The 115,343-nt window shown below is 38.9% G+C and carries 105 protein-coding genes, 6 pseudogenes and 1 other annotated feature (2 of these 112 running past the window's edge); of the genes and pseudogenes, 90 read left to right on the top strand and 21 right to left on the bottom strand.

Going from position 1 to position 115,343, the window contains the following annotated elements:
* Positions 1–1,440, top strand: a pseudogene (locus SK629_RS06390) (glucosaminidase domain-containing protein); it begins 273 nt to the left of the window's first position.
* A 207-nt stretch (positions 1,441–1,647) separates the two neighbouring features.
* On the opposite strand, the gene pavA reads toward SK629_RS06390, so the two are convergent.
* Positions 1,648–3,303 (bottom strand): Rqc2 family fibronectin-binding protein PavA, encoded by a 1,656-nt coding sequence (gene pavA, locus SK629_RS06385; RefSeq protein WP_042901094.1) that lies wholly within the window; start codon positions 3,301–3,303, stop codon positions 1,648–1,650.
* Between the two features lie 104 nt (positions 3,304–3,407).
* Between pavA and ybeY the strand changes: the two genes are divergently transcribed.
* The 12 genes from ybeY to SK629_RS06325 all read left to right on the top strand — a co-directional run bounded on the left by ybeY (position 3,408) and on the right by SK629_RS06325 (position 16,887).
* Complete coding sequence (gene ybeY, locus SK629_RS06380; protein WP_042901093.1) at positions 3,408–3,905, top strand: rRNA maturation RNase YbeY; 498 nt, start codon at positions 3,408–3,410, stop codon at positions 3,903–3,905.
* Positions 3,886–4,281, top strand: a complete 396-nt coding sequence (locus tag SK629_RS06375; RefSeq protein WP_042901091.1) for a diacylglycerol kinase family protein — start codon at positions 3,886–3,888, stop codon at positions 4,279–4,281. Before ybeY ends, SK629_RS06375 begins: the two co-directional genes overlap by 20 nt.
* Before the next feature lie 16 nt (positions 4,282–4,297).
* Positions 4,298–5,197, top strand: a complete 900-nt coding sequence (gene era / locus SK629_RS06370; protein WP_000143264.1) for a GTPase Era — start codon at positions 4,298–4,300, stop codon at positions 5,195–5,197.
* A gap of 48 nt (positions 5,198–5,245) precedes the next feature.
* Positions 5,246–6,070, top strand: a complete 825-nt coding sequence (mutM, locus tag SK629_RS06365; protein ID WP_042901090.1) for a DNA-formamidopyrimidine glycosylase — start codon at positions 5,246–5,248, stop codon at positions 6,068–6,070.
* Entirely contained in the window at positions 6,070–6,675 is a 606-nt protein-coding gene (gene coaE / locus SK629_RS06360) for a dephospho-CoA kinase (RefSeq protein ID WP_042901089.1), read from the top strand. Before mutM ends, coaE begins: the two co-directional genes overlap by 1 nt.
* Complete coding sequence (locus SK629_RS06355) at positions 6,662–7,861, top strand: multidrug efflux MFS transporter (RefSeq protein WP_042901088.1); 1,200 nt, start codon at positions 6,662–6,664, stop codon at positions 7,859–7,861. The genes coaE and SK629_RS06355 overlap by 14 nt, the downstream gene beginning before the upstream one ends.
* Positions 7,861–8,010, top strand: coding sequence for a 50S ribosomal protein L33 (rpmG, locus tag SK629_RS06350; RefSeq protein ID WP_001809104.1), 150 nt, complete (start codon positions 7,861–7,863; stop codon positions 8,008–8,010). The genes SK629_RS06355 and rpmG overlap by 1 nt, the downstream gene beginning before the upstream one ends.
* Before the next feature lie 39 nt (positions 8,011–8,049).
* Positions 8,050–8,283 (top strand): preprotein translocase subunit SecG, encoded by a 234-nt coding sequence (gene secG / locus SK629_RS06345; RefSeq protein WP_000282517.1) that lies wholly within the window; start codon positions 8,050–8,052, stop codon positions 8,281–8,283.
* A gap of 261 nt (positions 8,284–8,544) precedes the next feature.
* Positions 8,545–10,899 (top strand): ribonuclease R, encoded by a 2,355-nt coding sequence (gene rnr / locus SK629_RS06340; RefSeq protein WP_042901086.1) that lies wholly within the window; start codon positions 8,545–8,547, stop codon positions 10,897–10,899.
* On the top strand, positions 10,862–11,329 hold the full coding sequence (gene smpB, locus SK629_RS06335) for an SsrA-binding protein SmpB (protein ID WP_042901085.1): 468 nt from the start codon (positions 10,862–10,864) through the stop codon (positions 11,327–11,329). Before rnr ends, smpB begins: the two co-directional genes overlap by 38 nt.
* Positions 11,330–11,344: 15 nt before the next feature.
* The gene (tehB, locus tag SK629_RS06330; protein WP_042901083.1) at positions 11,345–12,205 is read left to right on the top strand and encodes an SAM-dependent methyltransferase TehB; all 861 of its coding nucleotides are present in this window, start codon (positions 11,345–11,347) and stop codon (positions 12,203–12,205) included.
* Between the two features lie 398 nt (positions 12,206–12,603).
* Complete coding sequence (locus SK629_RS06325; protein ID WP_042901082.1) at positions 12,604–16,887, top strand: YSIRK signal domain/LPXTG anchor domain surface protein; 4,284 nt, start codon at positions 12,604–12,606, stop codon at positions 16,885–16,887.
* 218 nt (positions 16,888–17,105) lie between these two features.
* On the opposite strand, the gene tnpC is transcribed toward SK629_RS06325, so the two are convergent.
* The 4 genes from tnpC to SK629_RS06305 are packed head-to-tail and all read right to left on the bottom strand — an operon-like array spanning position 17,106 to position 19,185.
* Positions 17,106–18,428, bottom strand: a complete 1,323-nt coding sequence (gene tnpC / locus SK629_RS06320) for an IS66 family transposase (RefSeq protein ID WP_042901081.1) — start codon at positions 18,426–18,428, stop codon at positions 17,106–17,108.
* Positions 18,409–18,615, bottom strand: a complete 207-nt coding sequence (locus tag SK629_RS06315; protein ID WP_042901079.1) for a transposase — start codon at positions 18,613–18,615, stop codon at positions 18,409–18,411. Before SK629_RS06315 ends, tnpC begins: the two co-directional genes overlap by 20 nt.
* A 53-nt stretch (positions 18,616–18,668) precedes the next feature.
* Positions 18,669–19,019, bottom strand: coding sequence for an IS66 family insertion sequence element accessory protein TnpB (gene tnpB, locus SK629_RS06310; protein ID WP_042901078.1), 351 nt, complete (start codon positions 19,017–19,019; stop codon positions 18,669–18,671).
* A complete protein-coding gene (locus SK629_RS06305; protein WP_042901570.1) occupies positions 19,000–19,185 on the bottom strand; it encodes a hypothetical protein in 186 nt (61 codons plus the stop codon). The genes tnpB and SK629_RS06305 overlap by 20 nt, the downstream gene beginning before the upstream one ends.
* Positions 19,186–19,597: 412 nt before the next feature.
* On the opposite strand from SK629_RS06305, the gene SK629_RS06300 reads away from it, so the two are divergent.
* The 18 genes from SK629_RS06300 to SK629_RS06210 all read left to right on the top strand — a co-directional run bounded on the left by SK629_RS06300 (position 19,598) and on the right by SK629_RS06210 (position 39,424).
* Positions 19,598–20,551 carry a competence protein CoiA gene (locus SK629_RS06300; RefSeq protein ID WP_042901077.1) on the top strand — a complete coding sequence of 318 codons (954 nt, stop codon included), beginning with the start codon at positions 19,598–19,600 and terminating at the stop codon, positions 20,549–20,551.
* A gap of 18 nt (positions 20,552–20,569) precedes the next feature.
* Positions 20,570–22,372 (top strand): oligoendopeptidase F, encoded by a 1,803-nt coding sequence (pepF, locus tag SK629_RS06295; RefSeq protein WP_042901075.1) that lies wholly within the window; start codon positions 20,570–20,572, stop codon positions 22,370–22,372.
* A 1-nt stretch (position 22,373) separates the two neighbouring features.
* A complete protein-coding gene (locus SK629_RS06290) occupies positions 22,374–23,087 on the top strand; it encodes an O-methyltransferase (protein WP_004259562.1) in 714 nt (237 codons plus the stop codon).
* Positions 23,088–23,153: 66 nt separating this feature from the next.
* Positions 23,154–24,092, top strand: coding sequence for a peptidylprolyl isomerase PrsA (gene prsA / locus SK629_RS06285; protein ID WP_042901074.1), 939 nt, complete (start codon positions 23,154–23,156; stop codon positions 24,090–24,092).
* Between the two features lie 159 nt (positions 24,093–24,251).
* Positions 24,252–25,475, top strand: coding sequence for a cell division peptidoglycan polymerase FtsW (gene ftsW / locus SK629_RS06280; RefSeq protein WP_042901073.1), 1,224 nt, complete (start codon positions 24,252–24,254; stop codon positions 25,473–25,475).
* A 24-nt stretch (positions 25,476–25,499) separates the two neighbouring features.
* A complete protein-coding gene (gene ppc / locus SK629_RS06275) occupies positions 25,500–28,196 on the top strand; it encodes a phosphoenolpyruvate carboxylase (RefSeq protein ID WP_042901072.1) in 2,697 nt (898 codons plus the stop codon).
* Positions 28,197–28,291: 95 nt separating this feature from the next.
* Positions 28,292–28,509 (top strand) — a binding site (T-box leader).
* Positions 28,510–28,773: 264 nt separating this feature from the next.
* Positions 28,774–29,769, top strand: coding sequence for a tryptophan ABC transporter substrate-binding protein (gene trpX, locus SK629_RS06265; RefSeq protein WP_042901071.1), 996 nt, complete (start codon positions 28,774–28,776; stop codon positions 29,767–29,769).
* Between the two features lie 75 nt (positions 29,770–29,844).
* Positions 29,845–30,711 (top strand): ABC transporter permease, encoded by an 867-nt coding sequence (locus SK629_RS06260; RefSeq protein ID WP_042901568.1) that lies wholly within the window; start codon positions 29,845–29,847, stop codon positions 30,709–30,711.
* Positions 30,708–31,466 (top strand): ABC transporter ATP-binding protein, encoded by a 759-nt coding sequence (locus SK629_RS06255; RefSeq protein ID WP_042901069.1) that lies wholly within the window; start codon positions 30,708–30,710, stop codon positions 31,464–31,466. Before SK629_RS06260 ends, SK629_RS06255 begins: the two co-directional genes overlap by 4 nt.
* A 194-nt stretch (positions 31,467–31,660) precedes the next feature.
* Complete coding sequence (dnaG, locus tag SK629_RS06250) at positions 31,661–33,421, top strand: DNA primase (protein ID WP_042901068.1); 1,761 nt, start codon at positions 31,661–31,663, stop codon at positions 33,419–33,421.
* Positions 33,422–33,423: 2 nt separating this feature from the next.
* The gene (gene rpoD / locus SK629_RS06245; protein ID WP_004259586.1) at positions 33,424–34,533 is read left to right on the top strand and encodes an RNA polymerase sigma factor RpoD; all 1,110 of its coding nucleotides are present in this window, start codon (positions 33,424–33,426) and stop codon (positions 34,531–34,533) included.
* Between the two features lie 14 nt (positions 34,534–34,547).
* Complete coding sequence (locus SK629_RS06240; protein WP_033683522.1) at positions 34,548–34,877, top strand: metal-sulfur cluster assembly factor; 330 nt, start codon at positions 34,548–34,550, stop codon at positions 34,875–34,877.
* A gap of 221 nt (positions 34,878–35,098) precedes the next feature.
* A complete protein-coding gene (gene cpoA, locus SK629_RS06235; protein WP_042901067.1) occupies positions 35,099–36,142 on the top strand; it encodes an alpha-galactosylglucosyldiacylglycerol synthase in 1,044 nt (347 codons plus the stop codon).
* 15 nt (positions 36,143–36,157) lie between these two features.
* Positions 36,158–37,483: a glycosyltransferase family 4 protein gene (locus tag SK629_RS06230; RefSeq protein ID WP_042901066.1), complete on the top strand. Its 1,326-nt coding sequence runs from the start codon at positions 36,158–36,160 to the stop codon at positions 37,481–37,483.
* 29 nt (positions 37,484–37,512) lie between these two features.
* Entirely contained in the window at positions 37,513–37,689 is a 177-nt protein-coding gene (locus tag SK629_RS06225) for a PspC domain-containing protein (RefSeq protein ID WP_042901567.1), read from the top strand.
* A gap of 58 nt (positions 37,690–37,747) precedes the next feature.
* Positions 37,748–37,882 (top strand): DUF4044 domain-containing protein, encoded by a 135-nt coding sequence (locus SK629_RS06220; RefSeq protein WP_033683525.1) that lies wholly within the window; start codon positions 37,748–37,750, stop codon positions 37,880–37,882.
* A gap of 63 nt (positions 37,883–37,945) precedes the next feature.
* Positions 37,946–39,256: a GTPase ObgE gene (gene obgE / locus SK629_RS06215; protein ID WP_042901064.1), complete on the top strand. Its 1,311-nt coding sequence runs from the start codon at positions 37,946–37,948 to the stop codon at positions 39,254–39,256.
* Positions 39,257–39,265: 9 nt separating this feature from the next.
* Positions 39,266–39,424: a hypothetical protein gene (locus SK629_RS06210; protein ID WP_033683527.1), complete on the top strand. Its 159-nt coding sequence runs from the start codon at positions 39,266–39,268 to the stop codon at positions 39,422–39,424.
* Positions 39,425–39,466: 42 nt separating this feature from the next.
* Here SK629_RS06210 and SK629_RS06205 read toward each other — a convergent pair whose 3' ends face one another.
* Together SK629_RS06205 and SK629_RS06200 are read right to left on the bottom strand one after the other, a co-directional pair.
* Positions 39,467–39,937, bottom strand: a complete 471-nt coding sequence (locus SK629_RS06205) for an arginine repressor (RefSeq protein WP_042901063.1) — start codon at positions 39,935–39,937, stop codon at positions 39,467–39,469.
* A 521-nt stretch (positions 39,938–40,458) separates the two neighbouring features.
* Positions 40,459–42,741 (bottom strand): Xaa-Pro dipeptidyl-peptidase, encoded by a 2,283-nt coding sequence (locus SK629_RS06200; RefSeq protein WP_042901062.1) that lies wholly within the window; start codon positions 42,739–42,741, stop codon positions 40,459–40,461.
* A gap of 385 nt (positions 42,742–43,126) precedes the next feature.
* Here SK629_RS06200 and SK629_RS06195 point away from each other — a divergent pair, with 385 nt between their 5' ends.
* From SK629_RS06195 to pyk, 3 genes are all read left to right on the top strand, one after another.
* Positions 43,127–46,228, top strand: a complete 3,102-nt coding sequence (locus tag SK629_RS06195) for a DNA polymerase III subunit alpha (RefSeq protein WP_042901061.1) — start codon at positions 43,127–43,129, stop codon at positions 46,226–46,228.
* A gap of 81 nt (positions 46,229–46,309) precedes the next feature.
* On the top strand, positions 46,310–47,317 hold the full coding sequence (gene pfkA, locus SK629_RS06190) for a 6-phosphofructokinase (protein ID WP_042901060.1): 1,008 nt from the start codon (positions 46,310–46,312) through the stop codon (positions 47,315–47,317).
* Positions 47,318–47,375: 58 nt separating this feature from the next.
* Entirely contained in the window at positions 47,376–48,881 is a 1,506-nt protein-coding gene (gene pyk / locus SK629_RS06185; protein WP_042901059.1) for a pyruvate kinase, read from the top strand.
* Positions 48,882–49,167: 286 nt separating this feature from the next.
* On the opposite strand, the gene SK629_RS06180 is transcribed toward pyk, so the two are convergent.
* A complete protein-coding gene (locus SK629_RS06180; RefSeq protein ID WP_000127489.1) occupies positions 49,168–50,154 on the bottom strand; it encodes an L-lactate dehydrogenase in 987 nt (328 codons plus the stop codon).
* Positions 50,155–50,344: 190 nt separating this feature from the next.
* Here SK629_RS06180 and gyrA point away from each other — a divergent pair, with 190 nt between their 5' ends.
* The 30 genes and pseudogenes from gyrA (at position 50,345) to lacD (ending at position 82,439) form a co-directional block, all read left to right on the top strand.
* Positions 50,345–52,813 carry a DNA gyrase subunit A gene (gene gyrA / locus SK629_RS06175; RefSeq protein WP_042901058.1) on the top strand — a complete coding sequence of 823 codons (2,469 nt, stop codon included), beginning with the start codon at positions 50,345–50,347 and terminating at the stop codon, positions 52,811–52,813.
* Positions 52,813–53,556: a class A sortase gene (locus SK629_RS06170; RefSeq protein WP_042901057.1), complete on the top strand. Its 744-nt coding sequence runs from the start codon at positions 52,813–52,815 to the stop codon at positions 53,554–53,556. The genes gyrA and SK629_RS06170 overlap by 1 nt, the downstream gene beginning before the upstream one ends.
* Before the next feature lie 269 nt (positions 53,557–53,825).
* Positions 53,826–54,623, top strand: a complete 798-nt coding sequence (locus tag SK629_RS06165) for a formate/nitrite transporter family protein (RefSeq protein WP_042901056.1) — start codon at positions 53,826–53,828, stop codon at positions 54,621–54,623.
* 246 nt (positions 54,624–54,869) lie between these two features.
* A complete protein-coding gene (locus SK629_RS06160) occupies positions 54,870–55,667 on the top strand; it encodes a formate/nitrite transporter family protein (protein ID WP_000254776.1) in 798 nt (265 codons plus the stop codon).
* A 147-nt stretch (positions 55,668–55,814) separates the two neighbouring features.
* A pseudogene (locus SK629_RS06155) lies at positions 55,815–57,096 on the top strand (O-acetylhomoserine aminocarboxypropyltransferase/cysteine synthase family protein).
* Positions 57,097–57,190: 94 nt separating this feature from the next.
* Entirely contained in the window at positions 57,191–58,465 is a 1,275-nt protein-coding gene (locus SK629_RS06150; RefSeq protein WP_042901054.1) for a DUF2130 domain-containing protein, read from the top strand.
* Positions 58,466–58,472: 7 nt separating this feature from the next.
* Positions 58,473–60,140, top strand: a complete 1,668-nt coding sequence (locus tag SK629_RS06145; protein ID WP_042901053.1) for a hypothetical protein — start codon at positions 58,473–58,475, stop codon at positions 60,138–60,140.
* A gap of 9 nt (positions 60,141–60,149) precedes the next feature.
* Positions 60,150–60,949, top strand: a pseudogene (locus tag SK629_RS06140) (hypothetical protein).
* Positions 60,950–62,033 (top strand): annotated as a pseudogene (locus SK629_RS06135) (AAA family ATPase).
* A gap of 19 nt (positions 62,034–62,052) precedes the next feature.
* The gene (gene truB, locus SK629_RS06130) at positions 62,053–62,931 is read left to right on the top strand and encodes a tRNA pseudouridine(55) synthase TruB (protein ID WP_042901052.1); all 879 of its coding nucleotides are present in this window, start codon (positions 62,053–62,055) and stop codon (positions 62,929–62,931) included.
* Between the two features lie 166 nt (positions 62,932–63,097).
* Positions 63,098–65,284, top strand: coding sequence for an AAA family ATPase (locus SK629_RS06125; RefSeq protein ID WP_042901051.1), 2,187 nt, complete (start codon positions 63,098–63,100; stop codon positions 65,282–65,284).
* 38 nt (positions 65,285–65,322) lie between these two features.
* Complete coding sequence (locus SK629_RS06120) at positions 65,323–66,459, top strand: HNH endonuclease signature motif containing protein (RefSeq protein ID WP_235219614.1); 1,137 nt, start codon at positions 65,323–65,325, stop codon at positions 66,457–66,459.
* Positions 66,460–66,805: 346 nt separating this feature from the next.
* A complete protein-coding gene (gene udk, locus SK629_RS06115; protein WP_042901050.1) occupies positions 66,806–67,444 on the top strand; it encodes a uridine kinase in 639 nt (212 codons plus the stop codon).
* A 127-nt stretch (positions 67,445–67,571) separates the two neighbouring features.
* Complete coding sequence (xseA, locus tag SK629_RS06110) at positions 67,572–68,912, top strand: exodeoxyribonuclease VII large subunit (protein WP_042901049.1); 1,341 nt, start codon at positions 67,572–67,574, stop codon at positions 68,910–68,912.
* On the top strand, positions 68,890–69,102 hold the full coding sequence (locus SK629_RS06105) for an exodeoxyribonuclease VII small subunit (RefSeq protein WP_042901048.1): 213 nt from the start codon (positions 68,890–68,892) through the stop codon (positions 69,100–69,102). Before xseA ends, SK629_RS06105 begins: the two co-directional genes overlap by 23 nt.
* Positions 69,099–69,974 carry a polyprenyl synthetase family protein gene (locus tag SK629_RS06100; protein ID WP_042901047.1) on the top strand — a complete coding sequence of 292 codons (876 nt, stop codon included), beginning with the start codon at positions 69,099–69,101 and terminating at the stop codon, positions 69,972–69,974. Before SK629_RS06105 ends, SK629_RS06100 begins: the two co-directional genes overlap by 4 nt.
* Complete coding sequence (locus SK629_RS06095; protein ID WP_042901046.1) at positions 69,967–70,773, top strand: TlyA family RNA methyltransferase; 807 nt, start codon at positions 69,967–69,969, stop codon at positions 70,771–70,773. The genes SK629_RS06100 and SK629_RS06095 overlap by 8 nt, the downstream gene beginning before the upstream one ends.
* 1 nt (position 70,774) lies before the next feature.
* Positions 70,775–71,206 carry an arginine repressor gene (locus tag SK629_RS06090; RefSeq protein WP_042901045.1) on the top strand — a complete coding sequence of 144 codons (432 nt, stop codon included), beginning with the start codon at positions 70,775–70,777 and terminating at the stop codon, positions 71,204–71,206.
* 6 nt (positions 71,207–71,212) lie between these two features.
* Positions 71,213–72,880 (top strand): DNA repair protein RecN, encoded by a 1,668-nt coding sequence (gene recN / locus SK629_RS06085; RefSeq protein WP_042901044.1) that lies wholly within the window; start codon positions 71,213–71,215, stop codon positions 72,878–72,880.
* Between the two features lies 1 nt (position 72,881).
* Entirely contained in the window at positions 72,882–73,610 is a 729-nt protein-coding gene (locus SK629_RS06080) for a metallophosphoesterase family protein (RefSeq protein ID WP_042901043.1), read from the top strand.
* 78 nt (positions 73,611–73,688) lie between these two features.
* On the top strand, positions 73,689–75,512 hold the full coding sequence (lepA, locus tag SK629_RS06075; protein WP_042901042.1) for a translation elongation factor 4: 1,824 nt from the start codon (positions 73,689–73,691) through the stop codon (positions 75,510–75,512).
* Between the two features lie 258 nt (positions 75,513–75,770).
* On the top strand, positions 75,771–76,247 hold the full coding sequence (locus SK629_RS06070) for a PTS sugar transporter subunit IIA (protein ID WP_042901041.1): 477 nt from the start codon (positions 75,771–75,773) through the stop codon (positions 76,245–76,247).
* 38 nt (positions 76,248–76,285) lie between these two features.
* On the top strand, positions 76,286–76,591 hold the full coding sequence (locus SK629_RS06065; RefSeq protein ID WP_000590547.1) for a PTS sugar transporter subunit IIB: 306 nt from the start codon (positions 76,286–76,288) through the stop codon (positions 76,589–76,591).
* Between the two features lie 46 nt (positions 76,592–76,637).
* The gene (locus SK629_RS06060; protein ID WP_000338737.1) at positions 76,638–78,113 is read left to right on the top strand and encodes a PTS galactitol transporter subunit IIC; all 1,476 of its coding nucleotides are present in this window, start codon (positions 76,638–76,640) and stop codon (positions 78,111–78,113) included.
* A gap of 25 nt (positions 78,114–78,138) precedes the next feature.
* Complete coding sequence (locus SK629_RS12625) at positions 78,139–78,285, top strand: hypothetical protein (RefSeq protein ID WP_080710230.1); 147 nt, start codon at positions 78,139–78,141, stop codon at positions 78,283–78,285.
* A gap of 79 nt (positions 78,286–78,364) precedes the next feature.
* A complete protein-coding gene (locus tag SK629_RS11565; RefSeq protein WP_080710229.1) occupies positions 78,365–79,261 on the top strand; it encodes an aldose 1-epimerase family protein in 897 nt (298 codons plus the stop codon).
* A gap of 284 nt (positions 79,262–79,545) precedes the next feature.
* Positions 79,546–79,971 carry a galactose-6-phosphate isomerase subunit LacA gene (gene lacA, locus SK629_RS06050; RefSeq protein WP_000029277.1) on the top strand — a complete coding sequence of 142 codons (426 nt, stop codon included), beginning with the start codon at positions 79,546–79,548 and terminating at the stop codon, positions 79,969–79,971.
* A gap of 30 nt (positions 79,972–80,001) precedes the next feature.
* Positions 80,002–80,517 (top strand): galactose-6-phosphate isomerase subunit LacB, encoded by a 516-nt coding sequence (gene lacB, locus SK629_RS06045; protein ID WP_001216918.1) that lies wholly within the window; start codon positions 80,002–80,004, stop codon positions 80,515–80,517.
* Between the two features lie 10 nt (positions 80,518–80,527).
* Positions 80,528–81,457: a tagatose-6-phosphate kinase gene (locus SK629_RS06040; protein ID WP_042901040.1), complete on the top strand. Its 930-nt coding sequence runs from the start codon at positions 80,528–80,530 to the stop codon at positions 81,455–81,457.
* Position 81,458: 1 nt separating this feature from the next.
* A complete protein-coding gene (lacD, locus tag SK629_RS06035; protein ID WP_001229115.1) occupies positions 81,459–82,439 on the top strand; it encodes a tagatose-bisphosphate aldolase in 981 nt (326 codons plus the stop codon).
* 279 nt (positions 82,440–82,718) lie between these two features.
* Here lacD and lacB (SK629_RS06030) read toward each other — a convergent pair whose 3' ends face one another.
* The 3 genes from lacB (SK629_RS06030) to SK629_RS06020 form a co-directional block, all read right to left on the bottom strand.
* On the bottom strand, positions 82,719–83,237 hold the full coding sequence (gene lacB / locus SK629_RS06030; protein WP_042901039.1) for a galactose-6-phosphate isomerase subunit LacB: 519 nt from the start codon (positions 83,235–83,237) through the stop codon (positions 82,719–82,721).
* Positions 83,238–83,248: 11 nt separating this feature from the next.
* Positions 83,249–83,677, bottom strand: coding sequence for a galactose-6-phosphate isomerase subunit LacA (gene lacA, locus SK629_RS06025; RefSeq protein ID WP_042901038.1), 429 nt, complete (start codon positions 83,675–83,677; stop codon positions 83,249–83,251).
* 152 nt (positions 83,678–83,829) lie between these two features.
* On the bottom strand, positions 83,830–84,306 hold the full coding sequence (locus SK629_RS06020; RefSeq protein ID WP_042901037.1) for an RrF2 family transcriptional regulator: 477 nt from the start codon (positions 84,304–84,306) through the stop codon (positions 83,830–83,832).
* Between the two features lie 195 nt (positions 84,307–84,501).
* Between SK629_RS06020 and SK629_RS06015 the strand changes: the two genes are divergently transcribed.
* The 8 genes from SK629_RS06015 to SK629_RS05975 all read left to right on the top strand — a co-directional run bounded on the left by SK629_RS06015 (position 84,502) and on the right by SK629_RS05975 (position 92,418).
* Positions 84,502–85,416 (top strand): DMT family transporter, encoded by a 915-nt coding sequence (locus SK629_RS06015; protein ID WP_042901036.1) that lies wholly within the window; start codon positions 84,502–84,504, stop codon positions 85,414–85,416.
* Positions 85,417–85,419: 3 nt separating this feature from the next.
* Positions 85,420–86,124, top strand: coding sequence for a methyltransferase domain-containing protein (locus tag SK629_RS11555; RefSeq protein WP_042901035.1), 705 nt, complete (start codon positions 85,420–85,422; stop codon positions 86,122–86,124).
* Complete coding sequence (locus tag SK629_RS06005) at positions 86,102–86,824, top strand: class I SAM-dependent methyltransferase (protein WP_000379364.1); 723 nt, start codon at positions 86,102–86,104, stop codon at positions 86,822–86,824. Before SK629_RS11555 ends, SK629_RS06005 begins: the two co-directional genes overlap by 23 nt.
* A 304-nt stretch (positions 86,825–87,128) precedes the next feature.
* Positions 87,129–87,965, top strand: a complete 837-nt coding sequence (locus SK629_RS06000; RefSeq protein ID WP_042901034.1) for a PRD domain-containing protein — start codon at positions 87,129–87,131, stop codon at positions 87,963–87,965.
* 34 nt (positions 87,966–87,999) lie between these two features.
* On the top strand, positions 88,000–88,317 hold the full coding sequence (locus SK629_RS05995; RefSeq protein ID WP_001078323.1) for a PTS lactose/cellobiose transporter subunit IIA: 318 nt from the start codon (positions 88,000–88,002) through the stop codon (positions 88,315–88,317).
* A complete protein-coding gene (locus SK629_RS05990; protein WP_042901033.1) occupies positions 88,317–90,008 on the top strand; it encodes a lactose-specific PTS transporter subunit EIIC in 1,692 nt (563 codons plus the stop codon). Before SK629_RS05995 ends, SK629_RS05990 begins: the two co-directional genes overlap by 1 nt.
* Before the next feature lie 703 nt (positions 90,009–90,711).
* Entirely contained in the window at positions 90,712–92,118 is a 1,407-nt protein-coding gene (gene lacG, locus SK629_RS05985; protein ID WP_042901032.1) for a 6-phospho-beta-galactosidase, read from the top strand.
* 42 nt (positions 92,119–92,160) lie between these two features.
* Positions 92,161–92,418, top strand: a complete 258-nt coding sequence (locus tag SK629_RS05975) for a DUF3884 family protein (RefSeq protein WP_080710227.1) — start codon at positions 92,161–92,163, stop codon at positions 92,416–92,418.
* Between the two features lie 104 nt (positions 92,419–92,522).
* Here the strand turns inward: SK629_RS05975 and SK629_RS05970 are convergent, their stop codons facing one another.
* The 4 genes from SK629_RS05970 to nrdH form a co-directional block, all read right to left on the bottom strand.
* The gene (locus tag SK629_RS05970; RefSeq protein WP_042901030.1) at positions 92,523–93,290 is read right to left on the bottom strand and encodes a DeoR/GlpR family DNA-binding transcription regulator; all 768 of its coding nucleotides are present in this window, start codon (positions 93,288–93,290) and stop codon (positions 92,523–92,525) included.
* A 141-nt stretch (positions 93,291–93,431) separates the two neighbouring features.
* Complete coding sequence (gene nrdF / locus SK629_RS05965; protein ID WP_000451386.1) at positions 93,432–94,394, bottom strand: class 1b ribonucleoside-diphosphate reductase subunit beta; 963 nt, start codon at positions 94,392–94,394, stop codon at positions 93,432–93,434.
* 194 nt (positions 94,395–94,588) lie between these two features.
* Complete coding sequence (gene nrdE / locus SK629_RS05960) at positions 94,589–96,748, bottom strand: class 1b ribonucleoside-diphosphate reductase subunit alpha (protein WP_042901029.1); 2,160 nt, start codon at positions 96,746–96,748, stop codon at positions 94,589–94,591.
* Between the two features lie 80 nt (positions 96,749–96,828).
* A complete protein-coding gene (nrdH, locus tag SK629_RS05955; RefSeq protein ID WP_000259240.1) occupies positions 96,829–97,047 on the bottom strand; it encodes a glutaredoxin-like protein NrdH in 219 nt (72 codons plus the stop codon).
* A gap of 349 nt (positions 97,048–97,396) precedes the next feature.
* Between nrdH and SK629_RS05950 the strand changes: the two genes are divergently transcribed.
* The 4 genes and pseudogenes from SK629_RS05950 to SK629_RS05935 form a co-directional block, all read left to right on the top strand.
* Positions 97,397–97,660, top strand: coding sequence for a phosphocarrier protein HPr (locus tag SK629_RS05950; protein ID WP_000146947.1), 264 nt, complete (start codon positions 97,397–97,399; stop codon positions 97,658–97,660).
* Positions 97,661–97,665: 5 nt separating this feature from the next.
* Positions 97,666–99,399 carry a phosphoenolpyruvate--protein phosphotransferase gene (ptsP, locus tag SK629_RS05945; RefSeq protein ID WP_042901027.1) on the top strand — a complete coding sequence of 578 codons (1,734 nt, stop codon included), beginning with the start codon at positions 97,666–97,668 and terminating at the stop codon, positions 99,397–99,399.
* Between the two features lie 238 nt (positions 99,400–99,637).
* Positions 99,638–100,132, top strand: coding sequence for a YkgJ family cysteine cluster protein (locus tag SK629_RS05940; RefSeq protein WP_042901026.1), 495 nt, complete (start codon positions 99,638–99,640; stop codon positions 100,130–100,132).
* 57 nt (positions 100,133–100,189) lie between these two features.
* A pseudogene (locus SK629_RS05935) lies at positions 100,190–100,729 on the top strand (ClbS/DfsB family four-helix bundle protein); the annotation flags it as partial.
* A gap of 97 nt (positions 100,730–100,826) precedes the next feature.
* Here SK629_RS05935 and dhaQ read toward each other — a convergent pair.
* A complete protein-coding gene (gene dhaQ / locus SK629_RS05930) occupies positions 100,827–101,816 on the bottom strand; it encodes a DhaKLM operon coactivator DhaQ (protein ID WP_042901023.1) in 990 nt (329 codons plus the stop codon).
* Complete coding sequence (gene dhaS / locus SK629_RS05925; RefSeq protein WP_042901021.1) at positions 101,813–102,343, bottom strand: dihydroxyacetone kinase transcriptional activator DhaS; 531 nt, start codon at positions 102,341–102,343, stop codon at positions 101,813–101,815. The genes dhaQ and dhaS overlap by 4 nt, the downstream gene beginning before the upstream one ends.
* A 153-nt stretch (positions 102,344–102,496) precedes the next feature.
* Here dhaS and dhaK point away from each other — a divergent pair, with 153 nt between their 5' ends.
* The 12 genes from dhaK to pdrM all read left to right on the top strand — a co-directional run bounded on the left by dhaK (position 102,497) and on the right by pdrM (position 111,486).
* On the top strand, positions 102,497–103,486 hold the full coding sequence (dhaK, locus tag SK629_RS05920) for a dihydroxyacetone kinase subunit DhaK (protein WP_042901020.1): 990 nt from the start codon (positions 102,497–102,499) through the stop codon (positions 103,484–103,486).
* 21 nt (positions 103,487–103,507) lie between these two features.
* Positions 103,508–104,083, top strand: a complete 576-nt coding sequence (dhaL, locus tag SK629_RS05915; RefSeq protein ID WP_042901018.1) for a dihydroxyacetone kinase subunit DhaL — start codon at positions 103,508–103,510, stop codon at positions 104,081–104,083.
* Positions 104,083–104,457, top strand: a complete 375-nt coding sequence (dhaM, locus tag SK629_RS05910) for a dihydroxyacetone kinase phosphoryl donor subunit DhaM (RefSeq protein WP_042901017.1) — start codon at positions 104,083–104,085, stop codon at positions 104,455–104,457. Before dhaL ends, dhaM begins: the two co-directional genes overlap by 1 nt.
* A gap of 561 nt (positions 104,458–105,018) precedes the next feature.
* Positions 105,019–105,750: a hypothetical protein gene (locus tag SK629_RS05905; RefSeq protein ID WP_042901015.1), complete on the top strand. Its 732-nt coding sequence runs from the start codon at positions 105,019–105,021 to the stop codon at positions 105,748–105,750.
* 288 nt (positions 105,751–106,038) lie between these two features.
* The gene (locus SK629_RS12945; protein ID WP_042901563.1) at positions 106,039–106,218 is read left to right on the top strand and encodes a hypothetical protein; all 180 of its coding nucleotides are present in this window, start codon (positions 106,039–106,041) and stop codon (positions 106,216–106,218) included.
* Between the two features lie 111 nt (positions 106,219–106,329).
* Positions 106,330–106,542 (top strand): hypothetical protein, encoded by a 213-nt coding sequence (locus tag SK629_RS12620; RefSeq protein WP_042901014.1) that lies wholly within the window; start codon positions 106,330–106,332, stop codon positions 106,540–106,542.
* A gap of 48 nt (positions 106,543–106,590) precedes the next feature.
* Positions 106,591–106,803 carry a hypothetical protein gene (locus tag SK629_RS12615; RefSeq protein ID WP_042901562.1) on the top strand — a complete coding sequence of 71 codons (213 nt, stop codon included), beginning with the start codon at positions 106,591–106,593 and terminating at the stop codon, positions 106,801–106,803.
* A 120-nt stretch (positions 106,804–106,923) separates the two neighbouring features.
* Positions 106,924–107,616 carry a YjjG family noncanonical pyrimidine nucleotidase gene (locus SK629_RS05885; RefSeq protein WP_042901013.1) on the top strand — a complete coding sequence of 231 codons (693 nt, stop codon included), beginning with the start codon at positions 106,924–106,926 and terminating at the stop codon, positions 107,614–107,616.
* Between the two features lie 61 nt (positions 107,617–107,677).
* Positions 107,678–108,331, top strand: a complete 654-nt coding sequence (locus SK629_RS05880) for a uracil-DNA glycosylase (protein ID WP_042901012.1) — start codon at positions 107,678–107,680, stop codon at positions 108,329–108,331.
* A gap of 9 nt (positions 108,332–108,340) precedes the next feature.
* Positions 108,341–108,805 carry an NUDIX hydrolase gene (locus SK629_RS05875; RefSeq protein ID WP_001135772.1) on the top strand — a complete coding sequence of 155 codons (465 nt, stop codon included), beginning with the start codon at positions 108,341–108,343 and terminating at the stop codon, positions 108,803–108,805.
* 12 nt (positions 108,806–108,817) lie between these two features.
* Positions 108,818–110,086 (top strand): dihydroorotase, encoded by a 1,269-nt coding sequence (locus SK629_RS05870; protein WP_042901011.1) that lies wholly within the window; start codon positions 108,818–108,820, stop codon positions 110,084–110,086.
* Positions 110,087–110,127: 41 nt separating this feature from the next.
* A complete protein-coding gene (pdrM, locus tag SK629_RS05865) occupies positions 110,128–111,486 on the top strand; it encodes a sodium-coupled multidrug efflux MATE transporter PdrM (protein WP_042901010.1) in 1,359 nt (452 codons plus the stop codon).
* Positions 111,487–111,491: 5 nt separating this feature from the next.
* Here pdrM and SK629_RS11550 read toward each other — a convergent pair.
* Positions 111,492–112,339 (bottom strand): IS630 family transposase gene (locus SK629_RS11550; protein ID WP_235219613.1). Its coding sequence is split into 2 segments (ribosomal slippage): positions 111,492–112,021 and positions 112,021–112,339, totalling 849 coding nucleotides; the frame shifts between segments, so codons are not numbered across the junction.
* 24 nt (positions 112,340–112,363) lie between these two features.
* A pseudogene (locus SK629_RS12135) lies at positions 112,364–112,720 on the bottom strand (IS5/IS1182 family transposase); the annotation flags it as partial.
* A 62-nt stretch (positions 112,721–112,782) separates the two neighbouring features.
* On the opposite strand from SK629_RS12135, the gene SK629_RS05850 reads away from it, so the two are divergent.
* Together SK629_RS05850 and SK629_RS05845 are read left to right on the top strand one after the other, a co-directional pair.
* Positions 112,783–113,484 carry a response regulator transcription factor gene (locus tag SK629_RS05850; protein ID WP_042901008.1) on the top strand — a complete coding sequence of 234 codons (702 nt, stop codon included), beginning with the start codon at positions 112,783–112,785 and terminating at the stop codon, positions 113,482–113,484.
* Positions 113,481–114,359, top strand: coding sequence for a sensor histidine kinase (locus SK629_RS05845; RefSeq protein WP_042901007.1), 879 nt, complete (start codon positions 113,481–113,483; stop codon positions 114,357–114,359). The genes SK629_RS05850 and SK629_RS05845 overlap by 4 nt, the downstream gene beginning before the upstream one ends.
* Before the next feature lie 40 nt (positions 114,360–114,399).
* Here the strand turns inward: SK629_RS05845 and SK629_RS05840 are convergent, their stop codons facing one another.
* The gene (locus SK629_RS05840; protein ID WP_042901006.1) at positions 114,400–115,152 is read right to left on the bottom strand and encodes an ABC transporter permease; all 753 of its coding nucleotides are present in this window, start codon (positions 115,150–115,152) and stop codon (positions 114,400–114,402) included.
* A 10-nt stretch (positions 115,153–115,162) separates the two neighbouring features.
* Positions 115,163–115,343, bottom strand: the final stretch of a protein-coding gene (locus SK629_RS05835; protein ID WP_042901005.1) for an ATP-binding cassette domain-containing protein. It continues 728 nt past the right edge of the window; only the last 181 of its 909 coding nucleotides appear in the window; its start codon lies off the right edge, out of view — the gene reads right to left on this strand; its stop codon occupies positions 115,163–115,165.

Below are 115,343 nucleotides of genomic sequence, written 5' to 3'. Positions count from 1 at the left end.
GACAAGGGAGCCTTTTATTATCTTGACCAAAATGGAAAGATGAAAAGAAATGCTTGGGTAGGTGCTTCCTATGTTGGTGCAACAGGTGCCAAGGTAATAGAAGACTGGGTCTATGATTCTCAATACGATGCTTGGTTTTATATCAAAGCAGATGGACAGCACGCAGAGAAAGAATGGCTCCAAATCAAGGGGAAGGACTATTATTTTAAATCTGGTGGTTATTTACTAACAAGTCAGTGGATTGAGCAGACTTATGTGAATGCTAGTGGTGCCAAAGTACAGCAAGGTTGGCTATATGACAAACAATACCAATCTTGGTTTTATATCAAAAAAAATGGAAATCATGCTGATAAAGAATGGATTTTCGAAAATGGTCACTATTATTATCTAAAATCTGGTGGCTATATGGCAGCAAATGAATGGATTTGGGATAAAGAGTCATGGTTTTACTTCAAGTCTGATGGTAAAATAGCTGAGAAAGAATGGTTATACGATTCTAAAAGTCAAGCCTGGTACTACTTCAAATCTGGTGGCTACATGGCGAAAAATGAGACAGTAGATGGTTATCAGCTTGGAAGTGATGGTAAATGGCTTGGAGAAAAAACTACAAATGAAAATGCAGATTACTATCAAGTAGTGCCTGTCACAGCCAATGTTTATAATGCAGATGGTGAAAAGCTTTCCTATATATCGCAAGCTAGTGTCGTCTGGCTAGACAAGGATAGAAAAAGTGATGATAAGCGCCTGGCTATTACTGTTTCTGGTTTGTCAGGCTATATGAAAACAGAAGATTTACAAGCACTAGATGCTAGCAAGGATTTTATCCCTTATTATGAAAGTGATGGCCACCGTTTTTATCACTATGTGGCTCAGAATGCTAGTATCCCAGTAGCTTCCCATCTTTCTGATATGGAAGTAGGCAAGAAATATTATTCGGCAGATGGCCTGCATTTTGATCGTTTTAAGCTTGAAAATCCCTTCCTTTTCAAAGATTTGACAGAGGCTACAAACTATAGTGCTGAAGACTTGGATAAGGTATTTAGTCTGTTAAATATTAACAATAGTCTCTTGGAGAATAAGGGCGCTACCTTTAAGGAAGCTGAAGAACATTACCATATCAATGCCCTCTATCTCCTTGCTCATAGTGCCTTAGAAAGTGACTGGGGACGTAGCAATATTGCCAAAGATAAGAATAATTTCTTTGGAATTACAGCCTATGATACGACCCCGTACCTTTCTGCCAAGACATTTGATGATGTGGATAAGGGAATTTTAGGTGCAACCAAGTGGATTAAGGAAAATTACATCGATAGGGGCAGAACTTTCCTTGGCAATAAGGCTTCTGGTATGAATGTAGAATATGCCTCAGATCCTTATTGGGGCGAAAAAATTGCTAGTGTAATGATGAAAATTAATGAAAAACTAGGTGGCAAAGATTAGTCCTAATACTTGGATATGATTTGAGTATAATACTCAATGAAAATCAAAGAGCAAACTAGGAAACTAGCCGCAGGTTGCTCAAAACACTGTTTTGAGGTTGTAGATAAGACTGACGAAGTCAGTCACATATATACGGCAAGGTGACGTTGACACGGTTTGAAGAGATTTTCGAAGAGTATAAGCTAAAAATCCTGATTTCAAGTCGAATCAGGATTTTTTCATGGATGCGATTTTTTCTGGGTCTGGTGTGACGCGGAGGGTCTTTTGTCCTGTGTAAGTGACAAAGCCGGGTTTGCCACCAGTTGGTTTGTTGAGTTTCTTGACTTCAATCATATCTACCTGCACCAGATTCGACAGGCGCCCTTGAGAGAAGTAGGCGGCCAGTTCTGCTGCGTCTGTCTTGACTTCATCAGATGGGTCAAGATTTCCTGAGATGACAACATGGCTTCCAGGAATGTCCTTGGCATGGAACCAAAGTTCCTCCTTGCGGGCCATTTTAAAGGTCAATTCCTCATTTTGCAGGTTATTGCGTCCGACATAGATGATGGTCTTGCCATCGCTTGCTAGATATTGTTCTGGTTTTTTGCGCTTCTGGATTTTCTCCCGTTGTCTTCTGCGGATAAAACCTGTTTGAATCAATTCTTCACGGATTTCAGCGATTTCTTCCAGTCCAGCTTGGTTGAGGACGGTTTCCACACTTTCTAGATAGAGAATGGTTGCCTTGGTTTCCTCAATCAGATCAGTCAAGTATTTGACAGCTTCTTTGAGTTTCTGATACCGTTTAAAATAGCGTTGGGCATTCTGGTTGGGAGTCAAGGCCTTATCAAGCGCAATTGTGATAGGTTGGTTAGTATAGTAGTTGTCTAGGATAACCTGGTCTTGGTCATTAGGCACTTGGTGGAGGAAGGTTGTCAGCAATTCTCCTTTTTGACGAAATTCTTCAGCGTTGTCTGTCGCCAGTAACTCTTTTTCTTGCTTTTTAAGCTTATGACGATTTTTTTGAAGTTCATTTTCCACACGGCGAATGAGTTCACTGGCTTGCTGTTTGACACGGTCGCGTTCAGCCTTGTCCTTATAGTAGGTGTCCAGCAAATCAGAAAGACTGGTAAAAGGCTCTCCCACTTGATTTTCAAAAGGAACTGGACTGAAGGAAGTCTCTGTCAAACATGGCTTGGTTTCTTGACTGAAAAAGTTACGGAAAGTAGACAGTTTATCACTAACCAGAATGTTTTCCAATTCATTTGCTGTATCGCGTCCCAGACCTTGAAAGAGGCTTTGAAGATGTTTAGCTGTCGTTTCCTGTGTTTGCAGGATTTCAAAGAGTTTCTCGTCCTTGACTGTGAAAGGATTGAGAGATTCCGTGCTTGGCGGAGCGATATAGGTTGATCCAGGAAGCAAGGTGCGGTAGCTATTTTGTGAAAAGCCGACGTGTTTAATAACTTCGAGGATTTTATGACTGCTTTTATCGACTAGTAGAATATTACTGTGTTTACCCATGATTTCGATAATCAAGGTAGCCTGGATATGGTCTCCAATCTCGTTTTTATTGGAAACGGTGATTTCCACAATGCGGTCATTTTCCACTTGCTCAATCGACTCAATCAGGGCACCCTGCAAATATTTTCTCAGCACCATGATAAAGGTGGAAGGTTGAGCTGGGTTTTCAAAAGTTGTTTGGGTCAGCTGAATGCGTCCAAAAACTGGATGGGCAGAAAGGAGCAGGCGATGGCTTTGGCGATTGCTGCGGATTTGCAAGACCAACTCTTGTTCAAAAGGTTGATTGATTTTCTGGATGCGACCGTTCACTAACTCTCTTCGCAATTCCTCAACCATGTGGTGTAAAAAAAATCCGTCAAATGACATCGTTCTCTCCTTGTGATTGTATTCCATAGTATTATATCAAAAAGGTAGAATAAAATCATGGAAATGTGGTATAATAAAGCCAAGTAAAGAGAAACGAGAAGCACATGTATATTGAAATGGTAGATGAAACTGGTCAAGTTTCACAAGAAATCTTGCAACAAACCCAAGAAATTTTGGAATTTGCAGCCCAAAAATTAGGCAAAGAAGACAAGGAGATGGCAGTCACTTTTGTGACCAATGAACGTAGTCATGAACTTAATCTGGAGTACCGTGACACAGACCGTCCGACAGATGTTATCAGCCTTGAATATAAGCCAGAGTTGGAAATTGCCTTTGACGAAGAGGATTTACTTGAAAATCCAGAATTGACAGAGATGATGTCTGAGTTTGATGCCTATATTGGGGAATTGTTCATCTCTATCGATAAGGCTCATGAGCAGGCCGAGGAATACGGTCACAGCTTTGAGCGTGAGATGGGTTTCTTGGCAGTACACGGCTTTTTACATATCAACGGCTATGATCACTACACTCCAGAAGAAGAAGCGGAGATGTTCGGTTTACAAGAAGAAATTTTGACAGCCTATGGACTCACAAGACAATAAACGAAAATGGAAAAATCGTGACCTGATATCCAGTTTAGAATTTGCCATCACAGGTATTTTTACTGCTATCAAGGAAGAACGCAATATGCGAAAACATGCAGTGACGGCTCTCGTGGTCATCCTTGCAGGTTTTATTTTTCAGGTGTCACGAATCGAATGGCTCTTTCTCCTATTGAGCATTTTCTTGGTAGTAGCATTTGAGATTATCAACTCTGCTATCGAAAATGTGGTGGATTTAGCCAGTCACTATCACTTTTCCATGCTGGCTAAAAATGCCAAAGATATGGCGGCTGGCGCGGTATTAGTGGTCTCTCTTTTCGCAGCCTTAACAGGCGCATTGATTTTTCTCCCACGAATCTGGGATTTATTATTTTAAACAGTAAGAGGAAATTATGACTTTTAAATCAGGCTTTGTAGCCATTTTAGGACGACCTAATGTTGGGAAGTCAACTTTTTTAAATCACGTTATGGGGCAAAAGATTGCCATCATGAGTGACAAGGCGCAGACGACGCGCAACAAAATCATGGGGATTTACACGACCGATAAGGAGCAAATTGTCTTTATCGACACGCCAGGGATTCACAAGCCTAAAACAGCTCTTGGAGATTTCATGGTTGAGTCTGCCTACAGCACCCTTCGTGAAGTGGACACCGTTCTTTTTATGGTGCCTGCTGATGAAGCGCGTGGTAAGGGGGATGACATGATTATCGAGCGTCTCAAGGCTGCCAAGGTTCCTGTGATTTTGGTGGTGAATAAAATCGATAAGGTCCATCCAGACCAGCTCTTGTCTCAGATTGATGATTTCCGTAATCAGATGGACTTCAAGGAAATTGTTCCTATCTCAGCCCTTCAGGGCAATAACGTGTCTCGTCTAGTGGATATTTTGAGTGAAAATCTGGATGAAGGATTCCAGTATTTCCCGTCTGATCAAATCACAGACCATCCAGAACGTTTCTTGGTTTCAGAAATGGTTCGCGAGAAAGTCTTGCACCTAACTCGTGAAGAGATTCCTCACTCAGTTGCTGTAGTGGTTGACTCTATGAAACGAGATGAAGAGACAGATAAGGTCCACATCCGTGCAACCATCATGGTCGAGCGAGATAGTCAGAAAGGAATTATCATCGGTAAAGGTGGTGCTATGCTTAAGAAAATTGGTAGTATGGCCCGTCGTGATATTGAACTCATGCTAGGAGACAAGGTCTTCCTAGAAACCTGGGTCAAGGTCAAGAAAAACTGGCGTGATAAAAAGCTAGATTTAGCTGACTTTGGCTATAATGAAAAAGAATACTAAGTAGAGGTGGGCACATGCCTGCTTCTTGTTTTTACAGAAGGAGGACTTATGCCTGAATTACCTGAGGTTGAAACCGTTCGACGTGGCTTGGAAAAATTGATTTTGGGAAAGAAGATTTCGAGTGTAGAAATTCGCTATCCCAAGATGATTAAGACAGATTTGGAAGAGTTTCAAAGGGAATTGCCTAGTCAGATTATCGAGTCAATGGGACGTCGTGGTAAATATTTGCTTTTTTATCTGACAGACAAGGTCTTGATTTCGCATCTGCGGATGGAGGGCAAGTATTTTTACTATCCAGACCAAGTACCTGAACGCAAGCATGCCCATGTTTTCTTTCAGTTTGAGGACGGTGGAACGCTTGTTTATGAGGATGTACGCAAGTTTGGAACCATGGAACTCTTGTCTCCTGACCTTTTGGACACCTATTTTATTTCTAAAAAAATAGGTCCTGAACCAAGCGAGCAAGACTTTGATGTGCAGGTCTTTCAAGCTGCCCTAGCTAAGTCCAAAAAGCCTATCAAATCCCATCTCCTAGACCAGACCTTGGTAGCTGGACTAGGCAATATCTATGTGGATGAGGTTCTCTGGCGAGCTCAGGTTCATCCAGCTAGACCATCCCAGACTTTGACAGCAGAAGAAGCGACTGCCATTCATGACCAGACCATTGCTGTTTTGGGACAGGCTGTTGAAAAAGGCGGTTCCACCATTCGGACTTATACCAATGCCTTTGGGGAAGATGGAACCATGCAGGATTTTCATCAAGTCTATGACAAGGCTGGTCAAGAATGTGTACGCTGTGGCACCATCATTGAGAAAATCCAATTAGGCGGACGAGGCACCCATTTTTGTTCTCAGTGCCAAAGGAGGAATTGATGGGAAAAATCATTGGAATCACTGGGGGAATTGCCTCTGGTAAGTCAACTGTGACAAATTTTCTAAGAAAACAAGGCTTTCAAGTGGTGGATGCTGACGCAGTCGTCCACCAACTACAGAAACCTAATGGTCATCTATTTGAGGCTCTAGTCCAGCATTTTGCTCAAAAAATCATCCTTGAAAACGGAGAACTTAATCGCCCTCTCCTAGCTAGGCTCATCTTTTCAAATCCTGAAGAACGAGAATGGTCTAAGCGAATCCAAGGAGAGATTATCCGTGAGGAACTAGCTACATTAAGAGACCAATTGGCTCAGACAGAAACTATCTTCTTCATGGATATTCCTTTGCTTTTTGAGCAGGACTACAGCGCTTGGTTTGATGAGACTTGGTTGGTCTATGTGGACCGAGATGTCCAAGTAGAACGCTTAATAAAAAGGGATCAGCTATCCCAGAATGAAGCTGAGTCTCGTCTGGCAGCCCAGTGGCCTTTAGAAAAAAAGAAAGATTTGGCCAGCCATGTTTTAAACAACAATGGAAATCAGGACCAGCTTCTTACTCAGGTGTTCTCCCTGCTTGAGGGAGGTAAGCAAGATGACAGAGATTAACTGGAAGGATAATCTGCGCATTGCCTGGTTTGGTAATTTTCTGACAGGAGCCAGTATTTCTTTGGTAGTTCCCTTTATGCCCATCTTTGTGGAAAATCTAGGTGTAGGGAGTGAGCAAGTCGCTTTTTATGCAGGTTTAGCTATTTCTGTCTCTGCCATTTCTGCAGCACTTTTCTCTCCTATCTGGGGCATTCTTGCTGATAAATACGGCCGAAAACCCATGATGATTCGTGCTGGTATGGCCATGACTATTACTATGGGAGGCTTGGCTTTTGTCCCAAATATTTATTGGTTAATCTTTCTTCGTTTATTAAACGGGGTATTTGCAGGATTTGTTCCTAATGCAACGGCCTTGATAGCCAGTCAGGTTCCTAAGGAGAAATCAGGCTCTGCCTTAGGCACTTTGTCTACAGGCGTAGTTGCAGGTACTCTAACTGGTCCTTTTATTGGTGGCTTTATCGCAGAATTATTTGGCATTCGTATGGTTTTCTTACTGGTTGGTAGTTTTCTGTTTTTAGCTGCTGTTTTGACTATTTGCTTTATTAAGGAGGATTTTCAACCAGTAGCCAAGGAAAAGTCCATTCCAACAAAGGAATTGTTTACCTCGGTTAAATATCCCTATCTCTTGATCAACCTGTTTCTGACCAGTTTTGTCATCCAATTTTCAGCCCAATCGATTGGCCCTATCTTAGCTCTTTATGTGCGTGATTTAGGGCAGACAGAGAATCTTCTTTTTGTCTCTGGTTTGATTGTGTCCAGTATGGGCTTTTCCAGCATGATGAGTGCAGGAGTCATGGGCAAGCTAGGTGACAAGGTGGGCAATCATCGTCTCTTGGTTGTAGCCCAGTTTTATTCAGTTATCATCTATCTTCTCTGTGCCAATGCTTCAAGCCCCCTCCAACTAGGACTTTATCGTTTCCTCTTTGGATTGGGGACAGGTGCCTTGATTCCTGGAGTTAATGCTCTTCTCAGTAAGATGACTCCAAAATCAGGTATTTCAAGAGTATTTGCCTTCAATCAGGTATTCTTTTATCTGGGGGGTGTCGTTGGGCCTATGGCAGGTTCTGCAGTAGCAGGACAATTTGGCTACCATGCTGTCTTTTATGCGACAAGCCTTTGTGTTGCCTTTAGTTGTCTCTTTAACCTGCTTCAATTTCGAACATTATTAAAAGTAAAGGAAATCTAGTGCGAGTAAAAATTAATCTCAAATGCTCCTCTTGTGGCAGTATCAATTACCTAACCAGTAAAAATTCAAAAACCCATCCAGACAAGATTGAGGTTTTAAAGTATTGTCCCAAGGAAAGAAAAGTAACCCTACATCTTGAATCTAAGTAGATTTTATGGTAAAATAATAGGGATTTTAAGGAGTTTGATATGTATAACCTATTATTAACCATTTTATTAGTATTATCTGTTGTGATTGTGATTGCGATTTTCATGCAACCAACCAAAAACCAATCCAGCAATGTATTTGATGCCAGCTCAGGTGATTTGTTTGAACGCAGTAAAGCACGCGGTTTTGAAGCTGTAATGCAGCGTTTGACAGGGATTTTAGTCTTTTTCTGGCTAGCCATTGCCTTAGCATTGACGGTATTATCAAGTAGATAAGAAAATAATGGGCAGGACTAGGTCTTTGCCTCTTTTTATTTTTATACTCTTCAAAAATCTCTTCAAACCACGTCAGCTTCCATCTGCAACCTCAAAATAGTATTTTGAGCTGACTTCGTCAGTTCTATCCACAACCTCAAAATGGTGTTTTGAGCAACCTGTGGCTAGCTTTCTAGTTTGCTCTTTGATTTTTATTGAGTATTAAAGGATGTTTGAGAAGATTTTACAGTAAAAGAAAATTAAAAAATCTAGAAAGAAAATATGAAAGATAGAATAAAAGAATATTTGCAAGATAAGGGAAAGGTGACGGTCAATGACTTGGCTCAGGCTTTGGGAAAAGACGGGTCCAAGGATTTTCGTGAGTTGATTAAAACCTTATCCCTAATGGAAAGAAAGCACCAGATTCGCTTTGAGGAAGGTGGTAGTCTGACCTTGGAAGTCAAGAAAAAACATGAGATTACTCTCAAGGGGATTTTTCATGCCCATAAAAATGGCTTTGGTTTTGTTAGCCTAGAAGGCGAGGAGGACGACCTTTTTGTAGGAAAAAACGATGTCAACTATGCTATTGATGGCGATACCGTTGAGGTGGTCATCAAAAAAGTTGCTGATCGTAACAAGGGAACAGCAGCCGAAGCTAAAATTATTGATATCCTAGAACACAGTTTGACAACTGTTGTCGGTCAAATCGTTCTAGATCAGGAAAAGCCCAAGTATGCTGGATACATCCGTTCGAAAAACCAGAAAATCAGCCAACCAATTTATGTTAAGAAACCAGCTCTTAAACTAGAAGGAACAGAAGTTCTCAAGGTCTTTATCGACAAATACCCAAGCAAGAAACATGATTTCTTTGTTGCTAGTGTCCTTGATGTGGTGGGACACTCGACGGATGTTGGGATTGATGTCCTTGAGGTTTTGGAGTCTATGGACATTGTATCCGAGTTTCCAGAAGCTGTTGTCAAGGAAGCAGAAAGTGTGCCTGATTTTCCATCTCAAAAGGATATGGAAGGTCGTCTGGATTTGAGAGATGAAATTACCTTTACCATTGACGGTGCGGATGCCAAGGACTTGGACGATGCAGTGCATATCAAGGCTCTGAAAAATGGCAATCTGGAGCTTGGGGTTCACATCGCAGATGTTTCCTATTATGTGACCGAGGGTTCTGCCCTTGACAAGGAAGCCCTTAACCGTGCGACTTCTGTTTACGTGACAGACCGTGTGGTTCCAATGCTTCCAGAACGACTGTCTAATGGAATTTGCTCCCTCAATCCTCAAGTTGACCGCCTGACCCAGTCTGCCATTATGGAGATTGATAAAGATGGTCGTGTGGTCAACTATACCATTACACAAACAGTTATCAAGACCAGTTTTCGTATGACCTATAGCGATGTCAATGATATCCTAGCTGGCGACGAGGAAAAGAGACAAGAATATCAGAAAATTGTTCCAAGTATTGAACTTATGGCTAAGCTCCATGAAACTCTGGAAAACATGCGTGTGAAACGTGGAGCCCTCAATTTCGATACCAACGAAGCGAAGATTTTAGTGGATAAGCAAGGTAAGCCTGTTGATATCGTTCTTCGCCAGCGTGGTGTTGCCGAGCGTATGATTGAGTCCTTCATGTTGATGGCCAATGAAACAGTTGCTGAGCATTTTAGCAAGCTGGATTTGCCTTTTATTTATCGTATCCATGAGGAGCCTAAGGCTGAAAAGGTTCAGAAGTTTATTGATTATGCTTCAAGCTTTGGCTTGCGCATTTATGGGACTGCCAGTGAGATTAGCCAAGAGGCACTTCAAGACATCATGCGTACTGTTGAGGGAGAACCTTATGCGGATGTATTGTCCATGATGCTTCTCCGTTCCATGCAACAGGCCCGCTATTCGGAGCACAATCACGGCCATTATGGATTAGCGGCTGACTATTATACTCACTTTACTAGTCCGATTCGTCGTTATCCAGACCTTCTTGTTCACCGTATGATTCGTGATTACGGCTCCTCTAAGGAAATAGCAGAGCATTTTGAGCAAGTGATTCCAGAGATTGCGACCCAGTCTTCCAACCGTGAGCGTCGTGCCATTGAGGCTGAGCGTGAAGTCGAAGCCATGAAAAAGGCTGAGTATATGGAAGAATACGTGGGTGAAGAGTACGATGCAGTTGTATCAAGTATTGTCAAATTTGGTCTCTTTGTTGAATTGCCAAACACAGTTGAGGGCTTGATTCATATCACCAATTTACCCGAATTTTATCATTTCAATGAGCGTGATTTGACCCTTCGTGGGGAGAAATCGGGTACAACCTTCCGTGTAGGACAGCAGATTCTCATTCGGGTTGAAAGAGCTGATAAGATGACGGGTGAAATTGACTTCTCTTATATTCCAAGTGAATTTGATGTGATTGAAAAAGGCTTGAAACAGTCTAATCGCAGTGACAGAGGGCGTGGTTCCAGTCGTCGTTCAGATAAGAAGGAAGACAAGAGAAAATCAGGACGCTCAAATGATAAGCGCAAGCATTCTCAGAAAGATAAGAAGAAAAAAGGAAAGAAACCTTTTTATAAGGAAGTAGCTAAGAAAGGAGCCAAGCATGGCAAAGGGCGAGGGAAAGGTCGTCGCACAAAATAAAAAGGCGCGCCACGACTATACAATCGTAGATACGCTAGAGGTAGGAATGGTCCTGACTGGAACTGAAATCAAGAGCGTACGAGCTGCTCGAATCAATCTCAAGGACGGCTTTGCCCAAGTAAAAAATGGGGAGGTCTGGTTGAGCAACGTTCATATTGCACCTTACGAAGAGGGCAATATCTGGAATCAGGAACCAGAACGCCGTCGTAAACTCTTGCTCCATAAGAAACAAATCCAAAAGTTGGAACAAGAGACCAAAGGGACAGGAATGACACTGGTTCCTCTAAAAGTCTATATCAAAGATGGCTATGCCAAGCTTCTTTTAGGACTTGCCAAAGGGAAGCATGACTACGACAAACGGGAGTCTATCAAACGTCGTGAGCAAAATCGCGACATTGCGCGCGTGATGAAAGCTGTTAATCAGCGATAAAAAGAGGAAATGGAAATGGAAAAATTAGTTGCCTATAAACGTATGCCCTTGTGGACTAAAGAAACCATGCCAGAGGCTGTTCAGCAGAAACACAATACCAAGGTTGGGACTTGGGGCAAGATTACTGTTTTAAAAGGAACTCTCAAGTTTATTGAATTGACAGAGGATGGTGAGGTTCTAGCTGAACATCTCTTTGAAGCAGGAGCAGACAATCCCATGGCGCAACCTCAAGCTTGGCACCGAGTAGAGGCTGCCACAGATGATGTGGAATGGTACTTGGAATTTTATTGTAGACCTGAGGACTATTTCCCTAAGAAATACAATACCAATCCTGTTCATTCAGAGGTCCTAGAGGCTATGCAGACAGTAAAACCAGGGAAAGCCTTAGATTTGGGCTGTGGGCAGGGTCGTAATGCACTCTTTCTAGCCCAGCAAGGTTTTGATGTGACAGCTGTGGATCAAAATGAACTGGCCCTTGAAATCTTGCAAAGCATTGTGGAGCAGGAAGATTTGGAAATGCCTCTTGGTCTTTACGATATCAATTCAGCCAGCATTGGGCAAGAGTATGATTTTATGGTTTCAACAGTTGTTCTCATGTTTCTGCAAGCAGACCGCATTCCTGAAATTATCCAAAATATGCAGGAGCACACCACGGTCGGTGGTTATAATCTTATCGTCTGTGCCATGGACACGGAGGATTATCCTTGCTCAGTGAACTTCCCATTCACCTTTAAAGAAGGGGAATTGGCTGAATACTACAAGGATTGGGAATTGGTTAAGTACAATGAAAATCCGGGTCATCTTCACCGTCGCGATGAGAATGGCAATCGTATTCAATTACGCTTTGCGACCATGCTAGCTAAGAAAATCAAGTAAATATGTTATGAAGAGTCTGGGACAAAAAGATCTTGATTTTAGGAATTATTTATTATAAATTTTTAAAATCGATAGATTAGATAAAAAGCGAATAAGACCGAATACTGAATGTCAGATAACTCCTTTTGTTCGCTTTTTATATTTAAGGTTATACTTTTGTCCCAGACTCTTTTAAAAATGCCAAATGTTATAAAAACGTAATATTTCTGACTATATAATTTTTATTTCAAGAATCGCTATAATTATAGAATAAAAGCAGTCTTATGCGTATATATATATATATATATATACGCATAAAAATTATAATAGATTAGAAAATATAAAAAGGTGGCTATTGAATTATTAGAGTAAAAGTGTATTATAAGATGTGATACAAATATTTATTTTGGAGGAATTAGATGTTTCATAAAGGTAAACACGATCGTGAAAAGCAATTACGTTTTTCTATTCGTAAGGTCAGCTTTGGTGCAGCTAGTGTCGCAGTAGCTGCATTGTTCATGTTTTTAGGAAATGGGGCAGTATCTGCTGCAGAGCAAAGTGTGCCTTCAGCTAATGGGGAGACTCAAGCACCGCAACCTAAAGATCAGAATGTCCAGAATGGGACCTACGAAGGGAACACAGTAGCCACTAGTCCTGCTGCAACAGTAGAGACAAATACTCAATCTTCAACAGTTGAAAATAGTCCTTCTCCAGAATCAGCACCTCAGAAGGTGGAGACTCTAGATAAGAAAGAATTAACAGATTTAATCAAAGAAATTGATGGCAAGTTTGCTAAAGGAACCTATGCTACTAAGACAGAAGAAAGCGTTAATAATCTTAGAACTGTCTTAGAAGAAGCAAGAACTGATCTAAGCACTGCAACAACTAAAACTGAATTAACTGCAGCATATAGAAAGTTAATTACAGCAACATCAAAATTGCAAACAAAATCTGAAAAGAAAAAAGAACAAGCGGTAGATAATACAAGTGACAAAGGAAGCAAAAGCCCAAAAAATGCCAGCGCTGAAAAGCCTTTGGAGTCTAATTCTATTGCAAACTCAGGTTCTAGAGATGAACGTAATGGAAAAGCGTTGGATACAAATAATCCATTCCGTACAGGTACAGATGCAGCTCCTAGCACGGCAGATGATACATCAGCAACTCAAGTATTTGATAATCCAGTAGAAGGTGCCGATGTAAAAACCCTTTCAAATAAGTTGGAATCATTGCCTGAGACGATTCAGAACAATGAAAAAATTCAGAATATGGATGAACTTGGAAATGCTAAAAATGTAGATAAAGGAAAAGTTGTTGAAATTGATGAATTTGGGGGATGGAATGCTGTTGCTGCAGATGGACAACCAGGAAAATTTGCTATAGCAAGAAAAACTGATAAGGGAGTATTTCCAATTGAGACCGTTAATACAGTATGGAGTGATAGAAGCAAAAGATATACTACTTGGGTACTAGAACAATCTTTTGATAGAACTAGCGACTATATGTTATTTTTATCAAAAGTTAGAACACAGGAAAATCAGCAAGAAGAAACATTTGATGGTTCTAATTATAAATCTTCAGGTGAAGGTCCAAAAATTGCCAAAGGTGTTAAAGGTTTTAATGGAATCCAAAAAACATTTAAAGCTTATTCAAATGAGCATGGTTCAAAGTTAACCGTGTCATTTAAGACTGGGTATACTGGAGATATTGATGGCACTAAAGCACAGTATAGGGTCGAAGTAATCATTAATCGTAATGGACAAGAAGAAAAATTATACAATCAAACATTTACACCAGAAGTTTCAAAAACAAATACTGAGATGACGGTAGTGAAGGCAAGTGATGGAACAAATTCTCCTCAAAGTTTCAGTCTAAGTGGGACACCAACACCTACGAAAGAACAATTTGAAGAAAAAATTGCAACTAATAGGCCAACTGGAACAGGAGGAACATTCAAGAGTAGGGAGATTGAAATACCTAAAGGTGTAACTGAATATACAGTTCGAATTAGTTCAGCAGATAATCAACGTTTGGGAATGGGATATCAATCATTGTATAGGCACTATGCACTCCCACTGACAGGTTCAAATTTTTCAATTGAACAAGATACAAAAAATGTTGCGAAGGATTTACTACAGAGAATTTATAATAGATTAATAGAACAAAAATCAGAAGATACTAAGTGGTCTACTCCTGAAACTAAGGGTGCTTATGAAACAAAATTGACCGAGATTAATACTTTACTTAATTCAGGAATAAATACTACAAGTAATTATAAAGAATCTGCTAAGTCACTTATTGAAAAATATAACTCTTTGAACAATAGAGATACAATTGTTGCAGCAGCGAAAGCCGCTTTAGCTCAAGCAGTAGAGGCAGAGAAGAATGAAATCAATGCCGATAACAGTTTGACAAGTACAGAAAAAGCGGATAAAGTCAAGGCTGTAGAAGCTAAGAAAACAGAAGAAGAAGGTAAGATTGCGGCAGCAGAAAACGCTGATAAAGTAGCCGAAGCTAAAACAGCAGGTGAAGCAGCAGTTAAAGCAGTTCATGACAATGGTGACTTAGAAGCAGTTAAGACAGCAGCGAAAGCCGCTTTAGCTCAAGCAGTAGAGGCAGAGAAGAATGAAATCAATGCCGATAACAGTTTGACAAGTACAGAAAAAGCGGATAAAGTCAAGGCTGTAGAAGCTAAGAAAACAGAAGAAGAAGGTAAGATTGCGGCAGCAGAAAACGCTGATAAAGTAGCTGAAGCTAAAACAGCAGGTGAAGCAGCAGTTAAAGCAGTTCATGACAATGGTGACTTAGAAGCAGTTAAGACAGCAGCGAAAGCCGCTTTAGCTCAAGCAGTAGAGGCAGAGAAGAATGAAATCAATGCCGATAACAGTTTGACAAGTACAGAAAAAGCGGATAAAGTCAAGGCTGTAGAAGCTAAGAAAACAGAAGAAGAAGGTAAGATTGCGGCAGCAGAAAACGCTGATAAAGTAGCTGAAGCTAAAACAGCAGGTGAAACAGCAGTTGCAGGTGTCCACACACCAGGAAACTTAGAGGCAAATAAAGAGAAAGCACTAGAGGCAATCCAAACAGCGTCAGAAACTAAGATTGCCTCAATTGATAAGAACGCTAAATTGTCAGACGCTGAAAAAGCCGCAGCGAAAGCCGAAGTAGCGCAAACCGCCATCGCAGCCGTAAATGCTATCAATGAAGCGAAAGATCAAGATGGTGTAGATGCCGCTCAAACTACAGGAACAACAGCAGTAGAAGCAGTAAATCCAGTAGGTAAAGAGAAAGCCCTAGAAGCAATCCAAACAGCGTCAGAAACTAAGATTGCCTCAATTGATAAGAACGCCAAATTGTCAGACGCTGAAAAAGCCGCAGCGAAAGCAGAAGTAGCGCAAGCCGCCATCGCAGCCGTAAATGCTATCAATGAAGCGAAGGATCAAGCAGGAGTGGACGGCGCTCAAACTACAGGAGTTAAAGCAATTGAAGCAGTAAATCCAGTAGGTAAAGAGAAAGCCCTAGAAGCAATCCAAACAGCGTCAGAAACTAAGATTGCCTCAATTGATAAGAACGCCAAATTGTCAGACGCTGAAAAAGCCGCAGCGAAAGCAGAAGTAGCGCAAGCCGCCATCGCAGCTGTAAATGCTATCAATGAAGCGAAAAATCAAGATGGTGTAGATGCCGCTCAAACTACAGGAGTTAAAGCAATTGAAGCAGTAAATCCAGTAGGTAAAGAGAAAGCCCTAGAAGCAATCCAAACAGCGTCAGAAACTAAGATTGCCTCAATTGATAAGAACGCCAAATTGTCAGACGCTGAAAAAGCCGCAGCGAAAGCAGAAGTAGCGCAAGCCGCCATCGCAGCTGTAAATGCTATCAATGAAGCGAAGGATCAAGCAGGAGTGGACGGCGCTCAAACTACAGGAACAACAGCAGTAGAAGCAGTAAATCCAGTAGGTAAAGAGAAAGCCCTAGAAGCAATCCAAACAGCGTCAGAAACTAAGATTGCCTCAATTGATAAGAATGCTAAATTGTCAGACGATGAAAAAGCAGCAGCGAAAGCCGAAGTAGCGCAAGCCGCCATCGCAGCTGTAAATGCTATCAATGAAGCGAAGGATCAAGATGGAGTAGACGGTGCTCAAACTACAGGAGTTACAGCAATTGAAGCAGTAAATCCAGTAGGTACAAGCAGTACGAATAGCGCAGGCAACGGTATTACACCACCAACTGTAGAAGTTCCAGCTTATACAGAACCAGTAGGCACAAGTAGTACAGATGGTGAAGGAAATGTTATTATTCCACCAACTGTAGAAGTTCCAGCTTATACAGAACCAGTAGGCACAAGTAGTACAGATGGTGAAGGAAATGTTATTATTCCACCAACTGTAGAAGTCCCAGCTTATACAGAACCAGTAGGCACAAGCAGTACAGCTGGTGACGGCAACGTAGTTACGCCACCAACAGCAGAAGTCCCAGCCTATACAGGTAGTGTGAATGGTATTTCAGAAGAAATGCCAGCTCAGCCACATAAGGACGGCAGTGCTAATGAAATGTCAGATGGAACTCCAGTATCTGAAACTACAATAAATAAAGATCGACAACTTCCAAATACTGGTACAGCAGACTCTACAGTAGCTATGCTAGCAGCTGCAGCAAGTGCAGTACTTGGACTTGGTCTTGCAGGCCGTCGTCGTAAAGAAGACGAATAAGCATAATTTATATATGAGTTAATCTAATCTTTTAGTAAAATTTGTATTTGATTTTATAGCTTATATAGAATTTCTTAAAAAATCTCCTAGTAGTCCATTGATTGCTAGGAGATTTTGGTTCTTTGTCAATTATATAGTAAGTAACCGCCCAATAACTAAGTATATTGAAAAATCTCCAGACTAGAGAACTCAGCGATAGTTCCTAATCTGGAGATTTCTTATTTGCATTTTTCTTGTACAACTTTATTCCATGGTAAATAAGCCTCTAAAACCTCTTTGTTAACGAGAGTCTCCTCGTTTGGAAGATATTCTAGAAGATAGGATAGATATTTCTCGCTATTTAATTGATGACGTTTAGCTGTTTCCAACAAACTCATAATAATAGCTGTTGCTTTAGCTCCTTCAAAACTTTGAGAAAACAACCAATTTTTTCGTCCCATAACCAATGATTTAATGGCGCGTTCAGCTAGATTATTGGAAAGGACGAGATGCCCGTCTTTCAAAATTGTCTTAAAGGTTTCTTCATACTTGAGACTGTACTCAATTGCCCTCCCTAGTTTTGAACCAGGTAAAACTGACTGACGTCGGCACCAAGCAAAGAAGTCTTCCATTAAGGGATGGAGCTTTTCTTGACGTTTCTGTAGTCGTTCATCAGCTGACAAGGATTCCCAGCCTCCTTCCAAAGAAAATAATTGATCACAATAAGCTAAACCTTTAGCACCTAACGATGAGTTATCTGCTTGCTTGGGAGTCGCCTCAAAAAACTTCCTTCTTACATGCGCCCAACAACCAACAAGTTCAGCTTCTTCCAGTTGACGATAAGCAGACCACATGTCACAATGCACATACCCAGAATAGTCTCCTAGGAATTCTTGCACTACTAAACCACTCCGACGCTGATCATGGTGGTAAAGCGTGATCCCTTGCTTCTCAGCTTTCCCAGACAAAAAAGTCCAATAGTAAGTCAGCTGACTATCACTTTCTAAGACCCGATAAGAGGTTTCATCCGCATGAAGAAGAGATTGTTCTAACAACTTTTCTCGTAAAAGGTTATAAAGGGGCTCCAAATAGTATTGACTCGCCTTGATATGCCAATTAGAGATTTCCTTACGTGTGATTGGTAAACCCATCTTAGCCCAATCTTCTTCTTGGCGATAATTGGGTACCTTCAGATTAAACTTCTGATGGATGGTGTGAGCGATAATAGAAGCTGAGCCAAGGCTATGCGCCAAAGGGGCTTTAGGAATAGGAGCTTTCACGATTTTATCACTCGGATTTTTCTCACTGCATGTTTGGCACTTATAAGCGTGTTGGATATGATCTATTCGTTTTAATTGCGCAGGAATAAAGACTAATTCTTGTCGTTGAAGGGTCGCTCCAATCTCTTTTAGCTCTCCCTGACAATCAGGGCAAATGCTCTCTTCTAGTTGATGATGATGAACTTCTTCTGAATCAAATTGGGCAAGAAGAGCTTGGCGTTTCCCTTTAGATTTCTTACGTTTGTAGGTAATTTCCTCTGTTTCAACTGGGAATATCTCCATCTTCCTCAGATGGAGACTCTTCCTCAAAAAGGTTGAGTTGTCCAGAGAGGCAAACACTTTTCTCAGAGGATTTTCCATAGAGCTTTTGAGTCAGATAAGCCACTTGTTCACGAAGAAGGGCAAGTTCATTGGTGAGACTATCAATTGTAGCACTCTGTTGTTGAATGATTTTTAATAATTCTTCCATGGGCTTCCCTCCTTGTTTTCTAACTTCATTATACTAAAAAGAAAGTCCTCATTTCAATAGAAATCACGACTTTCTGATGAATTTATTTTAGGAGTGATAGAAAAGCCCTTCATAAGCCAATCTACTTGTTCAGGTGTGAGAGCTTTGACATCCTTTTCTGTACTGGGCCAAGTCAGTTTACCATTCTCAAAGCGTTTATAAAGTAGCCAAAATCCTTGACCATCCCAGTAAAGGGCTTTAAAGCGGTCTTTACGTCCACCACAAAAGAGAAAGACTTGACCTGAGAAAGGATCCAATTCAAAGTGGGTTTTAACGACATAAGCCAGTGAATCAATTCCCTGCCTCATATCCGTTTTCCCACATACGAGATAGACCTGCCCTAGGCTAGATAGATGAATTGTCATAGAGCAACACCTTATCCAAAAGCTGTTCTATCATTTCGAGATTGAGAGATTGAAAAAAACTTAGTTCAAGCTTGCCAATACGAATTTTAAGAAGAATATCATTTCTCTTTTTAGAATCAAAACGACGAGATTGTGGAATCTCTACAGGAACAATAGGCTGTGGCATTAAAATATCCTCCAATAGTTTTACTTTACTAATAGTATACAGGAGGAGCTCCATTAATGATAGATACCTTGTTATGACGCGCTTACATTATATAAGGTATTGAAACTGGAATAGTAGGACATGACTTCTGAAGCATTGTTAGAAATTAATACTCTTCGAAAATCTCTTCAAACCACATCAGCGTCGCCTTACCGTACTCAAGTACAGCTTACGGCTAGCTTCCTAGTTTGCTTTTTGATTTTCATTGAGTATAATTTGACTTTCCTAATCTCTTAGTTCACATCTTATTTCAATATACTATAATTACCCAATCAATTTGCTTATATTTTATTTCAATTTACTATACTTTTCTTCTATAATTAAAAATACGATTATTAATTTTTTCGAATAATATAGAAAAGGGGGGAAAATCATGTTTGTTGCGAGAGATGCTAGGGGAGAATTGGTAAATGTGTTAGAGGATAAGCTTGAGAAGGAAGAATACACCTGCCCAGCTTGTGGAGGTCAGCTCCGTTTGCGTCAAGGAGCAAGTGTCCGAACCCATTTTGCCCACAAATCCCTAAAAGACTGTGATTACTCCTTTGAAAATGAAAGCCCAGAACACTTGGCAAATAAGGAATCCCTCTATCACTGGTTGAAAAAAGAGGCAGAGGTACAATTAGAATACCCGCTTCCAGATCTTAAACAGATTGCAGATGTATTTGTAAATGGCAATCTAGCTCTAGAAGTTCAGTGTAGTCCCTTGCCTCAAAAAGTTCTTAAAGAGCGCAGTGAGGGCTATCGTAGTCAGGGTTACCAAGTACTGTGGTTACTGGGGGAAAAACTTTGGCTCAAGGAGCGGTTGACTCGTCTGCAACAAGGTTTTCTTTATTTCAGTCAAAATATGGGCTTTTATGTTTGGGAAGTAGACAAGGAAAAACAGCTTTTAAGGCTTAAATATCTCATACATCAAGACCTCCGCGGGAAACTCCATTATCAGATTAAAGAATTTCCCTATGGTCAAGATAGTTTACTGGAGATATTACGTCTTCCCTATAAGAAACAAAAAATTTCGCATTTTACAGTTTCTCAAGATAGGGACATCTGTCGTTATGTCCGGCAACAACTCTATTATCAAAATCCCTTTTGGATGAAAGAACAAGCAGAAGCCTATCAAAAGGGAGAAAATCTCCTGACTTATGGGCTCAAAGAATGGTATCCACAAATTCGACCAATAGTGGGCAAATTTTTCCAGATTGACCAAGACTTGAATAGCTATTATCAGCACTTTTACACCTATTATCAAGAAAATCCTCAAAATGATTGGCAAATGCTTTATCCACCAGCCTTTTATCAGCAATATTTCTTGAAAAATATGGTAAAATAGAAAGGATGGAGGAATCTAATGGTATTACAAAGACATGAAATAAATGAAAAAGATACATGGGATCTATCAACGATCTACCCCACTGATCAGGCTTGGGAAGAAGCCTTAAAAGATTTAACAGAACAATTGGAGACAGTAGCCCAGTATGAAGGCCATCTCCTAGATAGTGCGGATAGCCTTCTAGAAATCACTGAATTTTCTCTTGAAATGGAACGCCATATGGAGAAGCTTTACGTTTATGCTCATATGAAAAATGACCAGGATACACGTGAAGCCAAGTACCAAGAGTACTATGCCAAGGCAATGACTCTCTACAGCCAGCTAGACCAAGCCTTTTCATTCTATGAACCTGAATTTATGGAAATTAGCGAAAAGCAGTATGCTGACTTTTTAGAAGCTCAACCAAAATTGCAGGTTTATCAACACTATTTTGACAAGCTTTTGCAAGGCAAGGATCACGTTCTTTCACAACGCGAAGAAGAATTATTAGCTGGAGCTAGTGAAATCTTTGGTTCGGCAAGTGAAACCTTCGCTATTTTAGATAATGCAGATATCGTCTTTCCATTTGTTAAAGATGAAGATGGTAACGAGGTACAATTATCACATGGCGTTTATATGCGTTTGATGGAGTCTAAAAATCGTGAGGTTCGCCGAGGTGCTTATCAAGCCCTTTATGCGACTTATGAACAATTCCAACATACCTATGCCAAAACCTTACAAACCAATGTTAAGGTGCAAAACTACCGTGCCAAGATTCGCAACTACAAGAGTGCTCGTCATGCAGCCCTAGCGGTCAATTTTGTTCCAGAGAGCGTTTATGACAATTTGGTAGCAGCAGTTCGCAAGCATTTGCCACTCTTGCATCGCTATCTTGAGCTTCGTTCAAAGATTTTGGGGATTTCAGACCTCAAGATGTACGATGTCTATACACCGCTTTCATCTGTTGAATATAGTTTTACCTACCAAGAAGCCTTGAAAAAAGCAGAAGAAGCCTTGGCAGTCTTGGGTGAAGATTATTTGAGCCGTGTTAAACGTGCCTTCAGCGAGCGTTGGATTGATGTTTATGAAAACCAAGGTAAGCGTTCAGGTGCCTACTCTGGTGGCTCTTACGATACCAATGCCTTCATGCTTCTTAACTGGCAGGACAATCTAGACAATCTCTTTACTCTTGTTCATGAAACAGGTCATAGTATGCATTCCAGCTATACTCGTGAAACGCAGCCTTATGTTTACGGAGATTACTCTATCTTCTTGGCTGAGATTGCTTCAACAACCAATGAGAATATCTTAACGGAGAAATTGTTGGAAGAAGTGGAAGACGACGCAACTCGCTTTGCTATTCTCAATAACTTCTTAGACGGTTTCCGTGGAACAGTTTTCCGTCAAACTCAATTTGCTGAGTTTGAACACGCTATCCACAAAGCAGACCAAAACGGTGAAGTCTTGACCAGCGATTTCCTAAATAAACTCTATGCAGACTTGAACCAAGAGTACTATGGTTTGAGTAAGGAAGACAATCCTGAAATCCAATACGAGTGGGCACGCATTCCACACTTCTACTATAACTACTATGTATACCAATATTCAACAGGCTTTGCAGCAGCCTCAGCCTTGGCTGAAAAGATTGTTCATGGTAGTCAAGAAGACCGTGATCGCTATATCGACTACCTCAAGGCAGGTAAATCTGACTATCCACTTAATGTCATGAGAAAAGCTGGTGTTGATATGGAGAAGGAAGACTACCTCAACGATGCCTTTGCAGTCTTTGAACGCCGTTTGAATGAGTTTGAAGCCCTTGTTGAAAAATTGGGATTGGCATAAGATGGTTGAATCGTATAGTAAGAATGCCAACCATAACATGCGTCGTCCTGTTGTCAAAGAAGAAATTGTGGACTTGATGCGCCAGCGCCAAAAGCAAGTCACAGGTTCCCTGAAAGAATTGGAAGACTTTGCTCGTAAGGAAAATATTCCCATCATCCCCCATGAAACGGTTGCTTATTTCCGTTTTCTCATGGAAACCATGCAGCCTAAAAATATTCTGGAAATTGGTACGGCTATCGGTTTTTCAGCTCTCTTGATGGCGGAACATGCGCCAAATGCCAAGATTACAACCATTGATCGCAATCCAGAGATGATTGGTTTTGCCAAGGAAAATTTTGCCCAGTTTGACAGTCGCAAGCAAATCACTCTCCTAGAGGGAGATGCGGTAGATGTCTTATCAACCCTGACAGAGTCCTATGATTTCGTCTTTATGGACTCTGCTAAGTCTAAATATATCGTCTTTTTGCCAGAAATCCTCAAACACTTGGAAGTTGGAGGTGTGGTTGTCTTGGATGATATTTTTCAAGGTGGTGATGTTGCCAAGGATATTATGGAAGTCCGTCGTGGCCAGCGAACCATTTATCGAGGCCTTCAAAGACTATTTGATGCAACCTTAGACAATCCAGGGCTTACAGCAACACTAGTACCTCTGGGAGACGGCATTCTCATGCTTCGTAAAAATGTAGCAGATGTTCAATTGCCTGACAGCGAATGATTTTCAGAAAAATTTAAGAAAATATAGTAAAATAGATAGAGTAACACTTATCTCAAAGGAGTAGACATGAAGAAAAAACTATTGGCAGGTGCCATTACACTATTATCAGTAGCAACTTTAGCAGCTTGTTCCAAAGGTTCAGAAGGAGCAGACCTTATCAGCATGAAAGGGGATGTTATCACAGAACATCAGTTTTATGAGCAAGTGAAGAGCAATCCTTCAGCCCAACAAGTGTTGTTGAATTTGACCATTCAAAAAGTATTTGAGAAACAATACGGTTCAGAAGTAGATGACAAAGAAGTCAACGATACTATTGCCGAAGAAGAAAAACAATACGGTGAGAACTACCAACGTGTCTTGTCACAAGCAGGCATGACGCTTGAAACACGTAAAGCTCAAATTCGTACAAGTAAATTAGTTGAGTTGGCAGTTAAGAAGGCAGCAGAAGCTGAATTGACAGATGATGCTTATAAGAAGGCCTTTGATGAATATACTCCAGATGTAACGGCTCAAATCATTCGTCTTGATAATGAGGATAAAGCGAAAGAAGTCCTCGAAAAAGCTAAGGCAAGTGGTGCAGACTTTGCTCAATTAGCCAAAGATAACTCAACTGATGAGAAAACCAAAGCGAATGGTGGAGAAATCACCTTTGATTCAGCTTCAACAGAAGTACCAGAACAAGTTAAAAAAGCTGCTTTTGCTTTAGATGTAAATGGTGTTTCTGATGTGATTAAAGCCACTGGCACACAAGCCTATAGTAGCCAATATTACATTGTAAAACTCACTAAGAAAACAGAAAAATCATCTAATATCGATGATTACAAAGAAAAATTAAAAACGGTTATCTTAACTCAAAAACAAAACGATGCAACATTTGTTCAAAGCATTATCGGAAAAGAACTGCAAGCAGCCAATATCAAGGTTAAAGACCAAGCCTTCCAAAATATCTTTACCCAATATATCGGTGGTGGAGATTCAAGCTCAAGTAGTTCATCAAAAGAATAAAACAGAAAAGAGCCAAGTGCTCTTTTTCTTATGAGAAAATCTTCTATCTTAAGGATAAGAGTTTTTTTCTTTCGGAAAAAATGGTATAATAGCAATCAAAACTAGAAAATAAACGGAATTTGGGAATAATTTTTTTGTTCTCATTAGATTGGTGATACTATGAAGATTAGTAAGAGGCACCTATTAAACTATTCTATCCTAGTTCCTTATTTGCTTTTATCTATTTTGGGCTTGATTGTAGTCTATTCTACAACCAGTGCCATTCTTATCGAAGAAGGTAAAAGTGCCCTGCAATTAGTTCGAAGTCAGGGAATGTTTTGGGGCTTTAGTTTAATATTGATTGCCTTGATATATAAGCTGAAACTGAATTTTTTAAGAAAAGAACGACTTTTATTTATTGTTATGTTTGTTGAGCTAATTCTATTAGCTCTGGCTCGTATAATTGGTACGCCAGTCAATGGAGCCTATGGTTGGATTTCAGTAGGACCTTTGACCATTCAGCCTGCTGAGTATTTGAAGATTATTATCGTCTGGTACTTGGCTCAACGCTTTTCAAAACAACAGGATGAAATTGCTGTTTATGATTTCCAAGTTTTAACTCAAAATCAATGGATTCCTCGTGCTTTTAATGATTGGCGCTTTGTCCTCTTGGTAATGATAGGAAGTCTGGCTATTTTCCCAGATTTGGGGAATGCTACTATCCTAGCTTTGGTTGCCTTGATTATGTACACAGTTAGTGGGATTGCTCATCGATGGTTTGTAGCCTTTATCGGTCTTTTATTTGGAGTTTCGGCTCTTTCCTTAACAGCTATTGATATGATAGGGGTTGATAAGTTTTCAAAAGTTCCAGTATTTGGATATGTGGCTAAGCGTTTCAGTGCCTACTTTAATCCCTTTGCTGATTTGGCAGGAGCAGGCCACCAACTTGCAAATTCTTACTTTGCCATGGTCAATGGTGGCTGGTTTGGTCTAGGTTTAGGAAACTCAATCGAAAAACGTGGCTATTTACCAGAAGCCCATACAGACTTTGTATTTTCAATTGTCATTGAAGAATTTGGATTTGTAGGAGCCAGCTTGATTTTGGCACTTGTCTTTTTCCTTATTTTACGAATTATTCTGGTGGGAATTCGTGCTAAGAATCCCTTTAATTCCATGATGGCGATTGGGGTTGGAGGTATGATGTTGGTACAGGTCTTCGTTAATATCGGTGGAATTTCTGGTATTATTCCTTCAACTGGAGTAACCTTCCCTTTCCTATCGCAAGGAGGGAACAGTCTCCTGGTCTTGTCTGTAGCCATCGCCTTTGTCTTGAATATTGATGCAAGTGAAAAACGTGCCCAATTATATGAGGAGTTAGAAGCTCACTCATCACACTATATGTAGAGCTGAGAGTGGAAAGGATTACCTATGTCTCTTCAAAAATTAGAAAACTATAGTAATAAAGCTGTCGTGCAAGAAGAAGTATTGATTTTAACAGAATTGTTAGAAGATATCACTAAAAATATGCTTGCTCCAGAGACTTTTGAAAAAATCATGCAGTTGACAGAATTGTCAACTCAAGAAGATTATCAAGGCTTGAACCAATTGGTTACTAGCCTGACAAATGATGAAATGGCTTATATTTCACGCTATTTCTCTATCTTGCCTCTTTTGATTAATATTTCAGAAGACGTTGATTTGGCCTATGAAATCAACCACCAAAATAATATCGATCAAGATTATCTTGGTAAATTATCAGCAACGATTAAAATGGTTGCAGAAAAAGAAAATGCGGTTGAAATTCTAGAACACTTGAATGTTGTTCCTGTTTTGACAGCCCATCCAACACAAGTGCAACGTAAGAGTATGCTGGATTTGACTAACCATATCCATACCCTCTTGCGTAAGTATCGTGATGTGAAATTAGGCTTGATTAATAAGGAAAAATGGCATAATGATCTCCGCCGTTACATTGAGATTATTATGCAGACAGATATGATTCGTGAAAAGAAATTAAAAGTGACCAATGAAATCACGAATGTTATGGAATACTACAATAGTTCATTCCTGAAGGCAGTTCCTCATTTGACTGCTGAGTACAAGCGTTTGGCTAGAAAACATGGACTGGAGTTAAAACATCCTAAACCAATTACTATGGGAATGTGGATTGGTGGAGACCGTGATGGTAATCCCTTTGTTACAGCAGATACCTTAAAGAAATCTGCCATGACCCAGTGTGAAGTCATCATGAATTACTATGATGAAAAGATTTACCAACTTTATCGTGAGTTCTCCCTCTCAACCAGTATTGTCAATGTCAGCAAGCAAGTCAGAGAAATGGCTCGTCAATCTAAGGATAACTCTATCTACCGTGAAAAAGAGCTGTATCGTCGCGCTTTGTTTGATATTCAATCAAAAATCCAAGCAACAAAAGCTTATCTGATTGAGGATAAGGAAGTTGGGGATCGCTATGAAACAGCTAATGATTTTTATAAAGATTTAATTACTATCCGTGATTCCCTCTTGGAAAACAAGGGTGAAGCACTGATTTCTGGTGATTTTGTTGAATTGATTCAAGCAGTTGAAATTTTTGGATTCTATTTGGCATCCATTGACATGCGTCAAGATTCTAGTGTTCATGAGGCCTGCGTAGCTGAACTCTTGAAATCAGCAGGAATTCATTCGCGTTATAGCGAACTAAGTGAAGAAGAAAAATGCCAGCTTCTCTTGAAAGAATTAGAAGAAGATCCACGCATTCTTTCGGCTACTCACGTTGAAAAATCGGAGTTACTTGAAAAAGAATTGGCCATTTTCAAGGCTGCTCGTAATTTGAAAGATAAGTTGGGTGACGATGTTATTCGTCAGACCATTATTTCACATGCAACCAGCGTATCAGACATGCTGGAATTGGCTATCTTACTAAAAGAAGTAGGACTAGTTGATAAAGAAAGAGCCCGTGTCCAAATCGTTCCTCTCTTTGAAACAATCGAGGACTTGGACCACTCGGAAGAAACCATGAGAGAATACCTTTCTCTTGGTCTTGCCAAAAAATGGATTGCTTCACGCAATAACTACCAAGAAATCATGCTTGGCTATTCTGATAGTAATAAAGATGGTGGTTACTTATCATCATGTTGGACCCTCTACAAGGCTCAACAACAATTGACTGCTATTGGAGATGAATTTGGCGTTAAGGTTACCTTCTTCCATGGTCGTGGTGGTACTGTCGGTCGTGGTGGTGGACCAACTTATGAAGCCATCACCTCTCAACCGCTCAAGTCTATCAAGGATCGTATCCGTTTGACGGAGCAGGGTGAAGTAATTGGCAATAAATACGGTAACAAAGATGCTGCCTATTATAACCTTGAAATGTTGGTTTCAGCAGCCATTAACCGCATGATTACTCAGTGGAAGAGTGATACTAATACCTCAAATCGATATGAGGCTATTATGGACCAAGTAGTGGACCGTAGTTATGATATTTACCGAGACCTAGTTTTTGGGAATGAACATTTTTATGATTATTTCTTTGAGTCAAGTCCTATTAAGGCCATTTCCAGCTTTAATATCGGTTCTCGTCCAGCTGCCCGTAAGACCATTACAGAAATTGGTGGTTTGCGTGCCATTCCGTGGGTCTTCTCATGGTCACAAAGTCGTGTCATGTTCCCTGGCTGGTATGGGGTAGGATCAAGCTTCAAGGAATTTATCGATAAAAATCCAGAAAATATCGCTATCTTACGAGATATGTACCAAAATTGGCCTTTCTTCCAATCTCTCCTTTCAAATGTAGACATGGTCTTATCAAAATCTAATATGAATATTGCTTTTGAATATGCTAAGTTATGTGAAGATGATCAAGTGAAAGCTATTTATGATACTATTTTAGACGAATGGCAATTAACTAAAAACGTTATCCTAGAGATTGAAGGATATGACGAATTATTAGCTGAAAATCCATATCTGAAAGCAAGTTTGGATTACCGTATGCCATACTTTAATATCCTCAACTATATCCAGTTGGAATTGATTAAACGTCAACGTCGAGGAGAATTGTCAAGCGATCAAGAAAAATTAATCCATACAACCATCAACGGAATTGCGACAGGATTGCGTAATTCAGGCTGATACCGATCAAACTTCCTCTTTTCTATAGGGGAAGTTTTTGATATTTCAAAAAAATGCTAAAAGAGTCTTGACAACTAGTTGAAAAATGATATAATTTAACCATTCAGAAAAGTAGTCATACAAACTTTTTAGAGAGTCTGTGGTAGCTGAAAACAGATAAGTGGCGATGATGAAAATTGGGCTGAATGTTATTTAGAATTTGAAATCATAAAAATTCGGTGAGCACACCTTACAGTGCATCTCGTTATTGCGAGACAGAGTGATAGGGAAATTCCCTATAATTGAGGTGGTACCGCGCATCGACGTCCTCACACAAGTTTTTTGTGTGAGGACTTTTTTGATGGAGGTTAGTATGGAAAGAAAACGATGGCGTCGCTTGTTTATACTCAATGAAAATCAAAGTACAAACTAGGAAGCTAGCCGCAGGTTGCTCAAAGCACTGCTTTGAGGTTGTGGATAGAACTGACGAAGTCAGTAACCATAGCTACGGCAAGGTGAAGCTGACGTGGTTTGAAGAGATTTTCGAAGAGTATTAGATAAGTAAAGTATTTTAAAGGAATAAAAAAGGAGAAATAGAATGAAAAATAAACGTTTAATTGGAATTATCGCTGCATTAGCAGTCTTAGTAGCAGGAAGCTTGATTTACTCTTCAATGAATAAACCAGAAGCTAAGAATGAAAAGAAAGTTGCCAAAGTTGGTGTCCTTCAGTTTGTGAGCCATCCATCTCTTGACTTGATTTATAAAGGGATTCAAGATGGACTTGCAGAAGAAGGATATAAAGATGACCAAGTTAAAATTGATTTTATGAACTCAGAAGGTGACCAAAGTAAGGTTGCGACAATGAGTAAACAGTTGGTTGCAAATAGCAATGATCTTGTAGTTGGTATTGCTACACCAGCTGCTCAAGGTTTGGCAAGCGCCACAAAAGACCTACCTGTTATCATGGCCGCTATTACAGACCCAATCGGAGCTAACTTGGTCAAAGATTTGAAAAAACCAGGCGGCAACATTACAGGGGTGTCTGACCACAATCCAGCTCAACAACAAGTTGAACTCATCAAGGCTCTAACACCAAATGTGAAAACAATCGGAGCCCTTTACTCAAGTAGCGAAGACAATTCAAAAACACAGGTCGAAGAATTTAAGGCTTATGCTGAAAAAGCAGGTTTGACAGTAGAAACATTTGCAGTTCCTTCAACAAATGAAATTGCTTCAACAGTCAATGTTATGACTAGCAAGGTCGATGCTATCTGGGTTCCAATCGACAACACAATCGCATCTGCATTTTCAACAGTTGTATCAAGCAACCAATCAGCTAAAAAACCAATCTACCCAAGCGCAACTGCCATGGTAGAAGCTGGTGGTTTGGCATCGGTTGTAGTTGACCAACATGATCTTGGAGTGGCAACAGGTAAAATGATTGCGCAAGTCTTGAAAGGTGCAAAACCAGCTGATACTCCAGTCAATGTCTTTTCAACTGGTAAGTCAGTAATCAACAAAAAATTGGCACAAGAGCTAGGTATTACGATTCCTGAATCTGTTCTAAAAGAAGCAGGACAAGTGATTGAATAATCTGTATTGGAGGAGTTGGGGACATCTCCTCCAATTTTTTACAATAGAAATCGTATAGAAAAGGTTAAGAAACAGATGATATTATCTATTATTTCTCAAGGATTTGTCTGGGCTATTTTAGGTCTGGGAATCTTTATGACATTTAGGATTTTAAACTTTCCAGATATGACGACAGAAGGTTCCTTCCCTCTTGGGGGAGCTGTTGCTGTCACTTTGATAACCAAAGGCGTGAACCCATTTTTAGCGACTCTTGTTGCTGTAGGAGCAGGTTGTTTGGCTGGAATGGCAGCAGGACTTCTTTATACAAAAGGAAAAATCCCAACCTTGCTCTCAGGGATTTTGGTGATGACTTCCTGTCACTCTATCATGCTCTTGATTATGGGACGTGCAAACTTAGGACTGCTTGGAACCAAGCAAATTCAGGATGTTTTGCCTTTTGCTTCAGACATGAATCAACTCTTGACAGGTCTCATCTTTGTCAGTATTGTCATTGCTCTCATGCTCTTTTTCTTGGACACCAAACTTGGACAGGCTTATATTGCTACAGGTGACAATCCTGATATGGCTAGAAGTTTCGGGATTCATACTGGACGCATGGAGCTCATGGGATTGGTCTTATCAAATGGTGTGATTTCCCTTGCAGGAGCTCTCATTGCCCAGCAAGAAGGCTATGCTGATGTGTCTCGAGGAATCGGGGTTATCGTTGTGGGGCTTGCAAGTTTGATAATTGGAGAAGTTATTTTCAAGAGTTTGAGCTTGGCAGAGCGTCTGGTTGCCATCGTTGTGGGTTCTATCGCCTATCAATTCTTAGTGTGGGCAGTTATCGCTCTTGGCTTTAATACAAGTTACCTTCGTTTATACAGTGCCTTGATTTTGGCAGTCTGCCTCATGATTCCAACATTTAAGCAAACAATCTTGAAAGGAGCCAAGTTAAGCAAATGACAGCAATTGTAGAATTAAACAATGCAACCAAAGTCGTTAAAAATGGCTTTGATGAAGAAAAGATTATTTTAAATGATGTTTCCTTAGAAATTTTTGAACAGGATTTCATCACGATTTTAGGTGGAAATGGTGCTGGTAAATCGACCCTCTTTAACACTATTGCAGGAACCTTATCCTTAACCAGTGGAACCATCCGTATTTTAGGTGAAGATGTTACCAAATTTTCACCAGAGAAGCGAGCTAAGTATCTGTCTCGAGTCTTCCAAGATCCCAAGATGGGGACAGCTCCCCGTATGACGGTGGCTGAAAATCTTTTGATTGCCAAGTTTCGTGGTGAAAAGCGTGGATTGTTACCACGACGCTTGACTAGCTATAAGGATGAATTTCAGGCAACCATTGAAAAAGTAGGAAATGGTCTTGAGAGACATTTGAATACACCGATCGAGTTCTTATCAGGTGGGCAAAGACAGGCTTTGAGTCTCTTGATGGCAACCTTGAAGCGACCTGAGTTGCTCTTGTTAGATGAGCATACTGCTGCCCTTGATCCAAAGACCAGTGTGGCCTTGATGGAATTGACAGATGAATTTGTCAAGAAAGATCAGCTGACAGCCCTTATGATTACTCATCATATGGAAGATGCTCTCAAATATGGCAATCGCTTAATTGTCATGAAAGAAGGACAGATTATCCAAGATTTGAACCAAGAAGATAAAGCTAAGATGAAAATCTCAGACTACTATCAATTATTTGAATAGATGAACTTTATTTTCATCAAAAATTGTGAATCAAAACTTAGAGGCATTAAAGTGTTTCTGAGTTTTTTAACTTTCTTTTCTATCTAGAAAAATAAGGCAAAGAGAATTACGGAAAGTGTATGAAATGGTTTACTTTTTTTCTGAAATAAAGTATACTATATAAAGTAAACTATGATAACATGGAGGTATTGTGTATGGTTGACAAACAAGTCATTGAAGAAATCAAAAACAATGCCAACATTGTGGAAGTCATAGGAGATGTGATTTCTTTACAAAAGGCAGGACGGAACTATCTAGGGCTCTGTCCTTTTCATGGTGAAAAAACACCTTCTTTCAACGTTGTAGAGGACAAGCAGTTTTACCACTGTTTTGGTTGTGGTCGTTCAGGTGACGTCTTTAAGTTCATCGAGGAGTACCAAGGGGTTCCCTTTATGGAGGCTGTCCAAATCTTAGGTCAGCGTGTTGGGATAGAGGTAGAAAAACCGCTTTATAATGAACAGAAGCCAGCCTCTCCACATCAAGCTCTTTATGATATGCACGAAGATGCAGCCAAATTTTATCATGCTATTCTCATGACAACAACCATTGGTGAAGAGGCGAGAAATTACCTTTATCAGCGTGGTTTGACAGATGAAGTGCTCAAGCATTTTCGGATTGGTTTAGCACCTCCAGAACGAAACTATCTGTATCAACGTTTGTCTGGTCAGTATCGTGAAGAGGATTTCCTAGATTCAGGGCTATTTTACCTTTCGGATGCCAATCAATTTGTAGACACCTTTCACAATCGCATTATGTTTCCCCTTACAAATGATCAGGGAAAGGTCATTGCCTTCTCAGGTCGTATCTGGCAGAAAACGGATTCACAAACTTCTAAGTATAAAAATAGCCGATCGACTGCAATTTTTAACAAAAGTTACGAATTATATCATATGGATAGGGCAAAAAAATCTTCTGGTAAAGCCAGTGAGATTTACCTCATGGAAGGGTTCATGGATGTCATTGCAGCCTATCGGGCTGGAATCGAAAATGCTGTGGCGTCCATGGGAACGGCCTTGAGTCGGGAGCATGTTGAGCATCTGAAAAGGTTAACTAAGAAGTTGGTTCTGGTATACGATGGCGATAAGGCTGGACAAGCTGCGACATTGAAAGCCTTGGATGAAATTGGTGATATGCCTGTGCAAATCGTCAGCATGCCTGATAACTTGGATCCAGATGAGTATCTACAAAAAAATGGTCCAGAAGACTTGGCCTATCTATTAACGAAAACTCGTATTAGTCCGATTGAGTTTTACATTCACCAGTACAAACCTGAAAACAGTGAAAATCTGCAAGCTCAGATTGAGTTTATTGAAAAAATAGCTCCCTTGATTGTTCGAGAAAAGTCCATCACTGCTCAAAACAGCTATATTCATATTTTAGCTGACAGTCTGGCATCCTTTGATTATGCCCAGATTGAGCAGATTGTTAATGAGAGTCGTCAGGCGCAAAGGCAGAATCGCATGGAAGGAATTTCCAGACCGACGCAAATCACTATGCCTGTCACCAAGCAGTTATCAGCTATTATGAGAGCAGAAGCCCATCTACTCTATCGGATGATGGAATCCCCTCTTGTTTTGAACGACTACCGTTTGCGAGAAGACTTTGCATTTGACACTCCTGAATTTCAGGTCTTATATGACTTGCTTGGTCAGTATGGGAATCTTCCTCCAGAAGTTTTAGCAGAACAGACAGAGGAAGTTGAAAGAGCCTGGTATCAGGTTTTAGCTCAGGATTTGCCTGCTGAGATGTCACCGCAGGAACTTAGTGAAGTAGAAATGACTCGAAACAAGGCTCTCTTGAATCAGGACAATATGAGAATCAAAAAGAAGGTGCAGGAAGCTAGCCATGTAGGAGATACAGACACAGCCCTAGAAGAATTGGAACGTTTAATTTCCCAAAAGAGAAGAATGGAGTAATAATGGCAACAAAACAAAAAGAAGTAACAACATTTGACGTACAAGTAGCAGAATTTATCCGTAATCATAAGCAAAAAGGGACAGCAACAGACGATGAAATTAATGCTAGTCTAGTCATTCCTTTTACCTTGGACGCTGATGGGATTGAAGATCTCTTGCAACGGATTCAGGATGCAGGGATTTCTATCACAGATAACGAAGGAAATCCAAGTGCACGTGTTCTTAGCGCTGAAGAAGAGCCAGAACTCAGCGATGAGGACTTGATTGGTTCAACTTCGGCTAAGGTCAACGACCCTGTCCGTATGTACTTGAAAGAGATTGGAGTCGTTCCTCTCTTGACCAATGAAGAGGAAAAAGAGTTGGCACTGGCTGTTGAAGCTGGCGATATCGAAGCCAAACAACGCCTTGCGGAAGCCAACCTTCGTTTGGTTGTTTCTATTGCCAAACGCTATGTCGGTCGTGGTATGCAGTTCCTTGATTTGATTCAAGAAGGAAACATGGGCTTGATGAAGGCAGTTGACAAGTTTGACTATTCTAAAGGATTCAAGTTCTCAACTTACGCAACTTGGTGGATTCGTCAGGCCATCACTCGTGCTATTGCGGATCAAGCTCGTACCATCCGTATCCCAGTCCACATGGTTGAAACTATTAATAAATTAGTTCGTGAACAGCGTAATCTCCTTCAAGAATTGGGACAAGATCCAACGCCAGAACAAATTGCTGAACGTATGGATATGACCCCTGACAAGGTTCGTGAAATCTTGAAGATTGCCCAAGAACCAGTATCTCTGGAAACACCAATCGGTGAGGAGGATGATAGCCATCTTGGAGACTTTATCGAAGACGAAGTGATTGAAAATCCAGTGGACTATACAACTCGTATCGTTTTGCGTGAGCAGTTGGATGAGGTCTTGGATACTCTTACAGACCGTGAAGAAAATGTTCTACGTCTACGTTTCGGACTAGATGATGGGAAAATGCGCACCCTTGAAGATGTGGGGAAAGTCTTTAACGTAACCCGTGAGCGTATCCGTCAGATTGAGGCTAAAGCTTTGAGAAAACTACGCCAACCAAGTCGTAGCAAACCGCTTCGTGATTTTATTGAAGACTAAGAGTGAGGATAAATATGGCTTATACAGAAGAACAAATCGAAACTATCAAAACACGAATTTTATCAGCCTTGGAAGAAGTTATCGACCCTGAGTTGGGGATTGATATTGTTAATCTTGGTTTGATTTATGAGATTCGTTTTGACGGCGACACAGGGCAAACAGAGATTGATATGACTTTGACAACTATGGGTTGTCCCCTAGCAGACCTTTTAACAGACCAGATATATGATGCCATGACAGAGGTGCCAGAAGTAACGGATACTGAGGTTAAATTAGTCTGGTATCCAGCCTGGACAGTTGAAAAAATGAGTCGTTATGCACGCATTGCCCTAGGCATTAAGTAATACTCTTCGAAAATCAAATTCAAACCACGTCAGCTTCACCTTGCCGTACTCAAGTACAGCCTGCGGCTAGCTTCCTAGTTTGCTCTTTGATTTTCATTGAGTATAAACATATAAAAATATGTGAGAGATCATTGGAAAAGCGAGGAAATTTCCCCTTCTTTTCCTCTAGTCTCTCCTTTCTTTTGCTGATTTTATTCAAAGAAAATGATATAATAGTAGTTATGGAAAAAAAGAAATTACGTATCAATATGTTGAGTTCAAGTGAGAAAGTAGCAGGGCAAGGAGTTTCAGGTGCCTACCGTGAATTAGTTCGTCTTCTTCACCGTGATGCCAAGGACCAATTGGTTGTTACAGAAAATCTTCCAATCGAGGCAGATGTGACTCACTTTCATACAATTGATTTCCCCTATTATTTATCAACATTCCAAAAGAAGCGCTCAGGGAGGAAAATTGGCTATGTGCATTTTTTGCCTGATACACTTGAGGGGAGTTTGAAAATTCCATTTTTCTTAAAGGGAATTGTTAAACGCTATGTATTTTCTTTTTACAACCGGATGGAGCATTTGGTTGTGGTTAATCCTATGTTTATTGAGGATTTGGTGGCAGCTGGTATTCCACGTGAAAAAGTAACTTATATTCCTAATTTTGTCAATAAGGAAAAATGGCATCCCCTTCCACAAGAAGAGATAGTGAGACTGCGAACGGAGCTAGGTCTTAGTGACAATCAGTTTATCGTAGTAGGTGCTGGTCAAGTCCAGAAACGCAAAGGGATTGATGATTTTATCCGTCTTGCTGAGGAATTACCTCAGATTACCTTTATCTGGGCTGGTGGTTTCTCTTTTGGTGGTATGACAGATGGTTATGAACGCTATAAGAAAATGATGGATAATCCACCTGAAAATTTGATGTTTCCAGGCATTGTGTCGCCAGAGCGTATGCGCGAATTGTATGCCCTAGCGGATCTTTTCTTGTTACCTAGTTACAATGAGCTCTTTCCTATGACGATTTTAGAAGCTGCCAGTTGCGAAGCTCCTATTATGTTGCGTGATTTAGATCTCTATAAGGTGATTTTGGAGGGAAATTATCGGGAGACAGCAGATAGAGAAGAGATGAAAGAAGCTATTTTAGAATATCAAGCAAATCCTATTGCCTTAAAAGATCTCAAAGAAAAAGCTAAGAATATTTCCAGAGAGTATTCTGAAGAGCATCTGTTGCAAATCTGGTTGGACTTTTATGAGAAACAAGCCGCTTTAGGGAGAAAATAAAAAGTGAGGTAATCTATGCGAATTGGTTTATTTACAGATACCTATTTTCCTCAGGTTTCTGGTGTTGCGACCAGTATTCGAACCTTGAAAACAGAACTTGAAAAGCAGGGACATGCTGTTTTTATCTTTACGACGACAGATAAGGATGTTAATCGCTACGAAGATTGGCAAATTATCCGCATTCCAAGTGTGCCTTTTTTTGCTTTTAAAGATCGCCGCTTTGCCTATCGAGGCTTTAGCAAGGCGCTTGAAATTGCCAAGCAGTATCAGCTAGATGTTATTCATACTCAGACAGAATTTTCTCTAGGCTTGTTGGGGATTTGGATTGCGCATGAACTGAAAATTCCCGTTATCCATACCTATCATACCCAGTACGAAGACTATGTGCATTATATTGCCAAGGGGATGTTGATTCGTCCTAGTATGGTCAAGTATCTGGTCAGAGGTTTCCTGCACGATGTGGATGGGGTTGTTTGCCCGAGTGAGATTGTTCGTGACTTGCTATCTGATTATAAAGTCAAGGTTGAAAAGCGGGTCATTCCAACTGGAATTGAATTAGCCAAGTTTGAGCGTCCAGAAATCAAGCAAGAAAATTTGAAAGAACTGCGTAGTAAATTAGGGATTCAAGATGATGAAAAGATGTTGCTTAGTCTTTCCAGAATTTCCTATGAAAAAAATATTCAAGCAGTATTAGCAGCCTTTGCAGAAGTTCTGAGAGAGGAAGACAAGGTGAAACTGGTAGTTGCTGGGGATGGGCCTTATCTGGATGACCTCAAAGAGCAAGCCCAGAAACTAGAGATTCGAGACTCGGTTATCTTTACAGGTATGATTGCTCCTAGTGAGACGGCTCTTTATTATAAGGCGGCAGATTTCTTCATCTCGGCATCGACAAGTGAAACCCAAGGGTTGACCTACTTGGAAAGCTTAGCTAGTGGAACGCCTGTCATTGCTCACGGAAATCCGTATCTGGACAATCTTATTAGTGATAAAATGTTTGGTACCTTGTATTACGGCGAGTATGATTTAGCTGGAGCCATTTTAGAAGCCCTGATTGCAACGCCAGATATGAATGAGCATAGCTTATCAGAGAAATTGTATGAGATTTCAGCTGAGAACTTTGGGAAACGAGTGCATGAGTTTTATCTGGATGCCATTATTTCAAATAATTTCCAGAAAGATTTAGTCAAAGATGATACGGTTAGTCAGCGTATCTTTAAGACAGTTTTGTATCTTCCGCAACAGGTGGTTGCTGTGCCCGTAAAAGGCTCTAGACGGATGCTGAAGGCATCAAAAACACAGTTAATCAGCATCAGAGATTATTGGAAAGACAGTGAAGAATAGAAAGAGGAACAGCTATGAAAAAACAATTAATGAGAAGTGGTCATGATAAAAAGATTGCAGGTGTTTGTGCTGGAGTGGCTCATTATTTTGATATGGATCCCACTATTGTTCGTGTAATATGGGGTGTTCTTGCTTTTGGTTATGGAGCTGGAATTGTAGCCTATATCATTTTATGGATTATTACACCAGTAGCAACTGACTATTGAAAACTAGCTGAATTCATGCTAAGATAATAGAAAATAGAATGTAACGAAGGAGAAAAAAATGGCATTTGGAGATAATGGAAATCGTAAAAAAACCTTGTTTGAGAAATTAACTTTAATTATCGTGGTTATTATGCTTTTGGCAAGTATTTTGGGTATTTTTGCAACTGCAATTGGTGCTCTCAGTAATCTATAAAATAGGTTCAAGAAAATTTTGTGACTGGGATTTCCCAGCCCTTTTTTAAAGTGAGAAGAAAAAATGAGTATGTTTTTAGATACAGCCAAGATTAAGGTCAAGGCTGGTAATGGTGGCGATGGCATGGTTGCCTTTCGCCGTGAAAAATATGTCCCTAATGGCGGCCCTTGGGGTGGTGACGGTGGACGTGGAGGTAATGTGGTCTTCGTTGTAGACGAAGGTCTACGTACCTTGATGGACTTCCGATATAATCGCCATTTTAAGGCTGATTCTGGTGAAAAAGGAATGACCAAAGGGATGCATGGTCGTGGTGCCGAGGACCTTAGAGTTCGTGTACCACAAGGTACGACTGTGCGTGATGCCGAGACAGGCAAGGTCTTGACAGATTTGATTGAACACGGTCAAGAATTTATCGTTGCCCACGGTGGTCGTGGTGGTCGTGGAAATATCCGCTTTGCGACACCAAAAAATCCTGCACCTGAAATCTCTGAAAATGGAGAACCGGGTCAGGAGCGTGAGTTACAGTTAGAACTAAAAATCCTTGCGGATGTTGGTTTAGTAGGATTCCCATCTGTAGGAAAATCAACACTTTTAAGTGTTATCACCTCAGCTAAACCTAAAATTGGTGCCTACCACTTTACCACTATCGTTCCAAATCTAGGTATGGTTCGTACCCAATCAGGTGAATCCTTTGCAGTAGCCGACTTGCCAGGTTTGATTGAAGGGGCTAGTCAGGGTGTTGGTCTGGGAACCCAGTTCCTCCGTCACATCGAGCGTACCCGTGTTATCCTCCATATCATTGATATGTCAGCTAGTGAAGGTCGTGATCCATATGAGGACTACCTAGCGATCAATAAGGAGCTGGAGTCATACAATCTTCGCCTCATGGAGCGTCCACAGATTATCGTAGCCAATAAGATGGACATGCCTGAGAGTCAGGAAAATCTTGAAGTTTTCAAGAAGAAATTAGCTGAAAACTACGATGAATTTGAAGAGTTACCAGCTATTTTCCCAATATCTGGTTTGACCAAGCAAGGTCTGGCTACGCTTTTGGATGCTACAGCTGAATTGTTAGACAAGACACCAGAATTCTTGCTCTACGACGAGTCAGATATGGAAGAAGAAGCTTACTATGGATTTGATGAGGAAGAGAAAGCCTTTGAAATTAGTCGTGATGACGATGCAACATGGCTACTTTCTGGTGAAAAACTCATGAAGCTCTTTAACATGACCAACTTTGATCGTGACGAATCAGTCATGAAATTTGCTCGCCAGCTTCGTGGTATGGGGGTTGATGAAGCCCTTCGTGCGCGTGGTGCTAAGGATGGGGACTTGGTTCGCATTGGTAAATTTGAGTTTGAATTTGTAGACTAGGAGACTGGTATGGGAGATAAACCGATATCTTTCCGAGATGCGGATGGCAATTTCGTTTCCGCCGCAGACCTTTGGAATGAAAAGAAATTGGAAGAACTATTTAATCGTCTCAATCCAAATCGTGCCCTGAGATTGGCACGAACCAAAAATGAAAATCCATCTCAGTAAAGAAGATAAAAAATTCCGTGCCTCATCAGACACGGAATTTTGTTATTCACCAAAGAAAAATGGTGGTGTAAATTTTTTCAATTCTTCAAAGCAATGTTGTGCAGCCTCTGCATCTTCACAGATGACCAGACAGACATCGTCCCCACAGAGGGTAGCGATAGCGTCAGGGAAGTTCAAGGCATCAATAATAGAACCGAATGATTGAGCCAGACCAGGAAGAGTTTTCAAAAGTACTTGATGTTGAACTGGACGCATGAGTACAAGAGCATCTTCCATATAAGTTTCTAGGCGTTTTTCCCATTTTGAAATTGAACCAGTATTGAGCACGTAGTAAGAATTATCTTCTTCACGTATTTTTGAGAGATTCATTGTTTTGATATCACGGGAAAGAGTTGCCTGGGTAACTTGAATGTCGTTATCGGCAAGAAGAGCTTGTAATTCAGCTTGAGTATGAATCTTGTTTTTGCTTACAAGTGCTCGTATGAGTTGGTGGCGGTGTTCAGATTTATTCATAAAAATTTACTCCTTGTACAAAGTACAGAAAGCGTGGACTGATCGAAATCGTCAGTCGAGTGGTAAGCGGTATTGTCACGTATGATGATTTCAAAGTCAATAGTATAAAGAACTAGATGGAGAGTATCGCCTTCTTTTAACTTGTCACTTGTTTGGTGCAGATGAATTGGATATCTATCCCTTCATCTGCATTGATGTTCTTTAATGACAGTGAATCATTCAATTTTGGTATCATTTTGTCACGGCTTCTTGTGAATGTACGCTAAACGGCAATTCACAGAGATTGTCCAACATGTGGTGTGGTAGCGTGTAGTATAGAGGGTCACACATGTTGGTTAGGGGTGTTAGTATCATTTATCCAAGGTTCAGCAGCGGGGGTAGAATAATCTGTTCTTTGGACAGGATTTGATACCAAGTTTATGTTTCGTTAGACTATTCAAGTGGGGGATTGATTATAGGAAGGCAAATGGTCACGTAATTAAGCTTTCCTTGGAATCTATCTGTATCGAAAGTCTGATAGCCTATACCTTTTGGTAAGGTAGGATAAGTGTAGACTGTTCAAGATCAACAGTCAGGTGGTAAGCGGTATTGTCACGTATGGTGATTTCAAAGTCAGTAGTATAAAGGACTAGACGGAGAGTGTCTCCTTCTTTTAACTTGTAAATAGTTGGTTGCAGTTCAAACTGGATATCCATCCATTCATCTGCATTAATATTCTCAACTATTAGCAAATCATTTCGATTTTGCAAATTGAGGTAGCCCTTGGTTACGACTCGTTGTGAATCTGGTCTAAATGGCAGTTCACAAAGATTTTCCAGCATATGATAGCGACCGTTGTCAATGGTTCTAGCACTTAAAACAGCTGGATAAGGTTGTAGGTATTTCTTTTGTCCAAATTCTAGCAGTTGGGCAGATAAGAGCCCCTTGTTTGTACTGGATTTGATACGTAGATTAAGCTGAGCACGACCGTTCAAGTGAAGATCCTTAGTCACAGGAAGGTCAATAGTAATCTGATTGACTTTTCCTTGGTAGAGCTCTGCATTGAAGGTCTGGTAGGTCTTACCATAACGCTCAAAATCCTTATCTGAGTACTGGTTTTGAATGACTTGCTCTTCTTGACCGAGTGAGAAGGTTTCAAAGTTATCCTGCTCACCAAAGGTATCAAGTGATAACCAAGTCTGAGGAGCAGTATTGTCCTGCCAGATGACAGTAGGAAGTTGGAAATCTGTTTCCTGTCCCAGTAATCTCTGAGTCAGCAAGGCATTCATGGACTCACGGAAGTCAATAGACTGCCAGTTGTTCATGTAAACATGGGCACCATTATGGAAAAAGAGGTGCTTATTTATATGAACAGGAAGGGCATGGAACATCTGGTAAACATGAAGTGGTTTAACATTCCAATCTTGTGAACCATGGGTAAAGACAACCTCAGCCTTTACTTTGTCAGCATTGAGCAAATAGTTGCGATCATGCCAAAATTGATTGTAGTCACCAGACTTGCGATCCAGTTGTTCCTTTACTTTTTCTAAGTCAGCTTGGTGAGCTTCATTGCCACGGATATAGTCGCCAGCCAAGAGATTCCGAGAATAGGTTAACTCAGCAAGGGAGTCAAAGTCCTCACCTGGATAACCACCTGGGCTTGTCACCAGACCGTTTTCACGGTAGTAGTTGTACCATGAAGAAATGCCAGCCTCAGCAATGATGACTTCTAAACCATCGACGCCTGTAGTCGCTAGACCATTGGATATGGTACCTAGATAGGATAGTCCAGTTGTGGCTACTTTTCCATTTGACCAGTCAGCTTTGACTTGACGCTGGCGTGTATGGTCAGTAAAGGCACGGCAACGACCATTGAGCCAATCGATAACATTTTTATAAGCCTCAATTTGCTGGTAGTCCCCATTAGTCATGAAACCAGTAGAGTCTTTGGTACCAACACCTGAAACGTAGAGATTGGCAAAACCTCGTGGAAGGAAGTAGTCGTTGAGTGTATAGCTAGCGTTGATGTGAGTTAGCTTTTCCTCCGCTTCTGCCACAAGCTCAGCTTGGCCTTGAGGTTGGACGAGATTGAGTTGAGGTTCTTCTAGCTCAATCTTGTGAGCAAGTTTAACCTCAAGCTCGCCCTCCATCTTGTAGAGGGCTTTGTCACTGGCCTTGTCATTGGTTCCCTGGTGGTAAGGACTGGCCGTCATGATAGCAGGGATTTGGCCATCATAACGAGGACGAATAATGCTAACCTTGACTAAGTCTGGTAGCCCTTTTTGGTCAGTATTGACACGAGACTCAACGTAGACCACTTCTCGAATGACATCATGACTAGAAAAAGTCGCCAAACTCTTTCCGTTAAAGTAGTGGTAGTCATTATCCTCAGGGATAAGACCATCGCTAACAAGTTGGTCGATAAGAGCATTTCCCTTTTTGGTGCGAGTATTGAGCAACTGATAGAGATTTTCAATCAAGTCACCATATACAATGGGAAAACCAGTCTCTTTACGAAAAACTTCGCTATCTTCGAAGTCAACCAAATAAGAAAAGCCTAAGAGTTGAAAGGCTACAGTGTAGAAAATATCTGCAGTCAACTCTTTATCTGACTGAAAAAAAGTCAGTAAGTCAGTTTCTTTATCAACTGCTAAGATGGAGAGTGGATAATTGATGTCTTGATAAGTAAAAAAGAAACGACTTAAAAAAATCTTTAACATCTTTTTATCTGCCATCTCAGATGGGAAATCAAATCCATACTTTTTTAATTCATATAAAATAGTATTTCTTGGAAGTGATAAATAGCTGAATTGATTAAAGCGCATATAACCTCCTTATAAAATAAAAATAATTAAGGTTATTATATCAAAAAAATAGGATAAAGGAAATCATTAAATGAGAAAGAAATTAATTCAATAATAATGAATATCATTTATATGAAAAACAAGTACCATTCTATAGCTTAAAACAAGTTATTATAACAACTTAGTTGATTGAATGTATCTTTCTATTTTAAAAGATATATTCACTTCTTGGGATAAAAAGTTTAAAAAACATTACAGGAGTATTTTAGACTTTAAATATATTTTTACTTTTTTCATTTTAAACACCGTATTTAAAGTATAAACTATAGATAAGAGTCAATGCTTTTGTCTTTCTCTTTTTGAAAAATGGTATAATAAAGTGAGAAGGATAGAGGAGAAGGGTAAATTGATTGCGCAACTAGATACAAAAACAGTCTATAGTTTTATGGAGAGTGTCATTTCGATAGACAAGTATGTGAGAGCAGCTAAAGACTATGGCTACACTCATCTGGCTATGATGGATATTGATAACCTATATGGGGCTTTCGACTTTCTAGAGATTACAAAAAAATACGGCATTCATCCTCTATTAGGGCTTGAAATGACTCTTTTAGTGGATGTGCAGGAAGTAAATCTGCGTTTTTTAGCTCTATCTAGTGTGGGCTATCAGCAGTTGATGAAGCTTTCAACAGCCAAGATGCAGGGGGAGAAAACTTGGTCAGTCCTGTCCCAACACCTGGAGGATATTGCGGTCATTGTGCCTTATTTTGAAGAGATTGAGTCTCTAAATATAGGCTGTGATTACTATATTGGGGTTTATCCAGAAACACCGGTCAGTGAATTTCATCATCCAATCTTGCCCCTTTATCGGGTCAATGCTTTTGAAAGCAGGGATAGAGAAGTTCTACAAGTGTTAACAGCGATTAAAGAAAATCTACCACTCAGAGAAGTTCCCTTACGCTCACGACAAGATGTCCTTATATCAGCAAGTTCTTTAGAGAAACTATTCCAAGAACGTTTTCCGCAAGCCTTGGACAATTTAGAAAAGCTTATTTTAGGTATTTCTTATGACTTGGATACTAGTCTGAAACTGCCTCGCTTTAATCCAGCTAGACCAGCAGTAGAAGAGTTGAGAGAACGTGCTGAACTGGGGCTAGCTCAGAAGGGGTTGACTAGTAAAGAATATCAAAATCGTCTAGACCAAGAATTGGCTGTTATTCATGATATGGGCTTTGATGATTATTTCTTGGTTGTTTGGGATTTGTTGCGTTTTGGACGCTCGAATGGCTATTATATGGGCATGGGACGGGGTTCTGCAGTTGGTAGTTTGGTTTCCTATGCCTTAGATATTACAGGGATTGACCCAGTAGAGAAAAATTTGATTTTTGAACGTTTCCTCAATCGTGAACGTTATACTATGCCTGATATTGATATTGATATCCCAGATATTTATCGTCCAGATTTTATCAGATATGTTGGCAATAAATATGGCAGTAAGCATGCGGCTCAGATCGTTACTTTTTCTACCTTTGGGGCTAAGCAAGCTTTACGTGATGTTTTGAAGCGTTTTGGTGTGCCAGAGTATGAATTGTCTGCAATTACTAAGAAAATCAGTTTTCGTGATAATCTCAAGTCAGCCTATGAGGGCAATCTCCAGTTTCGTCAGCAAATCAATAGTAAGTTAGAATACCAAAAAGCTTTTGAAATTGCTTGCAAGATAGAGGGCTATCCAAGACAAACCTCTGTCCATGCGGCTGGTGTTGTGATCAGTGACCAAGATTTGACCAACTACATCCCTCTGAAGCATGGTGACGAAATCCCACTGACTCAGTACGATGCTCATGGAGTTGAAGCTAGCGGGCTTTTGAAGATGGATTTTCTGGGGCTACGAAATTTGACCTTTGTCCAGAAAATGCAAGAGTTGCTTGCTGAAACAGAAGGGATTCATCTGAAAATTGAAGAAATCGATTTGGAAGACAAAGAAACGCTGGCTCTTTTTGCTTCTGGTAATACAAAAGGTATCTTTCAATTTGAGCAACCTGGTGCTATTCGCCTGCTAAAGCGTGTGCAGCCAGTCTGTTTTGAAGATGTCGTAGCAACTACTTCTTTAAATCGTCCAGGTGCAAGTGATTATATCAATAATTTTGTGGCAAGAAAGCATGGTCAGGAAGAAGTGACGGTTCTGGATCCAGTGCTGGAGGATATTTTGGCTCCAACCTACGGCATTATGCTCTATCAGGAGCAGGTTATGCAGGTTGCTCAGCGTTTTGCTGGATTTAGTCTTGGGAAAGCCGATATTTTGCGTCGAGCTATGGGGAAAAAGGATGCCTCTGCCATGCATGAGATGAGGGCTTCCTTTATTCAGGGAGCATTAAAAGCAGGTCATACTGCGGAAAAGGCAGAGCAGGTCTTTGATGTCATGGAGAAGTTTGCAGGTTATGGTTTTAACAGGTCACACGCCTATGCATACTCAGCCTTGGCTTTCCAGTTGGCCTATTTCAAAACGCATTATCCAGCCATTTTTTATCAAGTCATGTTAAATTCTGCCAACAGTGATTACCTAACAGATGCCCTTGAAGCAGGCTTTGAAGTAGCGCCTCTGTCAATCAATACTATTCCTTATCATGATAAAATTGCAAACAAGTCCATCTATCTAGGTCTGAAATCGATTAAGGGAGTAAGCAAGGATTTGGCGCTTTGGATTATTGAACATAGACCCTATTCTAACATTGAAGATTTTATAGCTAAATTACCTGAGAATTATCTGAAACTTCCTCTGCTAGAACCTTTGGTAAAAGTTGGCCTTTTCGATTCATTTGAAAAAAATCGTCAAAAAGTATTCAATAATTTATCTAATTTATTTGAATTTGTAAAAGAGTTAGGAAGTTTGTTTGGAGATACTATTTATAGTTGGCAGGAATCGGAAGATTGGACAGAACAAGAAAAATTCTATATGGAACAAGAGCTTTTAGGGGTAGGAGTCAGTAAACATCCCTTACAAGCTATTGCCAGCAAGTCTATTTATCCGATTACACCCATTGGAAATTTGTCAGAAAATAGTCACTCTATTATCTTGGTAGAAATTCAAAAAATTAAAACTATTCGCACCAAAAAGGGTGAAAATATGGCTTTCTTACAGGTCGATGATAGTAAGAAAAAACTGGATGTTACCCTCTTTTCAGATTTATATCGACAGGTTGGGCAGGAAGTAAGAGAAGGAGCCTTCTACTATATCAGAGGGAAAATCCAGTCCCGTGATGGCCGTCTGCAAATGATTGCACAGGAAATAAGAGAAGCAGTGGCTGAACGCTTTTGGATTCAAGTGAAAAATCATGAATCGGATCAAGAAATTTCGCGTATTTTAGAGCAATATAAAGGCCCAATTCCAGTCATCATCAGGTATGAAGAGGAACAGAAAACCATTGTATCTCCCAACCATTTTGTAGCTAAATCTGATGAATTAAAAGCGAAATTAAATGGAATGGTTATGAAAACGATTTATCACTAAAATTACGGAAAATAGAAGAATTTTCCAATTAAATGTGATATAATCAGTAAGAATGTTAAAAGAAAAAGGAGCATAAACCAAATGAAACGTATTGCTGTTTTAACTAGTGGTGGAGACGCCCCTGGTATGAATGCTGCCATCCGCGCAGTTGTTCGTCAAGCAATTTCAGAAGGAATGGAAGTATTTGGTATCTATGATGGATATGCTGGAATGGTTGCTGGTGAAATTCATCCATTAGATGCTGCTTCAGTAGGAGACATCATTTCTCGTGGTGGTACTTTCCTTCACTCAGCTCGCTACCCAGAGTTCGCTCAACTTGAAGGGCAACTTAAAGGGATTGAGCAATTGAAAAAACACGGGATTGAAGGCGTAGTTGTTATCGGTGGTGACGGATCTTACCACGGTGCTATGCGTTTGACTGAACATGGCTTCCCAGCTATTGGTCTTCCAGGTACAATCGATAACGATATCGTTGGTACTGACTTCACAATCGGTTTTGACACAGCGGTTACTACTGCTATGGACGCTATCGATAAGATTCGTGATACATCATCAAGTCACCGTCGTACTTTTGTTATCGAAGTTATGGGACGTAACGCTGGTGATATCGCTCTTTGGGCAGGTATTGCTACTGGTGCTGATGAAATCATCATCCCTGAAGAAGATTTCAAGATGGAAGATATCGTAGCAAGTATCAAAGCTGGCTATGAGTGTGGTAAAAAACACAACATTATCGTCTTGGCAGAAGGTGTGATGTCAGCAGCTGAATTTGGTCAAAAACTGAAAGAAGCTGGTGATACAAGCGACCTTCGTGTGACAGAACTTGGACATATCCAACGTGGTGGTTCTCCAACAGCTCGTGACCGTGTATTGGCGTCACGTATGGGTGCCCATGCCGTTAAACTTCTTAAAGAAGGTATCGGTGGCGTTGCGGTTGGTATCCGTAATGAGAAAATGGTTGAAAACCCAATTCTTGGTACTGCAGAAGAAGGGGCATTGTTTAGCTTGACTGCAGATGGTAAGATTGTGGTTAACAATCCACATAAAGCTGATCTTGAACTTTCTAGTTTGAATAAGAGCTTGTCATAATTTAAAAATTAGTTAATAAGACCAAAGAGGTCATATATATAAAGGAGTCACAAAAATCATGAACAAACGTGTAAAAATCGTTGCAACTTTAGGTCCTGCGGTAGAAATCCGTGGTGGTAAAAAATTTGGTGATGAGGGATACTGGAGTGGAAAACTGGATGTTGAAGCTTCTGCTAAAAACATTGCTAAATTGATTGAAGCTGGTGCTAACACATTCCGTTTCAACTTCTCACACGGTGACCACCAAGAACAAGGTGACCGTATGGCAACTGTTAAACTTGCTGAAAAACTTGCAGGTAAAAAAGTTGGTTTCCTTCTTGATACAAAAGGACCAGAAATCCGTACAGAATTGTTTGAAGGAGATGCAAAAGAATACTCTTACACAACTGGTGAAAAAATTCGTGTTGCAACTAAACAAGGAATTCAATCAACTCGTGAAGTAATTGCATTGAACGTCGCTGGTTCACTTGATATCTATGACGATGTTGAAGTTGGACGCCAAGTATTAATTGACGATGGTAAACTTGGTCTTCGTGTAGTTGCTAAAGATGATGTGACTCGTGAATTTGAAGTTGAAGTTGAAAATGACGGTGTAATCGCTAAACAAAAAGGTGTTAATATCCCTAACACTAAAATTCCTTTCCCAGCTCTTGCTGAACGTGATAATGATGACATCCGCTTTGGTCTTGAGCAAGGTATCAACTTTATTGCGATTTCATTTGTACGTACTGCAAAAGACGTTGAAGAAGTTCGTGCAATCTGTAAAGAGACTGGAAACGGACACGTTCAATTGTTTGCTAAAATTGAAAACCAACAAGGTATCGACAACTTGGATGAAATCATCGAAGCTGCTGATGGTATCATGATTGCTCGTGGTGACATGGGTATCGAAGTACCATACGAAATGGTTCCAGTTTACCAAAAAATGATCATCAAGAAAGTCAATGCTGCAGGTAAAGTTGTTATCACTGCAACAAACATGCTTGAAACAATGACTGAAAAACCTCGTGCAACACGTTCAGAAGTATCAGACGTATTCAACGCTGTTATCGACGGTACTGACGCTACAATGCTTTCAGGTGAGTCTGCAAATGGTAAATACCCACTTGAGTCAGTAACTACAATGGCTACAATCGACAAGAACGCTCAAACTCTTCTTAACGAATACGGCCGTTTGAACTCAGATTCATTTGAACGTAACTCTAAGACAGAAGTAATGGCTTCAGCTGTTAAAGATGCTACTAACTCAATGGACATTAAATTGATTGTAACTCTTACTAAGACAGGTCACACTGCACGTTTGATCTCTAAATACCGTCCAAATGCTGACATCTTGGCATTGACATTCGACGAATTGACAGAACGTGGATTGATGTTGAACTGGGGTGTTATCCCAATGTTGACAGATGCTCCATCTTCAACTGACGATATGTTCGAAATTGCTGAACGTAAAGCAGTTGAAGCAGGTCTTGTACAATCTGGTGACGATATCGTTATCGTAGCGGGTGTACCAGTTGGAGAAGCTGTACGTACAAACACAATGCGTATCCGTACAGTACGTTAATCTAACATTAAAAAGCCTATCATATCAAGCTTTCTAGCCTATGTGATGGGCTCTTTTTTATCTAGGAGCAAAAAAGGGCAAAACTTTTTAATTGCGATTTATAATCGAATGAAATAAGAAATGAACAAATTGATTAATAAAGTCACATTCATTTCTAGGAATACTTTAGCAGAAAATGAAATAAATCTTTCCACAATAAAACGCATATTATCAAGGATTTCTATACCTGATAATATGCGTTTTCTGATTTTAAAACCTTTTTGGCTAGTCTATCAAGCTATTTAAATTAATTTTTTGAAGCTGCTTGGAATTCAGGATTTTTCCATGCTTCGTCAATGATAGCTTGCAATTCTTTTGCAGATGCTTGCATTTTTTGAGTTTCTGCGTCGTTCAATGGGATATTTACTGGACGAACGATACCGTGTGCCCCAACGATAGCTGGTTGACCGATAAAGACGTTTTCAACACCATATTGACCTTCTTGGAATACAGAGAGTGGTAGTACTGCATTTTCGTCATCAAGGATTGCACGAGTGATACGAGCAAGGGCTACAGCGATACCGTAGTATGTAGCACCTTTCTTGTTGATGATTGAGTATGCAGCGTCACGAACTGATATGAAAAGTTCAACAAGGTCAGCTTCATTCAAGTCACGATTTGCTTGCAACCATTGTTCCAATTTAACACCAGCAACGTTAGCGTGAGACCAAACAGCGAATTCTGAGTCACCGTGTTCACCCATGATGTAGGCATGGACTGAACGAGCGTCAACACCGATTGTTTCAGCAAGGGCTTGACGGAAACGAGCTGAGTCAAGAGAAGTACCAGAACCGATAACGCGTTCTTTAGGGAATCCAGAGAATTTCCAAGTTGAATAAGTCAAGACATCTACTGGGTTAGCTGCAACAAGGAAGATACCATCAAAACCTGAAGCAACAACTTGCTCAACAATTGATTTGTTGATAGCAAGGTTTTTACCTACAAGGTCAAGACGAGTTTCACCTGGTTTTTGAGGAGCACCAGCTGTGATAACAACAAGGTCAGCATCAGCACAGTCTTCGTATTTAGCAGCGTAGATTTTTTTAGGTGAAGTGAATGCAAGGGCGTGGCTAAGGTCTTCGGCATCACCAACTGCTTTTTCAAACAATTGTGGAATTTCAATGATACCAAGTTCTTGTGCAATTCCTTGTGTAACGAGGGCGAAAGCGTAAGAAGAACCTACGGCACCGTCACCGACGAGGATAACTTTTTTGTGTTGTTTAGTTGCTGTCATTTGTCTAAACATCTCCTTTGTTTTATTAAGGGAAATTCCCCATTTGATTTCATTCTATCACTTTTAAATAGCTTTGTCACGGATATACCTTGCAGTTCTTTATGTAAACGTTTTATCGATTTAGATATCTGAAATATAGCGAACATTATGGTATAATATATCTAATTATAGTGAAATGAGGCATTTATTAATGCAGGATAGAAATTTAGTGAATGTCAATCTGACAAAGGAGATGAAGACAAGCTTTATCGACTACGCCATGAGTGTTATCGTTGCGCGGGCTCTTCCTGATGTTCGAGATGGCTTGAAACCCGTTCACCGTCGGATTCTCTATGGAATGAATGAATTGGGTGTTACTCCAGACAAACCACATAAAAAATCTGCTCGTATTACTGGGGATGTCATGGGTAAATATCATCCACACGGGGATTCCTCTATCTATGAAGCCATGGTTCGTATGGCTCAATGGTGGAGCTACCGTTACATGCTTGTAGATGGCCATGGGAACTTTGGTTCCATGGATGGTGATGGTGCTGCCGCCCAGCGTTACACTGAGGCACGTATGAGCAAGATTGCTCTGGAGATGCTTCGTGATATCAATAAAAATACGGTTGATTTCGTTGATAACTATGATGCCAATGAACGTGAACCCTTGGTCTTGCCAGCGCGCTTTCCAAATCTTTTGGTTAATGGAGCTACTGGTATTGCCGTTGGGATGGCAACCAATATTCCACCTCACAACCTTGGAGAAACCATTGATGCAGTGAAGTTGGTCATGGACAATCCTGAAGTGACCACTAAGGATTTGATGGAAGTCTTGCCTGGGCCAGATTTTCCAACTGGAGCCCTTGTTATGGGGAAATCAGGTATCCATAAGGCTTATGAAACAGGTAAAGGTTCGATTGTTCTTCGTTCTCGTACTGAAATCGAAGAAACTAAGACTGGCCGTGAGCGCATCGTTGTAACAGAATTTCCTTACATGGTCAACAAAACAAAGGTGCATGAGCATATTGTTCGTTTGGTCCAGGAAAAACGCATTGAGGGCATTACAGCGGTTCGTGATGAGTCCAACCGTGAAGGTGTTCGATTTGTTATTGAAGTAAAGCGTGATGCCTCAGCCAATGTTATCCTAAACAATCTTTTCAAGATGACCCAGATGCAAACCAACTTTGGTTTTAATATGTTGGCTATTCAAAATGGGGTACCGAAGATTTTGTCTCTTCGTCAGATTTTGGATGCTTATATTGAGCACCAAAAAGAAGTGGTTGTTCGTCGTACTCGTTTTGATAAGGAAAAAGCAGAAGCGCGTGCTCATATCTTAGAAGGTCTCTTAATCGCACTAGACCATATCGACGAAGTGATTCGTATTATCCGTGCTAGTGAAACGGATGCGGAAGCACAAGCTGAGTTGATGAGCAAGTTTAAGCTTTCTGAACGTCAAAGTCAAGCCATCCTTGATATGCGCCTTCGTCGTTTGACAGGTTTAGAACGTGATAAGATTCAGTCTGAGTATGATGACCTCTTGGCTCTGATTGCGGATTTAGCAGATATTCTTGCTAAGCCCGAACGTGTTTCTCAAATCATCAAAGACGAATTGGACGAAGTCAAGCGTAAGTTTGGTGACCAACGTCGTACTGAATTGATGGTTGGTGAAGTCTTAAGCCTCGAAGATGAGGATTTGATTGAAGAATCGGATGTCTTAATTACGCTTTCTAACAAGGGTTACATTAAACGTTTGGACCAAGGAGAATTCACTGCTCAAAAACGTGGGGGGCGTGGTGTTCAAGGTACAGGCGTTAAGGATGACGATTTTGTCCGAGAGTTAGTGTCAACCAGCACTCATGATCACCTACTCTTCTTTACAAATAAAGGTCGTGTCTATCGCCTGAAAGGCTATGAAATTCCTGAGTATGGCCGTACTGCCAAGGGATTGCCAATTGTCAATCTTTTGAAATTGGATGAAGGTGAAAGTATTCAGACCATCATCAATGTTGAAGCTGAACGCAGCGATGATGCTTATCTCTTCTTCACAACCCGTCATGGTATTGTGAAGAGAACCAGCGTTAAGGAGTTTGCTAACATTCGCCAGAATGGTCTCAAGGCTTTGAACCTCAAAGATGAAGATGAGTTGATTAATGTACTGCTGACAGAAGAAGATACGGATATTATCATTGGTACTAAGTTTGGCTATGCAGTGCGCTTTAATCAATCAGCAGTTCGTGGAATGAGTCGTATCGCTACGGGTGTGAAAGGTGTCAATCTTCGTGAAGGAGATACAGTAGTTGGTGCCAGTGTGATTACAGACCAGGACGAGGTTCTTATCATCACAGAAAAAGGCTATGGTAAGCGTACAGTTGCGACCGAATATCCAACAAAAGGTCGTGGTGGTAAAGGGATGAAGACGGCTAATGTAGCTGAGAAAAATGGTCCTCTATCAGGTCTTTTGACCGTTAAAGGCGATGAAGACTTGATGATTATCACTGATACGGGTGTCATGATTCGAACAAACGTTGCCAATATTTCACAAACAGGTCGTTCAACTATGGGAGTTAAAGTGATGCGCCTGGATCAGGATGCTAAAATTGTGACCTTTACTACGGTTGCAGCGTCAGAAAAAGAAGAAGTTGGGACAGAAAACGAAACAGAAGGTGAAGCATAATGTCTCATAAAAAGAATAAAAATAAAACAAATCGTAAAAATTTACTAATCAATGTCTTGGCAGGATTTTTAATCATCTTGTCAGTGGCTTTGATTTTCAATTCAAAAATTCGTGATATCTTCATGGTTTGGAATACTAACAAGTATCAAGTCAGTCAGGTATCAAAAGAAAAATTGGAAGAAAATCAAGATACAGAAGGTAATTTTGACTTTGACTCAGTAAAAGCCATTTCGTCAGAAGCTGTCTTGTCCTCACAATGGAATTCGCAAAAATTGCCAGTTATTGGTGGAATTGCTATTCCTGAAGTAGAAATTAACTTGCCAATTTTTAAAGGTCTTGATAATATTAATCTCTTCTATGGAGCTGGTACAATGAAGCGTGATCAAGTGATGGGGAAAGGAAACTATTCACTTGCGAGTCATCACATTTTTACAGCAGAAAATGCCAGTCAGATGCTATTTTCTCCATTATCACGTGCTAAAAATGGGATGAAAATTTATCTAACAGATAAGGATAAGGTTTATACCTATGTCATTCATGAGGTCAAGCATGTAACTCCAGATCGTGTGGATGAGATTGATGACCGTAGTGGTGTTGATGAAATCACACTTGTAACATGTGTGGACTATGATGCGACAGAGCGAATTATTGTAAAAGGTGATTTGAAAGATACAAAAGACTATTCACAAACACCTGAAGAAGTCCTAACAGCCTTCAACCAACCATATAAGCAACGTTATTAATTTTTAAAGAATCAGTAAACATTTAGTTTTGCTGGTTCTTTTTATGGCTTTATAAGCAAACTATGTAATGCTAATACTCAATGAAAATCAAAGAGCAAACTAGCCGCAGGTTGCTCAAAACACTGTTTTGAGGTTGCAAATAGAGCTGACGTGGTTTGAAGAGATTTTCGAAGAGTATAAATCAATACAAATGTTATAAATTTAAGAAAATGATTACTCATTCAAAAAAATGTGTTATAATAATAAATATAAAAAAATAGGAGATGTTTATGAGTTCTTCAGAGTTTATTTCGAAGATAGATTATTATTGCCACAAGAAAGAAAGTCTTTTCAATCAAAGTAAGTCCAAGTATGCTATTCGTTCCATGTTTGCAGGTGCTTTTTTAACTTTTAGTACAGCTGCTGGGGCTATTGGTGCGGATTTATTAAATAATATTGTTCCAAGTAGTGGGTATTTCCTTTTCCCATTTGTTTTCGCTTGGGGGCTGGCCTATATCGTCTTTCTAAATGCGGAATTGATAACTTCCAATATGATGTATTTAACAGCTGGAGTGTTCTTGAAAAAAATTGATTGGAAAAAGGCAGTAATTATTTTACTATACTGTACTTTGTTTAATCTCATTGGTGCCCTGGTAGCTGGATGGGCCTTTGCTAACTCATCAGCATTTTCTCATCTGACCCATGATAGTTTCCTTCCTAAGCTTGTAGCCAAGAAGTTGGCGCGTCCAAGTGAGTTAGTCCTGCTTGAGGGGATTCTTGCCAATGTATTTGTAAATATTGCCATTCTTTCGTCTATATTAGTCAAAGATGGTGCTGCCAAACTATGGATCATTTTATCAGCTATTTCAATGTTTGTCTTTTTGTCCAATGAGCACATCGCTGCCAATTTTGCTTCCTTTAGTATTATGAAATTTAGCATGATTGCTGATCAAGTAGCTCACTTTGATCTACCAAATATCCTTCGACATTGGGGAGTTACCTTCATTGCTAACTTTATAGGTGGAGGACTTCTGATTGGTTTACCATATGCCTTTCTAAATAAGAATGAAGATACATATGTTGATTAAGAAGAGTCAGAGTAGGGATGCGGAGAAACCATTTTGTTCTATTTAGTAATAAATATATTAAATAGAACAAAAATGATTCTACTCAATCTCTAAATTCGGACAATTAAAAATTCTAAAAGCTTGTTATTAAAACAATGTAAACGATTGCTAAATTTTTAAATTTAGGAAAAATACAATTAGGAAAGGCTTTTCTTTATATCTGTTTTATGTTATAATTATCACAAATAAAAGTTTTAGGAGTTTATTATGGTTTCTTCAGAATTTATCTCAAAGATTGAATTTGCTTGTAAGAAGAAAGAAAGTCTTTATAGCCAAAGCAAATTTAAGTATGCGATTCGTTCTATGTTTGCAGGTGCTTTTTTAACCTTCAGTACTGCTGCAGGTGCAGTTGGGGCTGACTTGATTAATAAAATTGCACCAGGTAGTGGACGCTTCCTCTTCCCCTTTGTCTTTGCTTGGGGATTGGCATACATTGTTTTCTTGAATGCCGAGTTGGTAACATCAAACATGATGTTCTTGACTGCTGGTAGTTTCTTGAAAAAAATCTCTTGGAGAAAAACAGCTGAGATTTTACTTTACTGTACCTTGTTCAACCTTATCGGAGCTTTGATAGCAGGTTGGGGCTTTGCTCACTCAGCAGCTTATGCACATCTGACACATGATAGTTTCATCTCAGGGGTTGTTGAGATGAAGTTAGGCCGTTCAAATGAATTAGTCTTACTTGAGGCGATTTTGGCAAATATTTTCGTAAATATTGCGATTCTTTCATTTGTTTTGGTCAAAGATGGTGGTGCCAAACTATGGCTTGTTTTGTCAGCAATTTACATGTTTGTATTCTTGACAAACGAGCACATTGCGGCGAACTTTGCTTCTTTCGCGATTGTAAAATTCAGTGTTGCTGCGGATTCAATTGCTAACTTCGGTGTTGGAAATATGCTTCGTCACTGGGGTGTAACCTTTATTGGGAACTTGATTGGTGGTGGCTTCTTGATGGGTCTTCCATATGCCTTCCTCAATAAAAACGAAGACACTTATGTAGATTAAGAAAATGAGCACGATTGAGTCGTGCCTTTTTCATTTTTAAAATAAGGTAATAGTTATTTATTATATCAAAATATAGAAAACTAATATTGGTAAACTATACCTTAAGGTGCTACAATATCCTTAATCAAACTATATGGAGGTCGCCTTATGACTCGTGATTTTAAATTTGAAACTTTGCAACTACACGCTGGTCAAGTTGTGGATCCAGCTACCAAGTCTCGTGCAGTTCCGATTTATCAGACAACATCCTTTGTTTTTGATGATACGCAGGAAGGTGCGGATCTTTTTGCCTTGAGAAAACCTGGGAATATCTATACTCGTATTACCAATCCTACAACGGCTGCTTTTGAAGAAAGAATTGCTGCTCTTGAAGGTGGTATTGGAGCACTAGCAACCGCATCAGGTATGGCCGCGGTTACTTATACGATTTTGGCGCTTGCCCATGCTGGTGATCATGTTGTAGCAGCATCAACTATTTACGGTGGAACCTTCAATCTCTTGAAGGAAACCCTTCCTCGATATGGGATCACAACAACCTTTGTCGATGTGGATAATTTGGAAGAAGTGGAAGCAGCTATCAATGACAATACCAAGCTTGTCTTGATTGAAACCTTGGGCAACCCCTTGATTAACATTCCAGACCTGGAAAAATTGGCTGAGATTGCTCATAAGCATCAGATTCCACTTGTTTCTGACAATACTTTTGCTACACCTTATTTGATTAATGTCTTTTCTCACGGTGTAGATATTTCCATTCACTCTGCGACTAAGTTTATCGGTGGACATGGTACGACTATTGGAGGCGTGATTGTCGATAGTGGTCGTTTTGATTGGGCAGCTTCAGGGAAATTCCCTCAATTTGTTGAGGAAGATCCTAGCTACCACAATTTGAGCTATACTCGGGATGTTGGTGCTGCAGCCTTTATTATCGCTGTTCGTGTTCAATTGCTTCGTGATACAGGTGCTGCCTTGTCACCATTTAATGCCTTTCTATTGCTCCAAGGGCTTGAAACACTCTCTCTTCGTGTCGAACGCCATGTGCAAAATGCAGAGAAAATTGTTGATTTCCTTGTCAACCATCCTAAGGTTGAAAAAGTCAACTATCCAAAACTTGCAGACAGTCCATATCATGCCTTGGCTGAGAAATATTTGCCAAAAGGTGTTGGTTCAATCCTTTACCTTCCATGTCAAAGGTGGAGAAGCAGAAGCTCGCAAGGTCATTGATCATTTAGAAATCTTCTCTGACCTTGCAAATGTGGCAGATGCTAAATCTCTTGTTGTCCATCCTGCGACAACCACTCACGGTCAGTTGTCAGAAAAAGATCTAGAAGCAGCAGGTGTCACACCAAACCAAATTCGCTTGTCGATTGGTCTTGAAAATGTAGAGGATTTGATTGAAGATTTGCGCTTGGCCTTGGAAAAAATTTAAAGTAACAGATATAAACAGTGGGTTTCGACTCGCTGTTTTTGATTTTCCCTTAGGCATGATATAATGGTTAAAGAAGTCTAGAAAGAGGAACGATATGAACGAAATCAAATGTCCCAACTGTGGGGAAGTCTTTACAGTAAATGAAAGTCAGTATGCCGAGCTTTTGTCCCAAGTGAGAACAGTAGAGTTTGATAAGGAACTGCACGACCGTATGAAGCAGGAACTGGCCTTGGCAGAGCAAAAGGCTATGAATGAGCAACAGATTAAACTAGCTCAGAAGGATCAAGAAATTGCGCAATTGCAGAGTCAAATCCAAAACTTTGATACAGAGAAAGAGTTAGCCAAGAAAGAGGTTGAACAGACAAGCCATGAGGCTCTCTTGGCCAAGGACAAGGAAGTGCAGGCTTTGGAAAACCAATTGGCAACCTTGCGTTTGGAGCATGAAAATCAACTGCAAAAGACCCTTTCTGACCTAGAAAAAGAACGGGATCAGGTTAAAAATCAGCTTCTATTGCAAGAAAAGGAAAATGAGTTATCATTGGCTTCTGTTAAGCAAAACTATGAAGCACAGCTTAAAGCAGCCAGTGAACAAGTCGAATTTTACAAGAATTTCAAGGCTCAACAATCTACAAAAGCCATCGGGGAAAGTCTGGAACAGTATGCAGAGAGTGAGTTTAACAAGGTCCGTAGTTTTGCCTTTCCAAATGCCTACTTTGAGAAGGATAACAAGGTATCTGCGCGTGGTTCCAAAGGGGACTTTATCTTCCGTGAGAGTGATGAAAATGGGGTCGAAATTATTTCCATCATGTTTGAAATGAAAAATGAAGCAGATGGGACAGAGAAGAAGCACAAGAACGCAGACTTCTACAAGGAATTGGACAAGGACCGTCGTGAAAAGAACTGCGAATATGCTGTTTTGGTGACCATGCTTGAGGCTGATAACGACTACTTTAACACAGGGATTGTTGACGTCAGCCACGAGTATGAAAAGATGTATGTGGTCCGTCCTCAATTCTTTATCCAGTTGATTGGGCTTTTGCGAAATGCGGCGCTTAATTCACTAAAATACAAGCAAGAGTTGGCCTTGGTTCGGGAGCAAAATATCGATATTACGCATTTTGAAGAAGACTTGGATGCCTTTAAACTAGCCTTTGCCAAGAACTACAACTCTGCTTCAACCAACTTTGGTAAAGCTATCGATGAAATCGACAAGGCCATCAAACGTATGGAAGAGGTCAAGAAGTTCCTAACCACATCCGAAAACCAACTCCGCCTTGCAAACAATAAATTGGAAGATGTTTCGGTCAAAAAATTGACTCGAAAAAATCCAACCATGAAAGCGAAGTTTGAAGCACTGAAGGGAGAGTGAAAAAGCAGTGGAAAATGAATTATTATTGAATGCAGAAGAAGTATATGAGTCTGAAAATTTAAACTACGATGAGTTAGAAGAACTACTGGAACAACAATTTACAACTGAGTTTTCTAATCTTGAAAAATTAGAATTGGAATGTAAAGAAATTAGTTCACCGGATAAATTAGGTGATGTTATTTTAGATGAAATTTGGAGTCAATTTGCGAACCAAATTGGCTTAGATATGACAAGCGACACGCTTCTTAAGCAGTATAATGATAAGCATCCTAATGGTTATACAAAAGAAGAGGGTGCTAAAATAATGAAAGATAAAAGGTATACTGATGCAAATAATGCTATGAAAGAAAGGCAAAAAAATGGAAATTTAAAGGATGAATATACTGGAAAAACAATAAAAATTAACGAAAAAGCTAATTTGGATCATGTCATACCAAGAAAACAGATTTTTGAAAACCCATGGAGGAAAATAGCAGATATTGAAACTTCTGATTTAGCCAATAAATCAGAAAATTTGGCAGGAACTAATGAATCTCTTAATAAAAGTAAAGGGGCAAAATCTAATAGCGAGTATATAAAGAAAAGAGAAGTAAGAGAAAAAAATCTAAAAGAACAAGTTGAAAGAGCTAATAAAAAAATTGATAAGATGAATATCTCAGATGCCGAAAAGCGAAATCTTAAGGCTGAAAATAATAAAAAATTAAATGATAAATTGGCTGCTGATTCAGATAAGATGATTAAAGCTGAAAAAAGTGCAAAGAAAGCTATGTATAAACCAATAGCAAAGAAAGCTGCAGTTAGAATGGCACACAAGGCAGGTAAAGACGCAGTTAAAGCTATGTTTGTTGCAGCTTTATTTGGGATGTTGAAAGAAATAATGAATGCTTTGGTTCGTTTTTTAAAATCTAAAAAACGTTCGTTTGATACATTCTTAGATGAAATGAAAAATGCACTTCATTCCTTCTTTGGTAAAATTAGAGATTTTATTAAAGTGGGTGTAGACAGTTTTGTTGGAAGCATCGTAGGAGAAATTATTGGTGCTTTCGCTGAAAAACTAAGAAAGTTACCAAATTTGGTAAAACAATTATTTGGTTCAATTAGAGAAAGTATCTCTTATCTATCAAACCCTGAAAATCAATCTCATTCTACTGCAATTAAAATTGCCCATGTTTCAAAAATTATTACATCCGCATTATTAGGTGTAGGAGCAATGTTTTTAGGAGAATATTTTGAACAGTTCTTAAATAAGATACCAGGTATGACTTTTGAAATAAAACTTCTAGGAACAATTGCTAATATTTTAGGGATGTTCTTTGCAAGTTTACTAACTGGAATCTTGGGAGCGATCATCATTAACGGACTTGATGGCTTTATATCAAGGCAACTACAAGATGAGAACAAAAAACAACAAGCTGATAAGAAGAACGAATTGCTAAGAATTCAGGATGTTCAAATTTTTGTCGCCGAGCAAAATGTTGCTGTTAAGCGAAATGATATCTTCAGTAAGATGGCTAAGAACCATCAAAAACTAAGAGAACTACTTGGCAATGTTGATGAAGAGTTTTCTAATTCGAAGATTGATTTCAAACAGCGATTATTAGCTAATGAAATTTACTTTGATGAAAAGCAAAGTGAACTTGAAGAAATGCAAAATGCATTAAACGATTTATTATAGGAGAATGTTATGTCAGAAGAATTAGAGATTCAAGTTTTAGCAAATTCTGAAAGATTTAATGAAAAAAACAAGAGCTAAAAGCCTTTAGTGAAGAGATCCCTGAACAGTCAGATTTACCAACAGTTCCAACAGATGATCCTATGTTAGGCTTTATTGGAATGGAATATGATGTTAAGGGTAAAGATTTAAACGCTCTTACTGATGCTGTTCAAAATAGAATGATTGAACAAAATATTCACATTAAAAAAATTATTCAGGAATTTAATACCATTTATGAAACATTCCAAATTTTAGATGATGAGTATATTCAAAGCATTTCAAAGTCTTTGATTGCAGCCAAAGAGGCAAATAATAAAGCTATACAGGGATTGCACGAGATAGAAGAATATCAAACTGGTAATAAAAAACTATTAGATGATGTTTTTAAACAGAATAAAGATTTAATTGATATATTGAAGAAACATCATAAAAAGCTAGAGGAGTTAGAACAACTTGAAGAGAAGCAAAGTGAAATTCAAATTGAAATTGATATTTTAAAAGCGAAGCTAAAATCATTAGTGAAAATAGAAAATAGTTTTAACGATTTGCATTTACAAGTTGAAGAAACACAAAACAATCTTAAAAACGATGTAGACAAGATGAATGTTAGATTAATAGAGGAAAGTAAAAATCTTACTTTAATTGTCGAGAAATTTCAAACTGAACTGGAGGAAAAACAAAAAGAGATTAGTTTACTTAGAAAAGGATTCTATACTCTTGGAGTCGCTGTTGTTATAATAGTATTATTTCTATTGTTTAAAGGAATGTAGATGATTAGTGAAGCTTATTTAAAATTGTTAAAATTGGAAGTGAAAAAACTGGATGATTTAACAAATAATACTTATGAATTAGAAATAATTCTTCAAGATATAGTTGATAATCTTAAAAATGCTGAGTTAGAATTTATAAAACGATTAGGAAACTTGACAAGTAAAGAGACATTCTCAAAAATCAAAGATAAGCAAACTAGTATATTGGAATTATTGTATAAATATCTTGGTTCTAGAGTTATTGATACAAATTATTTGATTTTGAAAGAAACAAATCATAAATCATTTGAAGAACTAGCAAATGATTTAAAGTCACTAATAGGTTTAGAAAATGTAAAGAAAGAAATAGAAGACTTAGTAGCATTTAATAAAGTTCAGCAAAGTAGAGAAAAAATCGGTCTTAAAAAAACAAATAGAACTATGCATATGGCGTTTTTAGGTAATCCAGGTACAGGTAAAACAACAGTTGCTAGAATTGTTGGTAATATGTATCGTTCTCTAGGAATACTAAGTAAAGGTCACTTTATAGAGGCAAGTAGAACAGACTTAATAGCAGAATATCAAGGACAGACGGCTTCGAAAGTGAAGAGATTGATACAAAAAGCCAAAGGTGGTGTATTGTTTATTGATGAAGCATATAGTATTACTGAAAACGATAAAAGTGATAGTTATGGTCGAGAGTGTTTAACTGAGTTAACAAAAGCATTAGAAGACTATCGTGATGATTTGGTGGTTATTGTTGCTGGATATGATGAATTGATGAAAAAATTTTTTGAATCTAATCCTGGGTTAAAATCAAGATTTAATTATTTTATTATGTTTGAAGATTATACTGTGGACCAAATGTTTGATATTTTTCTTTCATATTGCAAAAATGAAGAGTACATTTTGCATGATTCTGCAAAAGAAAATTAAAAAATATTTAGAATTACATAGTAGTAATCCTGAAAATAAAAATGCAAATGGGCGATTTGTAAGAAATGTATTTGACAGGATAATTATGAACCAAGCAATAAGATTAGCCACACTATCTTTTGTTACAAAAGATAATTACATTACAATTCTTGAAGAAGATATTTCATGAATGAAATTAGAAAGCAAAAATGAACGGTATTATCAACTTAAAAAAAGAAGCGGGGATGACCTCGCATGATGCGGTTTTTAAACTGCGTAAGATTTTGGGAACCAAGAAAATTGGTCATGGTGGGACCTTGGATCCGGATGTAGTGGGCGTTTTGCCCATTGCGGTTGGCAAGGCGACACGCATGGTTGAGTTTATGCAGGACGAGGGCAAAATCTATGAGGGTGAAATAACTCTTGGCTATTCAACAACGACTGAGGATGCCAGTGGGGAAGTGGTTGCAGAAACCCCTGTTTTATCGCACTTGGATGAAAAGCTTGTTTATGAAGCAATCGCCAGTCTGACAGGACCTATTATTCAGATTCCGCCTATGTATTCTGCGGTTAAGGTCAATGGTCGTAAGCTCTATGAGTATGCACGTGCAGGTCAGGAAGTGGAGCGTCCAGAACGTCAGGTAACTATTTATAGCTTTGAACGGACAAGTCCGATTTCTTATGAGGGGAATCTAGCACGTTTTACTTTTCGTGTGAAATGTAGCAAGGGTACTTACATCCGTACCTTGTCAGTTGACTTAGGAGAGAAGCTGGGTTATGCGGCTCATATGTCTCACTTGACACGAACAAGTGCTGCAGGCTTACAATTAGAAGACGCTCTTACCTTGGAAGAAATTGCTGAAAAAGTAGAGGCTGGTCAACTGGACTTTCTCCATCCTCTAGAGATTGGGACAGGAGACCTCGTCAAAGTTTTCCTAAGTCCAGAAGAGGCTACAGAAGTGCGCTTTGGTCGTTTTATCGAGCTCGACCAAACAGAGCAAGAATTAGCCGCCTTTGAAGATGATAAATTGCTAGCCATTCTAGAAAAACGAGGCAATCTCTACAAGCCAAGGAAGGTTTTTAGCTAGTCTTTGCTTTCTTTTTCGTTTCTTATTAATAGAGTTGGGTAAGTTATTACTAAGTGTTAGTATGTATATAGAAGAGCGAAGAGATTGAAATCGATTACATATTGAACTAGGATATTGTAATTTTATTTTGATATAATGATAATAAAATGAAAGGAATTTCTTAAAAATGAGTGTGAGCGAAATTATTGAAAGAATTAGAAGTGAGTATTCGGAGATTGACTGGTTAAAAAGTAGAAGCAACTTTTATAAAATTCCTGATCAAGGAATATTTGTTCAGTATAATCTTAAAGATTTAGAAAAAAAATATGAAAGTAGTAAATTTTTAATTATTAATAAATTTGCGAAATCAGCAATCGATTGGAATTTTGATTTAGAAAATTATTTTGTTATTACAGAATTGACCGACTCTCCTAAAACAGGGAATATTGAATTTACAAAAAATAATAAGGCAAGAGAATTTGAAAACTGTATTGGACAAAGTTACTTTACTATTGAGCAAGACTTTTTCACATGTCATTTTATAAGAGTTGAAAAAGATAGTGAGGAATACTTAGAGACATTGAAGAAAATTATTTCCTTAAGTTTTGATGATTTTGTAGAACAGATGTGCTTAGAGCCTAATAAGTGGGACGATTATGGATATCAGTTGGTTTTTAATCTTACGATTTGGGAACAAACTTTTGAGCTACGAGTTAATCCGAAAAATGATCTTTCTATGAACTATTTAAAAAGTGGTGAAGGAGAATATCCTGATGAAGATTTTTGTTCCTTGGGTGAAGTGGCGTACTATGAATTTTTAAAAAAATATCTTTCTTATAAAGAACGTCAGAAATGGTTCACTCGATCAAGAGACCTTGCTTATAACACAAGTGTATTGGAAAAATTTGCAATAGAGTATTCAAAAAAATCTGATTTACATGGACAAACTTTGGATTTCACTCCACCAAATAGTGAATACCATAGTTTTTTATATAATTCATTTCTAAGAACAACTACCTTAAAAGAAATCAAGGAAGTATTTCGCCCACTAACCGTTTTTGGCTATACTGACTCTAGGGAATGTTATTCTGAGGACGAAACATCATCTTACTCAAGTGAAAATTTAAAAGAGGCAGTTGATGATAGGGTAGAATCTATAAACTATAGTTTTAAAGAAGATGGTATAGATAAAGGGAAACTACAATTCATAAAAAATAGAATGTCAGAATTACCAATGAATGTTTTTGCAGTGGTTGGTGGAAATGGAAGTGGAAAATCCTATAAAATTAATCAGATAATAAAGGAACATTTAGAAGGAGACAATAAGTTCTCACAGATACTTCATTTTTCATTAAGCCCATTTGACAATATTATTCATTTTAATAGAGAGAGCACAAGTATAGAGGTTGCTGATAAAGAAAAAGATTCCTATGGTGAAATTATCTATGAGAAAGTAGGATTTGTTTCCGTCAAATATCCTCCTATTCCAGAAGTAGTCAAGAAAGCAGAAGCTACATCATTGACTGATGTTAAGGAGTATCTACATGAGAAATCTAGAAAGTATCTTAATTCTGATAATACACTAAAAGAAGGATTCGAAGCTGAAATAAGTATTAAAGAAAGTTTTTCCTACTACATACAGAATCTATTATTTGACTTGATTGCTTCTAATACGAAATTAGCTCAATGGGAGTTAGCTATAAAATTCTTTGAATTTGAAACTTGGGTAGAAGATATCAAAAGTGCTTTTTTAGATAGAGATATAATAAAAGAAGATCTAGAAAAAATAGACAATCTAAGTTCAGGGCAAGCAACTATTCTTTTATATATTACGAAGCTCGTTTCAAGTATTAATCAAGGAAGCTTGGTAATTTTTGATGAGCCAGAAACGTTTATGCATCCACCTATGGTTAAAGCATTTATTCGAGCTGTTTCAGAGTTAGTGGATAATAATAAAGCTTTCTGTTTGATAGCTACACATTCACCAGTAATCATTCAAGAAATTCCTCATTGTAATGTCTATAGATTAGATTCTAATCACGGATTAAAAAATACTAATTACAAAACTTACGGTCAGAACTTAGATACTCTATACAAGAATATATATGGGGTAGAATTACAGCAAACAGGATATAATAGTTTCTTTAACGAAAAAAGAGATAAACTTATTAGAATAACTAGAAAAGAAGAGCAAGGAATTGGTGAAAGCATAGATTCATTATCACTCAAAGATGATAATGAAATAATTAAGAAACAGATTGAACCATTATCCTATAAAGATGATAAAAAATATCTAGGAGATGAAGCTTTTCTGAAGTATCTTGTAGTGAAAGATGAGATAGAGAAAGCGGGTGATGTCTTATCAAAAGAGTAGCACAAAAATATCCGTCTATAGAAGAAGTTATTGAAGTATTGAAAGAAGTAGCTGATGAGGAAAAACTTTGTATTTTTTTAACAGAATTAGATAGAGAATATAAAAGTAAAGCTATAGGTTCGTTGTATGAATTAAATGTTAATCTAATTCAGTCACAGTATGAGATTATACCTTCATGGTATGATAGTCATATCCGAAAAGAATCGAAAGGGTTATTTCAAAAATTCCCAGTTGTAAAAAATACCTATAATCAAGCAATTTGTCCTATTTGTGAAGGTGTATTTTCAACTAAAGTAACACTCGAGCATATTATTCCTAAGAGTGGGAAAGAGAAAAATGATCAAAAACTTGGTGAACCCAGACTTGCAATTTTGCCAATTAATCTAGTCAAATGTTGTGGGGAGTGCAATACTTCTAAACATAGTAAAAGGTCTTTCATAGAGGAAGAAAGTGAAATTAACCCTTACTTTGAAGAGTTTGCAATTGAGAAGTATTTTGAGGTAAATTTTAATGATACGAACGAGGTTTTTCAACCAAGTATTGTATTTCACTATAAAGACAATACTATGGATAAACGTATTCGAAATTTCATTAATAACTATAATATTGAAAAAACATATAATCATAGAATAAAGTTAGAATTTCAAAAAATTTTGACCATATTAGCAAATAGTCCACTAACTTTAACAAAATCTATTTTAAAGTCCTACATAGAACATCTATCAGATATATATAGTAAAAATAGTGAATTTGAAAAGATTGACGATAAGTATTGGTTTGATCAAAATTATTTCGGATTTAAAATATGTGAGTATTTAGTAGAAATAATAGATAATGATTCTGTTATTTATAAATTAAATGAGGAGATAAACAAACGTCGTCAGCCTTCTCAATATATTGCTTTTTCAAATCAAGAATTTCAGAACGAAATGAACGAAGTACAAACAATGATGGATTTAGAAATGTTTGTTAAAAATAACAAAGAAGACCTCATTGTCTATTACCAACAGACTAAAAAACAAGGGCTTTCTATTGATTTTCCTAAATTATTTAATAAAGATGAAGATGGTTTAAGCAAAAAAAGTTTAATAGAGGAAATCGTTAAGTACTATTTAGAAAGTGGAAAAAGTTTTGATCATTTTAGAGAAGATTGTGCCTCTATAATTGCTATTTAAAGTAAAACTCAAAATAGTAGAAGAAAACGAAGTTAAGAATAATAAAAAATTGAAAGAGATGAATCAAAAATCAGTGGAGGGAACAGCAAAGTATTCATCAGCAATTTAATCAGAATCAAGAGACAGTCTTAGAAAACCGTATATAAAGATTATACGAAATTGGTTATAGATATCAAACCTTTTTACTTAAAAATTGCAAAGTCTTTTTGTTTCGTTAATTAAAGTAGAACTCAAGCTTTTTATTGAAATTTATTAGTTGAGTACCTGAAATTCTACCCAAAACCAGACTATAAATTTTGCAAAAAATGTGATAGAATAGACGACGGATAAAAAAACGGAGGATAGCATGCAAAATAGACCAATCATTATCGGAGTGACAGGTGGTTCTGGTGGTGGTAAGACCAGTGTTTCAAGAGCCATTTTATCGCATTTTCCTGATGAAAAGATTTCCATGATTGAGCATGATTCATACTACAAGGATCAGTCTCATTTGACCTTTGAAGAGCGTGTCAAAACCAACTACGACCATCCTTTTGCCTTTGATACAGACTTGATGATCGAGCAGATGAAGGAATTGTTGGCGGGTCGTCCAGTGGACATTCCGACTTATGACTATACAGAGCATACACGGAGTAGCAAGACCTATCGTCAAGAGCCTCAAGATGTCTTTATCGTTGAGGGGATTTTGGTCTTGGAGGACAAGCGTCTGCGCGATTTGATGGATATCAAGATTTTTGTGGATACGGATGATGATGTGCGCATTATTCGTCGTATCAAGCGTGATATGGAAGAGCGTGGTCGTAGTCTGGATAGCGTGATTGACCAGTATTTAGGTGTGGTCAAACCAATGTACCACCAGTTTATCGAACCAACCAAGCGTTATGCTGATATCGTTATTCCTGAAGGGGTCAGCAATACAGTTGCTATTGATCTTTTGACGACCAAGATTGCAAAGATTTTGGAAGAAGCTCGTAACAGCAAATAATCAGATGAGGAGGCCTTGCCTCCTTTTTCTATTTTTCCCTCATAATGGTACATAAATGGAGATTTTTAGGCATATTTTTGGTATAATAATACCCATGAAAGAGCAAGAAAATGAGTAGTAGGTGAAGATGGAAAAGTATTTATCAGTAACAACTTTGACCAAGTATCTGAAAATGAAATTCGATAAAGACCCTTACTTGGAACGGGTCTATTTAACTGGTCAAGTTTCCAACTTTCGTAAACGACCTACTCACCAATATTTCTCCCTAAAAGATGACCATGCAGTCATTCAAGCGACCATCTGGTCTGGGATTTATCAGAAATTAGGTTTCGACCTGGAAGAAGGGATGAAAATCAATGTGATTGGGCGTGTGCAGGTCTATGAACCGAGCGGTAGCTACTCCATCATTATTGAAAAAGCTGAACCTGATGGGGTTGGAGCGCTTGCGATTCAGTTTGAACAACTCAAGAAAAAATTGACAGAAGAAGGCCTGTTTCAAGAGAGGTTCAAGCAACCTCTGCCCCAATTTTCTAAGAGAATTGGTGTAGTAACCAGTCGCAGTGGAGCCGTTATTCGAGATATTATCACGACTGTCAGCAGGAGATTTCCAGGTGTCGATATTCTTCTCTATCCGACAAAGGTTCAAGGAGATGGAGCAGCAGAGGAAATAGCTCGAAATATTGCGCGTGCAAATCAACGGGACGATTTGGATTTGCTGATTATTGGTCGTGGTGGAGGTTCTATTGAGGATCTCTGGGCCTTTAACGAAGAAATTGTGGTACGAGCTATTTTTGAATCTCGTTTGCCAATCATTTCTAGTGTGGGGCATGAGACGGATGTGACCTTGGCAGATTTTGTGGCAGATCGTCGCGCTGCGACGCCAACAGCTGCTGCTGAATTAGCAACACCTGTGACCAAGTTGGATGTGTTAGCTCATTTGCAAAATCAGGAAAAACGGATGGGAACGGCAGTCCGAAATGTCCTATCGAAGAAACAAGAAGCTTTGAAAAAATGTAGTCAGTCAGTCATCTTTAGACAGCCAGAGCGCTTGTATGATGGCTATTTGCAACGCTTGGATCAACTGCAACTGCGCTTAAAACAAAGTTTACGTACACGGATTTCTGATAACAAAGAAGTCGTCCAAGCAAGGACGCATCGACTGGTACAATTATCACCCGTTACCAAAATCCAACGTTATCAAGACCGTTTAGGACAGTTGGACAAGCTCTTAGGTAGCCAAATGGCTTTGGTTTATGATGCCAAGGTTGCTGAGGTCAAGAGACTTTCAGAAGCACTTCTGATGTTGGATACCAGCCGAATTGTGGCGCGAGGTTATGCTATTGTTAAAAAAGAAGAGTCCGTTGTAGATTCGGTTGAGAGTTTGAAGAAAAAAGATCAAGTAACGCTTTTGATGCGAGATGGTCAAGTAGAATTAGAGGTTAAAGATGTCAAAACAAAAGAAATTTGAGGAAAATCTAGCAGAACTGGAGACCATTGTCCAAAGTTTGGAAAATGGTGAAATTGCTTTGGAAGATGCGATTACTGCCTTTCAACAGGGTATGGTCTTGTCTAAAGAACTCCAAGCGACGCTGGACAAGGCTGAAAAGACCTTGGTCAAGGTCATGCAAGAAGACGGAACAGAAAGTGATTTTGAATGAAGAAGCAAGAAAAATTAGCTCTTGTCGAGTCGGCCTTGGAAGACTTTTATGGAGACCAGCAGTTTGCTTCTAGTTTGCGAGAGTCTGTTCTCTATTCCATTCATGCTGGTGGCAAGCGTATTCGACCTTTTCTCTTGTTAGAAGTTCTGGAAGCCTTGCATATTGCCATTAAACCTGCTCACGCGCAGGTAGCTGCGGCCTTGGAAATGATTCATACAGGGAGCTTGATTCATGATGATCTTCCAGCTATGGATGATGATGATTACCGTCGGGGACGCTTGACCAATCATAAGAAATTCGGCGAAGCTATGGCAATTTTGGCAGGAGATGCTTTATTCCTGGATCCTTATGCCTTGATAGCGCAGGCAGATTTGCCAAGTCAGATTAAGGTAGACTTGATTGCCAACTTATCTCTTGCTTCAGGAAGTCTGGGCATGGTAGCAGGGCAGGTTTTGGACATGGAGGGAGAACGCCAACATTTGTCTTTGGAAGAACTCCAGACTATTCATGCTAATAAGACTGGAAAACTGCTAGCATATCCCTTTCAAGCAGCTGCCCTCATAGCCGAATTGGCACCTGAAATACAAGCAAAACTGAAAACTGTTGGTGAATTGATTGGGCTTGCCTTTCAAGTCAGAGATGATGTGCTAGATGTGACAGCTACTTTTGAAGAAATTGGCAAAACACCACAAAAGGATTTACAGGCTGAAAAGTCAACCTACCCAGCCTTGTTGGGCTTGGAAGAGGCCATTGCCTTTTGTAACCAAACCTTGGATCAAGCAAATGCAAAATTAGAAGAAATTGCCCAGCAGGTTCCCTTTGAAACAGAATCGATTGTGAAAGTAGTAGAAAGTTTGAGAATCAATGGCTAAGGAAAGAGTGGATGTACTAGCTTATAAACAGGGCTTGTTTGAAACGCGAGAGCAGGCCAAGCGCGGTGTCATGGCTGGCCTAGTCGTAGCAGTCCTTAATGGAGAACGATTTGACAAGCCAGGAGAGAAAATTCCAGATGACACCGAGTTAAAACTCAAGGGGGAGAAACTCAAGTATGTCAGCCGTGGTGGCTTGAAACTGGAGAAGGCCTTGCAGGTCTTTGATTTGTCAGTGGAAGAAGCGACCACGATTGATATCGGGGCCTCTACTGGAGGCTTTACAGATGTTATGATACAGAATGGTGCTGAGTTGGTCTTTGCAGTCGATGTCGGTACCAATCAGTTGGCTTGGAAATTACGCCAAGACCCACGGGTTGTCAGCATGGAGCAGTTTAATTTCCGCTATGCTGAAAAGACTGATTTCGAGCAGGAACCTAGCTTTGCCAGTATTGATGTGAGTTTCATTTCCCTCAGTCTGATTTTGCCGGCCTTGCACCGAGTCTTGGCAGATCAAGGTCAGGTTGTGGCTCTGGTTAAGCCCCAGTTTGAAGCAGGACGTGAGCAGATTGGAAAAAATGGAATTATTCGAGATGCTAAGGTGCACCAGAATGTCCTTGAATCTGTCACAGCTATGGCAGTAGAGGAAGGCTTTTCAGTCCTTGGACTGGACTTTTCTCCCATCCAAGGTGGACATGGAAATATTGAGTTTTTAGCGTATTTGAAAAAAGAAGAGTCAGCAAGTAATCAGGTTCTTGCTGAGATTGAAGAAGTAGTAGAGAGGGCGCATAGTCAATTTTAAAATGAATAAAAAAGAGAGACTTGAAAAAATTAGACGATTTGTGACAGATTATCAAATCGGTACACAAGAAGAAATTGTAGAACATTTGAAAGAGGCAGGTATCACTGCCACTCAAGCGACGGTATCCCGAGATATCAAGGAGCTGGGAATTGTCAAAATTCCTTTGAGAGACAACACCTATGTCTACGAATTGCCAAAATCAATCGTAAAAAGTTTACAACTGGCTGAAGACAATATCGAATCGGCAGAATTGATGGATAAGATGATCAATCTCCAAGTGATTCCAGGAAATACAGCTTTTGTAAAAGCTCAGTTAATCGAGACTTTTGTGGACAAGATTTTCAGCTGTTTGGCTGATGATAGCTCGATTTTAGTCATTGCAAGAAGTGAAAGTCTAGCTGAGGAAATCTTTGAACAAGTAAAAAATTGGTAGGTCTATATGTTACTTGAAATTTCGATAAAAAACTTTGCCATTATTGAGGCTATTTCCCTCAATTTTGAAAAGGGGATGACAGTCCTGACTGGTGAAACAGGTGCAGGGAAGTCGATTATCATTGATGCCATGAATATGATGTTGGGAGCTCGTGCGACGACAGATGTTATTCGTCACGGTGCGCCAAAGGCAGAGATTGAGGGACTTTTCTCAGTTGAGAATAGTCGCCTTTTACAGGAAATTTTTGATGAGCAAGGTTTGGAAATGGGGGATGAGATTATCATCCGTCGGGAAATTCTGCAAAATGGACGTAGTATCAGCCGTGTAAATGGTCAGATGGTCAATCTGTCTGTTTTGCGTGCTATTGGGCAACACCTTGTAGATATACATGGTCAGCATGACCAAGAAGAGTTAATGCGCCCTCAACTTCATATTCAAATGTTGGATGAATTTGGCGATGCAGCTTTTTGGGACTTGAAAGAAACCTATCAAACGAGTTTTGATGCCTACCGTAAAATGCGTAAGCAGGTTCTGGAAGTCAAGAAAAACCAACAGGAACACAAGGCTCGTATTGAGATGTTGGAATTTCAAATGGCAGAGATTGAGGTGGCTAATTTGCAAGCAGGGGAAGACTTGGCTCTCAACCAAGAGCGAGATAAACTTCTCAACCATAAAAATATTGCGGATACACTGACCAATGCCTACAGTATGTTGGACAATGAAGAGTTCTCGAGTCTGGCCAATGTTCGTTCGGCCATGAATGACATGGAAAGTGTCGAAGAGTATGATACCGAATACCGTGAAATTTCAAGCTCTCTGTCTGAGACTTACTATGTCTTAGAAGACATTAGCAAACGTCTGGAAGCTATTATTGAGGATCTTGATTTTGACGGCAATCGTCTTATGCAGGTTGAGAATCGTTTGGATCTCCTTCATACCATTACCCGTAAGTATGGTGGGACTGTAGACGATGTCTTGCTTTATTTTGCCAAGATTACGGAAGAATACAATCTCTTGACAGGTAATAACCTTTCGTCTGAGGACATGGAAGCAGAGCTCAAGAAATTGGAAGTTAATCTTGTCGATCTGGCAGGTCAACTTGCCTCTGCTCGTCATGATTTGGCTCAGCAGCTCGAAGATGAGATTAAACAAGAACTGCAAGACCTTTATATGGAAAAAGCTCAGTTTCAGGTTCGTTTTAGCAAGGGCAAATTCAGCCGTGAGGGCAATGAAACAGTTGAGTTTTACATTTCAACCAACCCTGGCGAAGACTTTAAACCCTTGGTTAAGGTTGCGTCTGGTGGGGAATTATCTCGTCTCATGCTAGCCATTAAGTCTGCCTTTTCTCGTAAAGAGGGCAAGACAAGTATTGTCTTTGATGAAGTGGATACAGGAGTTTCAGGTCGTGTAGCTCAGGCTATTGCGCAGAAGATTCACAAGATTGGCCAACATGGTCAGGTCCTGGCTATTTCTCATTTGCCACAAGTGATTGCGATTGCGGATTATCAATTCTTTATTGAGAAGATTAGCAATGAGCATTCAACGGTTTCGACTGTTCGTCTCTTGACGGTTGAAGAGCGAGTGGAGGAAGTTGCCAAGATGTTGGCAGGAGATGATGTGACGGAAGCAGCCCTGACGCAAGCCAGAGAATTGTTGAGAAACAGGGAGAAATAAGATGACAGACTATTATGTAATTGGAGATGTTCACGGAAAAGCTGGGATGCTAGAAGACCTTCTCAAAACTTGGGATGGTCAGACCCAGTTGCTCTTTCTAGGGGATTTGATTGACCGCGGTGAAGATAGTCACCGTGTTCTTGAAATGGTTAAGGACTTGGTTGATAATCAAGGGGCGATCTGTTTGTCAGGAAATCATGAGTATATGTTTTTAACTTGGCTCGATGACCCAGAAGAAAGCTATGACCACTATCGTCGCAATGGTGGAGATACAACCATTAACTCTATCCTAGGTCGTCCCTTGGATGCACCAGTTGACGGAGTAGAAGATGCCAAGCGGGTGGCTACTGAAGCGGCAGATTTGGTCGAATTTATTCGTCAAATGCCATTTGTGGTAGAGACAGACAAGTATATCTTTGTTCATGCTGGTATTGATTTGACCTTGGACGACTGGCATGAAACTACAGATTATAAAAAAGTCTGGCTTAGAAAACCATTCCACGAAGCCGAAAATCATACTGGAAAAATCATTGTCTTTGGTCATACACCAGTCTATGGTTTGTTGAAGCAAGACCGAGGTACAGCTGAACTTTGGACTACAGAAGATAGCAAGATTGGCATGGACGGAGGAGCTGTTTATGGTGGTGTCCTTCATGGGATTGTCTTTACAGACCAAGGAATGACAGAACATCACTTTATCGAAAATGACGGCTTTGTCGCTGAAGATTAGTACTCCTAGCAGGGTATGGTCTTGTCAAAATATCAAAAACAATTTATAATAAATAGATACCCTGAAAGGAAGAGAATCATGAACTTAGAAGAATTGAAAAAACGACAGGAGAAGATCCGTAACTTCTCTATTATCGCCCATATTGACCATGGAAAATCGACTCTAGCAGACCGCATTTTGGAAAAGACGGAGACGGTTTCAAGTCGTGAAATGCAGGCTCAGCTTTTGGATAGCATGGATCTAGAACGGGAACGTGGGATTACCATTAAGTTGAATGCCATCGAGCTGAACTATACTGCAAAAGATGGGGAAACTTATATTTTCCACTTGATTGATACGCCAGGACACGTGGACTTTACTTATGAAGTTTCACGTTCGCTAGCTGCCTGTGAGGGGGCGATTTTGGTTGTCGATGCTGCCCAAGGGATTGAGGCTCAAACCCTTGCCAACGTGTATCTAGCCTTGGACAATGATTTGGAAATCATGCCAGTCATTAATAAGATTGACCTGCCGGCTGCAGATCCTGAGCGCGTGCGTACTGAGATTGAGGATGTGATTGGTTTGGATGCCAGTGAAGCAGTTTTAGCTTCTGCCAAGGCTGGTATCGGTATCGAAGAAATCCTCGAGCAAATCGTAGAAAAAGTGCCAGCCCCAACGGGTGATGTTGCAGCACCACTCAAAGCCTTGATTTTCGACTCTGTTTACGATGCTTATCGTGGGGTTATTCTCCAAGTTCGCGTTATGGATGGAGTGGTCAAGCCTGGCGATAAGATTCAGCTTATGAGCAATGGCAAGACCTTTGATGTGACCGAAGTCGGTATATTTACACCCAAAGCAGTTGGTCGTGATTTCCTTGCGACTGGTGACGTTGGTTATATTGCGGCTTCTATCAAGACGGTTCAGGATACTCGTGTGGGTGATACTGTTACCTTGGCAACCAATCCTGCGACAGAGCCATTACATGGTTACAAGCAGATGAATCCTATGGTCTTTGCGGGTCTCTATCCCATCGAATCAAACAAGTACAATGACCTTCGTGAAGCCCTTGAAAAATTGCAACTGAATGACGCTAGTCTTCAGTTTGAACCAGAAACATCTCAGGCCCTTGGATTTGGTTTCCGTTGTGGGTTCCTTGGTCTTCTTCATATGGATGTTATCCAAGAACGTTTGGAACGCGAGTTCAACATTGACCTTATCATGACAGCTCCATCCGTTATCTATAAGGTTAATTTGACCGACGGTGAGTCTATGGATGTCTCTAACCCATCTGAGTTTCCAGACCCAACTAAGATTGCGACCATTGAAGAGCCTTATGTTAAAGCGCAAATCATGGTACCGCAAGAGTTTGTTGGAGCAGTGATGGAGCTAGCTCAGCGTAAGCGTGGGGACTTTGTGACTATGGACTATATTGATGATAATCGTGTCAATGTTATCTATCAAATTCCACTTGCTGAAATCGTCTTTGACTTCTTTGATAAGCTTAAGTCTTCGACACGTGGTTATGCAAGCTTTGACTACGAATTGTCAGAGTATCGTCCGTCTAAGCTGGTGAAAATGGATATCCTTCTCAATGGAGACAAGGTGGATGCCCTCAGCTTTATCGTTCATAAGGACTTTGCCTACGAGCGTGGGAAACTTATCGTTGATAAGCTCAAGAAAATTATCCCTCGCCAACAATTTGAGGTGCCAATTCAAGCAGCTATTGGACACAAGATTGTGGCTCGTACTGATATCAAGGCCCTTCGTAAGAACGTACTTGCTAAGTGTTACGGTGGTGACGTTTCTCGTAAGCGTAAACTCCTTGAAAAACAAAAAGCTGGTAAGAAACGTATGAAAGCCATCGGATCAGTAGAAGTTCCACAAGAAGCTTTCCTCAGTGTCTTGAGCATGGATGAAGAATAGTTGTCATAATTGCTTTTCCTTGTTCACAGGAAATTTATATCAGAATCAATAGTAAAGCAGGCTTTAATGGTCTGTTTTTTTAGTTTCTAAAACAAAAAATATTTGCTGTGTTTGTTTATGTGTTTGTTTTAATAAGTCGAACTATAAAAACAACAAAAATATAAAAAAAGAGACAAAAAAGAACAGAAAATCATTGACAACGATTTCATATAGTGTTATACTTATAGCATAAAGTTAATGGAAAGAAGGGAAAACCTTATGGGATTAGATCATTTCTTTGACAAAAACCTTGTGTTTTGCTTAGAAGCGGATAATCAAGAACAACTCTTTGATCAGGTTGCAACTTTATTGGAAGAACGAAAAATCGTGACTCCAACCTATCGTGAAGCCTTGATCACGCGTGAAAAGTCATTTCCAACTGGCTTAGATATGGAATTTTTGGGTAAGGATTTGCCGAATGTGGCTATTCCTCATACAGATACGATTCATAATCTTGCCGAAAAAGTTGTGGTCGTTCGATTAGAAAAACCAGTGACTTTCCACAATATGATTGCGCCAGATAAGGAAGTAGAAGTATCCTTGCTCTTCTTTATCATTAATAACTCAAGTTCAAGTCAAACTAACATTCTTGCTCAGTTGATGGACTTCTTTACAGGAAATGGCCATTTGGAAGATTTGGCTAAAATTTCTGAACCAGAAGCTATCTATGCTTATATAGCTGAAGCAACTGCATAATCTTGTCTATTAAAAATATTAAATCGGAGGAAATCCATATGATTAAAATTCTTGCTGCCTGCGGTGCAGGTGTTAACTCAAGCCACCAAATTAAAAGTGCTCTTGAAGAAGAACTTTCAAACCGTGGTTTTGATGTTCACTGTGATGCGGTAATGGTCAAAGACGTTAATGAAGACCTTATCAAAGGTTATGACATTTTTACCCCAATTGCTGCAACAGATCTTGGTTTTGACCCAGGCATTCCAGTTATCGAAGCTGGACCAATCTTATTCCGTATCCCAGCTATGAGTGCTCCAGTATTTGACAACATTGAAGCAGCTATTAAAGAACACGGATTAAGCTAATTCTAATTTGTTAACATTCATATAACACAAAAAGGGAGGAACTGTTATGGATGCAATCTTTGGTCTAATCAAAGAATTTTTCACACCTATCTTAGATATGGGTGGACCTGTCATCATGTTAATCATTTTGACAGTATTGGCTTTACTTTTTGGAGTGAAATTCTCCAAAGCGCTTGAAGGTGGTATCAAACTTGCCATCGCTCTTACAGGTATCGGTGCCATCATCGGTATGCTAAATGGTGCTTTCTCAGCATCACTTGCAAAATTCGTTGAAAACACAGGTATTCAATTGAGTATCACTGACGTTGGTTGGGCACCACTTGCAACAATCACTTGGGGATCTGCTTGGACACTTTACTTCTTGCTCATCATGTTGATTGTCAACGTAGTAATGCTTGCTATGAAGAAAACAGATACACTTGATGTTGATATTTTCGATATCTGGCACTTGTCTATCACAGGTCTTTTGATTAAATGGTATGCAGACAACAACGGTGTGAGCCAAGGGGTTTCACTATTGATTGCTACAGCAGCTATCGTACTTGTTGGGGTTCTTAAAATCATCAACTCTGACTTGATGAAACCTACATTTGATGACCTTCTTAACGCACCAAGTTCATCACCAATGACATCAACTCACATGAACTACATGATGAACCCAGTTATCATGGTTTTGGATAAGATTTTTGAAAAATTCTTCCCAGGTCTTGATAAATATGACTTTGATGCTGCTAAATTGAACAAAAAAATCGGTTTCTGGGGATCTAAATTCTTTATCGGTTTCATTCTTGGTATTGTTATCGGTATTATGGGAACTCCACATCCAATTGCAGGGGTTGCAGATGCAGATAAATGGCGTCTTGTTATCAGAGGATGGTTGTCTCTTGGTTTGACTGCCGGTGTATCTTTGGAACTCTTCTCACTTATCGGTTCATGGTTCATCGCAGCCGTAGAACCACTATCACAAGGTATTACAAACGTTGCTACTAAACGTCTTCAAGGACGTAAATTCAACATCGGTCTTGACTGGCCATTCATCGCTGGTCGTGCTGAAATCTGGGCTTGTGCTAACGTACTTGCACCAATCATGTTGATTGAAGCTGTGCTTCTTTCAAAAGTTGGAAATGGTATCTTGCCACTTGCAGGTATCATCGCTATGGGTGTTACTCCAGCTCTCTTGGTTGTAACACGTGGTAAATTGCTCCGTATGATTATCTTCGGAACACTCTTGTTGCCACTCTTCCTTCTTTCAGGTACACTTATCGCACCATTTGCAACAGAACTTGCTAAAGGTGTAGGTGCCTTCCCAGCAGGTGTGAGCGAAACTCAATTGATCACTCACTCAACTCTTGAAGGACCAATCGAAAAACTTCTCGGTTGGACAATTGGTAACACTACAACTGGTGATATCAAAGCAATCCTTGGTGCTGTAGTCTTCCTTGTATTCTATATCGGTATCTTTGCTTGGTACAGAAAACAAATGATCAAACGTAACGAAGAGTACGCAGCAAAAGCAAAATAATGCGCTCCTATAAAATGTAAGCTCAATGAAAATCAAAGAGCAAACTAGAAAGCGAGTCGCAGGTTGCTCAAAACACAGTTTTGAGGTTGTAGATAAGACTGACGAAGTCAGTGATCATATCTACGGCAAGGCGACGCTGACGAAGTTTGAATTGGATTTTCGCAGAGTGTAAATTGTTGAAACTAGGTTGTCATACCTTCTAGGAGTGACAGCCTAGTTTTTTATAAACTATTAAGAAATCGGAGAAAATAATGGTAATTGAATTAAAATCAGAACAATTAAGAGTTCAATTTAACAGTTTTGGTGGGGCTCTTTCTTCTATAAAAGATGCTGAGGGACTGGAGTATTTGTGGCAAGGGGATGCTACTTATTGGAGTGGACAAGCTCCTGTTCTCTTCCCCATTTGTGGTTCTTTGAGAGAGGATACAGCCGTTTATATAGATGAGAAGGGGCAAGAAAGCAAAGGAAAGATTCCTCGTCATGGTTTGGTTCGTAAGAAAGAATTTGAATTAGTCGAACAGACAGACAAGAGTGTAACTTTTGCAATTGAGGACGATGAGAATAGCTATCAAAACTATCCTTATCATTTCCGACTAGAAATCACTTATATCCTTACAGGAAAGACAGTACGGACTCAATACAAAATTTTCAATAAAGAAACTAGTAAGGTCATGCCTTACTTTATTGGTGGACATCCAGGATTTAATTGTCCCTTAGTGGATGATGAAGTCTACGAAGATTACTATTTAGAGTTTGAGAAAGAAGAGACTTGCTCTGTTCCACGTCCTTTCCCAGAAACAGGCATGTTGGATTTCCAAGATAGAAGTCCATGGCTAGAGGGGCAAAAGGAATTAGATCTTAGTTATGATCTTTTCAGTACAGACGCAGTTACCTTAGATGAATTACAATCTAGAACAATTGCCCTTCGTTCTCGTAAACATGATAAGGGATTAAAAGTGCACTTTGCAGAGTTTTCAAATCTCATCATCTGGTCAACTTTGAATAAGGGCCCTTTCATTGCTTTTGAACCATGGTCTGGCTTGTCAACATCTCTTGAAGAAGGAAATCATCTAGAAGATAAGAAGAATGTTCGTCTCCTAGAACCTGGTCAAGTGGATCAAATTGGTTTTGATATCGAAATCTTTTAGATAAAAACCACAAAAACAAACATTAACTGTTGACTTTTTCGGGAAATAGGAGTATATTATGTTTGTAAGCAACAAATGATGTTTGTAACAAACAAATAATCGCTTGTTATATTCTCTTTCGTGGAGAAGGATTATTTCTAGGAAACTGGTTTCCTAAACTTGAATAAGGTGTCAGTCATCTCATTCAATCCAATTTGTCAATAAACTGCTAGAAAGCTTTTGTAGGTAAACTGCTAACTATAAAAGGTTTTACTAGCCTAGAAAAATAAAAAGGAGTATACAATATGTCTATTGTTATCGGTGCAGATGCTGCAGGTTTGAGATTGAAAGAAGTTGTGAAAGACTTCTTGGAAAAAGAAAACTTCCACGTTGTGGATGTTACAGCTGAAGGTCAAGACTTTGTTGATGTGACTCTTGCTGTTGCTGCAGAAGTAAACAAAGAAGAACAAAACCTTGGTATCGTGATTGATGCTTATGGAGCTGGTCCATTCATGGTTGCAACAAAAATCAAAGGAATGGTTGCTGCAGAAGTATCTGACGAACGTTCAGCTTATATGACTCGTGGCCACAACAACTCACGTATGATCACTATGGGTGCACAACTTGTTGGTGATGAATTGGCTAAAAACATCGCTAAAGGATTTGTTAACGGTAAATACGACGGTGGCCGTCACCAAATTCGTGTTGATATGTTGAACAAAATGTGTTAATTAGATTACAGTAAGAAAGGTAAGTTAAAAATGAGAATTGCAATTGGATGTGACCACATCGTAACAGATGAAAAAATGGCGGTTTCAGAATTTTTGAAATCAAAAGGATATGAAGTCATTGACTTTGGTACCTATGACCATACACGTACTCACTACCCAATCTTTGGTAAAAAAGTAGGTGAAGCTGTAACTAGCGGTCAAGCTGATCTTGGGGTATGTATCTGTGGTACTGGTGTTGGTATCAACAACGCTGTCAATAAAGTTCCTGGTGTTCGTTCTGCCTTGGTTCGTGATATGACAACAGCTCTTTATGCTAAAGAACAATTGAACGCTAACGTTATCGGTTTTGGTGGTAAAATTACTGGTGAATTGCTTATGTGTGATATCATCGAAGCTTTCATCCATGCTGAATACAAACCAACTGAAGAAAACAAAAAATTGATTGCGAAAATTGAACACGTTGAAAGTCATAATGCTCAACAAACAGACGCAAACTTCTTCACTGAATTCCTTGAAAAATGGGATCGCGGAGAATACCACGACTAAGAGGTGACCTATGATTTTAACAGTCACAATGAACCCATCCATCGATATTTCCTATCCCTTGGATGAGTTGAAGATTGATACTGTCAATCGTGTGGTGGATGTAACCAAAACGGCTGGTGGTAAAGGACTAAACGTTACTCGAGTGCTTTCAGAATTTGGGGATTCTGTTCTTGCTACTGGTTTAGTCGGTGGTAAACTTGGTGAATTTTTGGTTGAACATATCGATGATAAGGTTAAGAAAGATTTCTTCTCTATTCAGGGAGAAACTCGTAACTGTATCGCTATTCTCCACGGAGACAACCAAACAGAAGTTCTTGAAAAAGGTCCTGTAGTATTGGAACAAGAAGGACAAGACTTTTTGGAACATTTCAAAAAACTCTTGGGCTCAGTTGAAGTAGTAGCTATCTCAGGTAGTCTGCCAGCTGGCCTTCCAGTTGATTACTATGCGAGCTTGGTAGAACTTGCTAATCAAGCTGGCAAGCCTGTTGTCTTGGACTGCTCTGGTGCAGCACTTCAGGCGGTTCTTGAATCACCACATAAACCAACAGTCATCAAACCAAATAATGAGGAACTGTCTCAACTTCTAGGAAGAGAAGTTTCTGAGGATTTGGATGAATTAAAAGAAGTCCTTCAAGAACCTTTGTTTGCAGGGATTGAATGGATTATTGTTTCGCTTGGTGCCAACGGTGCCTTTGCCAAACATGGTGACACTTTCTACAAGGTAGATATTCCTAGAATTCAGGTAGTAAATCCTGTTGGATCTGGAGACTCTACTGTGGCAGGAATTTCTTCAGGACTTCTTCATAAAGAATCTGATGCAGAACTTTTAATCAAGGCAAATGTCCTTGGAATGCTTAATGCTCAAGAAAAAATAACTGGTCATGTCAACATGGCCAACTATCAAGCTCTATATGATCAATTAATAGTAAAAGAGGTATAAAATGGCTTTAACAGAACAAAAACGTGCACGCTTAGAAAAACTTTCTGATGAAAATGGTATCATCTCAGCTCTTGCATTTGACCAACGTGGTGCTTTGAAACGCCTCATGGCTCAACACCAAACAGAAGAACCAACTGTAGCTCAAATGGAAGAACTTAAAGTCTTGGTTGCAGATGAATTGACTAAATACGCTTCATCTATGCTTCTTGATCCTGAATATGGACTTCCAGCAACTAAAGCTCTTGATGAAAAAGCTGGTCTTCTTCTTGCTTATGAAAAAACTGGCTATGACACAACAAGCACAAAACGCTTGCCAGACTGCTTGGATGTTTGGTCTGCAAAACGTATTAAAGAAGAAGGTGCAGATGCAGTTAAATTCTTGCTTTACTATGATGTAGATAGTTCAGACGAACTCAACCAAGAAAAACAAGCTTACATCGAACGTATCGGTTCTGAGTGTGTGGCTGAAGATATCCCATTCTTCCTTGAAATCCTTGCTTACGATGAAAAAATTGCTGACGCTGGTTCTGTAGAATACGCTAAAGTAAAACCACACAAAGTTATCGGTGCTATGAAAGTCTTCTCAGACCCACGCTTTAACATTGATGTCTTGAAAGTAGAAGTTCCTGTTAACATTAAATATGTTGAAGGTTTCGCTGAAGGTGAAGTAGTTTATACACGTGAAGAAGCAGCAGCCTTCTTCAAAGCACAAGATGAAGCAACTAACTTGCCATATATCTACTTGAGTGCTGGTGTATCAGCTAAGCTCTTCCAAGATACTCTTGTATTTGCTCACGAATCAGGTGCAAACTTTAACGGAGTTCTTTGTGGTCGTGCTACATGGGCTGGATCAGTTGAAGCATACATCAAAGATGGTGAAGAAGCAGCTCGCGAATGGCTTCGCACAACTGGATTTGAAAACATTGACGAACTCAACAAAGTTCTTCAAACAACAGCAACTTCATGGAAAGAACGCGTGTAGCACTCAGATTGCGAAAAAAACTTCAGTCTAGGGATAGAAATATCTCTAGACTTTTTTTGATGAAATAAAAACAACCTTGAGTTAGTTATCCTCAAGGTTATACTCTTCGAAAATCTCTTCAAACCACGTCAGCGTCGACTTACCGTAGGTATGGTTACTGACTTCGTCAGTTCTATCCACAACCTCAAAGCAGTGCTTTGAGCAGCCCGCGGCTAGCTTCCTAGTTTGCTCTTTGATTTTTATTGAGTATTAGATAAAATATAGAAGGCGGAATACAAGTTAATCGTGATATTCTCCACGATCCCACTTGGCATTCTCTTCATCGAAGATATGATCATTGGCAGCTACATCTGGGCTCACTTCAGATAGTTTATCAATTTTCGCAATCAATTCCTCTTTTTCAGGACTTGGTTTGTACTTGGTATTGATAAATTCATCTACAATGTTGTTAATGAAATTGATACCTAGGATTGCACCACCGAAAGCAACAATATTAGCATTGAGATTTTCACGAGCGGAACGAGCAGTCGCAACATCTCCGACAAGTACAACTCGAGTTCCAGGAACTTTATCAGCAGATACAGCAATTCCAACACCTGTACCGCAAAGGGCGACTCCAAAGTCAGCCCGTCCATTGACGACCTCCTCTGCAATTAAGCGACCATAAATGAGATAGTGAGTACGGACGAAATCATAAGTACCAACATCAATGATTTCATGACCTTGTTCTTTTAGGTGTTTTGAAATCTTCATCTTCACATCTGTTACAATGTGATCACAACCGAGAGCAATTTTCATGGGAATACCTCCTAGCAGAGCTTGTTCAGCATATCAATGCGAACTTGGTGACGACCAGCATCATAGTTGTGCTCAAGAAAGGCTTTGACTATTTCAACTGCTAAAATATCACCTGTAATTCCAGAACCAATTGTAATGATTGGAGTAGAATTGTGTCGAATAGTCATCATGGCAGAGTGTTCATCGGAAACAGCGGCGCAGATAATACCTTTAAACTTATTAGCAGGCATAAAAGAATGTCCAAACTTGTCAAAAAGAATAGCACGAGCTTGCTTATATTTTCTAAACTCTATAATAGCATTGATAGTAGAATCAACGAAATCCGCAGAACCTTGTGTAGAGTTGAGGCCAATTACTTCATAACCAGAATGAAGCAGATAGTGTTTGACGGTTTCTTTCAGTTGGAAACCATCTTGGTCAGTAGCTAAAATAACTTTCATAAGAACCTTCTTTCTTTAGCTATCCAAAAGCATGCAATGAAATATCATTGTTGACGATATAGAAGATATATTATATCTTCAAATATAATATAGTCCTTGTAAAATTATTTGTCAAGGATTTATAAAAACTAGCTGAAGAATTTTTTCTCCAGCTAGTTTTGGCATTTATTGACCCAATTTCTGATATCGGTTAAATCATAGTTAATCTCAGCTTGATGGGCGACCTGGCTGAGTGTAATAGAAGTCAGGGTTGCAACTAAAGTGTTTTCAATAATATCAAGAGAGTTGGTTACGACGCATCTTTTAGCCTTTTTACTTTCCTCGTTGCCTAAGAATTTTTTTAGAAGATTTTGACTTTCAAAGATTCGATTTTTTCCTTCTATAGCTACAAATACATCGTAAAAGGTGATTTGGCTGAGGGGTTTAGAAAGAGCAACGCCTCCATTTTTCCCTCTAACGGATTTAACCAATCCTTCGTTGTCTAATAGTTTTATAATTTTTTTCAAATAAGAATCTGAAACTTCTAGCCGTTCACTCAAGGAAATTGTATTGATATATTTTCCTTCAGGGAGCTGATCTAACATGAGTAAGACATAGACTGACTGTTCCCAACCTGATGACAATCGCATGTTTGTACCTCCATATAAAAAGATAATCATTATCCACAATTACCAGTATAGCCTTTTTTTGTTTTTTTCTCAATACATAGGAGTTTAAAAAAATAATCTTGGAATTTTTTGATAAATCTCTTGACATTCATTTTTAAAAGAGTAGAATAAAAGACAAAAAATATCATCAATATCTTTTGAAAGAAGGGGAAATAAATGAAACGAGGTTCAAATTTTATTTTTTTGATTTCTATATTACTTACCACACTTTTTATGGGGTCGTCTTTTCCAACTGGGAAATATCTCATAGTAGTTGAAAAGACTCCTCCATTATTACTTGGGGGTGTTCGATTTATTATTGCTGGGTTAGTGATGTTGGTATTATCGTTTTTATTTGGCAAGGGAGGGACTATCATCCCTAAAAGTCAAGGTAGCAAGATAAAGGGGTTTATATTGGTTGTGACTATCGGGCTCTTACAGACAGCTGGAACCATGGGATTTCTTAATCTTGCCCTAGCTCATGATGTGTCATCATCGATGTCTTCCATTATCTTATTTACGAATCCTCTTTGGTTAGCTTTCTTAGCACATTTTTTGTTAAAAGATACATTGACTATTCAGAAGATAAGTGCCTTAATATTAGGTGTGGCTGGAGTTGTTACTTGTATTGGACTAGATGTATCTGCGTTTAGTTTAGGTGCTTTGTTTGCTTTACTTGGTTCATTTTGTTGGTCAATCAATACAGTTGTCACCAAGAAAATTCCTTTTGATAACGGTCCATGGATATTTACAGCTTGGCAATTGTTATTAGGTGGGGTATTCCTTTACTTATTCTCAATACCTGTGCATGAAAGTTATAACTTTCTAAATTTAGGATTTTGGGGCTGGGTTTGGTTTATATGGTTAATTATTCCTGCGTCTGTTGGTTCGTTTGGACTGTGGTTTTATAGTCTAGGACAAAGGGGAGCAACAGTAGCTAGCAGTTTCTTGTTTTTAGTTCCAGTATTTTCAACTATCTTTTCTATTATGGGCTTACATGAGCCGTTTACATTAAATTTGGTTCTTGGGGGTTCGATGGTTGTGTTAGCATTGGTATTAGTAAACTGGAAAGTCAAGGGAGAAGAGAAGTAGTCTATGGAAGTTGGAAATGATATTGTTATTCAAAATGGAACACAATGGAGTTTTGGTAATGGTGTAGCTCAACATTTTGATGAGCATGTTAGACAATCCATTCCTTTATATGATGAAGGACATGACCTTGTTTGTCATCTAAGCGATTTTTTTATTCGTGACCATTCCTTATGTTATGAGCTAGGCTCCGCAACGGGTAACCTGATTGGTAAATTATACCAGCGTCACAAGTCTAAAAAAGAAGTTCGTTTTATCGGGATAGAAGAGATTCCAGAAATGAATCAGGTGGCACAATCAAAATTTCCTGAGCTTGAATTTATAACAAGCTCCGTGGAGGAAGCCAGGTTAGAACCCAGCGATTTAATTATTAGCTATTATTTTCTTCAGTTTATTCTTCCAGACAAGAGAATAAAGATTTTATCAAAAATATATGAATCTTTAGTTGAAGGTGGAGCATTTATTCTATTTGAGAAAGAAATCATGACAGATCCGAAGGTAAATAAGTTGATAGTTTCCAATTATATTAAATTCAAGCAAGAACATGGATTTAGTCCAGAAGAAATTCTATCTAAGCAATTGAGCTTGGAGGGAGTTATGATTAACCACACTCATGCTGAAAATAAAGAAATGTTAAAGAGTACTGGATTTCATCATGTAGAAACGATAATGAGATATGGAGAGTTCAATGGATACATTTGTTTTAAATGAAGATAATCACAAGAAATGGGAAGAATTACATGCCCAATCATCAAAAACAGAGACACGCTTAGTTCCTAATGATGCAGTTCAAAAGATTTTTTCTTTGAGAAATCAAATCGTTACTCAAAACGATGAGTGCAGGGTATTAGAAGTTGGTTGTGGTTTTGGAAGGAATCTTTACTATTTAATTGAAAATCATTATGCTGATACTTATTGTGGTGTAGATTTAACAAAGGAGGCCGCTGATAGTGCAAAACAATTATTGACTAAGTCATTTCCACAATTTAATTGTCATATAACACAGACAGATGTAGGTAAAGGTTTAGATTTTCCTGACAACCATTTCGATTCTATATTTGATATAATGTCTGCGATTACATTTATAGTTGATGAAAAAGATAGACAAAACTATTTTTCAGAGGTGAAAAGGGTGTTGAAAGCAGGAGGAATGTATTATTTTTATTGTCCACGGAAAGATGGAATTTTCCGAGATGCAATTCCTGATAATTCTTTACTAGAAAAAGGTTATATACGTAGAAAACTAGATTCAATGTTAGAAAGAGTTTATACAGAAAGTGAGTTAATTGAATTATTGGCTCCTATGCGTCTTGTAAAATTAGAAATCGGTTCAAAACATACTAGAGCTTTTGGTGATGAGTTATTTATTAGGAATAATGGATTTTGGTTTGGAGCTTTCAAAAAAATATAGAGTTATTAGTACACTTGTTTTTAAATTGAGATGAAATTTTCTGAATTATAAACACTTGTTTTCTTAATTTTGTTTATGATTTTATTTTTTGATAAAAGAATACTCAAAAAAATAAAAAAGTTCTTCGTAAGGGTTTACAAATTATCAGCATTATGATAGAATACAGTTACAAGTTAATACAAGGTGAGTGTTACTAAGTAATATTAGGCATGATCACAGGTGAATTAGAAATCGGATGATTTTCTAGTTCATTTGTGGTCATTTTTTGTACTCATATACCTTTAAGATATAAAAGGAGGTTGACATGTATCGAATTCTAAATCCAATGAATCACAATGTCTCGCTTGTCAGAAATGATAAAGGAGAAGAAGTGATTGTAATTGGTAAGGGGATTGCATTTGGAAAGAAGAAGGGAGATTTGATTGCTGAACATCAGGTTGAGAAAATCTTTCGGATGAAGACCGAAGAGTCAAGAGAAAATTTTATGGCTCTCCTCAAAGATGTTCCGCTTGATTTTATCACAGTGACCTATGAAATCATTGATAAGCTATCAAAGAAATATCATTATCCAATTCAAGAGTATCTCTACGTAACCTTGACAGATCATATTTACTGTTCTTATCAAGCTCTAGCACAAGGAAGGTACAAGGATAGTAATTTGCCAGATATTTCTGTCAAGTATCCTGTCGCTTTTCAAATCGCAAACGAAGCTTTCGAAATTTACCGCCAGAAGCTAGCAGATCATTTTCCTGAGGACGAAATTATTCGGATTGCTTATCATTTCATCAATGCTGAGGGTGAGAATGAAGTCCAAATGGTTGAATCGATTGATAAGAGGAAAGAAATTCTCAGGAATGTTGAGGAAGTGCTAAAGGGTTATGCAATTCAACGAACCAAAGAGAATAATCATTTCTATGATCGCTTTATGATTCATCTGAATTATTTCTTGGATTATTTGGATAGATCTAGAGATGATAACCAATCTCTTCTTGATATGGAAGATCATATTAAACAATCCTATCCAAAAGCGTTCGAGATTGGTTCCAAGATCTATGATGTGATTACGCAACATACGGGTCTTGATTTGTATAAAAGTGAACGAGTTTATCTAGTTCTACATATCCAACGTTTATTGTCATAAAAATTTATTTAAACTATATAAGGAGAATTCTATCATGAATAGAGAAGAAGTAACATTGTTAGGTTTTGAAATCGTAGCCTATGCTGGCGATGCTCGTTCAAAACTATTGGAAGCCTTGAAGGCTGCTGAAGCTGGTGATTTTGCAAAAGCGGATAGCTTAGTTGAGGAAGCTGGTTCTTGTATTGCAGAGGCTCACCACGCGCAAACAAGTCTATTGACCAAGGAAGCAGCTGGCGAGGATTTGGCTTATAGTGTAACCATGATGCATGGCCAAGACCACTTGATGACAACTATCTTGTTAAAAGATTTGATGCACCATTTAATTGAACTCTACAAGAGAGGAGTTAAATAATGAATAAACTAATTGCATTTATTGAGAAAGGAAAGCCTTTCTTTGAGAAGCTATCTCGTAATATCTATCTTCGTGCTATTCGTGATGGTTTCATTGCAGGTATGCCTGTTATTCTCTTCTCAAGTATTTTTATATTGATTGCTTTTGTACCAAACTCATGGGGCTTTAAATGGTCTGATGAAGTTGTAGCCTTTCTGATGAAACCTTACAGCTATTCAATGGGGATTCTGGCTCTCTTGGTAGCTGGTACAACGGCTAAGTCATTGACCGACTCAGTAAACCGTAGCATGGAGAAAACAAATCAAATCAACTATATGTCAACACTATTGGCAGCAATTGTTGGTTTGTTAATGTTGGCAGCTGATCCGATTGAAGGTGGCTTTGCAACAGGATTCCTTGGAACAAAAGGTTTGCTTTCAGCCTTCCTTGCTGCCTTTGTTACTGTAGCCATCTATAAGGTTTGTGTTAAGAACAACGTCACTATTCGTATGCCTGACGAAGTTCCACCAAATATATCACAAGTCTTTAAAGACGTTATTCCATTTACACTTTCTGTCGTTTCGCTCTACGCGCTTGACCTTCTTGCTCGTCAATTCGCTGGTGCAAGTGTAGCTGAAGCAATTGGTAAATTCTTTGCTCCTCTATTCTCAGCAGCTGATGGCTATCTAGGTATTACCATTATCTTTGGTGCCTTTGCCTTCTTCTGGTTTGTTGGGATTCACGGTCCATCTATTGTTGAACCTGCTATCGCAGCAATTACCTATGCCAATGCCGAAGTCAACTTGAACCTTCTCCAACAAGGTATGCACGCTGACAAGATTCTTACTTCTGGTACACAAATGTTTATCGTTACCATGGGTGGTACTGGTGCGACACTGGTTGTTCCATTCATGTTCATGTGGTTAACAAAATCAAAACGTAACCGTGCAATCGGACGTGCTTCGGTAGTTCCAACCTTCTTTGGTGTCAACGAACCAATCTTGTTTGGTGCACCACTTGTATTGAACCCAATCTTCTTCATTCCATTTGTCTTTGCTCCTATCGCAAACGTATGGATATTCAAATTCTTTATTGAAACACTTGGAATGAACTCATTTACTGCTAACCTACCATGGACAACTCCAGCTCCATTAGGTCTAGTTCTTGGTACGAACTTCCAAGTTCTATCATTCATTCTTGCTGCCCTTCTAATCGTGGTTGACGTAATCATTTACTATCCATTCCTTAAAGTATATGATGAACAAATTCTCGAAGAAGAGCGTTCAGGTAAGTCTAATGATGAATTAAAAGAAAAAGTTGCTGCAAACTTCAACACTGCAAAAGCAGATGCTATTCTTGAAAAAGCAGGTGTAGAAGCAGCACAAAATACCATCACTAAAGAAACAAATGTCCTCGTTCTCTGTGCCGGTGGAGGGACAAGTGGACTTCTTGCAAATGCTTTGAACAAGGCAGCAGCAGAGTACAATGTTCCTGTGAAAGCAGCAGCAGGTGGCTATGGTGCTCACCGTGAAATGTTACCAGAGTTTGATCTAGTTATCCTTGCTCCTCAAGTTGCTTCAAACTTTGAAGATATGAAAGCAGAAACTGATAAACTCGATATTAAACTTGCGAAAACAGAGGGTGCTCAATACATCAAACTAACTCGTGATGGAAAAGGTGCTCTAGCATTTGTACAAGCTCAATTCGATTAACGATAGGGACTGTGAAACAGTCTCCTATCGTTACGGAAATCGCTATGGCGAATTTCCTAATCGCCTTATTAATTCGTCGGTAAAAAGATATCGTTTTTACCTCCTCATGTCACAATTCGATTAATAATAGGGACTCTGAAATAGTCTTCTATCGTTACGGAAATCGCTATGGCGAATTTCCTAATCGCCTTATTAATTCGTCGGTAAAAAGATATCGTTTTTACCTCCTCATGTCACAATTCGATTAATAATAGGGACTCTGAAATAGTCTTCTATCGTTACGGAAATCGCTATGGCGAATTTCCTAATCGCCTTGTTAATTCGTCGGTAAAAAGATACCGTTTTTACCTCCTCATGTCACAATTCGATTAATAATAGGGACTATGAAATAGTTTCCTCTCGTTACGGAAATCGCTATGGCGAATTTCCTAATCGCCTTATTAATTCGTCGGTAAAAAGATATCGTTTTTACCTTCTCATGTCACAATTCGATTAACGATAGGGACTATGAAATAGTTTCCTCTCGTTACGGAAATCGCTATGGCGAATTTCCTAATCGCCTTGTTAATTCGTCGGTAAAAAGATATTGTTTTTACCTTCTCATGTCACAATTTGGTGACTTAGTATAAGAAGTGAGATGGAGAATAAAGCCTCACTAGCCTCCTCTCCATCTTATTTCTTTTTTAATTAAAAGGAGAATTATATGTCAAAAACATTACCAAAAGACTTTATTTTCGGTGGCGCAACAGCTGCTTATCAAGCAGAAGGTGCTACACATACTGATGGAAAAGGACCAGTTGCGTGGGATAAATATCTTGAAGATAACTATTGGTACACTGCCGAACCAGCCAGTGATTTTTACAATCGATATCCAGTTGACCTCAAGCTAGCAGAAGAGTATGGTGTCAATGGCATTCGAATTTCTATTGCTTGGTCACGTATTTTCCCAACAGGCTACGGTCAAGTAAATGCTAAAGGTGTTGAATTCTATCATAATTTATTTGCAGAGTGTCACAAACGTCATGTTGAGCCCTTTGTAACTCTTCATCACTTTGACACACCAGAAGCTCTCCACTCAAATGGCGACTTCTTAAACCGTGAAAATATTGAACACTTTGTAGACTACGCTGCCTTCTGTTTTGAAGAATTTCCAGAAGTAAACTATTGGACAACCTTTAATGAAATTGGACCAATCGGTGATGGTCAATATTTAGTTGGTAAATTCCCTCCAGGTATTCAGTATGACCTTGCCAAAGTCTTCCAATCGCACCACAATATGATGGTTTCTCATGCGCGTGCTGTAAAGCTATATAAAGATAAAGGATATAAAGGTGAAATTGGTGTTGTTCACGCTCTGCCGACCAAGTATCCTTTGGATCCTAAAAATCCAGCAGATGTTCGCGCTGCTGAATTGGAAGATATCATCCACAATAAATTTATCTTGGATGCAACTTATCTAGGTCACTATTCAGCTGAAACGATGGAAGGTGTCAACCATATCTTATCAGTCAATGGTGGTAGCTTGGATCTTCGTGAAGAAGATTTCACAGCATTAGAAGTTGCGAAAGACTTGAACGACTTCCTTGGAATTAATTACTATATGAGTGACTGGATGGAAGCATTTGATGGAGAAACTGAAATTATTCATAATGGTAAGGGTGAGAAAGGAAGCTCTAAATACCAAATCAAAGGTGTTGGTCGTCGTGTAGCTCCTGACTATGTACCACGTACGGATTGGGATTGGATTATCTACCCTCAAGGTTTGTATGACCAAATCATGCGCGTGAAGAAAGATTATCCGAACTACAAGAAGATTTACATCACTGAAAATGGTCTCGGCTATAAAGACGAGTTCGTTGATAATACTGTTTACGATGATGGCCGTATTGATTATGTCAAACAACACTTAGAGGTCTTGTCTGATGCTATTGCAGATGGAGCTAATGTAAAAGGCTACTTCATTTGGTCATTGATGGACGTCTTCTCATGGTCAAACGGTTATGAGAAACGTTACGGTCTCTTCTATGTAGACTTTGAAACTCAAGAACGTTATCCTAAGAAATCAGCTCATTGGTACAAGAAAGTAGCAGAAAGTCAGATTATAGACTAGTAGAATTAGTCATTAGATATAGAATTTTAGTGAGGCCAAAAGATGTTCAAAGATTTTATCCAATCTATTTATGAAAAAGTTTATATTATAAATTTCGAAAAATGTTCTCAAATACCGTGTTTGACTAATGAGGAGCTGAAAAATCTTGGGAAATGGTATGTCTCTACCGGTAAAGAATGGATTTGCCATTCAGACTATGAGCTGGAAGAATTTAAAAATTTGTTTTTAAATTTTATCAATCCTGAAGAACGGGATAATATCTCCTTTGATTCAGATTTTATGCCGTTTCAACAATCATAAAGAATCTAGGAAACTCTTTGTAAAAATCTTCATCAAAAAATGCGTCATATCAAGATTCTTATTTTCTTGATATGACGCATTTTATTTTTTATCAATCCTCAGTTTCATGGTTTAGAAAGGATAATTTTTGTTTGTTTTGAAAGTTGGTCGAAGGTTTCTTTGCTCAGTTTAGAGTCTGAAACGATGGTATCAATATCAGAGATATTGTAGAAGGTGTAAAAATCAAATTTATTGAACTTACTATTGTCAGCTAGTAAGTATTTTTTATTGGAATTGTTGAGGGCGATGCGTTGAGATTCACCTTCCTCTTCACTAAAGGTCGCAATCGCATTGTCTTTAATACCATTACAGCTAACGAAGGCTTTAGAAAATTGGAGATTGGCCAAGTTTTGCAAGGTTAGTGTTCCGACAAAGGCTCCAGTGATAGAGCGATAGTTTCCACCAATTAAAATCAAATCTGTTAGTTTTCGTTCGTTTAGGATGAGAAAAACTGGTAAACTGTTTGTTACAACACGAATATTATCGATTGGAAGTTCACGGGCAAAAGATTCCAAGGTTGTACCTGGGCCAATAAAAATAGTTTCACCTTCGTCAATTAAATGACCTGCAAAACGGCTGATTTCTTGTTTTTCTGCAATCTGTAAGCTTTGTTTTTCAATATTGGAACGTTCATTGTTTAAAATAGAACCTGTGCGAATTTTTTCAGCTCCACCGTGAACTCGAACAAGTAGATCCTTGTCTGCCAACTCTTGCAAGTAGCGTCTAGCAGTCATATCTGATACATCCAAGCGAGCCATGATTTCTTTTACAGTAATAGTTCCTTTTGTATTTACCGTTTCTAGAATATTATCTAGTTTTTCCTGCTTTAACATCCTTATCACCTCTATTTCTATTACTATTTTATCATAAAGTATTCAATCAATCAATTTAAAAAACAAAAGAAAACAAAAACAAAAATATCATGGTTGTTTTAAACAAACCATGATATTGATATCGCTTGTGAAATTGTTGACTTAGTCCAAACCGTAGTTGTAGTCATCGTCTTGCATGGCTTCAACTTCACCAAGAAGGTAACCATTTCCGACTTGAGAGAAGAAGTCGTGGTTGGATGTTCCTGTTGAAATACCGTTCATAACGATTGGGTTGACATCATCAGCTGAATCTGGGAAGAGTGGATCTTGTCCCAGGTTCATGAGAGCTTTGTTAGCATTGTAGCGAAGGAAGGTTTTAACTTCTTCCGTCCAACCAACACCGTCATAGAGGCTTTCTGTGTAGCCTTCTTCGTTTTCATAAAGAGTGTAGAGCAGGTCGTACATCCATTCTTTGAGTTTTTCTTGCTCTTCTTCAGGTAATTCATTGAAACCGAGTTGGAATTTATATCCGATGTAGGTTCCGTGAACAGACTCATCACGAATGATCAATTTAATGATTTCCGCAACGTTGGCTAGTTTGTTGTTACCAAGATAGTAGAGGGGAGTAAAGAAACCTGAATAGAAGAGGAAGGTTTCAAGGAAGACACTAGCAACTTTCTTTTCAAGTGGGCTACCGTTTAGGTAGATTTCGTTGACAATTTCAGCCTTCTTTTGTAGGTAAGGATTGGTATTGGTCCATTCGAAAATTTCTTCAATCTCAGCCTTAGTATTCAAGGTAGAGAAGATTGATGAGTAAGATTTAGCGTGAACAGATTCCATAAATTGGATGTTATTGAAAACAGCTTCTTCATGTGGTGTACGGATGTCCGCGCGAAGGGCTTGAACCCCAGTTTCAGATTGCATAGTGTCGAGAAGGGTTAAACCACCAAAGACTTTTCCAACCAAGTCTTTTTCTACATTTGATAGCTTTCTCCAGTCATCCAAGTCATTTGACAAAGGAATACGTGTATCAAGCCAGAATTGCTCCGTCAATTTTTCCCAAGTTGATTTATCGATGACATCTTCGATGGCATTCCAGTTAATGGCTTTGTAGTAAGTTTCCATTTGAAATCTCTTTCTGTATTTAGTATTGTGATTTCACAATTACCTCTATTTTATCATAAATCTAGAGGAGTATTGTACAAAAAGTCGGAAGACCGACTTTTTTGTTTTTCCATAGTATAGATGCTTATTCCTGTTTAGTTTAGCAGGGTGAATGAATCACTAATTTGAGAAAATGTAGTTTCCTCAAGAAAAGATTAAATCACACAGCTTTCACACTGGTTGGCACCGACTTCTCCACCATCATCTGTAAAGGTACGGACGTAGTAGATAGACTTGATGCCCTTGTTAAAGGCATAGTTGCGAAGGATAGACAAGTCACGTGTCGTTTGTTTGTTTTCTTTCTTCCATTCGTAAAGTCCTTTTGGAATGTCACTACGCATGAAGAGGGTAAGTGAAAGTCCTTGGTCCACGTGCTCAGTTGCAGCAGCGTAAACATCAATCACCTTACGCATATCCATGTCGTAGGCAGAAGTGTAGTAAGGAATGGTTTCTGTTGACAAGCCAGCAGCAGGGTAGTAGATTTTACCGATTTTCTTCTCTTGGCGTTCTTCAATACGTTGCGTAATTGGGTGGATAGAGGCAGAAACATCGTTGATGTAGCTGATAGAACCATTTGGCGCTACAGCAAGGCGGTTTTGGTGGTAAAGTCCATCTGCTTGAACCTTGTCACGAAGTTCAGCCCAGTCAGCAGCACTTGGGATAAAGACATCTTTGAAGAGTTCTTTAACGCGGTCTGATTTTGGAACAAACTCGCCTGTAATATACTTGTCAAAGTAGCTTCCCTTAGCATAGTCTGATTTTTCAAAGTTGTGGAAGGTGATACCACGCTCACGCGCGATATTATTTGACTCAACCAAAGTCCAGTAGTTCATAAGCATAAAGTAGATGCTTGTAAATTCAACAGACTCAGGCGATCCATATTCAATCAATTGTTGGGCAAGGTAGCTGTGAAGTCCCATTGCACCAAGACCAAAGGTGTGAGCTTGGCTATTTCCATGGTCAATCGTAGGTACAGCTACGATGTGTGAACTATCTGTAACAAAAGTAAGGGCACGAACCATAGCACGGATAGAACGACCAAAATCAGGTGAAGTCATCATGTTAACCACGTTGGTTGAACCAAGGTTACATGAAACGTCCGTTCCCATTTGAAGGAATTCTTGAGCATCGTTGATCAAGCTTGGTTCTTGGACTTGAAGAATCTCAGAACACAAGTTACTCATGATAATTTTTCCATCAACAGGGTTTGCACGATTAGCCGTATCAATGTTGACTACATAAGGGTAGCCAGACTCTTGTTGCAATTTAGAGATTTCAGTTTCCAAATCACGCGCCTTGATTTTTGTCTTGCGGATATTTGGATTTGCGACTAGTTCATCGTATTTTTCAGTGATATCGATGTAGTTAAACGGCACACCGTATTCAAGTTCTACAGAATATGGGCTGAAGAGGTACATTTCTTCATTTTTACGCGCCAATTCGTAGAATTTATCGGGTACTACAACACCAAGTGAAAGGGTCTTTACACGAACTTTTTCATCAGCGTTTTCTTTCTTAGTTGAAAGGAAGGCGATGATATCTGGGTGAAAGACATTGAGGTAAACAACCCCAGCACCTTGACGTTGACCCAATTGGTTAGAGTAAGAGAAGCTGTCTTCGAAGAGTTTCATGACTGGTACGACACCAGAAGCTGCTCCTTCGTAGCCTTTGATAGGTGCACCAGCTTCACGAAGATTGCTAAGGGTAATCCCCACACCACCACCGATACGTGAAAGTTGAAGAGCTGAGTTGATAGAACGTCCGATAGAGTTCATATCATCAGTTACTTGGATCAGGAAGCAAGATACTAACTCCCCACGGCGAGCACGTCCAGCATTCAAGAAGGAAGGAGTAGCAGGTTGGTAGCGTTGGTGGATGATTTCATTGGCAATATCGATTGCAATAGCTTCATCACCGTCAGCAAAATAAAGGGCGTTGAAGAAGACACGGTCTTCCATACTTTCAAGGTAATATTCACCGTCGTTGGTCTTCAAGGCATATTGATTGTAAAATTTATAAGCAGCCATGAATGATTTGAATTGGAAGCTTTGGTCTTTGATAAATTGAGACAATTCTTCCAAAAACTCTGGACGGTATTTCTTGATAAAGGCTATTTCGATGTAGTTGTGTTCAATGAGGTAGTTGATTTTATCCTTGATTGAATCAAAAACCATAGTGTTTGGAACTACATTTTCTTTAAAGAAAGCATCCAAGGCTTCCTTATCTTTATGAAGCATGATTTGTCCATTGACAGGACGGTTGATTTCGTTATTGAGACGGAAGTAAGTCACGTCTTCAAGATGTTTTAATCCCATAAAATTTCCCTTATCTAATTACAAAAGAAAGGCCTCTAAGTTAGCCCTAGAAGCAGTTTCTTCTGGATGATGTACTAAGATTATGCTAATTGTTTCAATTTTCCTGGTTGGAAACCTGAAAAGACTTCAGTTGGTGTTTGGATAACAGGAGCTGCGCTGAAACCGAGCTCTTTAACTTGATCGATGTACTCAGGTTGCTCATCAAGATTGATTTCACGATAAGCGACATTATTACTGTCCAAGAAACGCTTGGTCATTTTACATTGGACACAGTTGTTTTTAGAATAAACGGTTACCATTGTGTAACTCCTCTTTAAAATTTAATTCTATCCTAGTATATCAGAAAATAAATTTTTGTCAATGATTTAAAACTAAATATAGTGGTCTATTTTTATGCTCAAGCTCACAAAACACAATATGTAGTGTTTGTTTTGTGAAATAGTGATAATTATCCTATGATTTGTTTTTTGAAAAACTATATCCTGTGTTTTGCCATCTAGGATAGAAGATTTTCAGCAAGTTATCTGAAAGGAAATCGAATAAATCCCATAAAATGCTTGAAAAAAATCCTAGAAGATGATATAATACCAAATTGTAAGGGTTATCACATATAACTCAAAAAAGAAAGAACAAAAGGAGAGTCAAACTATGGCTTCTAAAGATTTCCACGTAGTGGCAGAAACAGGTATTCACGCACGTCCAGCAACATTGTTGGTACAAACTGCTAGCAAATTTGCTTCAGATATCACTCTTGAGTACAAAGGTAAATCAGTTAACCTTAAATCAATCATGGGTGTTATGAGTCTTGGTGTTGGCCAAGGTGCTGACGTAACTATCTCAGCTGAAGGTGCAGATGCAGATGATGCTATCGCTGCAATCTCAGAAACAATGGAAAAAGAAGGATTGGCATAAGGAAAATGACAGAAATGCTTAAAGGAATCGCAGCATCTGACGGTGTTGCAGTTGCAAAAGCATATCTACTCGTTCAACCGGATTTGTCATTCGAGACTATTTCAGTCGAAGATGCAAATGCAGAAGAGGCTCGTTTGGATGTAGCTCTTGAAGCTTCTCAAAACGAGCTTTCTCTTATCCGTGAGAAAGCTGTAGGTACGCTTGGTGAAGAAGCGGCTCAAGTTTTTGACGCTCATTTGATGGTCCTTTCTGATCCAGAATTGATTGGTCAGATTAAAGAAACAATTCGTGCTAAGAAAGTCAATGCAGAAGCAGGTCTTAAAGAAGTGACTGACATGTTCATCACTATCTTTGAAGGTATGGAAGACAACCCATACATGCAAGAACGTGCAGCGGATATCCGTGACGTGACAAAACGTGTATTGGCAAATCTTCTTGGTAAGAAATTGCCAAACCCAGCTTCTATCAATGAAGAAGTAATCGTGATTGCGCATGACTTGACACCATCTGATACAGCTCAATTGGACAAAAACTTTGTAAAAGCTTTTGTAACAAATATCGGTGGACGTACAAGCCACTCAGCTATCATGGCACGTACACTTGAAATTGCAGCTGTATTGGGAACAAATAACATCACTGAAGTAGTGAAAGACGGCGATATCCTTGCCGTTAACGGAATTACTGGTGAAGTGATTATTAACCCAACAGATGAACAAGCGGCAGAATTTAAAGCAGCTGGTGAAGCTTATGCTAAACAAAAAGCTGAATGGGCCCTTTTGAAAGATGCTCAAACAGTGACTGCTGACGGTAAACACTTCGAGTTGGCTGCTAACATCGGTACTCCAAAAGACGTTGAAGGTGTTAACAACAACGGTGCAGAAGCGGTTGGACTTTACCGTACAGAGTTCTTATACATGGATTCTCAAGACTTCCCAACAGAAGATGAGCAGTATGAAGCATACAAGGCTGTACTTGAGGGAATGAATGGTAAACCAGTGGTTGTTCGTACAATGGATATCGGTGGAGATAAGGAACTTCCTTACTTCGATATGCCACACGAAATGAACCCATTCCTTGGATTCCGTGCCCTTCGTATCTCTATTTCTGAAACTGGAGATGCAATGTTCCGTACACAAATCCGTGCCCTTCTTCGTGCTTCTGTTCATGGTCAATTGCGTATCATGTTCCCAATGGTTGCTCTTTTGAAAGAATTCCGTGCAGCCAAAGCAGTTTATGAAGAAGAAAAAGCAAACCTTCTTGCGGAAGGTGTTGCAGTTGCGGATGATATCCAAGTTGGTATCATGATTGAAATCCCTGCAGCAGCTATGCTTGCAGACCAATTTGCAAAAGAAGTAGACTTCATGTCAATTGGTACAAACGACTTGATCCAATACTCAATGGCGGCAGACCGTATGAACGAACAAGTTTCATACCTTTACCAACCATATAACCCATCAATCCTTCGCTTGATTAATAACGTTATCAAGGCAGCTCACGCTGAAGGTAAATGGGCTGGTATGTGTGGTGAGATGGCTGGTGACCAAAAAGCTGTTCCACTTCTTGTCGGAATGGGCTTGGATGAATTCTCTATGTCAGCGACATCTGTACTTCGTACACGTAGCTTAATGAAGAAATTGGATACTGCTAAGATGGAAGAGTACGCTAACCGTGCCCTTACAGAGTGCTCAACAATGGAAGAAGTTCTTGAACTTCAAAAAGAATACGTTAACTTCGATTAATGTCATTAACCTTGTAACTTAGTTGCAAGGTTTTTTTGACGTATTTTGGAAAAGTATAATAGATTGAAATAAGATATGAACAAAGAGATTAGGAAAGTCAAATTAATTTCTAGAAACGTTTTAGAATCCTTAGTGTACTATTCTAGGTTCAATACACTATATTGTCTAATAAAGTCCACTTTTAAATGCTCCAGAGGCATGGTATAATAGGGAAAGTAATTAGAATAAGAGAGAAATCATGTCTAAAGAAATTGATATTGAGTATTACCACCAGCTAGCCTTGCAAAAGCAGAAGGAGCACCGTAAAGTTTTAGCCAATTTAAAGAAAAAGCCACCAAAAAATTTAGATAAGCTAGCCCAGCAGATTCACCAAGAAGTCTTTGAGGAGATTGATTGTACTGCCTGTGCTAACTGTTGCAAGACATTGGGACCTGACTTCAAGGAAGCAGACATCACTCGTATTGCTAAGTACTTTAAGATGAAATTACCAGCTTTTGAAGCGGAGTTTCTGCAGGTAGATGAAGATGGTGATAAGGTTTTTAAATCCATGCCTTGTCCCTTTCTAGGAGGAGATAATCTCTGTTCCATCTATGATGTTCGTCCAAAGGCCTGTCGTGAATTCCCCCATACAGACCGCAAAAAGATCCATCAAATCAACCATTTAACGATTAAGAATACCTTGACCTGTCCAGCAGCCTATCTCTTTGTTGAGAAATTAAAGGATAAGTTGTAGAGATTTAAAGGATAAAAAATTTCTAATAATAACTAGTAATGTGAAGGGAGTACTCCTGTTCCTAGACCAAAAACAAAAGAGGAGCTAGTGCTGGCCTCTAAGGAAAACTATGAGAAGCTCAATCGTTTCATCTCCCAACTAAGTGAAGATGAGATACAGACTCCATTTGATTTTTCAAGAGACCCAAATAAAAAGGAAGCTCACTGGAAAAGGGATAAAAACCTGCGGGATGTCTTGATCCATCTTTATGAATGGCAGCAGTTACTTTTGACCTGGGTACATTCTAATCAAAAAGGTCACGAAAGATCTTTTCTTCCTGAACCTTATAATTGGAAAACTTATGGACAAATGAATGTCGCTTTTTGGAAGAAGCACCAGAAAACCTCCTTAGAAGAAGCGACTAGACTCCTAGAACAATCACATAGAGAGGTTTTAGAGTTGATAGAAGTTTTTAGCAATGACGAACTCTTTACCAAAGGTGTCTATAAGTGGACAGGAGGGACAAGTCTAGGTTCCTATTTTATCAGTAGCACCTCCAGTCACTATGATTGGGCTCTGAAAAAACTCAAAGCTCATCGGAAGAATTGTAAGGGATAGATGGCCTATTTGAAATGGCAAGAATGAGTTCTTTTAAACGTAAGATAAAAACAAAGGGCTACCAAGTGATGTAGCCCTTTTGAGTTATACAAGTAAATTACCATGCAAAAGCTGTTGTTGGAGCATTGAGAGCTTCTAACCACTGCTTATTTTTTACAGGGCATAGAGTTACAGATATACCTGCCATATCCAGACTGGTCATAAATGTTCCTGATTTTATAAAAGTAATAGCGACTCCTTCAATTTCTAAGAGTTGAAGGAGATCATTGATAAATATTCCCATTTCTAGATTGGTAGTAGTGCCTAGATTATTTACAAGCAATATAAATTGATCACCCTTTTTCCAATGATAGTGCAATCTTAATTTACTTATAATTTCATTTGCAAGGATTTCCGATGATTGGAATGGGACGATACGATAGCCTTCTTCGCCATGTATCCCAATACCATAAGAAATATTTCCTTCTTCCAAGTTAAATAGTGGAAGGGTGGCTTGAGGGAGACTAGCCGATTTCGTTGCAAAGCCAATTGTTGCGATTTCGGGAGCAAGCTGATGACCTAAATCAGTTAGTTGCTCGATGTCGGCACCATTTTGAGCTGCATATCCTAGAACTTTATGAAGTAAAATAGTCCCTGCAAGCCCTCTTCCTCTAATTTGAAATCTATTGTGAGGTTCAATAGAAATATCGTCGTGTGCTAGACTATAGCCGACCTTAATTCCTTCTTGTCTAGCAGTATTAATGGCCCAGCTAAATTCTTTGATGTCTGCTTCGAAATTTTTTACAATGATGAAGACACCGTGACCATTGTTTAAAAAACGAATGGACTCTAAGATTTCAGTTCTTGTAGGAGGAGTAAATAATTGGCCATAGATAGCAGCGGTAAGCATCCCTTCTCCCACATATCCAATATGAGCAGGTTCGTGACCTGAACCTCCACCTGACAATATTGGAACCTGATGAGGATTGCGATTTTTTTGATAGACTAATGGTAAGGTAGGGTGTTTTTCTAATTCAGGGTGACTGCTAACAGTTGCCGAAATGTAACTTGAAATAATTTTCTGTTTATGATTTGAAATAAATGTCATTGTGGTCTCTTTCCAATAATTGTCATGATTAGAAAGTCTGGTTGTGGAACTGGACTTTTTTTATTGACGTAAGCCTTCACGATTTCTGCTAGAGCATGTGAATGATAGTCTAACAAAAAACAAGTATAAGCAGATGAATCGATATCAATCTGGCCATATTCTCTTAAAATTTTTGATACCAGCAAGCGACAGTAACTTATAAAGTGGTCATAGAAGTTATTTTGCCCTTGAATATCAAAAAGTTGAATATAAAAGTAACGCTCTTGTTCGAAATAAAAAAATAATTCTTGCAATAGTTTTTGGCCTGAAATGAAGTCCAAGTTATTGGTGATGTACTCGGTTAAGTCATTTTCAAATATCCAGTCTAGCAGTTCATATTTGTCAAGAAAGTGATTATAAAAGGTCTGTCTACGAATGCCAGCTGATTCCATGATATCTACAATAGAGATTTTATCAAATTCTCTAGTAGCTAATAGGTCTCTAAATGCCTTGGCAATCCGTTTTTTTGTAATGAGTGATGATGCCATAGGAAACCTTTCTTTTACTTCCTTCATTTTACCAAAAAATTTTTTTAAACGGGTTTAAAAGGGGACAAATAATAGAATCTGTCCCTTATCAGCCAGCGATAAAAAATATATAATGAAAGCGAAAACAAAGGTAGATGCCGAAAGGAGTTTCTCATGAAAAAAATTATAAATGAACCGACACAGGTTGTTGATGAAATGTTGCAGGGATTGTCATTCATGCATGATGACTTGGTAGAACGCTTAGATGGTTTTGATGTCATCGTTAGAAAGGCAGAAAAGACGGGAAAAGTTGGACTCATTTCAGGTGGAGGATCAGGACATGAACCAAGTCATGCTGGATTTGTAGGAGAAGGAATGTTGTCTGCTGCCATTTGTGGCGCAGTCTTTACATCACCTACTCCAGACCAAATTTTAGAGGCCATTAAGGCGGCTGATGAAGGTGTTGGAGTTTTCATGGTCATCAAGAACTATTCTGGGGACATTATGAACTTTGAAATTGCACAAGAACTTGCTGAAATGGAAGGCATTGACGTAGCAAGCGTTGTGGTTGATGATGATATCGCTGTTGAAAATAGTCTCTATACCCAAGGTCGTCGAGGTGTTGCAGGTACTATATTAGTCCATAAAATTTTGGGTTCCGCAGCTCGTTCTGGTAAGTCATTAGCTGAAATGAAGGACTTGGCCGATAAACTTGTCTTAGAAATTAAAACAATTGGGCTGGCCCTGTCTGGAGCAACCGTTCCTGAGGTTGGGAAACCAGGTTTTGTTCTAGAAGATGATGAATTTGAATATGGAGTTGGTATTCATGGTGAGCCAGGATATAAAAAAGAGAAAATGCAACCTTCAGCACAATTGGCCTCAGAATTGGTTAAAAAACTATCTGAAGGTTTCCAACTTAAAGCTGGTGAACGCTATGGCCTTCTCATTAATGGTTTAGGAAGCACTCCTCTTATGGAACAATATGTATTTGCAAATGATGTGGCAAAATTGCTCCATGAAAAAGGTGTTCAGTTGGCATTTAAGAAAATTGGAAACTATATGACTTCAATCGATATGGCTGGTTTGTCATTGACATTGATTCGATTGGCAGATGATGAGTGGTTGGATGCTCTAAATGCACCTGTTACTACACCAGCTTGGTAAAACTCAAGGAGGAAATGTCAAATGAATGCTGAACAAGCTCTTGAATGGATGAAGCTTTTTAATGAAAAGATTCAAGAACAGAAAGATTATCTTAGTGAACTAGACACACCTATAGGAGATGGAGACCACGGTGGAAATATGGCGCGTGGCATGGCTGCAGTTATGGAAAACTTAGAAGGAAAGCAATTTGAGACAAGCAGTGATGTCTTTAAACTTGTCTCAATGCAACTATTGAGTAAGGTAGGCGGTGCTTCTGGTCCCTTGTATGGCTCTGCTTTTATGGGAATGTCCAAGGCTGATTCTCATTCAAAATTAGAAGAAATCTTACAAAGTGGTTTGGATATGATTGTCAAACGTGGGAAAGCAGTAGTTGGAGAGAAGACAATGGTTGATGTTTGGACTCCTGCTATTGCTGCCTTGTCTGATGGCCAATTGACTCAAGAGGTTATTGATAAGGTAGTGAATGCTACCAAAGATTTACTTGCAACTAAAGGAAGGGCATCTTATGTAGGAGAACGTTCTCTCGGACATATTGATCCTGGATCATTCTCATCAGGATTACTCTTTACTGCTCTTTTAGAAACTGGGGTGGTTTAATGGAAAGTATAGGTCTTGTTATCGTTTCACATTCCAAAAATATTGCACAAGGTGTTGTTGAACTGATTGGTGAAGTGGCTAAAGATGTTCCGATTACTTATGTAGGAGGAACCGAGGACGGAGGAATTGGAACTAGTTTTGATCAAGTAGATAGGGTTGTTTCTGAAAATCCAGCAGATACTTTACTTGCCTTTTTTGACCTAGGTTCTGCTAAAATGAACTTAGAAATGGTGGCTGATTTTAGTGATAAGAGTATTATCATCAACAGGGTTCCAATTGTAGAAGGCGCCTATACTGCAGCTGCTCTTCTTCAGGCTGGGGCAGAACTGTCGGTTATTCAAACACAGTTGGAGGAGCTTGAAATCAATAAATAAGGAATTTTACTATAACTCTTTTTATAGGTGAGCTAATTATTATCTCAACTATCAAATTTTAAGTAAATAATTTCAAAATCAGAAAGGGATTGCTTTATGCAGTTCCTTTTATTTTAACAGGAGTAAAGCTATAGTGTTTCTAAATTGTGAATCAATCAAAACTGATTGTTATGGGACTATTCTAGCTTTAGAATTCTTTAAAAATTAAAATTTAAGGCAATCAATGGTTTAGAAGAGTACGAAAACATTTAGTTTATAGGAATTCTAGGCCTAGAATTGCAAGGATATTTATGAAATCAAGGTATTCGATAGTTAGGATTGATCTATTCTGAAAGATTTGGGCTAACAATCTTCTAGAATAGTGTTTTGCCAATGAATTTTGTTGAAAGATTCCTTGTTTTATGATAGTCTAAAGTAAAAGAAAGCCCTACCATTATATTTGTATCTTTAATCTGACTTGGTTTAGGTCTAGAAGAGGGATAGATATTTTGGATCTCCAAATAATAATAATATTTTCATTTGCAAAAAATGTATTTCAACTTACATATTAGGAGTAGGTAGATGAGTAATCTAGAGTCAATTCGTAAAGCTCACATCATCGTGTGGGGTGCCTATCTATTTTTATCATTAAGGGCGCCGTTAATTAGCAGTACTGAGTATCTCTTGCTTATTTTTTTAGCGTTTCTCTATTCGATAGTATCGCTACCTATATACTCTGTGAAGAATAAAATAGTATCCATTTGTCTGGCTATAAACTCAATTCTGTTAATTAGTTTCCCGATTTTAATCAATAAATATTTTCCAGGAAAGGTTTCTACTTATATCGTATTAATAATTATTTTTATCCTGGAGTTCTTAATCTTTAATATAATTGGTAAAGATTTTGATACTAGATTAGCTAGCGAGTATAGGAAAATCAGTCAGTTTAAAAGTAAGATGTCTCAATCTCCTTGGATAAAATACTTAGAGATTTCTAGTTTTATATTAACTATATTTCCATTTATTCTTAATGGTACAGTTGATAATTGTGTATTGGCTCTTATCTTTTTGATAAAAATTTGTGTAGATACTACGATAAAGATTCTATTAAACAGAATCTTTAAGACAAGTAAGGCAATGAAAAGGAGGATATTTTCTCTTTTTGTACTAGATTTGATGGTCTATATATTTTTAAGTTATGTTTTAGTGATACAAACAGACGGATATCTGTTTTCAATTCTACTAATTTTTTCTAATTTTTCACTTCCCTTTGTCAGAGAAAAAGAGTATGAATTATTTAAAAACAAGAAATGAGATAGATATGGTTAAATCTTAGTTCTCTTTAAAATCAAATCAGGTAGAGAAAGGATATTTTATCTAGGTAACAAAGTGCTTTAAACGCAGTCGACGATTACTAATTAGAGAACTATCCTAACCATGCAACGTTAAAGAGGAGAAATCTTATGAAACTCGTATCACCAAATAATTATGCTGCTATTGAGTAAGAAGAGATGAGATGTCTTGATGGGGGATTATCTCTACATAAAGACGGGAGAATGTTACAGTAAACGTAGTCAATGCTTATTTTATGGGGAATTAAATATGTTTAAACTAAGTGATAAAATCAGAATGGTCTTTGCTCTTTTAGGAGTAAGTTCCATATTGGTTAGTATGTATCTTATACCTTTTATTAAAACTGAGAATAAATTTTGGGAAATACTTTTATTTATATTAGGTGTATTGCTAATTGGAATTGCGTTACTAAATCCCCTAAAAAATTAAATTTTAGAATAGTATTAGTGAGTAGGTAATCATTTATTGATTGGATTTTTAATGCTATTGATGAATGGGATGGAAAAAGTGACAATAAATTAAGAACAGGGTGATAGTATTATGATGGTTATTTTAATTTTGATGGTTGTGGTGTTTCTGTATTATGTAATTACAGAGTATTTTCAGAATAGTTATATTGACTGTACACTATTTCTAACATTGCTGATTTCTCATTTGATATGGGATTACTATTTTTTACCCATTGAAGTCTTAGTAGCATTAAGTGGAGTAAATTTGTTGTCAAGATTTTTCAAAAAAAAGAGAAGTCAATAGAGTTGTTTGTGGATTATAAAGATAAAAGGTAAAATGGGGATATTTAAAATGAAACATTTTTTTGCAGGAATTGGTGAGATAAGATTTAGTAATTATCTATTGTCTCTATGTGTAGGACTAGCCCCTCTTTTTCATACATATGTCATAGGTTCGGAAATGAGTTTTGTGAAAATAGTATTATCTATTTTGGGAGTCATATTTGTAGGTATTTTAACTATTGCTCGAATTTATAGGAGATTTTTCTATAATTCACTAGAATAGTATGGGTTAGTTAATCCATTAGAACGATTATTCTTTGTGGTACTATACTACTTTTAAGTTTGTACATTGAACAGCTGGCTGAAGTGACAGTTGTTTATCTTCAGAAAGGAAAACCTGAAATTGTCCTACAAATTTCTACTCTTCGATCTCGACCACACCTTGCTTGATTTTGATGCTGCTGAGGATGTGGCTTTGACGCAACTTCTAAAAGAAGAAGGGGTTGCAGATATTCAGGCCTATAAAGACTATTATGTTCCTATGAACAAGGATCTCTGGAAGGACTTGGAGCAAAAGAAAATTAGTAAACAAGAGCTGGTTAACACGCGCTTTTCTCGTTTATTTGCTCACTTTGGACTGGAGAAAGATGGTAGTTTTCTAGCCCAGCGTTACCAATTTTACCTCGCCCAACAGGGGCAAACTCTTTCAGGCGCTCATGAACTTTTGGACAGTCTCATCGATCGTGATTATGACTTGTATGCTGGGACAAATGGCATTACTGCAATTCAGACAGGGCGTTTGGCTCAGTCTGGTCTGGCACCTTATTTCAATCAAGTCTTTATCTCTGAACAGTTGCAAACACAAAAACCAGATGCTCTCTTTTATGAAAAAATTGGTCAACAGATTGCTGGATTTAGTAAAGAAAAGACTCTGATGATTGGAGATTCCCTAACAGCTGACATTCAAGGTGGCAACAATGCTGGGATTGACACGATTTGGTACAATCCTCATCACCTCGAAAACCCCACACAAGCCCAGCCAACCTACGAAGTCCATTCTTACCAAGACTTGCTGGATTGTTTAGATAAACTGTAAAAAGTGGTTTAGATAACCACTTTTTGCTATAATAGAGGCAGTAAAAATGAAGGAGTCGGCTATGGAACACTCGTCTTGGCATGCTTTGATTAAGGCGCAATTACCTGAGGGTTATTTTGGGAAAATCAATCAGTTTATGAATCAGGTCTATTCTCAGGGGGCTATTTATCCGCCCAAGGAAAAGGTTTTTCAAGCTCTATTGACAACACCGCTTGAAGATGTTAAGGTGGTGATTCTAGGGCAAGATCCCTATCACGGGCCAGGTCAAGCTCAGGGCTTGAGTTTTTCTGTACCTGACTCTATCCCAGCTCCGCCGTCCTTGCAAAATATCTTGAAAGAATTGTCAGATGATCTTGGTGTTAAGAAATCCCATGATTTGACAGCTTGGGCTAAGCAAGGAGTCTTGCTTCTTAATGCATGTTTGACGGTTCCTGCTGGACAGGCCAATGGTCATGCTGGTCAGATATGGGAGCCTTTTACGGATGCTGTGATTCAGGTGGTCAATCATCTAGATAGACCAGTCGTTTTTGTACTCTGGGGATCCTATGCACGCAAGAAGAAGGCATTGGTTACCAATCCTCATCACTTGATTATCGAATCAGCCCATCCCAGTCCTTTGTCAGTCTATAGAGGATTTTGGGGTTCCAAGCCTTTTTCCAAGGCTAATGCATTCTTAAAAGAGACAGGACAAGAGCCAATCGATTGGCTTAGATAAGGAGAAAATATGCCTCAGTTAGCGACGATTTGCTACATTGATAACGGAAAAGAACTGCTAATGCTCCATCGTAATAAGAAACCCAATGATGTCCATGAAGGCAAATGGATTGGTGTGGGTGGTAAGCTAGAGCGAGGAGAGACCCCTCAGGAATGCGCGGCGCGTGAAATCCTCGAAGAGACAGGACTGAAAGCCAAGCCAGTTCTAAAAGGTGTCATCACTTTTCCTGAATTTACGCCAGATTTAGACTGGTACACCTATGTTTTTAAGGTGACAGAGTTTGAAGGGGACTTGATTGACTGCAATGAGGGAACGCTGGAGTGGGTTCCCTATAACGAGGTTTTGAGTAAGCCGACTTGGGAAGGTGACCATACCTTTGTTGGGTGGCTTTTAGAAGATAAACCCTTCTTTTCAGCCAAGTTTGTTTATGATGGGGATAAATTGTTGGATACCCAAGTTGATTTCTATGAATAAAGGAGAAAGCAGATGCTACTAATTAAAAATGGTCGTGTAATGGATCCCAAGTCTGGCTTGGATCAAGTGTGTGATATCTTAGTCCAAGAAGGTAAAATTGTCGAAATTGCGCCTGAGATTAAAGAAGAAGGAGCAGAGATAATTGATGCTACTGGTCTTGTAGTTGCTCCTGGCTTGGTCGATATTCATGTTCATTTCCGTGAACCTGGTCAAACCCACAAGGAGGATATCCATACTGGTGCCCTAGCCGCCGCTGCAGGTGGTTTTACAACTGTCGTCATGATGGCTAACACTAGTCCAACCATCTCGGATGTAGAGACTTTGCAAGAAGTTCTCCAGTCAGCTGCCAAAGAGAAGATTAATGTTAAGACGGTTGCGACCATTACGAAAAACTTTAATGGCCAAAATTTGACAGACTTTCAGGCACTCTTAGAAGCAGGTGCGGTTGGTTTCTCTGATGACGGTATTCCACTTGAAAGCAGTAAAGTTGTCAAGGAAGCCATGGAGGAAGCCAAAAAGCTTAATACCTTTATTAGTCTTCATGAGGAAGATCCAGGTTTGAATGGGATTCTTGGATTTAACGAAAACATTGCTAAAGAACATTTCCATATCTGCGGTGCGACTGGGGTGGCTGAGTATGCTATGATGGCGCGTGATGTCATGATTGCCTATGCAACCAAGGCCCATGTTCACATCCAGCATTTATCTAAGGAAGAAAGTGTTAGAGTAGTTGAGTTTGCTCAAGGATTGGGAGCGCAAGTTACAGCAGAAGTAGCGCCACAGCATTTTTCTAAGACCGAAGCACTTCTTTTGACACAAGGTAGCAATGCTAAAATGAATCCGCCGCTTCGTTTGGAATCAGACCGTCGTGCCGTTATAGAAGGTCTTAAATCAGGCGTCATCACAGTTATCGCAACTGACCACGCGCCTCATCATGCAGATGAAAAAAATGTTGAGGATATTACCAAAGCGCCATCTGGTATGACAGGTTTGGAAACATCTCTTTCTCTCGGATTGACTTATTTGGTCGAAGCTGGTGAGTTAAGTTTGATGGAATTGCTCGAAAAGATGACCTATAACCCAGCTAAACTTTATAACTTTGAAGCAGGTTACTTGGCTGAGAATGGTCCAGCGGACATCACTATTTTTGATGCTAAGGCTGACCGCCTTGTGGATTCCCATTTTGCTTCCAAAGCAGCTAATTCACCATTCATCGGTGAAAGCTTAAAAGGGCAGGTTAAATACACTATCTGTAAAGGACAAATCGTCTATAAAAACTAGGTGGAAGTCTGCTCTGTAAACTAGAAAAATAGAGAGACTATATGTACCAAACCCATCATTTTAAAGACAAATTTATCTTATTTTTAAAGATATTTTTCCCTATCCTGATTTATCAATTTGCCAATTATTCTGCATCCTTTGTTGATACGACTATGACTGGCCAATACAATACCATGGACTTGGCTGGTGTGTCTATGGCCACCAGTATCTGGAATCCTTTCTTTACTTTCCTAACAGGGATTGTTTCAGCTTTGGTGCCCATCATTGGTCACCATCTTGGTCGAGGCAAAAAGGAAGAGGTTGCGTCTGATTTTTACCAGTTTATCTATTTGGCCTTGGGTCTATCCGTAGTCTTGCTGGGGATGATGCTTTTCTTGGCACCACCAATCTTGAATCATATTGGACTAGAAGCGCCGGTGGCGGCAGTAGCGGTTCGCTATCTCTGGTTTTTATCTATCGGGATTATCCCTTTATTGCTTTTTAGTGTCATTCGTTCCTTGCTGGATTCGCTGGGCTTGACCAAACTGTCCATGTACCTCATGCTTTTGTTGCTTCCTTTGAATAGTGGATTTAACTACCTCTTGATTTACGGAGCCTTTGGTGTTCCAGAGCTGGGAGGGGCTGGTGCAGGTTTAGGTACTTCCTTGGCTTATTGGGTTTTGCTTGGGATTTCTGTTCTGGTTTTATTTAAACAGGAGAGGCTTAAAGTCTTGCATTTCGAGAAACGAATTCCACTTAATATGGATAAAATTAAGGAAGGAGTCCGCTTAGGTCTGCCTATTGGGGGAACTGTCTTTGCGGAAGTGGCTATCTTTTCCGTGGTTGGCTTGATTATGGCTAAGTTTTCGTCCTTGATTATTGCTAGTCACCAGTCAGCTATGAACTTTTCAAGTCTTATGTACGCCTTTCCTATGAGTATCTCATCGGCTATGGCTATTGTTGTTTCCTATGAAGTGGGAGCTAAGCGTTTTGATGATGCGAAAACCTATATTGGTCTAGGAAGATGGACAGCTCTCATTTTTGCGGCCTTCACCTTATCTTTCCTTTACATTTTTAGAGGAAATGTGGCCAGTCTTTATGGTAATGATCCAGAATTTATCAATTTGACAGCGAGCTTTTTGACTTATAGCCTTTTCTTTCAGCTAGCAGATACCTTTGCGGCACCGCTCCAGGGAATTTTACGGGGTTATAAGGATACAGTTATTCCTTTTTACCTTGGTTTAGTTGGTTATTGGGGGGTAGCAATCCCAGTGGCTATGGTATTTGATTCCCTAACAGATTTTGGTGCTTATTCATACTGGATTGGTTTGATAATTAGTCTGATAGTGAGTGGGGCGCTCTACCGTTGGCGTTTAACTGTGATTATGAAGAGATTTGAATCTTTAGCAAAATTTAAATGACATAGTCAATTAGTTTTAAAAAAGCGCTCTAAACATTCAAAAATATTTGGGACTTCCCTTAATAAATCCGTCACTTTCTTTTTCAATATAGCCCAAGCTTGCTCAATAGGATTCAAATCTGGTGAATAAGGCGGTAGGGGTAAGAAAAAGTGTTTATCTTGGATGCAGAGTTCATCCAAGATGTTCTTGGGATGAAAACTAGCATTGTCCATGACAATGACATGAGGTGTCTTTAAAGTAAGCAGGAGTTGCATTTTGAACCACTCCACAAAAAAGTCGCTCGTCATCGTCTCTTCGTAAGTCATTGGAGCGATTAACTCACCATTTGTTAGCCCTGCAACCAAAGAAATCCTCTGATATCTTCTTCCAGATACTTTACCTCTTATTATCTGACCTTTTAAAGGGCGACCATATTCTCGATAAAAATAAGTATCGAATCCTGTTTCGTCAATATAAACAGGTGCTAGGTGCTTTAAACTATTAAAATTTTTAAGAAATAAAGCTACTTTTTCTGGGTCTTGTTCATAGTAGGTGTGGTTCTTTTTTTTCGAGTGTAGCCCATAGATTTGAGAGCATAGTGGATAGTAGTTGGATGACAGCCAAATTCAGCAGCTATTTCAGTCAAATAAGCGTCTGGATTGTCAGTAAGATAGTTTTTCAGTCTATCTCTATCAACCTTTCTTGGTTTTGTTCCTTTTACTTGATGGTTTAGCTCTCCTGTTTTCTCTTTTAGCTTTAACCAGCCATAAATGGTATTACGTGAAATTTGGAAAATGTGTGATGCTTCTGTTATACTACCTGTTCGCTCACAATAAGCGAGAACTTTTTTACGAAAATCTATTGAATATGCCATAAGAAGATTATACCACGTTATGTACTATTTTTGGTTCATTTTACTATAAAATTCTGGTTCACGGTTAATAATGCCAGCAATCACATTCATTCGTAAACCAAACCGTTTTCGTCGATTTCGATAGGTTGTTGAAAATATTTTAAACGTTTTACTTTGGCAAAGATGTTTTCAACCTTGATTCTCTCCTTAGATGGCGCATGGTTATAGAATCTATCTTCAAGAGTTAGTTTCTCAAGTTTCCTTTGATTTCTTCGGACTTTGACTCATTTTGAAGACCTTCATATCGTGGCAATAGTTCAGCGCAATATCAAAAGAAACAATTCTCCCGTGACTTGTGACAATCGCCTGAGCCTTGACTTTCTCGCGCTTTTTATGCGAGGAGCTTTTCTGTTTAAGCTTTATCAATAAAACATGCTATAATAGTTGCAGAAAGGTTGGTATTTATGGCTAGAATATTGGTTATTGAAGATAATAGTGACATTCAAGAGATTTTGCGAACACTTCTTACTGAGGAGCATGAGGTGATTCAAGCCTTTTCTGGTACAGAAGGAATCATGCGTTTTGACCAAGGTGGGATTGACCTCGTTTTGCTAGATATCATGCTTCCTGGGAAAAATGGGGATCAGGTTTTAAAAGCCATCAGGGAACAAAGTCAAACTCCAGTCATTATGCTAACGGCTTTGAGCGATAAGAAGTTAATCAGTCAATACCTCTTAGACGGTGCCAATGATTACATAGTGAAGCCTTTTGATTTGGACGAAATCTTTGCTAGAGTTACTGTTCAGTTACGCCAAAGTACAGAAAAACAGCCTATGGAAATAGAAAAAACTGAAAATCTGCCACAAAACTTGAAAAATATCCAGTTTGATGCAGAAAGTTTTGAAATCAAAAATAGTCAGGAAATCATTCGCCTTGCCAAAAAAGAATGCTTGATTCTCCAAACTCTCCTCAAACATCCTAAGAAAATTTTCACCAAGGAAGAACTTTATGAATTGGTCTGGGAGGATAGCTATCTACCTGGAGATAATACTCTCAATACGCATTTGAGTAATCTTCGTAAAAAATTAAACCAGCTTGACCCAAATCAAGAATATATTGAAACCATTTGGGGAGTTGGGGTAAGATTAAAAGGAGACAAGCAATGACCTACATGATAATCTTTGTTCTACTGATACTCCTAATTATTTTATTGATTACATTGATTCGCTACCATCTAGCACTTAACAACTTGAGTCAACAGATTGAAGACAAGATTCTTACAGGTAGTATGAAAAGAGTAGGGGTTAGCATTTTTTCCAAACATTTTTTACATCTCTACCAGCAAATTGAGAATCTATTTCAGGAAGTGGAACAATCTCGATTGGTGATGAAAAGGGAAAAACAGACTCTGGATATGGCCATCAGCAATATCGCCCATGATATTCGGACACCTTTGACTATCGCTTCAGGCTACACCCAACAATTGATAAAGTCTCCTGAAGACAAATCAGAAACCTTACAAAAAATAGCCCAGCATCTTGATTTAGTTTCCAAACGTTTGGAGGCTCTTCTAGAATATCGTCGTTTGATGGAAGGAGCTGTCAAACCGAAACTGGAAGAAGTGGATCTTTCAGCTTTTATCACCAAAAAGACTTTGGCTTATTATGATGTTTTTCAGGCGGCAAATATCACGCTTGATTTTAAGGTTGAAGCTGGTCTGAAAATGAGGACTGATGAAGACTTGCTGGATCGAATTTTACAAAATCTGCTTGGAAATGTCCTCAAACATGGAAAGGAAGAAGCGCGTCTGTCTTTGCGAAAAGAAAAGGAACAGCTTGTCTTAGAGATTGCAAACCTTGTTAAACAGCCTATCAAAAAAATAGAAAATCTCAGTAACCGTTTTTATTCTGAAAATCTATCAGACACCGAAGAATCCTCTGGTTTAGGCCTTTATATCACTGAGGAATTATGTCATCTTCTCGGTGCAGAGATGAAACTAAGCACAGATGGCCAGTGGTTATCGGTTTTCATTTATTTTTAACGAAAAGAAACCTCCTCTAGCCTACAGAGGAGGTCATTTTTTATAGACTTTTCTTTTTGAAAACTGCCAGTCCACTTAGATTAAAGATTACAATAACAGCTAAGCTAATTATAAGTGTATAGAAAATGGATTCACTATTAGCAGTCATAGCATAGGAAAACTGCAATGATAAATATGGCAAAATTTTGATACTTGGGAAGATGAGCATTGGCATAGAAAGTAAGATAGAGCTGACCAAATACCCAATAAATACTGCAAGATAAGAATGACTCACATAGAGAATAAAGGAAACAATGGAAAGCCAAGCAAGGAGGCAAAGGAATTGAAGGGAAATGGTTATCAGTAGATTTCCAATAAAGCCATCAGGCATAGTTCCAAATCCATTTAAGATAGTTGCTGGAATAAAGGCAATAACAAGGCTGATGATAAGTTGCAATAGTGCAATACAAGCCACTACAAAGGCTTTAGCAAGGAAAAACTCTGTACGAGAAACACCTACTGTCAAACTATTTTTATAGAGCTTTCCGATTAAATCAACACCTAAAACTAGGCAAGTTAGAATAATACAGAGAAAAACGAGGTTTGAACCTTGACTAGATGCGTTAATCAGGGCTTGTACACCGTCCCAACCATGGGTTGGAATTTCTGGCTCCTCTGTCTGGATTGCCATCAGATGGCCAGTAGCTCCAATACTTGCGCCCATTAGCATGAGAGAAAAGAGAATGAACTCTGTAATCCAAAAACCTTTGGAACGGAAAAGACGGTAAAAGTCTGCTTGAATTGTATGTATCATGATTTTCCTCCTATTGGACCAATTGAGTGAAGTATTCTTCTAGGTTTTGACGTGCGTAGTAAATCTCGTCAATGGCAACATCTGCTAAGGTTAATTCCTTAAGAATCTGTTTGACATCTTGTTCCTGACCAAAGATATGGATTTCATTTTCTGAATTAACAACCTTGAACTGGAGCTGGATTTGTTCTTTC

The sequence above is a fragment of the Streptococcus mitis genome (assembly GCF_000722695.1).
GTDB lineage: Bacteria > Bacillota > Bacilli > Lactobacillales > Streptococcaceae > Streptococcus > Streptococcus mitis_O.
Note: the sequence above shows the minus strand (reverse complement) of the source record. Positions and strands in the feature narration are given on the sequence as shown.

Bases quoted from the DNA above. Each gene is read 5' to 3' on its own strand.
- pavA (WP_042901094.1), bottom strand. From the start codon at position 3,303: ATGTCATTTGACGGATTTTTTTTACACCACATGGTTGAGGAATTGCGA.
- ybeY (WP_042901093.1), top strand. From the start codon at position 3,408: ATGTATATTGAAATGGTAGATGAAACTGGTCAAGTTTCACAAGAAATC.
- SK629_RS06375 (WP_042901091.1), top strand. From the start codon at position 3,886: ATGGACTCACAAGACAATAAACGAAAATGGAAAAATCGTGACCTGATA.
- era (WP_000143264.1), top strand. From the start codon at position 4,298: ATGACTTTTAAATCAGGCTTTGTAGCCATTTTAGGACGACCTAATGTT.
- mutM (WP_042901090.1), top strand. From the start codon at position 5,246: ATGCCTGAATTACCTGAGGTTGAAACCGTTCGACGTGGCTTGGAAAAA.
- coaE (WP_042901089.1), top strand. From the start codon at position 6,070: ATGGGAAAAATCATTGGAATCACTGGGGGAATTGCCTCTGGTAAGTCA.
- SK629_RS06355 (WP_042901088.1), top strand. From the start codon at position 6,662: ATGACAGAGATTAACTGGAAGGATAATCTGCGCATTGCCTGGTTTGGT.
- secG (WP_000282517.1), top strand. From the start codon at position 8,050: ATGTATAACCTATTATTAACCATTTTATTAGTATTATCTGTTGTGATT.
- rnr (WP_042901086.1), top strand. From the start codon at position 8,545: ATGAAAGATAGAATAAAAGAATATTTGCAAGATAAGGGAAAGGTGACG.
- smpB (WP_042901085.1), top strand. From the start codon at position 10,862: ATGGCAAAGGGCGAGGGAAAGGTCGTCGCACAAAATAAAAAGGCGCGC.
- tehB (WP_042901083.1), top strand. From the start codon at position 11,345: ATGGAAAAATTAGTTGCCTATAAACGTATGCCCTTGTGGACTAAAGAA.
- SK629_RS06325 (WP_042901082.1), top strand. From the start codon at position 12,604: ATGTTTCATAAAGGTAAACACGATCGTGAAAAGCAATTACGTTTTTCT.
- tnpC (WP_042901081.1), bottom strand. From the start codon at position 18,428: ATGGAGATATTCCCAGTTGAAACAGAGGAAATTACCTACAAACGTAAG.
- SK629_RS06315 (WP_042901079.1), bottom strand. From the start codon at position 18,615: ATGGAAGAATTATTAAAAATCATTCAACAACAGAGTGCTACAATTGAT.
- tnpB (WP_042901078.1), bottom strand. From the start codon at position 19,019: ATGACAATTCATCTATCTAGCCTAGGGCAGGTCTATCTCGTATGTGGG.
- SK629_RS06305 (WP_042901570.1), bottom strand. From the start codon at position 19,185: ATGCCACAGCCTATTGTTCCTGTAGAGATTCCACAATCTCGTCGTTTT.
- SK629_RS06300 (WP_042901077.1), top strand. From the start codon at position 19,598: ATGTTTGTTGCGAGAGATGCTAGGGGAGAATTGGTAAATGTGTTAGAG.
- pepF (WP_042901075.1), top strand. From the start codon at position 20,570: ATGGTATTACAAAGACATGAAATAAATGAAAAAGATACATGGGATCTA.
- SK629_RS06290 (WP_004259562.1), top strand. From the start codon at position 22,374: ATGGTTGAATCGTATAGTAAGAATGCCAACCATAACATGCGTCGTCCT.
- prsA (WP_042901074.1), top strand. From the start codon at position 23,154: ATGAAGAAAAAACTATTGGCAGGTGCCATTACACTATTATCAGTAGCA.
- ftsW (WP_042901073.1), top strand. From the start codon at position 24,252: ATGAAGATTAGTAAGAGGCACCTATTAAACTATTCTATCCTAGTTCCT.
- ppc (WP_042901072.1), top strand. From the start codon at position 25,500: ATGTCTCTTCAAAAATTAGAAAACTATAGTAATAAAGCTGTCGTGCAA.
- trpX (WP_042901071.1), top strand. From the start codon at position 28,774: ATGAAAAATAAACGTTTAATTGGAATTATCGCTGCATTAGCAGTCTTA.
- SK629_RS06260 (WP_042901568.1), top strand. From the start codon at position 29,845: ATGATATTATCTATTATTTCTCAAGGATTTGTCTGGGCTATTTTAGGT.
- SK629_RS06255 (WP_042901069.1), top strand. From the start codon at position 30,708: ATGACAGCAATTGTAGAATTAAACAATGCAACCAAAGTCGTTAAAAAT.
- dnaG (WP_042901068.1), top strand. From the start codon at position 31,661: ATGGTTGACAAACAAGTCATTGAAGAAATCAAAAACAATGCCAACATT.
- rpoD (WP_004259586.1), top strand. From the start codon at position 33,424: ATGGCAACAAAACAAAAAGAAGTAACAACATTTGACGTACAAGTAGCA.
- SK629_RS06240 (WP_033683522.1), top strand. From the start codon at position 34,548: ATGGCTTATACAGAAGAACAAATCGAAACTATCAAAACACGAATTTTA.
- cpoA (WP_042901067.1), top strand. From the start codon at position 35,099: ATGGAAAAAAAGAAATTACGTATCAATATGTTGAGTTCAAGTGAGAAA.
- SK629_RS06230 (WP_042901066.1), top strand. From the start codon at position 36,158: ATGCGAATTGGTTTATTTACAGATACCTATTTTCCTCAGGTTTCTGGT.
- SK629_RS06225 (WP_042901567.1), top strand. From the start codon at position 37,513: ATGAGAAGTGGTCATGATAAAAAGATTGCAGGTGTTTGTGCTGGAGTG.
- SK629_RS06220 (WP_033683525.1), top strand. From the start codon at position 37,748: ATGGCATTTGGAGATAATGGAAATCGTAAAAAAACCTTGTTTGAGAAA.
- obgE (WP_042901064.1), top strand. From the start codon at position 37,946: ATGAGTATGTTTTTAGATACAGCCAAGATTAAGGTCAAGGCTGGTAAT.
- SK629_RS06210 (WP_033683527.1), top strand. From the start codon at position 39,266: ATGGGAGATAAACCGATATCTTTCCGAGATGCGGATGGCAATTTCGTT.
- SK629_RS06205 (WP_042901063.1), bottom strand. From the start codon at position 39,937: ATGAATAAATCTGAACACCGCCACCAACTCATACGAGCACTTGTAAGC.
- SK629_RS06200 (WP_042901062.1), bottom strand. From the start codon at position 42,741: ATGCGCTTTAATCAATTCAGCTATTTATCACTTCCAAGAAATACTATT.
- pfkA (WP_042901060.1), top strand. From the start codon at position 46,310: ATGAAACGTATTGCTGTTTTAACTAGTGGTGGAGACGCCCCTGGTATG.
- pyk (WP_042901059.1), top strand. From the start codon at position 47,376: ATGAACAAACGTGTAAAAATCGTTGCAACTTTAGGTCCTGCGGTAGAA.
- SK629_RS06180 (WP_000127489.1), bottom strand. From the start codon at position 50,154: ATGACAGCAACTAAACAACACAAAAAAGTTATCCTCGTCGGTGACGGT.
- gyrA (WP_042901058.1), top strand. From the start codon at position 50,345: ATGCAGGATAGAAATTTAGTGAATGTCAATCTGACAAAGGAGATGAAG.
- SK629_RS06170 (WP_042901057.1), top strand. From the start codon at position 52,813: ATGTCTCATAAAAAGAATAAAAATAAAACAAATCGTAAAAATTTACTA.
- SK629_RS06165 (WP_042901056.1), top strand. From the start codon at position 53,826: ATGAGTTCTTCAGAGTTTATTTCGAAGATAGATTATTATTGCCACAAG.
- SK629_RS06160 (WP_000254776.1), top strand. From the start codon at position 54,870: ATGGTTTCTTCAGAATTTATCTCAAAGATTGAATTTGCTTGTAAGAAG.
- SK629_RS06150 (WP_042901054.1), top strand. From the start codon at position 57,191: ATGAACGAAATCAAATGTCCCAACTGTGGGGAAGTCTTTACAGTAAAT.
- truB (WP_042901052.1), top strand. From the start codon at position 62,053: ATGAACGGTATTATCAACTTAAAAAAAGAAGCGGGGATGACCTCGCAT.
- SK629_RS06125 (WP_042901051.1), top strand. From the start codon at position 63,098: ATGAGTGTGAGCGAAATTATTGAAAGAATTAGAAGTGAGTATTCGGAG.
- udk (WP_042901050.1), top strand. From the start codon at position 66,806: ATGCAAAATAGACCAATCATTATCGGAGTGACAGGTGGTTCTGGTGGT.
- xseA (WP_042901049.1), top strand. From the start codon at position 67,572: ATGGAAAAGTATTTATCAGTAACAACTTTGACCAAGTATCTGAAAATG.
- SK629_RS06105 (WP_042901048.1), top strand. From the start codon at position 68,890: ATGTCAAAACAAAAGAAATTTGAGGAAAATCTAGCAGAACTGGAGACC.
- SK629_RS06100 (WP_042901047.1), top strand. From the start codon at position 69,099: ATGAAGAAGCAAGAAAAATTAGCTCTTGTCGAGTCGGCCTTGGAAGAC.
- SK629_RS06095 (WP_042901046.1), top strand. From the start codon at position 69,967: ATGGCTAAGGAAAGAGTGGATGTACTAGCTTATAAACAGGGCTTGTTT.
- SK629_RS06090 (WP_042901045.1), top strand. From the start codon at position 70,775: ATGAATAAAAAAGAGAGACTTGAAAAAATTAGACGATTTGTGACAGAT.
- recN (WP_042901044.1), top strand. From the start codon at position 71,213: ATGTTACTTGAAATTTCGATAAAAAACTTTGCCATTATTGAGGCTATT.
- SK629_RS06080 (WP_042901043.1), top strand. From the start codon at position 72,882: ATGACAGACTATTATGTAATTGGAGATGTTCACGGAAAAGCTGGGATG.
- lepA (WP_042901042.1), top strand. From the start codon at position 73,689: ATGAACTTAGAAGAATTGAAAAAACGACAGGAGAAGATCCGTAACTTC.
- SK629_RS06070 (WP_042901041.1), top strand. From the start codon at position 75,771: ATGGGATTAGATCATTTCTTTGACAAAAACCTTGTGTTTTGCTTAGAA.
- SK629_RS06065 (WP_000590547.1), top strand. From the start codon at position 76,286: ATGATTAAAATTCTTGCTGCCTGCGGTGCAGGTGTTAACTCAAGCCAC.
- SK629_RS06060 (WP_000338737.1), top strand. From the start codon at position 76,638: ATGGATGCAATCTTTGGTCTAATCAAAGAATTTTTCACACCTATCTTA.
- SK629_RS12625 (WP_080710230.1), top strand. From the start codon at position 78,139: ATGAAAATCAAAGAGCAAACTAGAAAGCGAGTCGCAGGTTGCTCAAAA.
- SK629_RS11565 (WP_080710229.1), top strand. From the start codon at position 78,365: ATGGTAATTGAATTAAAATCAGAACAATTAAGAGTTCAATTTAACAGT.
- lacA (WP_000029277.1), top strand. From the start codon at position 79,546: ATGTCTATTGTTATCGGTGCAGATGCTGCAGGTTTGAGATTGAAAGAA.
- lacB (WP_001216918.1), top strand. From the start codon at position 80,002: ATGAGAATTGCAATTGGATGTGACCACATCGTAACAGATGAAAAAATG.
- SK629_RS06040 (WP_042901040.1), top strand. From the start codon at position 80,528: ATGATTTTAACAGTCACAATGAACCCATCCATCGATATTTCCTATCCC.
- lacD (WP_001229115.1), top strand. From the start codon at position 81,459: ATGGCTTTAACAGAACAAAAACGTGCACGCTTAGAAAAACTTTCTGAT.
- lacB (WP_042901039.1), bottom strand. From the start codon at position 83,237: ATGAAAATTGCTCTCGGTTGTGATCACATTGTAACAGATGTGAAGATG.
- lacA (WP_042901038.1), bottom strand. From the start codon at position 83,677: ATGAAAGTTATTTTAGCTACTGACCAAGATGGTTTCCAACTGAAAGAA.
- SK629_RS06020 (WP_042901037.1), bottom strand. From the start codon at position 84,306: ATGCGATTGTCATCAGGTTGGGAACAGTCAGTCTATGTCTTACTCATG.
- SK629_RS06015 (WP_042901036.1), top strand. From the start codon at position 84,502: ATGAAACGAGGTTCAAATTTTATTTTTTTGATTTCTATATTACTTACC.
- SK629_RS11555 (WP_042901035.1), top strand. From the start codon at position 85,420: ATGGAAGTTGGAAATGATATTGTTATTCAAAATGGAACACAATGGAGT.
- SK629_RS06005 (WP_000379364.1), top strand. From the start codon at position 86,102: ATGGATACATTTGTTTTAAATGAAGATAATCACAAGAAATGGGAAGAA.
- SK629_RS06000 (WP_042901034.1), top strand. From the start codon at position 87,129: ATGTATCGAATTCTAAATCCAATGAATCACAATGTCTCGCTTGTCAGA.
- SK629_RS05995 (WP_001078323.1), top strand. From the start codon at position 88,000: ATGAATAGAGAAGAAGTAACATTGTTAGGTTTTGAAATCGTAGCCTAT.
- SK629_RS05990 (WP_042901033.1), top strand. From the start codon at position 88,317: ATGAATAAACTAATTGCATTTATTGAGAAAGGAAAGCCTTTCTTTGAG.
- lacG (WP_042901032.1), top strand. From the start codon at position 90,712: ATGTCAAAAACATTACCAAAAGACTTTATTTTCGGTGGCGCAACAGCT.
- SK629_RS05975 (WP_080710227.1), top strand. From the start codon at position 92,161: ATGTTCAAAGATTTTATCCAATCTATTTATGAAAAAGTTTATATTATA.
- SK629_RS05970 (WP_042901030.1), bottom strand. From the start codon at position 93,290: ATGTTAAAGCAGGAAAAACTAGATAATATTCTAGAAACGGTAAATACA.
- nrdF (WP_000451386.1), bottom strand. From the start codon at position 94,394: ATGGAAACTTACTACAAAGCCATTAACTGGAATGCCATCGAAGATGTC.
- nrdE (WP_042901029.1), bottom strand. From the start codon at position 96,748: ATGGGATTAAAACATCTTGAAGACGTGACTTACTTCCGTCTCAATAAC.
- nrdH (WP_000259240.1), bottom strand. From the start codon at position 97,047: ATGGTAACCGTTTATTCTAAAAACAACTGTGTCCAATGTAAAATGACC.
- SK629_RS05950 (WP_000146947.1), top strand. From the start codon at position 97,397: ATGGCTTCTAAAGATTTCCACGTAGTGGCAGAAACAGGTATTCACGCA.
- ptsP (WP_042901027.1), top strand. From the start codon at position 97,666: ATGACAGAAATGCTTAAAGGAATCGCAGCATCTGACGGTGTTGCAGTT.
- SK629_RS05940 (WP_042901026.1), top strand. From the start codon at position 99,638: ATGTCTAAAGAAATTGATATTGAGTATTACCACCAGCTAGCCTTGCAA.
- dhaQ (WP_042901023.1), bottom strand. From the start codon at position 101,816: ATGACATTTATTTCAAATCATAAACAGAAAATTATTTCAAGTTACATT.
- dhaS (WP_042901021.1), bottom strand. From the start codon at position 102,343: ATGGCATCATCACTCATTACAAAAAAACGGATTGCCAAGGCATTTAGA.
- dhaK (WP_042901020.1), top strand. From the start codon at position 102,497: ATGAAAAAAATTATAAATGAACCGACACAGGTTGTTGATGAAATGTTG.
- dhaL (WP_042901018.1), top strand. From the start codon at position 103,508: ATGAATGCTGAACAAGCTCTTGAATGGATGAAGCTTTTTAATGAAAAG.
- dhaM (WP_042901017.1), top strand. From the start codon at position 104,083: ATGGAAAGTATAGGTCTTGTTATCGTTTCACATTCCAAAAATATTGCA.
- SK629_RS05905 (WP_042901015.1), top strand. From the start codon at position 105,019: ATGAGTAATCTAGAGTCAATTCGTAAAGCTCACATCATCGTGTGGGGT.
- SK629_RS12945 (WP_042901563.1), top strand. From the start codon at position 106,039: ATGTTTAAACTAAGTGATAAAATCAGAATGGTCTTTGCTCTTTTAGGA.
- SK629_RS12620 (WP_042901014.1), top strand. From the start codon at position 106,330: ATGATGGTTATTTTAATTTTGATGGTTGTGGTGTTTCTGTATTATGTA.
- SK629_RS12615 (WP_042901562.1), top strand. From the start codon at position 106,591: ATGAAACATTTTTTTGCAGGAATTGGTGAGATAAGATTTAGTAATTAT.
- SK629_RS05880 (WP_042901012.1), top strand. From the start codon at position 107,678: ATGGAACACTCGTCTTGGCATGCTTTGATTAAGGCGCAATTACCTGAG.
- SK629_RS05875 (WP_001135772.1), top strand. From the start codon at position 108,341: ATGCCTCAGTTAGCGACGATTTGCTACATTGATAACGGAAAAGAACTG.
- SK629_RS05870 (WP_042901011.1), top strand. From the start codon at position 108,818: ATGCTACTAATTAAAAATGGTCGTGTAATGGATCCCAAGTCTGGCTTG.
- pdrM (WP_042901010.1), top strand. From the start codon at position 110,128: ATGTACCAAACCCATCATTTTAAAGACAAATTTATCTTATTTTTAAAG.
- SK629_RS05850 (WP_042901008.1), top strand. From the start codon at position 112,783: ATGGCTAGAATATTGGTTATTGAAGATAATAGTGACATTCAAGAGATT.
- SK629_RS05845 (WP_042901007.1), top strand. From the start codon at position 113,481: ATGACCTACATGATAATCTTTGTTCTACTGATACTCCTAATTATTTTA.
- SK629_RS05840 (WP_042901006.1), bottom strand. From the start codon at position 115,152: ATGATACATACAATTCAAGCAGACTTTTACCGTCTTTTCCGTTCCAAA.